The organism is Mesorhizobium sp. 2RAF45, assembly GCF_052115225.1.
Taxonomy (GTDB): Bacteria; Pseudomonadota; Alphaproteobacteria; order Rhizobiales; family Rhizobiaceae; genus Mesorhizobium; species Mesorhizobium jarvisii.
On the sequence record NZ_JBFRGG010000003.1, the window covers coordinates 444,605 to 556,959 of the forward strand.

Annotated in this window: 106 protein-coding genes, 1 pseudogene and 1 riboswitch (2 of these 108 running past the window's edge); of the genes and pseudogenes, 42 read left to right on the forward strand and 65 right to left on the reverse strand. The window is 63.8% G+C overall.

Features of this window, described 5'->3' with window-relative positions; translation table 11 throughout:
• Positions 1 to 424 carry the 5' portion of a cytochrome b gene (locus AB4Z43_RS11595; RefSeq protein WP_069090771.1) on the reverse strand. It extends 146 nt beyond the left edge of the window, so only the first 424 of its 570 coding nucleotides appear in the window; the start codon lies at positions 422 to 424; its stop codon lies off the left edge, out of view.
• A gap of 71 nt (positions 425 to 495) precedes the next feature.
• Positions 496 to 1,386: a LysR family transcriptional regulator gene (locus AB4Z43_RS11600; protein WP_019862653.1), complete on the reverse strand. Its 891-nt coding sequence runs from the start codon at positions 1,384 to 1,386 to the stop codon at positions 496 to 498.
• A 179-nt stretch (positions 1,387 to 1,565) separates the two neighbouring features.
• On the opposite strand from AB4Z43_RS11600, the gene AB4Z43_RS11605 reads away from it, so the two are divergent.
• Positions 1,566 to 2,561, forward strand: coding sequence for an aldo/keto reductase (locus AB4Z43_RS11605; protein ID WP_064985146.1), 996 nt, complete (start codon positions 1,566 to 1,568; stop codon positions 2,559 to 2,561).
• A 257-nt stretch (positions 2,562 to 2,818) separates the two neighbouring features.
• Here AB4Z43_RS11605 and AB4Z43_RS11610 read toward each other — a convergent pair whose 3' ends face one another.
• From AB4Z43_RS11610 to infC, 8 genes are all read right to left on the reverse strand, one after another.
• Positions 2,819 to 3,421, reverse strand: a complete 603-nt coding sequence (locus AB4Z43_RS11610) for a nucleotidyltransferase family protein (RefSeq protein ID WP_441937506.1) — start codon at positions 3,419 to 3,421, stop codon at positions 2,819 to 2,821.
• Positions 3,422 to 3,515: 94 nt separating this feature from the next.
• Positions 3,516 to 5,924: a phenylalanine--tRNA ligase subunit beta gene (gene pheT, locus AB4Z43_RS11615; protein ID WP_441937508.1), complete on the reverse strand. Its 2,409-nt coding sequence runs from the start codon at positions 5,922 to 5,924 to the stop codon at positions 3,516 to 3,518.
• The gene (locus AB4Z43_RS11620; protein ID WP_038651485.1) at positions 5,921 to 6,343 is read right to left on the reverse strand and encodes a GFA family protein; all 423 of its coding nucleotides are present in this window, start codon (positions 6,341 to 6,343) and stop codon (positions 5,921 to 5,923) included. Before AB4Z43_RS11620 ends, pheT begins: the two co-directional genes overlap by 4 nt.
• The gene (gene pheS, locus AB4Z43_RS11625; protein ID WP_441937511.1) at positions 6,340 to 7,437 is read right to left on the reverse strand and encodes a phenylalanine--tRNA ligase subunit alpha; all 1,098 of its coding nucleotides are present in this window, start codon (positions 7,435 to 7,437) and stop codon (positions 6,340 to 6,342) included. Before pheS ends, AB4Z43_RS11620 begins: the two co-directional genes overlap by 4 nt.
• A gap of 146 nt (positions 7,438 to 7,583) precedes the next feature.
• Positions 7,584 to 7,985 (reverse strand): 50S ribosomal protein L20, encoded by a 402-nt coding sequence (rplT, locus tag AB4Z43_RS11630; protein WP_006201247.1) that lies wholly within the window; start codon positions 7,983 to 7,985, stop codon positions 7,584 to 7,586.
• Between the two features lie 87 nt (positions 7,986 to 8,072).
• Positions 8,073 to 8,276 carry a 50S ribosomal protein L35 gene (gene rpmI / locus AB4Z43_RS11635; RefSeq protein WP_006201248.1) on the reverse strand — a complete coding sequence of 68 codons (204 nt, stop codon included), beginning with the start codon at positions 8,274 to 8,276 and terminating at the stop codon, positions 8,073 to 8,075.
• Between the two features lie 183 nt (positions 8,277 to 8,459).
• Positions 8,460 to 9,086, reverse strand: a complete 627-nt coding sequence (locus AB4Z43_RS11640; RefSeq protein WP_019862659.1) for a methyltransferase family protein — start codon at positions 9,084 to 9,086, stop codon at positions 8,460 to 8,462.
• A gap of 226 nt (positions 9,087 to 9,312) precedes the next feature.
• Positions 9,313 to 9,849: a translation initiation factor IF-3 gene (infC, locus tag AB4Z43_RS11645; protein ID WP_010912915.1), complete on the reverse strand. Its 537-nt coding sequence runs from the start codon at positions 9,847 to 9,849 to the stop codon at positions 9,313 to 9,315.
• Between the two features lie 221 nt (positions 9,850 to 10,070).
• Here infC and AB4Z43_RS11650 point away from each other — a divergent pair, with 221 nt between their 5' ends.
• The 4 genes from AB4Z43_RS11650 (at position 10,071) to AB4Z43_RS11665 (ending at position 13,443) form a co-directional block, all read left to right on the forward strand.
• On the forward strand, positions 10,071 to 10,841 hold the full coding sequence (locus tag AB4Z43_RS11650; RefSeq protein ID WP_441937514.1) for an alpha/beta hydrolase: 771 nt from the start codon (positions 10,071 to 10,073) through the stop codon (positions 10,839 to 10,841).
• A gap of 2 nt (positions 10,842 to 10,843) precedes the next feature.
• On the forward strand, positions 10,844 to 11,986 hold the full coding sequence (locus AB4Z43_RS11655; protein ID WP_081296163.1) for a benzoate/H(+) symporter BenE family transporter: 1,143 nt from the start codon (positions 10,844 to 10,846) through the stop codon (positions 11,984 to 11,986).
• A gap of 117 nt (positions 11,987 to 12,103) precedes the next feature.
• A complete protein-coding gene (locus AB4Z43_RS11660) occupies positions 12,104 to 12,586 on the forward strand; it encodes a DUF2852 domain-containing protein (protein WP_441937515.1) in 483 nt (160 codons plus the stop codon).
• 98 nt (positions 12,587 to 12,684) lie between these two features.
• The gene (locus AB4Z43_RS11665; protein ID WP_019862665.1) at positions 12,685 to 13,443 is read left to right on the forward strand and encodes a M48 family metallopeptidase; all 759 of its coding nucleotides are present in this window, start codon (positions 12,685 to 12,687) and stop codon (positions 13,441 to 13,443) included.
• Here AB4Z43_RS11665 and AB4Z43_RS11670 read toward each other — a convergent pair whose 3' ends face one another.
• Positions 13,444 to 13,662, reverse strand: coding sequence for a hypothetical protein (locus tag AB4Z43_RS11670; protein ID WP_027047648.1), 219 nt, complete (start codon positions 13,660 to 13,662; stop codon positions 13,444 to 13,446).
• Positions 13,663 to 13,783: 121 nt separating this feature from the next.
• Here AB4Z43_RS11670 and AB4Z43_RS11675 point away from each other — a divergent pair, with 121 nt between their 5' ends.
• From AB4Z43_RS11675 to AB4Z43_RS11700, 6 genes are all read left to right on the forward strand, one after another.
• A complete protein-coding gene (locus AB4Z43_RS11675) occupies positions 13,784 to 14,443 on the forward strand; it encodes a phosphoribosylanthranilate isomerase (protein ID WP_019862667.1) in 660 nt (219 codons plus the stop codon).
• A gap of 87 nt (positions 14,444 to 14,530) precedes the next feature.
• Positions 14,531 to 15,751, forward strand: a complete 1,221-nt coding sequence (gene trpB, locus AB4Z43_RS11680; protein WP_019862668.1) for a tryptophan synthase subunit beta — start codon at positions 14,531 to 14,533, stop codon at positions 15,749 to 15,751.
• A gap of 62 nt (positions 15,752 to 15,813) precedes the next feature.
• Positions 15,814 to 16,653, forward strand: a complete 840-nt coding sequence (trpA, locus tag AB4Z43_RS11685) for a tryptophan synthase subunit alpha (RefSeq protein WP_019862669.1) — start codon at positions 15,814 to 15,816, stop codon at positions 16,651 to 16,653.
• Between the two features lie 48 nt (positions 16,654 to 16,701).
• Positions 16,702 to 17,628 (forward strand): acetyl-CoA carboxylase, carboxyltransferase subunit beta, encoded by a 927-nt coding sequence (gene accD, locus AB4Z43_RS11690; RefSeq protein WP_010912925.1) that lies wholly within the window; start codon positions 16,702 to 16,704, stop codon positions 17,626 to 17,628.
• Between the two features lie 178 nt (positions 17,629 to 17,806).
• The gene (locus AB4Z43_RS11695) at positions 17,807 to 19,132 is read left to right on the forward strand and encodes a bifunctional folylpolyglutamate synthase/dihydrofolate synthase (protein ID WP_027047649.1); all 1,326 of its coding nucleotides are present in this window, start codon (positions 17,807 to 17,809) and stop codon (positions 19,130 to 19,132) included.
• Between the two features lie 27 nt (positions 19,133 to 19,159).
• Positions 19,160 to 19,579: a VOC family protein gene (locus AB4Z43_RS11700; protein WP_441937519.1), complete on the forward strand. Its 420-nt coding sequence runs from the start codon at positions 19,160 to 19,162 to the stop codon at positions 19,577 to 19,579.
• Between the two features lie 11 nt (positions 19,580 to 19,590).
• On the opposite strand, the gene AB4Z43_RS11705 is transcribed toward AB4Z43_RS11700, so the two are convergent.
• The 15 genes from AB4Z43_RS11705 to AB4Z43_RS11775 form a co-directional block, all read right to left on the reverse strand.
• Positions 19,591 to 20,004, reverse strand: a complete 414-nt coding sequence (locus tag AB4Z43_RS11705) for a type II toxin-antitoxin system VapC family toxin (protein ID WP_441937521.1) — start codon at positions 20,002 to 20,004, stop codon at positions 19,591 to 19,593.
• Positions 20,001 to 20,249 carry a type II toxin-antitoxin system VapB family antitoxin gene (locus tag AB4Z43_RS11710; protein WP_019862675.1) on the reverse strand — a complete coding sequence of 83 codons (249 nt, stop codon included), beginning with the start codon at positions 20,247 to 20,249 and terminating at the stop codon, positions 20,001 to 20,003. The genes AB4Z43_RS11705 and AB4Z43_RS11710 overlap by 4 nt, the downstream gene beginning before the upstream one ends.
• A gap of 95 nt (positions 20,250 to 20,344) precedes the next feature.
• Positions 20,345 to 20,626 carry a cupin domain-containing protein gene (locus tag AB4Z43_RS11715; RefSeq protein WP_019862676.1) on the reverse strand — a complete coding sequence of 94 codons (282 nt, stop codon included), beginning with the start codon at positions 20,624 to 20,626 and terminating at the stop codon, positions 20,345 to 20,347.
• Between the two features lie 265 nt (positions 20,627 to 20,891).
• Complete coding sequence (trxA, locus tag AB4Z43_RS11720) at positions 20,892 to 21,215, reverse strand: thioredoxin (RefSeq protein WP_010912931.1); 324 nt, start codon at positions 21,213 to 21,215, stop codon at positions 20,892 to 20,894.
• Positions 21,216 to 21,292: 77 nt separating this feature from the next.
• Positions 21,293 to 24,805 carry a double-strand break repair helicase AddA gene (gene addA / locus AB4Z43_RS11725; protein WP_441937525.1) on the reverse strand — a complete coding sequence of 1,171 codons (3,513 nt, stop codon included), beginning with the start codon at positions 24,803 to 24,805 and terminating at the stop codon, positions 21,293 to 21,295.
• Positions 24,802 to 27,936, reverse strand: a complete 3,135-nt coding sequence (addB, locus tag AB4Z43_RS11730) for a double-strand break repair protein AddB (protein ID WP_441937526.1) — start codon at positions 27,934 to 27,936, stop codon at positions 24,802 to 24,804. The genes addA and addB overlap by 4 nt, the downstream gene beginning before the upstream one ends.
• Positions 27,933 to 28,658: a nucleotidyltransferase family protein gene (locus AB4Z43_RS11735; RefSeq protein ID WP_274609684.1), complete on the reverse strand. Its 726-nt coding sequence runs from the start codon at positions 28,656 to 28,658 to the stop codon at positions 27,933 to 27,935. Before AB4Z43_RS11735 ends, addB begins: the two co-directional genes overlap by 4 nt.
• Positions 28,655 to 30,166, reverse strand: coding sequence for a tRNA (adenosine(37)-N6)-threonylcarbamoyltransferase complex ATPase subunit type 1 TsaE (tsaE, locus tag AB4Z43_RS11740; RefSeq protein WP_064985128.1), 1,512 nt, complete (start codon positions 30,164 to 30,166; stop codon positions 28,655 to 28,657). Before tsaE ends, AB4Z43_RS11735 begins: the two co-directional genes overlap by 4 nt.
• 8 nt (positions 30,167 to 30,174) lie before the next feature.
• On the reverse strand, positions 30,175 to 32,730 hold the full coding sequence (locus AB4Z43_RS11745; RefSeq protein ID WP_064985127.1) for a sensor histidine kinase: 2,556 nt from the start codon (positions 32,728 to 32,730) through the stop codon (positions 30,175 to 30,177).
• 199 nt (positions 32,731 to 32,929) lie between these two features.
• Complete coding sequence (ahcY, locus tag AB4Z43_RS11750; protein WP_202361052.1) at positions 32,930 to 34,330, reverse strand: adenosylhomocysteinase; 1,401 nt, start codon at positions 34,328 to 34,330, stop codon at positions 32,930 to 32,932.
• Positions 34,331 to 34,505: 175 nt separating this feature from the next.
• Positions 34,506 to 34,802, reverse strand: a complete 297-nt coding sequence (locus tag AB4Z43_RS11755; protein WP_010912938.1) for an HPr family phosphocarrier protein — start codon at positions 34,800 to 34,802, stop codon at positions 34,506 to 34,508.
• Positions 34,799 to 35,200, reverse strand: coding sequence for a PTS sugar transporter subunit IIA (locus AB4Z43_RS11760; RefSeq protein WP_010912939.1), 402 nt, complete (start codon positions 35,198 to 35,200; stop codon positions 34,799 to 34,801). Before AB4Z43_RS11760 ends, AB4Z43_RS11755 begins: the two co-directional genes overlap by 4 nt.
• A gap of 164 nt (positions 35,201 to 35,364) precedes the next feature.
• Positions 35,365 to 35,826 (reverse strand): HPr kinase/phosphorylase, encoded by a 462-nt coding sequence (locus tag AB4Z43_RS11765; protein WP_202361051.1) that lies wholly within the window; start codon positions 35,824 to 35,826, stop codon positions 35,365 to 35,367.
• Between the two features lie 90 nt (positions 35,827 to 35,916).
• Positions 35,917 to 37,701: a stimulus-sensing domain-containing protein gene (locus AB4Z43_RS11770; protein ID WP_441937531.1), complete on the reverse strand. Its 1,785-nt coding sequence runs from the start codon at positions 37,699 to 37,701 to the stop codon at positions 35,917 to 35,919.
• A gap of 99 nt (positions 37,702 to 37,800) precedes the next feature.
• Positions 37,801 to 38,502, reverse strand: coding sequence for a response regulator transcription factor (locus AB4Z43_RS11775; RefSeq protein WP_010912942.1), 702 nt, complete (start codon positions 38,500 to 38,502; stop codon positions 37,801 to 37,803).
• 343 nt (positions 38,503 to 38,845) lie between these two features.
• Between AB4Z43_RS11775 and AB4Z43_RS11780 the strand changes: the two genes are divergently transcribed.
• The 4 genes from AB4Z43_RS11780 (at position 38,846) to AB4Z43_RS11795 (ending at position 42,403) form a co-directional block, all read left to right on the forward strand.
• Complete coding sequence (locus AB4Z43_RS11780; RefSeq protein ID WP_038651518.1) at positions 38,846 to 40,456, forward strand: phosphoenolpyruvate carboxykinase; 1,611 nt, start codon at positions 38,846 to 38,848, stop codon at positions 40,454 to 40,456.
• Between the two features lie 98 nt (positions 40,457 to 40,554).
• Positions 40,555 to 40,992, forward strand: a complete 438-nt coding sequence (gene arfB / locus AB4Z43_RS11785) for an alternative ribosome rescue aminoacyl-tRNA hydrolase ArfB (RefSeq protein ID WP_038651522.1) — start codon at positions 40,555 to 40,557, stop codon at positions 40,990 to 40,992.
• Between the two features lie 89 nt (positions 40,993 to 41,081).
• Positions 41,082 to 41,546 (forward strand): peptidoglycan-binding protein LysM, encoded by a 465-nt coding sequence (gene lysM, locus AB4Z43_RS11790; protein WP_019862690.1) that lies wholly within the window; start codon positions 41,082 to 41,084, stop codon positions 41,544 to 41,546.
• A 227-nt stretch (positions 41,547 to 41,773) separates the two neighbouring features.
• Positions 41,774 to 42,403, forward strand: coding sequence for an alpha-ketoglutarate-dependent dioxygenase AlkB family protein (locus tag AB4Z43_RS11795; protein ID WP_019862691.1), 630 nt, complete (start codon positions 41,774 to 41,776; stop codon positions 42,401 to 42,403).
• A 99-nt stretch (positions 42,404 to 42,502) separates the two neighbouring features.
• On the opposite strand, the gene AB4Z43_RS11800 is transcribed toward AB4Z43_RS11795, so the two are convergent.
• A complete protein-coding gene (locus AB4Z43_RS11800) occupies positions 42,503 to 43,600 on the reverse strand; it encodes a 2Fe-2S iron-sulfur cluster-binding protein (protein ID WP_441937762.1) in 1,098 nt (365 codons plus the stop codon).
• 20 nt (positions 43,601 to 43,620) lie between these two features.
• On the reverse strand, positions 43,621 to 44,868 hold the full coding sequence (locus AB4Z43_RS11805; RefSeq protein ID WP_019862693.1) for an aromatic ring-hydroxylating oxygenase subunit alpha: 1,248 nt from the start codon (positions 44,866 to 44,868) through the stop codon (positions 43,621 to 43,623).
• Between the two features lie 114 nt (positions 44,869 to 44,982).
• Positions 44,983 to 45,183: riboswitch (cobalamin riboswitch) on the reverse strand.
• A 496-nt stretch (positions 45,184 to 45,679) separates the two neighbouring features.
• On the opposite strand from AB4Z43_RS11805, the gene AB4Z43_RS11810 reads away from it, so the two are divergent.
• The 3 genes from AB4Z43_RS11810 to AB4Z43_RS11820 all read left to right on the forward strand — a co-directional run bounded on the left by AB4Z43_RS11810 (position 45,680) and on the right by AB4Z43_RS11820 (position 46,457).
• Positions 45,680 to 45,877 carry a DUF680 domain-containing protein gene (locus AB4Z43_RS11810; protein WP_019862694.1) on the forward strand — a complete coding sequence of 66 codons (198 nt, stop codon included), beginning with the start codon at positions 45,680 to 45,682 and terminating at the stop codon, positions 45,875 to 45,877.
• 72 nt (positions 45,878 to 45,949) lie between these two features.
• On the forward strand, positions 45,950 to 46,153 hold the full coding sequence (locus tag AB4Z43_RS11815; RefSeq protein ID WP_019862695.1) for a DUF680 domain-containing protein: 204 nt from the start codon (positions 45,950 to 45,952) through the stop codon (positions 46,151 to 46,153).
• Between the two features lie 67 nt (positions 46,154 to 46,220).
• The gene (locus AB4Z43_RS11820) at positions 46,221 to 46,457 is read left to right on the forward strand and encodes a DUF680 domain-containing protein (protein WP_019862696.1); all 237 of its coding nucleotides are present in this window, start codon (positions 46,221 to 46,223) and stop codon (positions 46,455 to 46,457) included.
• Between the two features lie 85 nt (positions 46,458 to 46,542).
• Here the strand turns inward: AB4Z43_RS11820 and AB4Z43_RS11825 are convergent, their stop codons facing one another.
• The 5 genes from AB4Z43_RS11825 to AB4Z43_RS11845 form a co-directional block, all read right to left on the reverse strand.
• Positions 46,543 to 47,655, reverse strand: coding sequence for an ABC transporter ATP-binding protein (locus AB4Z43_RS11825; protein WP_069090789.1), 1,113 nt, complete (start codon positions 47,653 to 47,655; stop codon positions 46,543 to 46,545).
• A gap of 31 nt (positions 47,656 to 47,686) precedes the next feature.
• Positions 47,687 to 49,351, reverse strand: a complete 1,665-nt coding sequence (gene bglA / locus AB4Z43_RS11830; protein WP_441937537.1) for a beta-galactosidase BglA — start codon at positions 49,349 to 49,351, stop codon at positions 47,687 to 47,689.
• A gap of 4 nt (positions 49,352 to 49,355) precedes the next feature.
• On the reverse strand, positions 49,356 to 50,510 hold the full coding sequence (locus tag AB4Z43_RS11835; protein WP_019862700.1) for a carbohydrate ABC transporter permease: 1,155 nt from the start codon (positions 50,508 to 50,510) through the stop codon (positions 49,356 to 49,358).
• A 1-nt stretch (position 50,511) separates the two neighbouring features.
• A complete protein-coding gene (locus tag AB4Z43_RS11840; RefSeq protein ID WP_019862701.1) occupies positions 50,512 to 51,525 on the reverse strand; it encodes a carbohydrate ABC transporter permease in 1,014 nt (337 codons plus the stop codon).
• Between the two features lie 177 nt (positions 51,526 to 51,702).
• A complete protein-coding gene (locus AB4Z43_RS11845; protein ID WP_019862703.1) occupies positions 51,703 to 53,058 on the reverse strand; it encodes an ABC transporter substrate-binding protein in 1,356 nt (451 codons plus the stop codon).
• 361 nt (positions 53,059 to 53,419) lie between these two features.
• On the opposite strand from AB4Z43_RS11845, the gene AB4Z43_RS11850 reads away from it, so the two are divergent.
• The gene (locus AB4Z43_RS11850) at positions 53,420 to 54,442 is read left to right on the forward strand and encodes a substrate-binding domain-containing protein (RefSeq protein WP_441937541.1); all 1,023 of its coding nucleotides are present in this window, start codon (positions 53,420 to 53,422) and stop codon (positions 54,440 to 54,442) included.
• 302 nt (positions 54,443 to 54,744) lie between these two features.
• Positions 54,745 to 55,227: a hypothetical protein gene (locus tag AB4Z43_RS11855; RefSeq protein ID WP_155249152.1), complete on the forward strand. Its 483-nt coding sequence runs from the start codon at positions 54,745 to 54,747 to the stop codon at positions 55,225 to 55,227.
• A 21-nt stretch (positions 55,228 to 55,248) separates the two neighbouring features.
• Here AB4Z43_RS11855 and AB4Z43_RS11860 read toward each other — a convergent pair whose 3' ends face one another.
• The 14 genes from AB4Z43_RS11860 to puuE all read right to left on the reverse strand — a co-directional run bounded on the left by AB4Z43_RS11860 (position 55,249) and on the right by puuE (position 71,533).
• The gene (locus AB4Z43_RS11860) at positions 55,249 to 56,694 is read right to left on the reverse strand and encodes a S8 family serine peptidase (protein WP_441937544.1); all 1,446 of its coding nucleotides are present in this window, start codon (positions 56,692 to 56,694) and stop codon (positions 55,249 to 55,251) included.
• Positions 56,684 to 57,352 carry an anti-sigma factor gene (locus AB4Z43_RS11865; protein WP_441937546.1) on the reverse strand — a complete coding sequence of 223 codons (669 nt, stop codon included), beginning with the start codon at positions 57,350 to 57,352 and terminating at the stop codon, positions 56,684 to 56,686. Before AB4Z43_RS11865 ends, AB4Z43_RS11860 begins: the two co-directional genes overlap by 11 nt.
• A complete protein-coding gene (locus AB4Z43_RS11870) occupies positions 57,349 to 57,915 on the reverse strand; it encodes a sigma-70 family RNA polymerase sigma factor (protein ID WP_038651547.1) in 567 nt (188 codons plus the stop codon). Before AB4Z43_RS11870 ends, AB4Z43_RS11865 begins: the two co-directional genes overlap by 4 nt.
• Before the next feature lie 285 nt (positions 57,916 to 58,200).
• The gene (locus AB4Z43_RS11875; RefSeq protein WP_038653702.1) at positions 58,201 to 59,040 is read right to left on the reverse strand and encodes an alkaline phosphatase family protein; all 840 of its coding nucleotides are present in this window, start codon (positions 59,038 to 59,040) and stop codon (positions 58,201 to 58,203) included.
• Between the two features lie 115 nt (positions 59,041 to 59,155).
• Positions 59,156 to 60,745 (reverse strand): ABC transporter substrate-binding protein, encoded by a 1,590-nt coding sequence (locus tag AB4Z43_RS11880; RefSeq protein WP_441937549.1) that lies wholly within the window; start codon positions 60,743 to 60,745, stop codon positions 59,156 to 59,158.
• Between the two features lie 108 nt (positions 60,746 to 60,853).
• Entirely contained in the window at positions 60,854 to 62,509 is a 1,656-nt protein-coding gene (locus AB4Z43_RS11885) for an ABC transporter ATP-binding protein (RefSeq protein WP_020629117.1), read from the reverse strand.
• On the reverse strand, positions 62,509 to 63,333 hold the full coding sequence (locus AB4Z43_RS11890; protein WP_019862711.1) for an ABC transporter permease: 825 nt from the start codon (positions 63,331 to 63,333) through the stop codon (positions 62,509 to 62,511). Before AB4Z43_RS11890 ends, AB4Z43_RS11885 begins: the two co-directional genes overlap by 1 nt.
• Positions 63,334 to 63,343: 10 nt before the next feature.
• A complete protein-coding gene (locus AB4Z43_RS11895; protein ID WP_019862712.1) occupies positions 63,344 to 64,303 on the reverse strand; it encodes an ABC transporter permease in 960 nt (319 codons plus the stop codon).
• A 16-nt stretch (positions 64,304 to 64,319) separates the two neighbouring features.
• Complete coding sequence (locus AB4Z43_RS11900) at positions 64,320 to 65,906, reverse strand: ABC transporter substrate-binding protein (protein WP_019862713.1); 1,587 nt, start codon at positions 65,904 to 65,906, stop codon at positions 64,320 to 64,322.
• 154 nt (positions 65,907 to 66,060) lie between these two features.
• Entirely contained in the window at positions 66,061 to 68,046 is a 1,986-nt protein-coding gene (locus AB4Z43_RS11905) for a CocE/NonD family hydrolase (RefSeq protein ID WP_441937551.1), read from the reverse strand.
• A gap of 97 nt (positions 68,047 to 68,143) precedes the next feature.
• On the reverse strand, positions 68,144 to 68,737 hold the full coding sequence (locus tag AB4Z43_RS11910; RefSeq protein ID WP_441937553.1) for a nucleoside deaminase: 594 nt from the start codon (positions 68,735 to 68,737) through the stop codon (positions 68,144 to 68,146).
• A gap of 15 nt (positions 68,738 to 68,752) precedes the next feature.
• The gene (locus AB4Z43_RS11915) at positions 68,753 to 69,244 is read right to left on the reverse strand and encodes an ureidoglycolate lyase (RefSeq protein ID WP_441937555.1); all 492 of its coding nucleotides are present in this window, start codon (positions 69,242 to 69,244) and stop codon (positions 68,753 to 68,755) included.
• Positions 69,241 to 70,104, reverse strand: a complete 864-nt coding sequence (locus tag AB4Z43_RS11920; RefSeq protein ID WP_038651564.1) for a bifunctional allantoicase/(S)-ureidoglycine aminohydrolase — start codon at positions 70,102 to 70,104, stop codon at positions 69,241 to 69,243. Before AB4Z43_RS11920 ends, AB4Z43_RS11915 begins: the two co-directional genes overlap by 4 nt.
• A gap of 10 nt (positions 70,105 to 70,114) precedes the next feature.
• Positions 70,115 to 71,533 carry an allantoinase PuuE gene (gene puuE / locus AB4Z43_RS11925; RefSeq protein ID WP_441937558.1) on the reverse strand — a complete coding sequence of 473 codons (1,419 nt, stop codon included), beginning with the start codon at positions 71,531 to 71,533 and terminating at the stop codon, positions 70,115 to 70,117.
• 202 nt (positions 71,534 to 71,735) lie between these two features.
• Between puuE and uraH the strand changes: the two genes are divergently transcribed.
• From uraH to xdhC, 4 genes are all read left to right on the forward strand, one after another.
• Positions 71,736 to 72,110, forward strand: coding sequence for a hydroxyisourate hydrolase (gene uraH, locus AB4Z43_RS11930; protein WP_019862722.1), 375 nt, complete (start codon positions 71,736 to 71,738; stop codon positions 72,108 to 72,110).
• A 3-nt stretch (positions 72,111 to 72,113) separates the two neighbouring features.
• Positions 72,114 to 73,595 (forward strand): xanthine dehydrogenase small subunit, encoded by a 1,482-nt coding sequence (gene xdhA / locus AB4Z43_RS11935; RefSeq protein ID WP_441937561.1) that lies wholly within the window; start codon positions 72,114 to 72,116, stop codon positions 73,593 to 73,595.
• Entirely contained in the window at positions 73,595 to 75,940 is a 2,346-nt protein-coding gene (xdhB, locus tag AB4Z43_RS11940; protein WP_441937764.1) for a xanthine dehydrogenase molybdopterin binding subunit, read from the forward strand. The genes xdhA and xdhB overlap by 1 nt, the downstream gene beginning before the upstream one ends.
• A 62-nt stretch (positions 75,941 to 76,002) precedes the next feature.
• Positions 76,003 to 76,905 (forward strand): xanthine dehydrogenase accessory protein XdhC, encoded by a 903-nt coding sequence (gene xdhC, locus AB4Z43_RS11945; RefSeq protein ID WP_441937766.1) that lies wholly within the window; start codon positions 76,003 to 76,005, stop codon positions 76,903 to 76,905.
• A 15-nt stretch (positions 76,906 to 76,920) separates the two neighbouring features.
• Here the strand turns inward: xdhC and AB4Z43_RS11950 are convergent, their stop codons facing one another.
• From AB4Z43_RS11950 to AB4Z43_RS11960, 3 genes are all read right to left on the reverse strand, one after another.
• The gene (locus tag AB4Z43_RS11950; protein WP_441937563.1) at positions 76,921 to 78,168 is read right to left on the reverse strand and encodes an LLM class flavin-dependent oxidoreductase; all 1,248 of its coding nucleotides are present in this window, start codon (positions 78,166 to 78,168) and stop codon (positions 76,921 to 76,923) included.
• On the reverse strand, positions 78,165 to 79,142 hold the full coding sequence (locus tag AB4Z43_RS11955) for an LLM class flavin-dependent oxidoreductase (protein ID WP_441937565.1): 978 nt from the start codon (positions 79,140 to 79,142) through the stop codon (positions 78,165 to 78,167). Before AB4Z43_RS11955 ends, AB4Z43_RS11950 begins: the two co-directional genes overlap by 4 nt.
• A gap of 78 nt (positions 79,143 to 79,220) precedes the next feature.
• Positions 79,221 to 80,141 carry a LysR family transcriptional regulator gene (locus tag AB4Z43_RS11960; RefSeq protein WP_010912979.1) on the reverse strand — a complete coding sequence of 307 codons (921 nt, stop codon included), beginning with the start codon at positions 80,139 to 80,141 and terminating at the stop codon, positions 79,221 to 79,223.
• 132 nt (positions 80,142 to 80,273) lie between these two features.
• On the opposite strand from AB4Z43_RS11960, the gene AB4Z43_RS11965 reads away from it, so the two are divergent.
• From AB4Z43_RS11965 to AB4Z43_RS11980, 4 genes are all read left to right on the forward strand, one after another.
• Entirely contained in the window at positions 80,274 to 81,491 is a 1,218-nt protein-coding gene (locus AB4Z43_RS11965) for a urate hydroxylase PuuD (protein ID WP_441937568.1), read from the forward strand.
• A gap of 2 nt (positions 81,492 to 81,493) precedes the next feature.
• A complete protein-coding gene (gene guaD, locus AB4Z43_RS11970) occupies positions 81,494 to 82,807 on the forward strand; it encodes a guanine deaminase (protein ID WP_019862730.1) in 1,314 nt (437 codons plus the stop codon).
• Between the two features lie 78 nt (positions 82,808 to 82,885).
• Complete coding sequence (locus AB4Z43_RS11975) at positions 82,886 to 83,389, forward strand: heme-degrading domain-containing protein (RefSeq protein WP_019862731.1); 504 nt, start codon at positions 82,886 to 82,888, stop codon at positions 83,387 to 83,389.
• On the forward strand, positions 83,386 to 84,651 hold the full coding sequence (locus AB4Z43_RS11980) for a glycerate kinase type-2 family protein (RefSeq protein ID WP_019862732.1): 1,266 nt from the start codon (positions 83,386 to 83,388) through the stop codon (positions 84,649 to 84,651). Before AB4Z43_RS11975 ends, AB4Z43_RS11980 begins: the two co-directional genes overlap by 4 nt.
• 9 nt (positions 84,652 to 84,660) lie before the next feature.
• Here the strand turns inward: AB4Z43_RS11980 and AB4Z43_RS11985 are convergent, their stop codons facing one another.
• The 4 genes from AB4Z43_RS11985 to AB4Z43_RS12000 all read right to left on the reverse strand — a co-directional run bounded on the left by AB4Z43_RS11985 (position 84,661) and on the right by AB4Z43_RS12000 (position 90,248).
• Complete coding sequence (locus AB4Z43_RS11985; RefSeq protein WP_069090804.1) at positions 84,661 to 86,130, reverse strand: UdgX family uracil-DNA binding protein; 1,470 nt, start codon at positions 86,128 to 86,130, stop codon at positions 84,661 to 84,663.
• A gap of 2 nt (positions 86,131 to 86,132) precedes the next feature.
• On the reverse strand, positions 86,133 to 87,368 hold the full coding sequence (locus AB4Z43_RS11990) for a putative DNA modification/repair radical SAM protein (RefSeq protein WP_019862734.1): 1,236 nt from the start codon (positions 87,366 to 87,368) through the stop codon (positions 86,133 to 86,135).
• A gap of 85 nt (positions 87,369 to 87,453) precedes the next feature.
• Positions 87,454 to 88,854 (reverse strand): glutamine synthetase family protein, encoded by a 1,401-nt coding sequence (locus AB4Z43_RS11995; RefSeq protein WP_441937571.1) that lies wholly within the window; start codon positions 88,852 to 88,854, stop codon positions 87,454 to 87,456.
• Between the two features lie 11 nt (positions 88,855 to 88,865).
• Positions 88,866 to 90,248: an aspartate aminotransferase family protein gene (locus tag AB4Z43_RS12000; protein ID WP_441937573.1), complete on the reverse strand. Its 1,383-nt coding sequence runs from the start codon at positions 90,246 to 90,248 to the stop codon at positions 88,866 to 88,868.
• A 156-nt stretch (positions 90,249 to 90,404) separates the two neighbouring features.
• Between AB4Z43_RS12000 and AB4Z43_RS12005 the strand changes: the two genes are divergently transcribed.
• On the forward strand, positions 90,405 to 90,857 hold the full coding sequence (locus AB4Z43_RS12005) for a hypothetical protein (RefSeq protein WP_441937575.1): 453 nt from the start codon (positions 90,405 to 90,407) through the stop codon (positions 90,855 to 90,857).
• Positions 90,858 to 90,875: 18 nt separating this feature from the next.
• On the opposite strand, the gene AB4Z43_RS12010 is transcribed toward AB4Z43_RS12005, so the two are convergent.
• Positions 90,876 to 91,307, reverse strand: a complete 432-nt coding sequence (locus AB4Z43_RS12010) for a MarR family winged helix-turn-helix transcriptional regulator (RefSeq protein ID WP_441937576.1) — start codon at positions 91,305 to 91,307, stop codon at positions 90,876 to 90,878.
• A gap of 64 nt (positions 91,308 to 91,371) precedes the next feature.
• Between AB4Z43_RS12010 and AB4Z43_RS12015 the strand changes: the two genes are divergently transcribed.
• Positions 91,372 to 91,827, forward strand: coding sequence for a hypothetical protein (locus tag AB4Z43_RS12015; RefSeq protein WP_441937578.1), 456 nt, complete (start codon positions 91,372 to 91,374; stop codon positions 91,825 to 91,827).
• A gap of 2 nt (positions 91,828 to 91,829) precedes the next feature.
• On the opposite strand, the gene AB4Z43_RS12020 is transcribed toward AB4Z43_RS12015, so the two are convergent.
• A complete protein-coding gene (locus AB4Z43_RS12020) occupies positions 91,830 to 92,804 on the reverse strand; it encodes a WD40 repeat domain-containing protein (RefSeq protein ID WP_441937580.1) in 975 nt (324 codons plus the stop codon).
• A gap of 106 nt (positions 92,805 to 92,910) precedes the next feature.
• A pseudogene (locus AB4Z43_RS12025) lies at positions 92,911 to 93,127 on the reverse strand (GNAT family N-acetyltransferase); the annotation flags it as partial.
• A gap of 266 nt (positions 93,128 to 93,393) precedes the next feature.
• Here AB4Z43_RS12025 and AB4Z43_RS12030 point away from each other — a divergent pair.
• On the forward strand, positions 93,394 to 94,038 hold the full coding sequence (locus AB4Z43_RS12030; protein WP_441937768.1) for a CDP-diacylglycerol diphosphatase: 645 nt from the start codon (positions 93,394 to 93,396) through the stop codon (positions 94,036 to 94,038).
• 388 nt (positions 94,039 to 94,426) lie between these two features.
• Here the strand turns inward: AB4Z43_RS12030 and AB4Z43_RS12035 are convergent, their stop codons facing one another.
• Positions 94,427 to 95,494 (reverse strand): CobW family GTP-binding protein, encoded by a 1,068-nt coding sequence (locus tag AB4Z43_RS12035; RefSeq protein ID WP_038651594.1) that lies wholly within the window; start codon positions 95,492 to 95,494, stop codon positions 94,427 to 94,429.
• Positions 95,495 to 95,895: 401 nt separating this feature from the next.
• On the opposite strand from AB4Z43_RS12035, the gene AB4Z43_RS12040 reads away from it, so the two are divergent.
• Complete coding sequence (locus AB4Z43_RS12040) at positions 95,896 to 96,366, forward strand: MarR family winged helix-turn-helix transcriptional regulator (protein ID WP_032921461.1); 471 nt, start codon at positions 95,896 to 95,898, stop codon at positions 96,364 to 96,366.
• On the opposite strand, the gene AB4Z43_RS12045 is transcribed toward AB4Z43_RS12040, so the two are convergent.
• Positions 96,367 to 97,239: an AraC family transcriptional regulator gene (locus tag AB4Z43_RS12045; RefSeq protein WP_441937583.1), complete on the reverse strand. Its 873-nt coding sequence runs from the start codon at positions 97,237 to 97,239 to the stop codon at positions 96,367 to 96,369. It abuts the gene before it with no gap.
• Positions 97,240 to 97,291: 52 nt separating this feature from the next.
• On the opposite strand from AB4Z43_RS12045, the gene AB4Z43_RS12050 reads away from it, so the two are divergent.
• The 6 genes from AB4Z43_RS12050 (at position 97,292) to AB4Z43_RS12075 (ending at position 101,982) form a co-directional block, all read left to right on the forward strand.
• Positions 97,292 to 97,699 carry a DUF2000 family protein gene (locus AB4Z43_RS12050; RefSeq protein ID WP_038653716.1) on the forward strand — a complete coding sequence of 136 codons (408 nt, stop codon included), beginning with the start codon at positions 97,292 to 97,294 and terminating at the stop codon, positions 97,697 to 97,699.
• A 143-nt stretch (positions 97,700 to 97,842) separates the two neighbouring features.
• The gene (locus AB4Z43_RS12055; RefSeq protein WP_081296127.1) at positions 97,843 to 98,784 is read left to right on the forward strand and encodes a DMT family transporter; all 942 of its coding nucleotides are present in this window, start codon (positions 97,843 to 97,845) and stop codon (positions 98,782 to 98,784) included.
• Positions 98,785 to 98,862: 78 nt separating this feature from the next.
• A complete protein-coding gene (locus AB4Z43_RS12060) occupies positions 98,863 to 99,885 on the forward strand; it encodes a LacI family DNA-binding transcriptional regulator (protein WP_081296113.1) in 1,023 nt (340 codons plus the stop codon).
• Complete coding sequence (locus AB4Z43_RS12065; RefSeq protein ID WP_441937586.1) at positions 99,882 to 100,865, forward strand: 2-hydroxyacid dehydrogenase; 984 nt, start codon at positions 99,882 to 99,884, stop codon at positions 100,863 to 100,865. Before AB4Z43_RS12060 ends, AB4Z43_RS12065 begins: the two co-directional genes overlap by 4 nt.
• 14 nt (positions 100,866 to 100,879) lie before the next feature.
• Positions 100,880 to 101,464: a hypothetical protein gene (locus tag AB4Z43_RS12070; RefSeq protein WP_019862750.1), complete on the forward strand. Its 585-nt coding sequence runs from the start codon at positions 100,880 to 100,882 to the stop codon at positions 101,462 to 101,464.
• A gap of 119 nt (positions 101,465 to 101,583) precedes the next feature.
• The gene (locus tag AB4Z43_RS12075; protein ID WP_019862751.1) at positions 101,584 to 101,982 is read left to right on the forward strand and encodes a hypothetical protein; all 399 of its coding nucleotides are present in this window, start codon (positions 101,584 to 101,586) and stop codon (positions 101,980 to 101,982) included.
• Here the strand turns inward: AB4Z43_RS12075 and AB4Z43_RS12080 are convergent, their stop codons facing one another.
• Positions 101,983 to 102,756, reverse strand: a complete 774-nt coding sequence (locus tag AB4Z43_RS12080; protein ID WP_027047665.1) for a gamma-glutamyl-gamma-aminobutyrate hydrolase family protein — start codon at positions 102,754 to 102,756, stop codon at positions 101,983 to 101,985. It abuts the gene before it with no gap.
• 264 nt (positions 102,757 to 103,020) lie between these two features.
• Here AB4Z43_RS12080 and AB4Z43_RS12085 point away from each other — a divergent pair, with 264 nt between their 5' ends.
• Complete coding sequence (locus AB4Z43_RS12085; protein WP_441937589.1) at positions 103,021 to 104,130, forward strand: TRAP transporter substrate-binding protein; 1,110 nt, start codon at positions 103,021 to 103,023, stop codon at positions 104,128 to 104,130.
• Positions 104,131 to 104,190: 60 nt separating this feature from the next.
• Here AB4Z43_RS12085 and AB4Z43_RS12090 read toward each other — a convergent pair whose 3' ends face one another.
• From AB4Z43_RS12090 to AB4Z43_RS12110, 5 genes are all read right to left on the reverse strand, one after another.
• Entirely contained in the window at positions 104,191 to 104,565 is a 375-nt protein-coding gene (locus tag AB4Z43_RS12090; protein ID WP_038653722.1) for a VOC family protein, read from the reverse strand.
• A 280-nt stretch (positions 104,566 to 104,845) separates the two neighbouring features.
• On the reverse strand, positions 104,846 to 105,874 hold the full coding sequence (locus AB4Z43_RS12095; RefSeq protein WP_064984397.1) for a zinc-dependent alcohol dehydrogenase family protein: 1,029 nt from the start codon (positions 105,872 to 105,874) through the stop codon (positions 104,846 to 104,848).
• Positions 105,875 to 105,887: 13 nt separating this feature from the next.
• Positions 105,888 to 107,678 (reverse strand): TRAP transporter large permease, encoded by a 1,791-nt coding sequence (locus AB4Z43_RS12100; RefSeq protein WP_019862756.1) that lies wholly within the window; start codon positions 107,676 to 107,678, stop codon positions 105,888 to 105,890.
• On the reverse strand, positions 107,678 to 108,262 hold the full coding sequence (locus tag AB4Z43_RS12105) for a TRAP transporter small permease subunit (protein ID WP_019862757.1): 585 nt from the start codon (positions 108,260 to 108,262) through the stop codon (positions 107,678 to 107,680). The genes AB4Z43_RS12100 and AB4Z43_RS12105 overlap by 1 nt, the downstream gene beginning before the upstream one ends.
• Positions 108,263 to 108,443: 181 nt before the next feature.
• Entirely contained in the window at positions 108,444 to 109,349 is a 906-nt protein-coding gene (locus AB4Z43_RS12110) for a branched-chain amino acid ABC transporter permease (protein WP_019862758.1), read from the reverse strand.
• Positions 109,350 to 109,492: 143 nt separating this feature from the next.
• Between AB4Z43_RS12110 and AB4Z43_RS12115 the strand changes: the two genes are divergently transcribed.
• The 3 genes from AB4Z43_RS12115 to AB4Z43_RS12125 form a co-directional block, all read left to right on the forward strand.
• A complete protein-coding gene (locus tag AB4Z43_RS12115; RefSeq protein ID WP_019862759.1) occupies positions 109,493 to 110,104 on the forward strand; it encodes a CGNR zinc finger domain-containing protein in 612 nt (203 codons plus the stop codon).
• Positions 110,097 to 110,630, forward strand: coding sequence for a hypothetical protein (locus AB4Z43_RS12120; protein WP_080643856.1), 534 nt, complete (start codon positions 110,097 to 110,099; stop codon positions 110,628 to 110,630). Before AB4Z43_RS12115 ends, AB4Z43_RS12120 begins: the two co-directional genes overlap by 8 nt.
• 219 nt (positions 110,631 to 110,849) lie before the next feature.
• Positions 110,850 to 112,355 carry the 5' portion of an indolepyruvate ferredoxin oxidoreductase family protein gene (locus AB4Z43_RS12125; protein ID WP_441937593.1) on the forward strand. Its footprint extends 1,974 nt past the window's final position, so 1,506 of the gene's 3,480 nt are visible here — the first part of the coding sequence; its start codon is at positions 110,850 to 110,852; its stop codon lies beyond the right edge, outside the window.

Genomic DNA, 112,355 nt, shown 5'->3' on the forward strand with positions numbered 1-112,355 from the left:
TTTCGGCGGCATCGGATTCGGCGAGCGGCAGATTGGGCATAACGAACAGGTTGAACGGCATGGTCGGGATTTCCAGCGTCGACACCGAAACCAGCGCCCAGCCGGACAAGGGCAAGGCGATCTGGAAGGCATAGAGCGCCAGATGCGCGAGCGGCGCCGTACGCCGTTCGAGCGCGCCGACCGAAGCCGGCAGAGGCGGCGTCGCATTGCCAAGCCGCCACGCGATGCGCAGGATGATGAGGCCAAGCAGCAGAAAGCCCAGCGATTTGTGCAGCTGGATCAGCTCGAAAGCGGTACGCTGGCTGGTCAGCCGCACCATGATGAAGCCGAGGGCGAACTGGCCGATGAAAATGATGCCGATCAGCCAGTGAAGAAGGATCGTCGCCCAGCCGTAGCGGGTCGCGGTGTTGGTGATCGACTGCATTGTGTGTGAACGACGCTGGACAGAACTTTCTTCCAACGCCCCTCACCCTCCCTACAAGGTGGAAGGGTAAGCTAACCGCTCACCTTGAAGAAATCCACAAATGCCCTGAGCGCCGGGCGCATCTGCCGGCGGCTGGGGTAATAGACAAAGAACCCGTCGAAGGGTGGGCACCAGTCCTCCAGCACGCGGATCAGCCTTCCGTCGGCGAGCGGGGCATGCACATAAGGCTCAAAGACGAAGGCGAGCCCGGCGCCGTCGATCGCGGCTTGCGCGATCAGATGGTCCTCGTCGAGGATCAGCGGCCCCTGCGCGGCGATCTCCATCTCCTCGCCGTCCTTTTCGAATTCCCAGCGGTAGAGAATGCCGCTGGAGAAGCGGAAGCGGATGCAGCGATGAACGGCAAGGTCGCGCGGATGATGCGGCCTCGGCATGGCCGCGAAATAGGATGGCGCGCCGACCACCGCGCCGCGCATGTCCGGCCCGATGCGCACCGCGATCATGTCGCGCTGCAGGCTCTCGCCGAGCCGCACGCCGGCGTCGAAACCACCTTCCACCACATCGGTGAAACGATCCTCGATGAGGATCTCCAGCACGATATCGGGATAGGCCGCGGCAAAGGCGCCGAGCCGTGGCGTCAGCACCAGATGCGCCGCCGTGCGCGGCACGCTGAGCCGCAGATTCCCGGCCGGCCGGTCGCGCGCCTCGAGTGCCGTCTCCAGCGCCAGGTCGATTTCGGAAAGGGCAGGACGTAACCGCTCCAGCAATTGCGCACCCTCTTCCGTCGGCGCGACGCTGCGGGTGCTGCGCGCCAGGAGCCGCACGCCGAGCCGTGCCTCCAGACTGGACACGGCATGGCTGACCGCCGACGGTGCGATGGCCAATTCCCTGGCCGCGCCGCGAAAGCTGCCACATTGGGCGACGGTCGCCAGCACGGCCAGTTGGGAGAGATGCGCTCGGTTCATTGATCTATTTATTGGAACAGCCCGTGCAAATGAGAGACGATTATCGAACACAAAGCAAGGCGCTATCTCCTCATGCATGTCGCCCAAAAGTGCGCAGCGGTTTTGGGACAACGACATGCACAACAAAACTTAAAGCGCGTTGTCGACGCGCTTTAAGCATCACAACAAGGAGATGCCTGATGCAAAGCCGCAAGCTAGGAACTGAATTGAACGTTTATCCCGTCGGCCTCGGCTGCATGGGCATGAGCTTTGCCTATGGCGGTCAGCCGGAGGGCGAGGCGATCGCCACGCTGCACCGCGCCGTCGAGATCGGCGTCAACTTCTTCGACACGGCGGAAGTCTATGGCCCCTACGAGAACGAGATCCTGCTCGGCAAGGCACTGAAGTCGGTTCGCGACAAGGTGACTATCGCCACCAAGTTCGGCTTCAAGATTCTGGAGGAAGGCACCGGCCTCGACCGCATGGCCGGCGTCGACAGCCGCCCCGAGCACGTCAAGGCGGTGGCCGAGGCCTCGCTGAAGCGGTTGGGTACCGATGTCATCGACCTCTATTACCAGCACCGTGTCGACCCCAACGTGCCGATCGAGGATACGGTCGGTGCCATGGCCGAGCTGGTGCGCGAGGGCAAGGTGCGCGCGCTCGGCCTGTCGGAGGCAAGTGCGGCGACCATCCGCCGTGCGCATGCCGTGCACCCGATAGCGGCCGTGCAGAGCGAATATTCGCTGTGGACCCGTGACCCGGAAGAGGATGTGTTCGCCGTCTGCCGCGAACTCGGCATCGGCTTCGTTCCCTACAGCCCACTCGGCCGTGGCCTTTTGACTGGCACCATCGCCAGGCCCGAAACGCTTGACGATGGCGACTGGCGCCGGACCTTGCCGCGCTTCCAGGCCGAGGCCATGGAAGCCAATGCCAAGGTCATCGCCACGCTGGAAACAATGGCGGCGGAAAAGGGCGTAACCTCGGCGCAGCTGGCGCTCGCCTGGGTGCTGCACCAGGGCGATTTCATCGTACCGATCCCGGGTGCACGGAAAATCCGTCATCTGGAGCAGAACACTGCGGCGGCGGAGATCGAGCTGAGTGCAGCCGAGGTCGCGGCGATCGGCGATGCGCTGTCACCGGACAAGGTGGTCGGCAAGCGCTACACGGAGGAGTTGCTGGCACTGGTGAATGGGTGAGCAGCGGTCAGCGGAAGAAGGGGCGCTTCGGCGCCTCTTTTTGCAGCGTTGAAAATGGGAGCCGTTGGCGGGACAGCGCCCCCCTCTGACCTGCCGGACATTTCCCCCACAAGGGGGGAGATTGGATGTCGTCTAGGCTTTCGCCAATCGCTGACGTTGAGAATGCGCAGGGCGCCGAAGCTGCTGATCTCCCCCCAAGTGGGGGAGATGCCCGGCAGGGCAGAGGGGAGCGCCTCGCTCGGCATATGTCTGCACCCCTACCACGGCACCACCTCAATCTCCGGCCAGCACTCCCGCGCCCGCTTGCCCTTCGCCTCATGCGTGCGCCGGTTATCCATCACTCGGTTTGGCGTGATGCGGAACGAAAAGACATCGTCGAGCCCGAATGGCGCCACCAGATCGAGCTGCCCGTGGGCATCGAACCGCACCCCGACCGCATGCGTCTTCGAGGCGAAATGGCTGATGGGTTCGCTGGAACTCGTATAGCGCGGGCAGGGCTGCCCGAATTTCTGCGGATACCAAAGATGCACCCGCGCCTGGTTGCGCACCTCGACCGGCAGCGCCAGCTCTTCGAAATGCCGCGCTGCCTGGCGGATGACATCGTCCTCGGCCTCATAGGACAGGTCGCTGTCGTCGAAATAGAACAGGTCGACATCCTTGATGCCGTAACCTGATGGCTTGCCCGTCAAATGGTTCCAGACGCTGTTGTAAAGTACGCCGGAGACGACCAGCCAGTCCGGCAGCTCAAGCGTGCGGGCACGTACCAGTGCTTCACGGACGAGCGAGTCCCCCGACACGATCGCGAGAAACGCCCCTCGCTGTGCTTCGAACGGCAGCCCGGAATAGCGCAGATGGTCCATCGCCCTTTGGAGGACGATTCGCCATCTGCCTGCAAGGCGTAGTTCTGGCGCAATTCCTGTAGGAAAACCGCTACGCACTTTTCCCGAAATTGCTTCAGCCGCGCAGCACGCCGCCCGTCTGTTTGCCGACATTCTCGACGATGCGCTTGGCCAGCGCCTCGAAATCCTCGTCGGTCAGCGTCTTCTCGACCGGCTGGATCGACACTTCGATGGCGATCGATTTTTTGTCAGCGCCGAGCGACGCGCCTTCGAAAATGTCGAAGACCGAGACGGCTGTGATCAGCTTCTTGTCGGCGGCAAGTGCGGCGCGCATCAGCGTACCGGCCTCGATCGCTTTGTCGACGACGAAGGCGAAGTCGCGCTTCACCGCCTGGAAGGCCGAGAGCTCCAGCTTCGGCTTGGTCTTCGTCGGCTTGGCCTTCGGCTCCGGCACGGCGTCGACGAACACTTCGAAGCCGCAGAGTGGGCCGGAAACATCGAGCCCTTCCATCGTCTTGGGATGGAATTCGCCGAACGTGCCGAGCACGGTCTTCGGCCCGAGCTTGATCGTGCCGGACCGGCCGGGATGGTACCAGGCCGGACCGCCCGCCTCGATCTGCAGCCGTTCGACGGGCGCGCCGCAGGCCTCGAGCGCCGCAATCGCATCGGCCTTGGCATCGAACACGCCGACCGGACCGGAATTGCCGGCCCAGCTGCGGCCGGAGCCGTCGAGCTTGGCCGTGCCGCGGCGCACGCCGGCGGCCACGCGCCGCTGCTGGTCGGCGCCGTCGCCCTCATAGGTGCCCGAGACCTCGAACAGCGCGACGTCGCCAATGCCCTTGTCGGCATTGCGCTGCGCGGCGGCGATCAGCCCCGGCAGCAGCGACGGCCGCATGTCGGACATGTCGGCGGCGATCGGGTTCGCAAGCTTCAGCGCCGTCTGGCCGCCGCCGAACAACTCGGCATGCTTGGCCGGAATGAACGACCATGTGACGGCTTCCATCATGCCGCGCACGGCAAGCGCGCGCTTGGCTGTGCGGGTGCGGATCTGCAGCGTGGTCAGGATCTTCGAATTGACTGCGTCATGAGCGCCGAGCGGCTGCGGGGCGATGTTGTCGACGCCGTGGATGCGCATCACTTCCTCGACCAGATCGGCCTTGCCATCGACATCGGGACGCCAGGACGGCACCGCCACATCGACGACATCGCCCGAACCCTGCGGCTTGAAGCCGAGTCGTGACAGGATGTCGAGGCTTTCCGCCTTGGGCACCTCGATGCCGGTCAGCCGCGTCACTTCCGACAGCGGAAGGGAGACGATCTTGGGCTTGTGGCCGGCATAGCCGACGACCTCGGTCTCGGCCGGCTCACCGCCGCAGAGATCGAGCACCAGCCTCGTCGCCAGCTCGACGCCGGGGACCATGAATTCAGGGTCGACGCCGCGCTCGAAGCGGTAGCGCGCATCGGTGATGATGCCGAGCGTGCGGCCGGTGCGGGCGGTGGTGATCGGATCCCAAAGCGCGGATTCGATGAGCACGTCGGTCGTGTTCTCGTCGCAGCCGGAATGCTCGCCGCCCATCACGCCGGCGATCGATTCGACGCCGTTGTTGTCCGCGATGGCGCACATGTCTGATGTCAGCGTGTATTCGCGACCGTCGAGCGCCATCACCTTCTCGCCGTCCCTGGCGCGGCGCACGACAAGGTTGCCGGCGACCTTCATGGCGTCGAACACATGCAGCGGCCGGCCGCGATCGAAGGTGACATAGTTGGTGATGTCGACCAGTGCACTGATTGGCCTGAGGCCAATGGCGATCAGCCTTTGCTGCAGCCATTTCGGTGACGGGCCGTTCTTGACGCCCTTCACCAGCCGTAAGGCGAAGCCCGGGCAAAGCTCCGGCGCTTCGATCACCACCTTGACCGGCGTCTCGCCCTTCCCGGCAATCTTTTCGACTGCACCACTTTTCAGTGTGCCGAGCCCGCTTGCCGCCAGATCCCTGGCAATGCCGTAGACACTGGTGGCATCCGGCCGGTTCGGCGTCAGATTAATCTCGATGACCGGATCGTCGAGATGGGCGTAGGACGCAAAGCTGGTGCCGACCGGCGCGTCGGCCGGCAGGTCGATGATGCCATTGTGCTCGTCGGACAGTTCCAGCTCGCGCTCCGAACACATCATGCCGTGGCTTTCGACGCCCCGGATCTTTCCGACTGTCAGCGTCACGTCGATGCCGGGCACATAGGTGCCGGGCGCTGCGAAAGCGCCGATCAGGCCGGCGCGAGCATTCGGCGCGCCGCAGACAACCTGGACGGGGGGCTTGCCGTCGCCGGTGTCGACGGTCAGCACGCGCAGCCGGTCGGCATCGGGGTGCTGCACCGCCGTCAGCACCTTGGCGATGACGAAGGGTTTCAGGCTCGACTTGTCGTCGACATGCTCGACTTCGAGGCCGATCGACGTCAGCCGCTCGACGATCTCGTCGAGCGAGGCATCGGTCTCGAGGTGATCCTTGAGCCAGGAGAGGGTGAATTTCATGGGGCTGTTCCGTCTGGTCTTTTGACGCTTGATTTCAGATGTCTCGGCAGATCGTCGGACATATGCAGGAAGGGAAGCTGCTCGCTGACATAGGCATGCAGCGTCGGCTTGAAATCCGCCGGCGCGTCCATGGCGCCGAGCATGAAGTAGATGTCGTCTTCCAGCCGCTCGTCGACATAGGCGATGGGCGAGCCGCAGACGCCGCAAAACGAGCGCGTCACCGGGCCGTTCTCGTACATCTTCAGCGCCTTGCCGGTGAACGCCACCTTGCCGGCCAAAAAGCCGACAAAGGCCGAGACCGGCGCGCCGCTGGCCCGCCGGCAATCGCCGCAATGGCAATAGCTGACGTGATGCGGCTCGGCCGAAGCCTCGAACCGCACGGCGCCGCAGCGGCAGCCGCCGATGTGGAGCGCTGTCATGCGCTCAAGCCGCCGAACAGCGTCGGCATATCGAGCGGCCGGAAACCGTAATGCGACAGCCAGCGGACATCCGCGTCGAAGAAGGCGCGCAGATCCGGCATGCCGTATTTGAGCATGGCGATACGATCGATGCCCATGCCCCAGGCAAAACCCTGATATTCGTCCGGATCGAGCCCGCCGGCGCGCAGCACATTGGGATGCACCATGCCGCAGCCGAGAATCTCCATCCAGTCGGAGCCTTCGCCGAAACGCACTTCGCCGGACCGCGAGCGGTCGCACTGGATGTCGACCTCGAGGCTTGGCTCGGTGAACGGGAAGAAGGACGGCCGGAAGCGCATCTTGACCGAGGGCACCTCGAAGAACGCCTTGCAGAACTCTTCCAGCACCCACTTCATGTTGGCGACGTTGGCCGTCTTGTCGATCACCAGTCCCTCGACCTGATGGAACATCGGCGAGTGCGTGGCGTCGGAATCCTGCCGGTACGTCTTGCCCGGAATGACGATGCGGATCGGCGGCTTCTGCGTCTCCATGGTGCGGATCTGCACGGGCGAGGTGTGCGTGCGCAACAGCTTGCGCTCGCCCTTTTCGTCCGGCTGGAAGAAGAAGGTGTCGTGCATCTCGCGCGCCGGATGTCCCTCAGGGAAGTTCAGCGCGGTGAAATTGTAATAGTCGGTCTCGATGTCTGGACCTTCTGCTATGGCGAAGCCGAGATCGCCGAAGATCGCCGCGATCTCGTCGATGACCTGGCTGATCGGATGGATGCGGCCGCGCTCGGCCGGCGACTGCCGCACCGGCAGCGTCACGTCGACCTTCTCGGCGGCCAGACGCGCTGCGATCGCCACGTCTTTCAATTCGGCCTTGCGGGCCGTCAGCGCCTCGGTGACGCGGTTCTTGAGGCCGTTGATGACGGGCCCCTTGAGCTGGCGCTCCTCGGCGGTCATGGCGCCAAGCGTTTTCAGCATCTCGGACACGGTGCCCTTCTTGCCGAAGGCGGCGATGCGCACGGCCTCGATGGCCGGCTCGTCAGCGGCCGATGCGATATCGGCTAGCAGTGAATCTTCCAGGGCTTCAAGATTTCCAGCGGTGGCGTTCACAGTGAAGCTCTCTCGATAGGGCGACCGACACCACTTTGGTTCGTCGTCACCATTTTGGTTGCATCAGGGTCAAAAAAGAACCCGCGCCAGCCGTGCCAGCGCGGGTTCCCCAAATCAGAATTGCGAATGCTTGGGAAGCGCTGGTCTTAGGCGACAGCGCTTTCAAAAGCGTTCGGCGTGGTGTTCTTCAGATATTCGAGCGCGACCTTGGCCTTGGCCACGAGCGCGGCGAAAGCCTGCGGCTCATGGATGGCCATGTCGGACAGGATCTTGCGATCGATCTCGATTCCGGCCTTGTTCAAGCCATCGATGAAGCGGCCATAGGTCAGGCCATGCTCGTGGGTCGCGGCATTGATGCGCTGGATCCACAGCGCGCGGAACGAGCGCTTGCGGTTCTTGCGGTCGCGGTAGGCGTACTGCAGCGACTTTTCCACCGCCTGCTTGGCGATGCGGATGGTGTTCTTGCGGCGGCCGTAGAAGCCCTTGGCGGCTTTCAGGACCTTCTTGTGCTTGGCGTGCGAGGTGACGCCTCTCTTTACGCGTGCCATGTCATGATCTCCTTAAAAGCAATTCCAGGTGCCTGCGGCTTTCCGTTCGGAATTGCGTAAAACTACTGCGTGTCCGGACCGAATGCCTTAGAGGCCGTTCGGCAGAAAATTCTTGATGACCTTCTTGCCATCCGGTTCAGCCAGAACCATCGTGCCGCGGGCATTTCGAATGAACTTGTTGGAACGCTTGATCATGCCGTGACGCTTGCCGGCCGCAGCCGACAGGACTTTACCCGTACCTGTGATCTTGAACCGCTTCTTGGCGGCCGACTTGGTCTTCATCTTGGGCATTTTGCTACTCCGTATTGTTGGCGCACTATCGCGCTTCTTGTTCGCTCCGGGCCGACCAAAGCCCGAAAAGCAAATGAAACCGCCACGGCATGCCCTGCCGGGCGGTTTTCTTGAACGGCGGTCCTATACGTCAAAGACGGCCTGTGCGCAACACCTGAAGCCGTGCGACGCTGTGTCCCCCGCTCAGGGCAGCGTGAACCACACCGGCAGCATGCCCGACTGCTGCGCGCCGTCGATCAGTTCGAAGGCCGGCAGGGCGATCAGGAACACCAGGCCGTCGAGCAGCGTGGTCAACAGCAGGCGTGGCTTGAAGCTGCCAGTGTCGCCCTCCTGGTAGAGGGAAAGCTTCGGGAAGAAACGCGGCACCTTGTCCAGATAGGCCTGATAGGGCGCACCGAGCGCTTCCCTAAGGAATTTCTCCTCGCGCAGGATGACGATGTGGAAGGCGCCGGCGCACAGCAGTGCGAACAGGATGATGCCCGAGAACGAGCCGATTTGTGCGCCGACCCCGGCCGCGGCCACCGTCGAGAACACGTAGAGCGGGTTGCGGGTGATCGAGTAGGGCCCGCCCGTCACCACCTCGGAGGATTTGCGCCCGCCTATATAGAGCGTCGCCCAAAGGCGGCCGACGATGCCGAGGAAAATCAGGAGCACACCGAACATCTCGATTGTTTCATGCACCGGCGTGTCGGGCGGGAAGGTCGATTGACCGAACAGCAGCGCCAGAAACAGCACCACCACGAGCACGGCAAGCACCAGCCGACGCATCTGCTGGTAATTGCCCAGCCCGTATTTGAGTTCGTTGTCCAAGGGGATATCCGATCGTCGAGGAGCTATTGCATGTCGCCCAAAAGTGGCCCAGGTTTTGGGAGGACGACATGCATAATACAAAGCCGGCGATCGCAGCTTTAGCCGAGAAACAGGCGTCCCGCCGATCGCCGGGACGCTCTGCAAGACAATTCAGGCGGATTTGGAGCGCTGGTCACGCCTGACTTTATCGTGATCTCAGATGTGTCGGTATTCAGCACACCTTTAGCTAGCGCGGCGCCAGCACCATCATCATCTGGCGGCCTTCGAGCTTCGGCTCCGCCTCGACCTTGGCAATGGTCGCCACTTCCTCACGCACCTTGTTCAGAAGCTGCATGCCGAGCTCCATATGCGCCATCTCGCGGCCGCGGAAGCGCAATGTCAGCTTGACCTTGTCGCCCTCCTCGAAGAAGCGGCGCACCGCTTTCATCTTGGTCTCGTAGTCATGGCTGTCGATGTTCGGGCGCATCTTGATCTCCTTGATCTCGATGACCTTCTGATTCTTGCGCGCCTCGGCCGCCTTCTTCTGGTTGGCGTATTTCAACTTGCCGAGATCGAGGATCTTTACGACGGGCGGCACCGCATTGGGCGATATCTCAACGAGATCGAGCCCCGCCTCTTCGGCGAGCAGCAATGCGTCGTTGATGGAAACATCGCCGCGGTTCTGGCCTTCGGCGTCGATAAGCTGGACCCGGGGAACCCGGATGTCACGGTTGGAGCGCGGCCCATCCTTGGTCGGCGCCGCTGCTTTGAAAGGTCTGCGAATGGTCGTGGTCTCCTTGGCCGTTTCGTTCAGGATTTGTCAGTCTTGATGCGTGGACGCGCCAATGTGGTGAGCGCGCGGGCGGAGTCAATAGCACAGCATTGATAGAAAATCACCCTGATCACCGCCTGCACCAAACAAAGAAACGGCGCGAGCACTTTTCGCCACGCCCGTGGCTGTGCCACAAGAACCCCGAGCCAGAAGAGGGGCCTGAGGAAAAAGCCATGACCGTCACGCCCCCAACCTTTCTCGATGTCGATGGATCGCGCATCGCGGTGCGCCATAATGCGGGTTCGACGCCCGGTATCGTCTGGCTCGGCGGCTACAAGTCGGACATGCTGGGCACTAAGGCGCAGACCCTGTCGGACTGGGCGGCGAAAGAGGGTCGCGCCTTCCTGCGCCATGACTATTCCGGCCACGGCGAATCCGGCGGCGCCTTTGCCGACGGCACGATTTCGACATGGCTTTCGCAGAGCCTTGCCGTGTTCCGGAAGTTTGCCAAGGGCAATCAGATCCTGGTCGGCTCGTCGATGGGCGCCTGGATCGCGCTGCGCATGGTGCAGGAATTGCGTAAGGCGGGCGACGCAAGCGTCGTCGGCCTGGTGCTGCTGGCACMGGCGCCGGATTTTACCTCCGAGCTGGTCGAGCCCGTGCTGACCAAAGCGCAGAAGCGCGCCCTCGCTGAGAAGGGATTCTTCGCCGAGCCGTCGGACTATTCCACGGAGCCTTACATCTATACCCGCGCTTTGATCGAGGACGGGCGCGCCAACCGGGTGATGACTGGGCCGATCGACACGCATTGCCCGGTGCACATCCTGCAGGGGCTGGCCGATCCGGACGTACCGTCGAGCCACGCTCTGAAGCTGGTCAGCCTGCTGCCGGCCGATGATGTCACGCTGTCGCTGATTCCCGACGGCGATCACCGCCTGTCGCGGCCGCAGGACCTCGACATGCTGGTGCGCGCGGTCGGCGACATGGCCGGGCGGGGCAAGTGACGATGCGCCTTTCCATTCCGATCTCGGCCTTCGTCGCGGCAATCGTCGGCTTTGGCGGTACGCTGGCCATCGTCATTGCCGCCGCCCACGCGGTCGGCGCCACGCAAATTCAGACGGCGAGTTGGGTGACGGCCATTTGCCTGGCCATGGCGATCGAGAGCCTGTGGCTGTCCTGGCGCACGAAAATGCCTGTCATTACCGCATGGTCGACGCCAGGCCTGGCGCTGATGGCGGCGTCGACCGGCTTTTCGATCGGCGAGGCCGTCGCCGCCTTCATCGCCACCGCCATCCTGTTGATCGCCACCGGCCTGTTCCGGCCGTTGACGCAATTGATCTCCAGGATACCGCCCTCCGTCGCTTCAGGCATGCTCGCCGGCATCGTCGTCACCTTCGCCCTCAATGCGGTCAAGACCGTTCCCGTCGACCCCTGGCTGATCCTGCCGCTGATCGCGGCCTTCTTCTTGATCCGCGTGTTCCACCCGGCGCTGTCGGTGCTGTCGGTGCTGGTCGGCGGCGGTCTCGCCGCATTTCTCACCGGCCGTGTCGGCGGCCTGCCGACACCCGAACTGTCGACGCTGACGCTGATTTCACCTGATTTCACCGCCAAGGCGATGATCGGCCTGGCGCTGCCGCTCTATCTCGTCACCATGGCCTCGCAGAACCTGTCGGGGCTGGCCGTGCTGCGCGCCGCCGGCTACCACCCGGAGCCCGGCCCGTTGATCGGCGTCACCGGCCTGTTTTCCCTGTTGTCGGCGCCATTCGGTGGCTCGACGACGAATCTGGCGGCGATTTCGGCGGCGATCTGCACCGGGCCGGACGTACATCCCGACCCCGCCGAGCGCTGGAAGACCGGCCCGTTTTATGCGGTCGCCTATCTCATCTTCGCGATTTTCGGCGCCTCGCTGGTGGCGATCTTCGCCGTCCTGCCGCAGAGTCTGATCGTGCTGGTGGCGGGCCTGGCGCTGATGGCCTCGCTGGCCAACGCGCTGGCGATCGCGCTGAAGGACGAAGGCGATCGCATGGCCGCCACCGTCACCTTTGTCGTCACCGCTTCGGGGCTGACCCTGTTCGGTGTTGGCGCGGCATTCTGGGGGCTGATCGCCGGGCTGGTCGTGCTTTTCCTCGACAGGCTCAAAAAGCGATAATCATTTCAGACCCTTGTCCGGTTTTGGCGGACATTGTCTTGAATCGCCGTTTTTGCCTTCCCATTTCGATTCCACGCAGCCGGTCTTGGCTGTCTCCAACCGAAGGAATGGGAGAAAATGAACACATCTGCATTGATCCGCCCGGCCTGGACGCCGGCAACCATCGCGTTGATGGTGATCGGCTTCATGGTGTTCTGGCCGCTCGGCTTCGCCATGCTCGCCTACATCATCTGGGGCGACCGGCTCGACGGCTTCAAGCGTGACGTCAACCGTGCGACGGACGGCATCTTCGCCGGCTGCCGCCGCGGTTCCGACAAGGCCGCGCGCTGGGGCAATGGCTCCGCCCGCACCGGCAACGTCGCTTTCGACGACTGGCGCGAAAAGGAGCTTGAGCGCCTCGCCGAGGAGCGCCGCAAGCTCGACGACATGCTGACCGAGTTCGACGACTATGCCCGCGAACTGCGTCGCGCCAAGGATCAGGACGAGTTCGATCGCTTCATGGGGAAGCGCAACAAGTCGACCGCGCCGGCGAAGACCGATCCGAGCACCGGCACGACCCCTACCAAGCGCGGCAAGGGCTCGAACCTGCTTGACGACTGAGGCTTTGCGACGAGCCAAGGTACGATGACGGCGTCGCGCGAGCGGCGCCGTTTCTTTTTTGTTCTAGTCGTTTTTCTCGAATCGCGTATCGTCCCGCCATGACCATCGGATTCTTCCGCAATCTGACGAAGCCCAAGGCCACGCCAGTGGTGGAGCGCGAATATTGCGTCGCCGGTCGCACGCTGCCGCTCAAGATCGTCGAGAGCGCCCGGGCACGGCGCCTGACGCTGCGCATCGATTCCGGCGGCCAGGGCCTGCGCATCACCGTGCCGCCCGGCCTGCGGCGTGGCGAGGTGGACAGGTTCCTCGACCGCCATCAGGATTGGCTGGAGCAGCGCCTGGCCAAGGTGCCGACGCGCCCGCAAGTGCGGCCGGGCATCAAGATCCCGATCCGGGGCGTGGCGCACCGCATCGTCCATGAACCGTCGAAGCGCGGCACCGTGACGGTATCGCGTGACGAGCGCGGCCCGCTGCTGATCGTGCATGGCGACCGTGTGCACCTGCCGCGCCGCATCGCCGACTTCTTGAAGCGCGAGGCCAAGAAGGAGATCGAGAAGCTGGTGGTCAAACACACCGAGGCGCTCGGCAAGCGCGCCAAGGCGATCCGCTACAAGGACACCTCCAGCCGCTGGGGCTCCTGCACCTCGGAAGGCAATCTCTCCTTCTCCTGGCGCATCATGATGGCGCCGCAGCCTGTGATAAACTACCTCGTGGCGCACGAGGTCGCGCATCTCAAGGAGATGAACCACGGTCCGAAATTCTGGAAATTGTGCGAAAAACTCTGCCCCGACACCGACCGCTGCAAGGACTGGCTGAAGCGCAACGGCGGTGCGCTGCAGGCGATCGTGTTCGAGTAGTCAGTCGTCATTCGCGGCGTTGAGTTCCTCCGGCCGCAGCCCCTCATCGCCATGATGCGGCCACGGTAGGAAATTCCGGTCGAATTCATCGCTGCCGAAATAGTCGAGCGCGCGATGCGCCTCGGCGCCGTTGAAGGCGGCCTTGTCCATCAGATGGGCGATGACTTCGCGCGCCTGCGCGATCTTCTGCTTCAGTTCGGCAACCGTTCTGTCGGCCATGATCGTTCTCCCGCCCGGCATGCTGATAATCCCGTCCATCAATAGGTAGCGCCTTTGGCCTTGCCGGCAAACAGTATGCTTTTTCTCGACTCTGGCTCGATTTCATGCCAATTCCCGCGCCATGGCGCTCGACATCAAAATCTGCGGCTTGAAGACCGACCAGGCAATGGCCGCGGCGCTCGCCGGCGGTGCCAGCCATGTCGGCTTTATTTTCTTCGCGAAAAGCCCTCGCTATGTCGAGCCGGCTGAAGCCGGCCGCCTGCGCGAAGCCGCGCGCGGCAAGGCCTTGGCGGTTGCTGTCGCGGTCGACGCCAGCGACGCCTTCCTGGACGCAATCGTCACGGCCATGCAGCCCGACATGTTGCAGTTGCACGGCTCCGAACACCCCGAACGGGTGGCTGAACTGAAAGCTCGCTATGGCTTGCCGGTGATGAAGGCGTTGCCACTCAGCGAGGCGGCCGATCTCGACCGGATCAAGCCATTCATCGGCGTCGCCGACCGCTTCCTGTTCGACGCCAAGCCGCCAAAGGGCTCCGAGTTGCCGGGCGGCAATGGCGTGGCCTTCGACTGGCGCATCCTCGCCGGCCTTGACGCCGGCGTCGATTACATGCTTTCCGGTGGGCTCAACGCCGCCAACATCGGCGATGCCCTTCGGCTTGCGAACCCGCCCGGAATAGACATTTCCTCAGGCGTCGAAAGCGCGCCGGGCGTCAAGGACCCGGCGTTGATCGAACAGTTTTTCCGGGCCGTCAGGGCAGCGCGCGACAACCGCGCCGCCTGACCGGCTCAAACCTGAGCATGCCCCGGAAAAGTGGTAACCGGTTTTCCGACAAGGACATGCTCCCACATCGAGACCAGGAGATCGGCGATGGACCAGCCGGCGACACCCAATTCCTTCCGCACCGGACCCGACGAGCAGGGCATGTTCGGCATTTTCGGCGGCCGCTTCGTCGCCGAAACGCTGATGCCGCTGATCCTCGACCTGGAGAGGCACTGGAACGAGGTCAAAAACGATCCGGATTTCAGGGCTGAGCTCACCGATCTTTCGACCCACTATGCCGGGCGCCCGTCGAAGCTCTATTTCGCCGAGGGTCTTACGAAACATCTCGGCGGCGCAAAAGTCTATTTCAAGCGCGAGGACCTGAACCACACCGGGTCGCACAAGATCAACAACTGCCTCGGCCAGATCCTGCTGGCCAAGCGCATGGGCAAGAAGCGCATCATCGCCGAGACCGGTGCCGGCCAGCATGGCGTGGCGTCCGCCACCGTCGCCGCCCGCTTCGGCTATCCCTGCGTCGTCTATATGGGCGCCACCGACGTCGCCCGGCAGAGCCCGAACGTGTTCCGCATGAAGCTGCTCGGCGCCGAAGTGCGGCCGGTCACCGCCGGCCACGGCACGCTGAAGGATGCCATGAACGAAGCCCTTCGTGATTGGGTCACCAATGTCGACGACACCTATTACCTGATCGGCACCGCCGCCGGCCCGCATCCCTATCCGGAACTGGTGCGCGACTTCCAGTCGGTAATCGGCACCGAGGCGCGCGCGCAGATCCTCGAACGGGAAGGCCGGCTGCCCGACACCATCATCGCCGCCGTCGGCGGCGGCTCGAATGCCATCGGCCTGTTCCATCCCTTCCTCGACGACAAGGATGTGCGCATCATCGGCATCGAAGCAGGCGGACGTGGTCTCGACGGCATCGAGCATTGCGCCTCGATGAATGCCGGCTCGCCCGGCGTGCTGCATGGCAACCGCACCTATCTCCTGCAGAACGCCGACGGCCAGATCATGGACGGCCATTCGATCTCGGCCGGTCTCGACTATCCCGGCGTCGGCCCGGAACATTCCTGGCTGCGCGATACCGGCCGCGTCGAATATGTGCCGATCCTCGATGACGAGGCGCTGGAAGCCTTCAAGCTGACGACGCGCGTCGAAGGCATCATCCCGGCGCTGGAATCGGCGCACGCGATCGCGCACGCGGTGCAGATCGTGCCTGCCATGGACAAGGACCAGATCGTCATCGTCAACCTGTCTGGCCGTGGCGACAAGGACGTGCACACGGTGGCCTCGATGCTGGGCATGGAGATCTAGGCCCTTTGAACAGTTTCGACTTGGGAGTTGATTATGAGCAAAATTCGTCCAAAGGGCCACACATGACGACCCGCATCGACCGCCGCATGGCGAAGCTCAAGACCGAAGGCCGCCCGGCACTCGTCACCTATTTCATGGGCGGCGACCCCGACTACGACACCTCGCTGTCGATCATGAAGGCGCTGCCCGGCGCCGGCTCCGACATCATCGAGCTCGGCATGCCGTTTTCCGACCCGATGGCCGACGGTCCGGCGATCCAGGCGGCGGGCCTGCGGGCGCTGAAAGGCGGCCAGACGCTGGTCAAGACGCTGAAGATGGCGTCCGAGTTCCGCGCCGGCGACAATGAAACGCCGATCGTGCTGATGGGCTACTACAACCCGATCTACATCTATGGCGTCGATCGCTTCCTGAAAGACGCGCTGGCCAGCGGCATCGACGGGCTGATCGTCGTCGACCTGCCGCCGGAAATGGACGAGGAACTCTGCATTCCGGCGCTGAAGGCCGGCATCAACTTCATCCGCCTGGCGACGCCAACCACCGACGACAAGCGCCTGCCGAAAGTGCTGCAGAACACCTCCGGCTTCGTCTACTACGTCTCGATGACCGGCATCACCGGTTCGGCGCTGGCCGACACCGGCAAGGTGGCCGCCGCCGTCACGCGCATCAAGGGCCACACAGACCTGCCGGTCTGCGTCGGCTTCGGCGTCAAGACCGCCGAACAGGCGCGTGTCATCGGCGCAAACGCCGATGGCGTCGTCGTCGGCACCGCGATCGTCAATGCGGTCGCCAATGTGCTGGGGCCGAAGGGCGAAAAGACCGCCGACCCCGCCGAGGCCGTCGCCACGCTGGTCAGCGGCCTGGCGCAAGGCGTGCGTTCGGCCCGCCTTGCTGCTGCCGAATAGTTTTCCTACGTCGTTAGCCAACTCTTCGTCAGGACAGGAGCCGAAGCGATGAACTGGATCACCAATTACGTTCGCCCGAAGATCAATTCGATGCTCGGCCGGCGCACCGACATGCCCGAGAATCTCTGGATCAAGGATCCCGAGACCGGCGAAATGGTGTTCCACAAGGATCTGGAATCCAATCAGTTCGTCATTCCGTCTTCCGGCCACCACATGAAGATTTCGGCCAAGGAGCGGCTGAAATACTTCCTCGATGACGGCAGGTACGAGCAGCTCGAAAACCCCAAGGTTGTGCTGGATCCGCTGAAGTTCCGCGACGAGAAGCGCTACACCGACCGGCTGAAGGACGCCAAGGCCAAGACCGGGCTGGAAGACGCCATCGTCAACGCGCTGGGCACCATCGAGGGCCTGCCGGTGGTGGTGACGGTGCAGGATTTCGCCTTCATGGGCGGCTCGCTCGGCATGGCGGCGGGCGACGCCATCGTGCACGCTTTCGAAGTTGCGCTGCAGCGCAAGCGGCCGCTGATCCTGTTCGCCGCTTCTGGCGGCGCCCGCATGCAGGAAGGTATTTTGTCCCTTATGCAATTGCCGCGCACCACGGTCGGCGTCGACAGGCTGAAGGAAGCCGGCCTTCCCTATATCGTCGTGCTGACCAACCCGACCACCGGCGGCGTCACCGCCTCCTATGCCATGCTGGGCGACGTGCATATCGCCGAACCGGGCGCGCTGATTGGCTTTGCCGGGCCGCGCGTCATTGAACAGACGATCCGGGAGAAACTGCCGGACGGCTTCCAGCGCTCCGAATATCTGATGGAGCACGGCATGGTCGACATGGTGGTGTCGCGGCTGGAGATGCGCCAAACGATAGCGCGGCTGTTGAAGATGCTGCTCAAGATGCCAGGCGAGCAGAAGCCGCTGGAGCCGGAAATCCTGCCGCCCGCGGTGGTTGCCGCCGAAGCCAGGCCGCAGGCCTGACACGACACTGTGCATGTCGCCCAAAAGTGACCTCGGTTTTGGGAAACGACATGCATAACGCGGCTTTGGCCGCCGCGAACAGCGATTGCGCCATGTCCATGGCGCGCTGTAGCCTTTTGATTGCCATGGCCATTCCGGGATTGATTCTGGTGCTTGGGCCATGCGCCGGGATTTTGTCATGACAACGCTTGCCGCCGACCGCGAAATCGAAGCCCTGATGGCGCTTCACCCGAAAGGCTTCGACCTTTCGCTCGACCGCATCACGCGGCTCTTGGAGCGGCTTGGCAGTCCGCAGGATCTGCTGCCGCCGGTCATCCACATCGCCGGCACCAACGGCAAGGGTTCCTGCGCCGCCTTTTCTCGCGCGCTGCTTGAAGCCGCCGGCCACCTTGTCCATGTCCACACTTCGCCGCATCTGGTGAACTGGGCCGAGCGCTACCGGCTGGCCGCCGAAGGCGGCGGCAAACTCGTCGACGATGAGACCTTCGCCGAGGCCATTGCCCGCGTCGCCAAGGCCAATGACGGTCAGAAGATCACGGTCTTCGAGATCCTCACCGCCGTCACCTTCATCCTGTTTTCCGAACATCCGGCCGAAGCCGCCATCATCGAGGTCGGCCTCGGTGGCCGCTTCGACGCCACCAATGTTGTCGCCCGGCCCGCCGTGACGGTGATCATGCCGGTGTCGATGGACCATGAAGCCTATCTCGGCGACCGGGTCGAACTGATCGCTGCCGAAAAGGCCGGCATCATGAAGCGCGGCTGCCCGGTGGTGATCGGCGCGCAGGAAAGCGAGACGGCGCTGCAGGTGCTGATCGAGACCGCCGAGCGGCTGGAGTGCCCGACCTTCGTCTATGGCCAGGATTTCCTCGCCTTCGAGGAAAACGGCCGCATGGTCTACCAGGACGAGGACGGCCTGATGGACCTTCCGCCGCCGCGTCTGCCCGGGCGCCACCAGTTCGCCAATGCGGCCGCCGCGATCGCCGCGGTCAAGGCGGCGGGCTTCGAGATCAGCCACCGCGCCGCCGAGAAGGCGATGACCCATGTCGTCTGGCCCGGCCGGATGCAGAAGCTGATGCAAGGCCGGCTGACGGAGCTGGCGCCGAAGGGCACCGACATCTGGCTCGACGGCGGCCACAATCCGGGCGCCGGCGTGGTCGTCGCCGAGGCGCTGGCCGAACAGGAAGAGAAGAACCCGCGGCCGCTGTTCCTCATTTCGGGCATGATCAACACCAAGGACCAGAGCGGCTATTTCCGCGCCTTCAAGGGCCTCGTCCGGCATGTCTACACCGTGCCGGTGAGCCTGAGCGATGCCGGCGTGCCGAACGATGAGCTGGCGATCCGGGCCACGGAAGCCGGGCTGACGGCCGAGCCGGTGAGTTCCGTCGCCAACGCGCTGATGCTGCTGCGCGACACCTGGGACGGCCCGGCGCCGCGCATCCTGATCGGCGGATCACTCTATCTGGCCGGCTCGGTGCTCGCCGAGAATGGCACGCCGCCAACCTGAGAGCCTGGCTTGCACAAGGAGCCCGTGATGATCAAGGTGAAGCAGCTCGCCCATGTCTGCATTTTCGCGCATGATCTGGAAGCGACGCGCAGTTTCTACCGCGACGTGCTCGGCATGGACACAAGGTTCAATTTCCTGCGCGACGGCAAGATTTTCGGCTTCTATCTCGATTGCGGCGGCGGCAGCCACGTCGAGGTGTTCCAGAAGGATGCCACCACCTATAGCGAACTCAACCAGATCAACCATTTCTGCCTTGAGGTCGAAAACATCGACGCGGCGATCGCCCACATCAAGTCGAAGGGCGTCGACGTCACGGCCAAGAAGCATGCCTGCGACGACACCTTTCAGGCCTGGATACGCGATCCCAACGGCGTGAAGATCGAGCTGTTCGAATACACCGCCAAAAGCGCGCAGTTCATCGGCGGCGACCGTATCGCCGACTGGTGACTAGCCATGCTTCAGAAATTCCATGGTGAGATCAGGTCCAGGCTGGTGGTGCCGAAGTCGTTGAGATTTCTGGTTGCCAGCCGGCCTCCATTCACGCGCGCTATCGCCGCGATCATGCCATCGGGAGCCGACATGCCGCGACCTTGGCGTGTCGCGGCCCCCATGATCTCGCCGTAAGCCAAGGCAGCCTCTTCCGTCAGTCCAAAAATCCGGTCGGCAAATCGATGCCGCCATCGGGAAAGTCCCTGTTCCAGCCGATCCGCACGCTTGTCAGGTCGTACCTTTTGAATACCGAAGGCGACTTCAGCAATCGTCACCGTGGGAAGCGCCAGTTCGGCGTCATTGCGCACAAGCCACGCCAGCACGGCTGGATCCGGCGTCTTCTTCAGAGACTCCGAAATCACGTTGGTATCGACGAAAATCAAAGCTCAATTCCTGAATGAACCTCACGACCTTGGCGAATAACGTTCTCCAGATCGATGTCGACGCCACTGCTTGCGGTCAGGCTGGCATAGAAGATGGAAGCAGGTTCGCGGCCAGCCTCTCGAATCTCGTAGGATTCAAGCGCGCGTTCGACCACGTCGGCTATCGAGCGGTTCTCGCGACGAGCAAGCCTATGAGCCAGGTCACGTGCTTTCGCGCTGCGGACCGAGAGCTGTGGTTCGGCCATTTAAAACTCCCTTTGGAAAAGGGAATATAAGCCTACGCGTCTCTGCCATCAAGATGGCACTTGATGGCGTGCCATCTCATGCGCGATGAGCCAGCTTACTTCAACTCGATCTCGATAAAAGCATATTCGCCGTCATTGGCGCTGATGACGTCGTGTTCCACACCCTCCTTGCGGAAATAGGGCGCGCCTTTCTTCATCTCGGCGAAGGTCTCGCCGTCTTTGGTCACCAACTTCAGCTTGCCGTCCATCAGCGGCACCACAACATAGTCGTGGCCATGGCGATGCCAGCCGGTGTTGTCGCCGGGCTGGAAGCGGTACTCGGTGACGATGACGCGCTCATTGTCGATGAAGACGGTGGCCTTGGCGGATCCGGTCATGTCGCTCTCCCTGTTTCTGGTTCCCAGCAGAAGACATGGCGTGCCCTGATGTGAGGGCCAGAGCCGCCCAGCGCATGACCCAGAGGATCATGAGCCATCCAACTGCTACAGCGTCCTCTGCGCATCCAAGGATGCGCGGCGCTGTAGGTGACGCCAACAAAAAGCCCGGCGCGATGGCCGGGCTCTTGATATCGGGAATTTCAAAGCAATTCCAAGAAAAGTGTGAAGCGGTTCTCTGTCCGGAATTGCGTCTAAACAGAGAGGATCAGAGGCTGCCATTGATCCAGTGCGACAGCGCGGTCTTGGGCGCTGCACCAACCTTCATGTCGGCCACTTCACCGCCCTTGAAGATCATCAGCGTCGGGATCGAGCGCACGCCAAATTGGGCGGCAAGCTCGGGATTCTCGTCGATGTTGAGCTTGGCGATCTTGATCTTGGCTCCGAGTTCAGTGGCGATGTCTTCGAGCGACGGCGCGATCTGCTTGCAGGGGCCGCACCATTCCGCCCAGAAATCGACCACAACCGGTACGTTGGCGTTGAGCACGTCAGCCTGGAAATTGTTCTTGTCGACCTTGACGGTGGCACCCATGCGGAAAATTCCTTTCGAGAGTTCTTTGTCGCACCAAATGTGGTGGTTATCTGGCCCTTCTTCAAGCAGGTCTTGTGTCACGCTCCTGTGAGTCGGGCAAGGGCGTCATCCATGGTCCGGGCCGGCAGCTCGATCAGCCTTGGCGCTTCGGTGAACAGAAGGGCCGCCTTGACCTCGCGCCCAGGATAAAGCGGCTGCAGCAGGGCGCGATAAAGCGCCAACTGCAAAAGATAGGCCGGCGGGACTTCGGCCAGCGAAGCGGGCGCCGGCCGGTTGGTCTTGTAGTCGACGATCGACACCGTGTCCGCGGTCACCGCCAGCCGGTCGATCTTGCCGGAAATCGAGCGTGTTTTGCCCCTCACTTGCAGGCTGCCCATGACCGCCACCTCGGCGCGCGAGGAGGGCGCGAAAAGTTGGCCGAGGCGTGGATCGTCGAGGATGGCGATGACCGATGCCATGGCCTTTTCCCTCTCCGACGGCGGCCACACGGCACCCGTTCGCGCGAGATAACGCTCGGCCGCGCCCTGGCGTTCACCCTCGGCAATGCCGGGCAGCATCTGCAGCAGCTTGTGCAAGGCGAGACCGCGCAGCACGGCAAAGCCGGGCTCGGCATCGGCGTCCAGCACCGGTGAAGCCTTGTCGACGACCGCTTCCTTGCCTTCGTCGATCAGCGCTGAGGCGCCGGATGGCGACAGCGGCCGCGGCAGGTCCTCGAAGGGCGGCAAGGGCCGGAACAGGGTCCCCGGCAGCGGACCGAAAGCATCGGCCTGCCGCGCCTGTTCATCGGCGCTCGCCGCGACGGGCGGCAGCTTGGTGACGTGGAAACGATGCACCGGCTCGCCGCCGGCGGGATGCGCGCGCTGTTCGCTTTCCGGCGCGCCGGTTAGCGCGCGGCTGACGATCGAATGCCAGGTGCCGGTGTTCGGCGCCCGCTTGCCGTGATAGCCGCAGACGATCAGCCGGTCCTCGGCGCGGGTCATGCCGACATAGAGCAGCCGGCGGTACTCGTCGTCGGCGAGTTCCCTTGCCCTGGCGGCTGCCGCCTTCGAGAAGCCGTTGGCGACGTCGCTGGCCGAGCGCCAGAGATAGCCCTTGCCGTACCAGAAAGTGCCTGAGCCGTCGAAGGGCATCAGCCGCGGCAGATGCTGGTCGCTGAACGGAGCGGAACCGCCATCGACCAGGAACACCACTGGCGCCTCCAGGCCCTTGGCGGCGTGCACGGTCATGACGCGAACCTCGTCGCGCGTCTGGTCCATCTCGCGCTTGATCTCGGGCCCGGCATTTTCCAGCGTCGACAGGAAGGCTTCCAGCCCGGGCAGGCCGGTCCGTTCCTCGGCAAGACAGAAGCTCAGGAATTCGTCGAGAATATCCCCGGCTTCCGGCCCAAGCCTCGCAATCATCCTTTTACGCACGCCATCACGCGCCAGCAGGCCGGCATAGAGTTCGAACACCGGTTTGAAGGCGGCCTCGTCAGCCCAGGCGTCGAGTTGCGCGACAATCTTCGCCAGGCGCTCGTTTTCTTCGGCATGCTGGCGCAGCGACGCGGCCAGCGACAGGCCGGGCGGCCTTTGCGCGGCGAGCGTGAACAGTGCCTCCTCCGGCAGATCGAAGATCGGGCTGCGCAGCACGGCCGCGAGCGACAGGTCGTCCTGCGGTTGGATCAGCAGATGACCGAGCGCGATCAGGTCCTTGACCGCGATGTGGCCGGGTAGGCTCAGCCGGTCGGCGCCGGCAACCGGGATGTCGCGGCGCTTCAAGGCGCGGGTCAGCGCATGGACAAAACTGTCGCGTTTGCGCACCAGCACCAGCACGTCGCCCGGCCGCAGCCGCTTGCCGCGGCCTTCGATGATCTCGCTTTTGCCGATCCAGCCGGCAATGGTCGCCGCGACATTCTCGGCAACGCGCACCGCCGGCGCATGGGCGTGGTCGATGGCTTGCGTCCAGTCGTCGGGCTCGTCGACGACATCGGCGCCGATCGACGGCCAGACCTCGACATAGCCCGGCGCATCGGTGCGGATGGCCTTGTGGCTCAACGGATCGGGATCATGGCTGATGCCGCGCCGCACGACGGGATCGGCAAAGACGCGGTCGACGGCGGCCAGAACGTCGTCGGTCGAACGGAACGACCAGGTCAGCTTGAGGTCGGCGAAGGATGCCTCGGCATCGCGCACCCGGCCGGCGAACAACAGCCGGCTGTCGGCGAACGAGTCGGGCGCGGCTCCCTGGAAGGAATAGATCGACTGCTTCTCGTCACCGACGGCGAAGACCGTGCGGTGGACCCGGTCGCGCGCGCCGAGCCCGGCGAAAAATTCCTCCGCCAGCCGCTTCACCACCTCCCATTGATCCGGGCTGGTGTCCTGCGCCTCGTCGAGCAGAATGTGGTCGATGCCCTGGTCGAGCTTGTATTGCACCCAGGGGCCGGCATCGGGCCGCGCCAGAAGGTTGACCGTGCGGGTGATCAGATCGTTGAAGTCGAGAAAGCCGCGGCTGCGCTTCAGCACTTCGTAGCGGGCGATCAGCCAGTCGGCGATGGTCATTGCCGCTCGTGTGCCTTCCAGCATGCGGAACAGCGCCAGCCGGTCGACGGTTTCTATAATGGCGCTTGCCGCCGAGACATAGCGCTCGGCAAGGTCCGGCAGCCGGTCGGTCAGGGCTTTCTTGAAGGCCTTCGCCGGATCGTACGGATCGCCATCGGTCTTGAGAAAGGCTCTGGCGAGCGATTGCAGGCGGCGAACGGGATCGCTCTCGGCAAAAGCCTGGCGCGCATAGGGCAGGATGTTGTTCAGCACCGACCTGGCGTCGGTGGATTCGGCGGCCTGGGCGAAGCCGGTGAAATAGTCGGGCAGGAAGCCGGGCAGCGGCCAGACCGATGCCGCAATCCCTTCGGCGGTCTGGCCAGGGCGGAAATGGAATTCATCGAACAAAGGCTGGAAGCCGTCACGCCCGACCGCATCGAGGAACTGGCGCAACCCGTCGCGCTTGCGCACGATCTCGCCGAGCAAGGCATCGAGACCGGCCTCGCCGCCGCGTTCCAGCACGGTGGCGAAGGCGTCGGCCAGATCCGGGTTGCCGGCAGCCGTGCCGGTGATCATCTCGCGGCGCGCGGCAGCGAACAGCGATGCCTCCATCTGGCCGTCGAGCATCTCGAAATGGGCCGGAATGTTGGCTTCAAGCGGGAACTGGTGGAGCACCGATTCACAGAAGGCGTGGATGGTCTGGATCTTCAGTCCGCCTGGCGTCTCCAGTGCCTCGGCGAACAGGCGCCGCGCCCGGCGCATCGTGTCGCGGTCTGGGCGGCGCCCTTCCAGCGCCTCGATCTTCGCGGCCAGCTCGGTGTCACCGAGCACCGTCCAGTCCGACAGCGTGGAAAAGACCCGGTTCGACATATTGGCGGCGGCGGCGCGCGTATAGGTCAGGCACAGGATCTTCGACGGGTCGGTGCCGTTGAGCAGCAGCCGGATGACGCGCTGGGCCAGCACATGGGTCTTGCCGGAGCCGGCATTGGCCGACACCCAGGCCGAATTCTGCGGATCTGCGGCGCAGGCCTGGCTGTTGGCGGTATCGCTCGGGATGGGATAGGCCTTCTTCATGCCTCCCCTCCCTCGTCGCCGGCATCGCCGCCGGCCGACCATTCGAGCACGCGGGCGAGATGGTCGTAGTCGCCATCGGTCTCGCCCTCGCGAAACGGCAGCGCGCGCGACAGATAGCCGGTCTGCGGGTCGGCATAATGGATCAGCAGCTTTTCCAGCCGCGCCCAGGCCTCTTCCGCAAGGTCGGCGGCGGTCCGTGGCTGGCGGTTGTGCTCGAGGATGGACTCCTCGAACACCTCGCCATTCGGCTTCAACCTGATGAAGGCCAGTTGCGACGGCTCGCGCGCGCCCAGATCCTTGAACGCGCCACGCCGCAGCAGAGCGCCCTCCAGCGCCAGTTGCGGCGCCAGCAGCGTGTGCGCCTGCGCCTTGGAGGGCGAAGAACCCGTCTTGTAGTCCAGAATATCGGCCATGCCGCCGGCCAGCAGATCGACGCGGTCGGCATAGCCGGACAGCGTCACGCCGGATTGGCCGACCGGGGTCTTGCCGGCCCGCTCCTCGGCATGGCGCCGGGTCACGGCATCGGCGCGCGTGCGCTCCCATTTGACGATGTTGGCGGCGAGCTTTTCGAAGCGCGGCCACCACACCGCCTCGACATCGGCCGGAAGGGCGGCTTCGGCAAAGCAGGCGCGGCCGGCGGCAATGAGACCGGCCAGAGCGTCGGGTGCGCGCGGATCGGCAACCTCAGACGAGAACAGATGCAGGATGGCGTGGAACAGCGTGCCGCGTTCGGCGGCACCGGGATCACGGATGAGCGCATCGAGCGGCATCAGGCCGAGGATGCGTCTGGCATAGACGGCGTAGGGATCCCGGCGCAAGGTCTCGATCTCGGTGACCGAGAAATGCGTTGGGCGCACCGCCAATGGCGGCTTCGGTTGCGGCCGCGGCGCGAAATCCTGTTTTGGGCCGGTGTCGAGCGCGCGTGCCCAGGCGAGCAGCTCGTCGCCACGCCGGCGCAGGGTTGCCGCCTGGTCGTTGCCGATGAAGGTAAGCAGCCGCTGCAGCCAACGCGACGGCACGGCGGGGGCGTCGCCGGAACGCGCCGAGCGGGCCAGAACGACGCGTCTCGCGCCCATCGCCATCTGGAAATCATGCGCGGCAAGGCCGATGCGCCGCTCCGGCGGTTCGAGATCGATGCCGGTCTTCATCAGCCGCGACATGAAGCGGTCGCTCTCCGGCTTGCGCGGCCAGACACCTTCGTTGAGCCCGCCGATGACCAGCGTGTCGACGTCCTGCAGCCGCGCTTCCAGCGCACCCCAGATGGCGATGTTCCTGTCGGTGCCTTGCGCCGGCTTGACCGTCTCGGGCGCGATCAGCGCGTCCATCACATCGGGCCATTCGCTCGCCGCGAATGACAGCGAGGCCGAAGCAGCGACCAGCCCGCGCAGCAATTCGGCAAGCTTTTCACCGGCATCGCCGGCATAGAGGGCGCCCAGGCCGCCATCAGCGGAACGGCCGAGACTTTCCAAAGCCACGACGCTGGCCTGGACCAGCGCGGCAAGATCGGCATTCGCCTGGCCGCGAAAGGCCGAAAGCGGCGCCAGCGCTTCCGTCAGTCGCGCGAGCAAACTCCGCGCATCCTCGATGGAGCGCACGGTGAGACGGGAAAACCAGAAAGGCGGCCGGCTGTCATCGCCGAGGCCGGTAAGACGGTTTTCGAACAATTTCGGCAGCGAAACGATGTCGGGGCGGCCGGTACCGCCGCGCAGCGCCACCAGTTCGAGCAGTTCTGCCGCATGGCGCACGGCAGCACGCTCGAGGCCGAGGCCAAGCAGTGGGTGCTTTAGCAGGGACAAGAGGCCGACGGGATCGCCCGGCCGGAACACCGCTTCCAGCGCCAGGCGGAGCAGGCTGGCCGCCGGGCTGTTGGCGAGCGGCGTGCCGCCGGAATCGTCGGCGACGACACCGAAGCGCTTGAGTTCGACCGAGACGCGTCGCGCCAGCGCGCGGTCACCGGTGACGAGCGCGGCCCTTTGGCCGGGGGCTTCCACGGCCTGCTTCAGCGCAACGGCGATGGCGACGGCTTCGTCACGCTCGCTGGCGGCTTCCAGCAGCGTCACCTCGGCAAAGGCGCCGGCAATATCGGATGCCGAAAACCCGCTGCGTGTTTCGGCCCACAATTCGGTGGTCTCGGCCGGCCGCAGCGCTTCGCCGACAAGCGCGGCGCGAAGCGCAAGGTGCGGTTCGGCCGTGCCGAGTTCTTCGACGTCGGAGCGCAGCACGCCGATCTTGCCGATCAGCCTGGCCAGGCCATATTGCGGGTGGCCAAGTACGGCTGGGCGCGCGCCGGGGGCGACAAGCGCCTGGAAGGACGCTTCGTCCAGCGTCCGGTCGAGACCGGGCAGCACGATGGCGCCGCCGGGCAGGCGGGAGATCGCGGCAAGCAGTTCGGCCGTGGCGGGTATCGAGCCGGTCGAGCCGGCGGCGATGACCGGTCCGGCCGGCGGATTGCGCCGCAGCCGGGCCGCCTCGGAGCGGATCAGCGCGCTGCGATGCGCGGCCGGATTGGAGCGGTCGCTCTCGCTCAGGAATTTCGGCCAGGCGTCAGTGACGATGCCGAGGAATTCGAGCGTCACCTGCCACCAGCCGGCAAGGTTGCCGGTCACCAGATCGGCGAGCTTGGTCCAGTCGGTGCCTTCCGTCTCGATCTCGTCCATCAGCCCCGCAAGATCGCGCGCCAGCCAGATCGCGTCGGCGGTGGACGCGGGGATGACGATTTCCTCGGCGAAAAGCTTCGCCACATGTTCCGGCAGCCGGCGCTTCCAGGCCCGCACCAGCGGCGTCAGCAGCAACAGGCGTTCGGTCGCCGAGATCGGCGGCGCGAGATCGATCGCCGCCGAAGGCTCGGCCTCGAACAGGGCTTCGTCCTCGTCGAATTCGCCGAGCGGGCGGATGACCGGCAGGATCGCCGAACCGCCGCCGCCGCGTGCCCTCAAACTGTCGACGAACACACCGCGCAAGGCGCGCGCGGCACGACGCGTCGGCACATAGATGGTGACATCGGCGAGCGCGAGCGGATCGCCGTCGAAACGAAATCCCGGAACCAGGCGGCCGGCAAGCAGCGCCTCGGCCAGCGTCGGCAGGAACGGCGCTCCGGGGGGGATCGAGAAAACGCGGCTCGAGCCGCTCATTGCGACTCGGTTAGCGCGCCGGCGACGGCTTCTTCCGCCAGCGGAATGGCATCGGGCGTGCCGACGGTGATCCAGTGGCCGTGCATCGGCATGCCGAACAGCCGGCCGGCGGAGATGGCGGTATCGAAATAGGCGTTGAGCGAATGCGGTTCGGCCGATGCATCCTTGAACAGGCGCGGATGGACGATCGCCGCGCCGGCATAGATCAAGCCCGCCGGATCGCCTTTTGAACGCCGCAGGGCACCGTCCGGCGCCACCAGGAAATCGGTGCTGCCACAATGTCCTGTCGCCTGATGGAGATCCGCCAGCATCAGCAGAATATCCATTTTCGCGGCGTCCCACGCAAGGGCAAGCCGCCCGAGATTGAGCGGACCGTGGTCGATCCAGAACGTGTCGGCATTGAGGATATAGAAGGGTTGTTGGCCGAGTTCCGGCAGCGCCTTGACGATGCCCCCGGCCGAATCGAGCAGCCGGTCGCTCTCATCGGAAATGATGATCCGCGGAGCGCTGCGCGCCGCGACATGGGCGACGATCTGCTCGGGAAGATAGTGGACGTTGACCACCGCCTTGGCGACGCCGGCGGCGGCGAGGCTGTCGAGCCCCCAGTCGAGCAAGGTCTTGCCGGCGATCCTGACCAGCGGCTTGGGGATCGTATCGGTGATCGGCCGCATGCGCTTGCCGAGCCCGGCGGCAAGGACGATGGCAGTGTCCGGTCTTGTCACAGTGTTCGTTCCTCGAGCAGCCCGTGCGTATTGTAGAATTCCCGCAGGCTGGCAAGCGCCGGATGGGACAGCGCCCGGCGCAGATAGTCGCGGATGCGCGGCAGGTGCTTCAGATAATAAGGTTTGCCGTCGCGCTTTTCGAGACGCACGAAAATGCCGAGGATCTTGGAATTGCGCTGCGCGGCCATGATTGCATAGGCTTCCAGAAAACTTGCTTCGTCGAAGGCGCCTGCCGCATGGCGCGCTGCGACATAGGCATCGAGCGTCTTCTTCTCGATTTCGGGCGATAGGGTGACACGGGCATCCATGGCCAGCGAGGCGACGTCATAGGCTGAAGGCCCGATCAGCGCATCCTGGAAGTCGACGATGCCCAGCCGGTCATGGCCGGCGCGGTCGTCGCGCCAGATGATGTTGGGCGAATGAAAGTCGCGCAGCATCAGCGTGTATTCGCTGCCCTGCAGCCGGTCGAAAAGCGCGTTCCATTCCCTGGCGTAGCCCGAGCGCAGATCGTCGCTTGGCGGGCCGCCCGATATCGCCGGCACATACCAGTCGACCAAAAGATCGGCTTCGATCATCATCGCGTCGCGGTCGAAGGGCGGCACCTCGTGGAAGCTGCCGGGTCCGGCCTGCAGGCGCTGCGGCCAGGTCCTGCCATGCATCATGGCCAACAACTCGGCTGCCGCCGCATAGCGTTCCGCTATGGGCTCGCCGTCCTTGCCCAGAAACCCTTCGGAACCGAGATGTTCGAGCAGCAAGAAACCCTGGTCCTGGTCCTCGGCATGGATTTGCGGAACGCTGACGCCGCCGGCCTTCAAGGCGCGGTCGATGGCGACGAAAGCGGAGACCGACTGGGCGGTGTGGGCGATCACCGCATAGGGTTTGCCGTCGCGCACGGCGGGGCCGAGCACCAGCCGCGGCGAGTTCATCAGCACGCGCGGCTCCTGGCCGGCGAGCGTCACGATCTCATAGGAGCGGGCGGAGGCGTCGCCGATGAAATGGCGTCGCCGCGCGTCGCCCCAGCCGGCCCTCTCCAGAAAATCGCGCATGGCCAGCGATCGCGCCGCGCGGTCGAAGGCGGCGCCTTGCCCCGACAGCCGCGCCAGCCGGCCCTCGCCATGCTGGACGAGTTCGATCGAGAGCGTCGTCTTCGGCAGATAGCCTTCCGCCCGCTCGGGCCATTCGACCAGGGCAGCCCCTTGCGTCAGCGCTTCGTCGAAGCCGAGTTCGTCGAGCTCGGCTGCCGAGGCCAGGCGATAGAGGTCGAAATGGTGCACCGGAATGCGCGTGTCGTAGCTCTGCACCAAGGTGAAGGTCGGGCTCGGCACATCCAGGCTGCCATCATCGGCCAGCGCCCGGATCAGCGCCCGCGCCAGTGTCGATTTGCCGGCGCCGAGATCGCCTTTGAGCGCCAGCACGTCGCCGGCGCGCAGGGACAGGGCCAGATCTTCGCCCAGCCGCGCTGTCTGTGTCTCATCGGCGAGCAAACGCTCCAGCACAGGTCCCGTCATCGAGCGCGCTACTCGGCCGCGGCGCGGATGCCCGGCATGTCGGGGAAGGTGCAGATGACGGTGGTGCCCTTGTCCTTGCCGGTTTCGATGCGAACATTGCCGCCATGCAGTTCGACAAAGCTCTTGACGATCGACAGGCCGAGGCCGGCGCCTCGCCGGCGGCCGCCATTGGTGCGCGGTTCGAAGCGGCGGAACACCGAGTCCAAAACGTCAGGCGGCATGCCGGGCCCATCGTCGTGAACGGAAAATTCCACCCCATCCGCCAGATGCCGACAGGCGAGCCGGATGGTGCTGGCTTCCGGCGCGTAATTGGCGGCGTTGCTTAGCAGATTGTAGAGGATCTGGCGGATGCGGGTCTCGTCGCCGTGGAACGTCTTCGGCGCGGCAGCGGCATCGACTTCGAGCCGGATCGAATGCTCCTGCAGCCGGTCGGCAACCAGTTCCGCGGCCGCCGCGATGGTGCGGTCGACATGCACCTCGGAAATGTCGAGCTGCATGATGCCGGCATCGACGGTCGCAAGGTCGAGTATGTCGTTGACGATGGTCAGCAGCACCGAGGAGGACGAACTGACGTGCTCGACATATTCGCGCTGCTTTTGATTCAGCGGTCCGGTGGTGGGCAGTGAAAGCAGTTCGGTGAAGCCGATGATGTTGGTCAGCGGCGAACGCAGTTCGTAGGACACGTGCTGGACGAAGTCGTTCTTGAGCTGATCGGACTTCTCCAATGCCTCGTTCTTGTCCTTCAGCGCACGTTCGACATGCACGCTGTCGGTGACGTCGACGAAGGTCATCATCACTTGCCCATTGGGTAGCGGGATCACGGCGTAACGCAGCACGGTGCCGTTGTTGAGCTCGCTCTGGCCGTGCCGGTCGCGGCGTTCGTCGTCGAAACCGGTGATGGCGGCGACGAAACCGGGCCAGGGGCTGTCGACCGCCTGGCGGTCGCAAAGGTCGCGTATCGTGGAGACGTGAACATTGGGCTTGGCGGCGTCGCCGCTCAATCCCCAGAGCGTCGCAAAGGCCGGGTTCGACAGGCGCAGCCGGCCATCGGGTCCGAACACCGCGACGCCTTCGGCGAGATTGTCGAGCGTTTCGCCCTGGACGCGCACCGCGGTGCGGTAGCGGCTTTCCAGGTCCATCTTCTCGGTCAGGTTCTCGAATACCCAGGTGACGCCGCCCTTGGGCTGCGGATTGGCGACGACGCGGATGGTCTTGCCGTCGGGCAGATGCCACCAATGTTCCTGCGATTCCACTGCGCGATAGGCGCCGAGCAGGCCTTCCTTCCAGCGGCGCCATTCGGGCTGCTCGGCGATCTTGCCTTCGCTGCGTAACCGGTCGAGCAAAAGCGCATTGTCGGGCGCGCTGTGCAGGAAGCCGCTGTCCAGGCCCCAAAGTTTCTGGAAGGCCTGGTTGAAGAAGCGTAGCTTCTCGTCTGTGTCGAAGATGGCGACGGCGGTGTTGAGCTGGTCGAGCGTGTCGGCGTGGCTGCGCACCGTCCGCTCATATTCGCCGCGAATGGTCTCGATGGCGCTGGTGTCGGCGGCAAGGCCGGCCGAACCGTCGGCGCCGGCGAAGTCGGTCACCGCGAAGACGCGGCGGTCGCCTTCGATCACGGTGGAGAGCGACTGCTCGAAGACCGGATGCGTCTTGTGCTGGGCGTCGATTGCCTCGCGTGCCTGGCCGCCGAGGAATTCCTTGGCGTCACGGACGGCGGCTTCCGCGCTTTCGGCTTCGACCGCGTCGGCATAGGCCCGGTTGACCCATTTCAGGCGTCCGTGCTCGTCGCGCAACCATGCCGGCATCTTTAGCGCTTCGAGCAGGCCGATCATCGTGTCATGGTCGGCGGCCAGCCGCTGGTTGTCGATCTTCAGCCGGGCTTGGCTGCGCTGTGTCTCGGAAAGCGAGACAAACCGCACGAGGATATGCGCGGCGCTCTTGCGGCCATGCACTTCAAGCGGGGCGCCGGCTTGCGATTCGATGACGAGGTCGAAGGGCCTGGCCTTTTCGCGCAAGCCCGCGATGGCGTGCTCGAGCGCCGCCGCCGAGCGCGGCATCAGCCAGCGGCCAAAAGCGAGGAAAGCCGCCCGTTCCTCTGGCGCGCCGCTTTCGACAGGCAACGTGCCGATGAGTTCGGGCTTCTTGTTCTCCGAGGCCCAGACCACCACGCGCTGGTCGCGCAGATTGAGCAGCGCTTCCGAACGGCGCAGTGCCGCATTGATGTCGGCGACGCGGCTTCTCAGTTCGACATTCTCCGCCGAAGTGCGGGCCCGTTCGCGGATGAGAACGATGGCCGACAGGAATGCCGCGCCCGTCACGCCGACGAACACGGCAAGCTGCATGACTTCGACCGTGTTGATCGACAGGCCGGCGGTGGTCGCGGCGGCGTTCTCGGCATGCGCCACGGCGCTGGCCAAGGGTCCGGCCAGCGCGGAACTGGTCAGGAACAGACCGATGCGGGCACGCCATGAAAGGCGCCCGCCCTGAATGGTCGAGCCTATGGTCCCCGAATCGTCGTGGCCGCCGGAAACGGCCGATCCCGCTCCGTGCGGGTTTTGCCCCGGCATGTCTTGGTCCTCTCCGCCGCCTGAATGCAAGACCGCCCTGATACGCGCCTCTCTGATCCCCTCTCGGGCCGGAAGCGTCGCGAATCACCTGACAATAAACCCTCGCCGAATCGCCGTGAAGGCTGATCGCGCGCAAAAATAAGGCCGGGCGAAAAGTCAATCGCCCGGCCTCAATATATGGTAGTAAATTTAGCTTTGGTTAATAGCGGTAGTGTTCCGGCTTGAACGGACCCTGCGGCGTGACGCCGATATAAGCGGCCTGTTCACCCGACAGTTCGGTCAGCCGTGCGCCGAGCTTGTCGAGGTGCAGGCGTGCGACCTTCTCGTCGAGATGCTTGGGCAGGACATAGACCTGGTTCTGGTACTGCTCGCCCTTGGTGAACAGCTCGATCTGGGCCAGCACCTGGTTGGTGAAGGACGCCGACATGACGAAGCTCGGATGGCCGGTGGCGTTGCCGAGATTGAGCAGGCGGCCTTCCGACAAGAGGATCATCCGCTTGCCGTCCGGGAAGGTGATCATGTCGACCTGCGGCTTGACGTTGGTCCATTTCAGATTGCGCAGCGAGGCGACCTGGATCTCGTTGTCGAAGTGACCGATATTGCCGACGATCACCATGTCCTTCATCGACCGCATATGGTCGAGGGTGACGACATCCTTGTTGCCGGTGGTGGTGATGACGATGTCGGCGGTCGGCGCCGCGTCTTCCAGCGTCACCACTTCAAAGCCGTCCATCGCCGCCTGCAGGGCGCAGATCGGATCGACCTCGGTGACCTTGACGCGGGCGCCGGCGCCCTTGAGCGAAGCCGACGAGCCCTTGCCGACGTCGCCATAGCCGCAGACGACCGCGACCTTGCCGGCCATCATCGTGTCGGTGCCGCGGCGGATGCCGTCGACCAGCGATTCCTTGCAGCCATACTTGTTGTCGAACTTCGACTTGGTGACGGAATCGTTGACGTTGATGGCGGGGAAGGGCAGCAGGCCCTTCTTCTGCAGCTGGTAGAGCCGGTTGACGCCGGTGGTCGTCTCTTCAGTGACGCCGCGGATCGCAGCCTTCTGCTTGGTGAAGAAGCCGGGCGAAGCCTTCAGGCGCTTCTTGACCTGGGCGTAGAAATATTCCTCTTCCTCGCTCTGCGGGTTGGACAGCACGTCCTCGCCGGCTTCGGCGCGGGCGCCGATCAGGATGTACATGGTGGCGTCGCCGCCATCGTCGAGGATCATGTTGGAGAGGCCGCCGTCGGTCCACTGGAAGATCCGGTCGGTGTAGTCCCAATACTGTTCGAGGCTCTCGCCCTTGACGGCGAAGACCGGGATGCCGGCCTCGGCGATGGCCGCGGCGGCATGGTCCTGGGTCGAGAAGATGTTGCAGGAGGCCCAGCGGATGTCGGCGCCGAGCACCTTCAGCGTCTCGATCAGCACCGCGGTCTGGATCGTCATGTGCAGCGAGCCGGTGATGCGCGCGCCCTTCAGCGGCTTCCTGGCGCCGAATTCCTCGCGGCAGGCCATCAGGCCCGGCATTTCGGTTTCGGCGATATCGAGTTCCTTGCGGCCCCAGCCGGCAAGCGAGATGTCGGCGACCACATAATCCTTGCTACCCGTCATGGCAGTACTCCGATGCGAATTGTTATGCTGCGAATTGGTTGCGGATGCGCCCGCGCCGGTTGGCGCGTCGAAGGGCGCGAATTGCCGGCCTGACTAGCAGATCAGGCTCAAGACGACAATGGGATATAAAGAAATCTTTATCCCTGCATGTCTCGCGAGCATGCCTAGAACGGGATCAGCATTCCTCGCCGAAGCGGGAGGCGACAAGCTGCTCGAGCGCGTCCATGACCTCGAGCGCCTCTGGCCCGCTGGCGGTGACACGGATCGAGTAGCCCGGGCTGGCGGCCAGCATCATCAGGCCCATGATCGACGTGCCGCCGACCTTGACGCCGTCCTTCTCGACATGGACCGCGGCGTCGAAGCCGCTGGCGAGCTGGACGAATTTCGCCGAGGCGCGTGCATGCAGGCCGCGCTGGTTGACGATCGGGAACTCCCGGACGATGTGGTCTTTCTCCGGGGATAGCGCGTTCATTTGCTGCTCAGAAGCTGGCTGGCGACATTGATGTATTTGCGCCCGGCGGCCTGCGCCTCGTCGAGCGCGGCGGCCATATTGTCGCCCTTGCGGATCGAGGATAGCTTGATCAGCATCGGCAGGTTCATGCCGGCGATCACCTCGGTGCGGCCGGACTCCATCACCGAAATGGCGAGATTCGACGGCGTGCCGCCGAACATGTCGGTCAGCACGATGACGCCCGCCCCGGTATCGACACGGGCGACGGCGTCGACGATGTCGCGGCGACGCTGTTCCATATCGTCGTCGGCACCGATCGCCACGGTTTCGAAATTGTCTTGTGGCCCGACGACATGTTCGACGGCATGTCGGAACTCGGTGGCCAGTTGACCGTGCGTTACAAGCACGAGTCCGATCATTCTTTGGTGGCTCCCGTCATCGCCGCTTCACAGGCGCATTTTATGCTCGCCAGCCATTCCAGGCGGCGGGAGCGCTATCTTGTCGACGCGCGGCCCGTTGACAAGCCCAAAATTGCGCCGGCCCATGCCATTTTGACGCATTGCAGCAAAAAATCGGGAGCGGATCATAGAAAAGGCGCGATCGACAGCCGCGCCATCACGGCCGGCAGGGCCGTGGCGGCATTACGCTCGGCAAGGTCGATACGCGGCACCGGGCAGCCTGCGACCGGCCCGCTGATTTCCTCCTGGAAACGGGCCATCTCTGCCTTTGGCACCAGCCTCACATGCAGGTCGATCACCCCGCCCGGCTCGAACGGCAGCCGGCGCGGCATGAATCCAGGCACTTCGGCGAGACCGGCGATAGGCGCCGGCACGCGACAGACCAGCCGCCCGGCGCGGGCCGCGGCGAGCAGCCTGTCGTCGCCGATCAGCCGCGAGAACAGCCCGCGCGCGCGGCAATGGTCCAGGAGTGTCAGCGCCAGCGTCGTCTTGCCGGCGCCGGACGCCCCGGTGATAAGGACGCCGCGCTCGCCGATCAGGATCGCGGTTCCGTGAATGTTTTCTGGCTGCGCAACTGGATCAGGCACGATGCTGCCCGATCATGCCTTTTGCGTGAAGCATGATCTCTGGACGAACGGAACCGTTCGTCCGAGAAAACCGGTTCCCACTTTTCGGGATCATGCTTCGGCCGGCAACGTCACGACGAAGCGCGCGCCCTTGATCTCGCCGGGCTTGGTGCCGGGGATGTTCTCGGCGGTCAGCGTGCCGCCATGGGCTTCGACGATCTGCCTCGAAATCGACAGGCCCAGGCCCGAATTCTGGCCGAACGCTTCGCCGGCCGGCCGGTCGGTGTAGAAGCGTTCGAAGATGCGGTCGATATTGTCGGCGCGGATGCCGGGACCGTTGTCGTCGACGGTCAGGATGTTGAATTTGCCGGCGCGCGCCAGTGACAGGCTGATGTGGCCATGGTCCTCGGGAACGAAGGAGCGCGCATTCTCGATCAGGTTGGTGACGACCTGGCCGATGCGCAGATCGTGGCCGGCGACGAAATAGCCTTTGACGCCCTGCGGCAGCTTGGCGACCTTGAGCTCGATCTCGACCGCCTTCTTGTTGCGCGTGGTCTCGCGCGACACGGCGACGAGGTCGGTGATGAATTTCTTCAGGTCCACCGTCCCGGCATCCTCACGCGCCAGCTCGGCGTCGAGACGGGAAGCGTCGGAAATATCGGTGATCAGCCGGTCCAGCCGGCGCACGTCATGCTGGATGATGTCCATTAGCCGGCTGCGCGAATTGTCGTTCTTGGCCAGTGGCAGGGTTTCCACGGCGCTGCGCAGCGAGGTCAGCGGGTTCTTCAATTCATGCGACACGTCGGCGGCGAAGCTTTCGATCGCCTCGATGCGCGCATAGAGCGCGTTGGTCATGTCGCGCACCGCGACCGACAGGTTGCCGATCTCGTCCTGCCGGTCGGAAAAGTCGGGGATTTCCTCGCGGCTCTTGACGCCGCGCCGGACCCTGACCGCCGCCGCCGACAGCCGGCGCAGCGGATTGGCGATGGTCGAGGCCAGAAGCATCGACAGGATGGCGGTGACCAGTGCCGCGATGCCGAAGACGCGCAGGATCGCCTTGCGCTCGGCGGCGACGATCTTGTCGATGTCGCCGCCTTCGGTCGACAGCATCAGCACGCCGAGAACGGCACGGAAGCGCTGGATCGGCACCGCCACCGACACGATCTGCTCGCCCTGCTCGGAGACGCGCACGATGGTCGAGGGGCTGCCGGTCAGCGCCTTGACCACTTCCGGGAAGGCGGCGCCATTGCCGCCGGGCTGCTCGCGATAGACCGGCAGGTCGGCGTTGCGGAAGAAGTCGAAGATGAACTTCTGGACGCGCTCGACAAGGTCGGGCTGTTCCTCCTCGACCGGCGGCAGATCGTAGCGCAGGATCTGGCCGCGCGAATAGAGATGGCGCGAATCGAGCAGTAGATTGGCGTCGCGGTCATAGATGCGGGCCCGTGTGCGGGTCGGCGAGATCAGCCGCCGCAGCACCGGCGCGACACGCTCGGGATTGATTGGGAAATCGAGATTGTCGAGCTGGTCGGAGCCCGGCCCCAGGCTTTCGCCGGCCTGCAGCTCAAGCAGCTTCTCCGGGTCGATGCTGATCGAATCGGTCTCGACCGTCGCCGATGCCGCGATCGCGCCGGCGATGATCTCGCCCTGCGTCATCAGGCTTTCGACGCGGGCATCGATCAGCCCGTCGCGGAAGGTGTTGAGATAGAGGATGCCGGTGACCAGGACAGCCAGGCCGGCAAGGTTGAGGAACAGGATGCGCCGCGTCAGGCTGGAAAAGATGTGGTGGCCGAGGAAGCGGCGCATCGGCACCGTGATCTTCGAGACGAAGGACGGCATGATGCGCGACGGCCGCCTGGCGGCGCCCGTCGGTCTTGTTCGCTGTGCTTCCACTGCCATCGAATAGCAGGCCCTGTTTAGTGAGTAGGCAGTAGGCAGTAGGGAATAGAGAAATGGCTGAGATTCCCTACTGCCTAACCCCTACTGCCTATTCCCTATTCACGCTTCTCGGAACCGATATCCCACGCCGTAAAGGGTTTCGATCATCTCGAAGTCGTCGTCGACAGCCTTGAACTTCTTGCGCAGCCGCTTGATGTGGCTGTCGATCGTGCGGTCATCGACATAGACCTGCTCATCATAGGCCGAATCCATCAGCGCATCACGGCTTTTTACCACACCGGGACGCTGCGCCAGCGAATGCAGGATCAGGAATTCGGTGACGGTGAGCGTCACCGGTTCGCCCTTCCAGGTGCAGGTGTGGCGCTCCTGGTCCATGACGAGCTGGCCGCGCTCGAGCGAGCGGGCCTGCTGGCTGGGCGCCTTTGCCGCAGCTTCGCGCGCGCTGGCACGGCGCAGCACGGCGCGCACCCGCTCGACCAGCAGGCGCTGCGAGAACGGTTTGCGGATGAAATCGTCGGCGCCCATCTTGAGGCCGAACAATTCATCGATCTCGTCATCCTTGGAAGTCAGGAAGATCACCGGCAGGTCGGACTTCTGGCGCATCCGGCGCAAGAGCTCCATGCCGTCCATGCGCGGCATCTTGATGTCGAGGATGGCAAGATTCGGCGGACGCGCCGCCAGGCCTTCCAGCGCGGACGCACCATCCGTGTAGGTCTCGACGCGATATCCCTCGGATTCGAGGGCGATCGACACCGACGTCAGAATGTTGCGGTCGTCATCGACAAGCGCGATTGTTGCCATTTCAAGCGGCTCCCTCATGAGCTGTCCCTTCTTTCGTAGAGAAGGGGCTTTTGCAGGACAAATTAGGTACAAAATGTGGCATAGGCCTTGTCCGCTGTCACGCGCGGGGTGCCGCAGGCCACAATCCTACCTCGACATGGATTGGACGAACTTACATCGCCAATCCTTTGGGCAACCGTGAAACTTTTCGCATATATAAACGATTTAAACAACTTTCAAAATTTTTAAATCGATTAATGATTTGATATCATTTGGCTTTTCTGGTTTTGACCATCTCAGCCTGCACAACGGGCGTGCCGGAAATGTGCCGGCAAAGATGCGGCAAATCGTAGAAGGGACACCAATGTCGGAAGTCGGCAAACGCAATCCTGCTTGCCCGATCGATCGTATCGGCCTGAAAACCACCGGTATGGTGCGCTATAATTTTGGCGCGGCCGCCCTTTATGAGGAGGCGATCCGGCGCGGCGAGGCCCGGCTGACCGCGCATGGCGCGCTGGTCGCCGAGACCGGCCAGCACACGGGCCGTTCGCCCAAGGACAAGTTCGTCGTCCGCGACGCCGCCACCGAGGCGCATGTCTGGTGGGACAACAACAAGGCGATCTCGCCGGCCCAGTTCGAAACGCTGTTCGCCGATTTCCTTGCCCACGCCGCGGACAAGGATCTCTATGTTCAGGACCTCGTCGGCGGCGCCGATGCCGAGCTGAAAATGCCGACGCGCGTAGTCACCGAGTTTGCCTGGCACTCGCTGTTCATCCGCAATCTTCTCATCCGTCCGGACAAGGCCGAGCTCGAACAATTCGTGCCCGAGATGACGATCATCGACCTGCCGTCCTTCCGCGCCGACCCCGCCCGCCACGGCAGCCGCACGGAAACGATGATCGCCGTCGACCTCACCCGCAAGATCGTGCTGATCGGTGGCACCTCCTATGCCGGCGAGATGAAGAAGTCGGTGTTCACCATGCTCAACTATCTGCTGCCGCAGAAGGGCGTGATGCCGATGCACTGCTCGGCCAATGAAGGGCCGGCGGGCGACGCGGCCGTCTTCTTCGGGCTTTCCGGCACCGGCAAGACGACACTGTCGGCCGATCCGTCGCGCACGCTGATTGGCGATGACGAGCATGGCTGGGGTCCGCACGGTATCTTCAATTTCGAAGGTGGCTGCTACGCCAAGACGATCAAGCTGTCGGCCGAGGCCGAGCCGGAGATCTTCGCCACCACGCAGCGCTTCGGCACGGTGCTGGAAAATGTCGTGCTCGACGCCGACGGCGTGCCGGACTTCAACGATGGTCGCCTTACCGAAAACACACGCTGCGCCTACCCGCTCGACTTCATCCCCAATGCCTCGAAGACCGGGCGCGCCAGTCATCCCAAGAACATCATCATGCTGACCGCCGACGCTTTCGGCGTGATGCCGCCGATCGCGCGGCTGACCCCGGCGCAGGCGATGTACCATTTCCTCTCCGGCTATACGGCCAAGGTGGCCGGAACCGAAAAGGGCGTCACCGAACCCGAAGCGACGTTTTCGACCTGCTTCGGCGCCCCGTTCATGCCGCGCCACCCCTCGGAATACGGCAATCTGCTGCGCGAGCTCATTGCCAGCCACGGCGCCGATTGCTGGCTGGTCAACACCGGCTGGACCGGTGGCGCCTACGGCACCGGCAAGCGCATGCCGATCAAGGCGACGCGCGCTCTGCTGACCGCCGCGCTCGACGGCTCGCTGAAGACAGCCGAATTCCGCACCGACGCCAATTTCGGCTTCGAGGTGCCGGTAGCGGTGCCTGGCGTCGACGGCGCCATTCTCGATCCGCGCTCGACCTGGGTCGACAAGCCTGCCTATGACCGCCAGGCGGCAAGACTGGTCGGCATGTTCGCCGTCAACTTCGAGAAATTCGAGCCGCATGTCGATGCAACCGTGATGGGGGCGGCGCCTCGCATGCAGGAAGCGGCGGAGTAAGAGCCCGGATCGCTTGGCATCGTAGCCGCGCAGTACCATCGAAGGCCCGGTTTCGATCGGGCCTTTTCTTTTGTCCGCCGCCGCGCCATGACTGCGGCATGCCGATCGATGACAATATCATCATATCAGACGAAGCCGTGATCCATCCCGGTGACCTGCACGAGGATTTCATCCGCTCGTCGGGGCCGGGTGGTCAGAACGTCAACAAGGTGGCAACCGCCGTGCAACTGCGCTTCGACGCGGCCAGCGCGGCCGGCCTGTCGGAACGCGTGCGTGCCCGCACGATCAAGCTTGCCGGCCAGCGCGCCACCAAGGACGGCGTCATCGTCATCGAGGCCGGGCGCTTCCGCACCCAGGAGCAGAACCGGGCAGATGCCAGAGCGAGGCTCACGGCGCTTGTCGCCAAGGCCGCCGAACCGCCGCCGCCACCCCGCAAGAAGACGCGCCCCTCGAAAGGCGCGGTGGAGCGGCGGCTGAAGAGCAAGGCTGGACGCGGCACGATCAAGAAGCTGCGCGGCCGGGTGGAAAACGACTAAGCACCACACCAGCCGCGTGCATAAAACGGCTTTCCATTTCGCACCGCAGATGCGAGGTTTCGCCATTGCCACAGCAAGGGAGACCAGAGATGGGCATGTTCGATTTCGTCAAGAGCGTCGGCAAGAAACTGGGCATCGGCGGCGACGAGGAAGCCGCACCCACGGCCGACACGCTCAAGAAGGAGCTCGATTCACACAAGCTCGGCACCGATGGCGTGCAGGTCGTCGTGCAGGGCGACACGGCGGTGCTGAAGGGCGTGGTCAAGGACCAGTCGATCTTTGAAAAGGCGGTCATCGCCGTCGGCAACACGCTGGGCGTCTCCAAGGTGCAGGCCGACGAATTGCAGGTCGCGCCGGACGCCGGCAAGGCAGCTGCCCCGGCCAAGGAACCGACCTTCTACACCGTCCAGAAGGGCGATAACCTCTGGAAGATCGCCGAGAAAAGCTACGGCAAGGGCCAGGGCGCCAAGAACACCGCCATCTTCGAGGCCAACAGGCCGATGCTGACCCACCCGGACAAAATCTATCCGGGCCAGGTGCTGCGCATCCCCTGATTCGGCTGCCAGGCAGTCTCGAAACGGCTTAATCAAGCGCCGCGCATCCGAAAGGACGCGCGGCGTTTTCGATTTTTGCCAGTTGCGCTTCAGCGAGGCCGTGATGTTGCGGCCCTGACCCAGATAGCAATAGCCGCAGCAGTGCAATCGGCGACGGCTTTCGGGTCGCTGTTTTCCGTTGATGGTGGCATCTTGCGGGCTCGAACCATCTCAAGGTGCGCTATTCCATGCTCGTTCTGCCCAACGGCGTCCGCCACATGCCGGCCTATCTCTCCCGCGCTGTTCAGGAGGCGCTGGTCGAAGAGGTGAGAGGCATCATCCAGCAGGCGCCGCTGTTCGTCCCTGCCATGCCGCGCACCGGCAAGGAGATGAGCGTGCGCATGACCAATTGCGGCCCGCTCGGCTGGGTCACCGACAAGGAGCGCGGCTATCGCTACCAGCCGACGCATCCGCTGACAGGAGAGCCATGGCCGCCGATCCCGGAGGGCCTGCTCGAGCTGTGGCGGCAGGTGTCGGGCTATCCGAATCCGCCGGAGGCCTGTCTTATCAATTTCTACACGGCCGACGCGAAGATGGGCCTGCACCAGGACCGCGACGAGGCCGATTTCTCGGCGCCAGTCGTCTCCGTCTCGCTGGGCGACGATTGCCTGTTCCGGGTCGGCCAGACGACGCGCGACGGCGCCACCAAATCGTTCAGGCTGAAGAGCGGCGACGTCGTCGTGCTTGGCGGCGAGGGCCGTCTCGCCTTCCACGGCGTCGACCGCATCTATCCCTCGACCTCGGCGCTGCTCAAGAACGGCGGCAGGATCAATCTGACGCTGCGGCGGGTAACGAAGCCGCACGAGAACGCCTTATAAGCCGCTCCCGAGGCACGTCCCTATCAAGGTCGCAAGGGTCCTGGAAACAACAGCCGCAACTGCCTGGCAAGGCTGCGGTGCCGGGGCCGCCCGACGCTGTCACGCCTCGATTTCGAGAGCCGAAAGCGGCTTCGAGCAGCAGGCGAGGATGAAGCCGTCATCGATCTCGTGATCGAGGATGCCGCCATTGTGGCTCATCTCGACGGCGCCGGAGACTTTCTTCACCTTGCAGGTTCCGCACAGGCCGAATTCGCAGGCCGCTGGGATCCGCACGCCCGAGGAGCGCGCCGTCTGCAGCACGGTCTGGCCGGCGACGCACTCGGCATCGACATCCGAAAGCGCGAAGCGGATCGGTGTGGCCTCGACGGGAACGGCAATGCCGTCTTCCCCGGGCGACGCGAACGGCGCCGGGACTTCCTCCACCGCGGGGGCGGCAAAGCTCTCCTGGTGGTATTTCGTCATGTCGAAGCCGGCGGCTTCAAGCATGCCGCGCACGGCGCGCATGAAAGGATCCGGACCGCAGCAGAAGATCTCGCGTTCGCGGAAATCGGGCGCCAGCAGCGGCAGCCGGATCGCGTCGATGCGGCCCATATGGCCGTACCAGCCCTCGCGGCTCGACCGCTCCTCGATCATGAAGCCGAGCGACAGGCCCGGCATATGGCCGCCGAGCAGTTCGAGCTCCTTGCGGAAGATGATCTCTTCCGGGCGACGCGCGCAGTTGACGAAGCCGACATCGGTCCATGGCGCGCAATCGTTCAGCCAGCGCAGCATCGACATCATCGGCGTCACGCCGGAGCCGGCCGAGATGAACAGATATTTGGCCGCCGGATGGCTGTGCAGCGAAAAATCGCCGCTCGGCCCATAGGCCTTGACGTGCGAACCGGGCACCAGGTGATCGAACATCCAGCGTGTGCCGGTGCTGCCGGCCTGCGCCTTCACCGTCACCGCGATCGAGAACGGCCGCGACGGCGACGACGACAGCGTATAGGTGCGCATCAGCGGTCCGTCCAGCGTCGGCAGTTCCAGCGTCACGAACTGGCCCGGCTTGTAGCGGAACCAGGTCTGGTTGTCGGAGCGGAAGGTGAAGGTCTTGACGTCAGGCGCCTCGTCGCTGACGCCGATCACTTCCAGCACCTGCAGCCTGTCGTTCCAGGGCGCCATCTGGTCGAGATGGCGATAGAGGCCAAGATCCGTCATCGCGTTCATCCCCAAACCCCTCAGGCGACACTGCGCAGGGCCGGCCGGCCATCGTCGGCAAGGCGCGGACCGATGAAGCGGGCGTACCAGTCGACAAACTGGATCACGCCGCCCTCATGCAGCTCCGAATAGGGGCCGGGTTCATAGGCCGGCGACTGGATGCCGAAGGCGTTTTCCTCGACGATGCGGCGATCCTGGTCGTTGGTCTCGGTCCAGACATGGGTGAGTTCGGCAAGATCGTAGTCGACACCCTCGACCGCATCCTTGTGAACCAGCCATTTGGTCGTCACCGCGGTTTCCGTGGCGCTGATCGGCAGCACGCGGAAGGTGACGGCGTGGTCGCCCAGAATGTGGTTCCACGTCGTCGGATAGTGATAGAGCAGCAAGGAACCGATGCGGTCGGCGGAGACGCTGTCGGACAGGTTCTTCTTCACCGCCCGCTTGCCGGTCATCGTGTAGCTGACCGCATCGCGCAGCAGCGGCGCGCGGGTGGCGCGGTATTGCCCGGCCGGATCTATGCGGAACTTGCTCGGCAGGCCGGCCGCTTCGCATTTGGCCCAGTGTGCCAGCATCTCCGGATCGCTGTCGGCGCCTTGCACGCCGGTCACCGTCGGGGCTTCCGGGAAGGTTTTGCACAGCTCCGGGTGATTGCCGGCGCAGTGGTAGCACTCGCGGTTGTTTTCCCAGACGAGCTTCCAGTTGCCCTTCTCGACGATCGTGCTCTCGAAGGCGATCTTGGCTTCGCTGAGCCGGTGCGGCTTGAGATAGGGTTCGATCATCGCCCGCATCGGCGAGAAGTCGGCGGGTTCCTTGGCCAGGCAGATGAAGATATAGCCGGCCACGCTTTCGCAGGCGACCGGCTTCAGGCCGAACTGGCTCTTGTCGAAACCGTCGGCCATCTGGCGGGCAAACAGCAGCCTTCCGTCCAGCTCATAGGTCCATTGGTGATAGGGGCAGACCAGCTTGGCGGCCATGCCCTTGTCGGTGTTGCAGACGCGGCTACCGCGGTGGCGGCAGGAATTGTGGAAAGCGTTGATCTTGCCCTGCTGATCGCGCACCAGCACGACCGGATAGTCGCCGATCTGCACGGTGATGAAGCTGCCGGGCTTGGGCAGTTCGCAATCATGGCCGACGAACAGCCAGTCGCGATACCAGATCAGCTCCATGTCGAGCTTGAAGAAATCGGGATCGGTATAGAAGGGCTGCTCGAGCGAGAAGCCCTCTCTGCGGCTGTTCAAGAGCCTCAGCATATCGTTGCGCGCATCCATGTCCTGTCCTCATACTTCAAGGACTGAACTGGTGGTGATTGAGGAAGGATGAGACGCAGGCCGGCGAAAGCCGGGCGCGCGCCATCCGCCTCTTGACCGCCCACCGCGATCAGTCGAGTTCAAAAATCTCGGGCTGGTTTCCGGGCTCTGGAGTGTCCTTGCGGACGGTCGCGACACCTTCCCAGGCTTTCGCCCAGTGGTCTCCCGTTGCGACTTGAACTCCACCACCGTTGCGGGGGCAGCGCCGGATTTTGACCGGCTTCCCAATTCTCCGCCCCGTCGTCACGAAGCGGCACCTGAGATGACATGATCTAATCACGACGGCGTTTGCGACATCGGCATGAAAGCGACATCGCATCCATGCGGCGCGACACGCATGCGCAACGATCTGGGCGCGGACAGCGGTCACGAAAATCGTCGTCGCCGATAGCTGTACTGGCTGTCAAAATCGACCCGGAACAGGGGCAAAAAAAGGTTAACGGTTTCGAAAAGTGACTATTAGAGGATTCTAAAATCGAACCGAACGGTTCGTTTCTGTTGACGGTGCGTGCAGGACGGTGTGAACACTGGACCTCCGATACAGTCTGTGATCTTGCGGCTGGCTTTTATTAAGTGATTGATATCAAGAAGAAAAATTTATGGCAAGGAAACCTCTGGCACAATTTCAAGTGGTGGATTCTTGGTCCACACGGAACAACTTCGTGATTGGAAACGGCGATCTGGCTTTCCCACATCGGGGCTGTCCGAACGACGCGATTTCAATCCCAAGACACGCCGCTAGACGGACGGAAAAAATACTGGAGTACTAAAAATGAAAAAGATTGTTCTCACTGCCGCCGCCCTTCTGGCCATTTCCGGCAGCGCCTTCGCTGGTAGCGACCACTACGGTTCGAATGCCGCCGCAGCCACGACTGTCGACAGCTCGTACACCGCTTCGACCAAGAAGTCGGAACCGGCTGCTCAGACGCCTGCCCAGGGCGCAGATCACAACCTCTTCGGCAATAACTAACAACGGGTCCCGGCTAATGGCGGGCTTTTCGCCCGCCGCTCTGGCCGATCTTGAGAAACTCAGGAGACTAACATGAACAAGCTCATCCTTGCTGCCGCCGCCGTCCTGGCCATTTCCGGCAGTGCCTTCGCTGGCAGCGATAACTACGGTTCCAACGGTGCCAACCAGCCGGCCGCTGCGGTCGACCATTCCTACACGGCTTCGGTCGACAAGTCGGCTCCGGCCACCCAGGTGCCTGCTCAGCAGGGCGCCGACCGCAACCTCTTCGGCAAGTAATGCCGGTTCACGGAAATGGCGGCGATGCCGGCCATTCCCGTGAAATCCAGAAATTCAGGAGACTAACATGAACAAGCTCATCCTTGCTGCCGCCGCCGTTCTGGCCATCTCCGGCAGCGCTTTCGCGGGCAGCGACAACTATGGCTCCAATGGCGCCAACCAGCCCGCCGCAACTTCGGTCGACAACTCGCGTACGGCTTCGATCCGCGAGAGCGGCTCGCCCGTCTACAAGCTGCTCAATTCGTCGGGCGACGTGCAGAAGTCCGCTCCTCAGGGCAGCGACCGGAACCTCTTCGGCCGTTAACAGCCGAAGCTGATCTCCAAAAAAAGAGCGGCGGGCCTGGCCCGCCGCTCTTTTTTGTTGCCTTGACCCAGCAGGACCGGCGGCCTCAAGCCGCTTTTGCTTCCGGCTTTTGCAGCGCGAAGGAATGTCCGTCCGCATCGAAGATATGCAGGTCCTCGGCATTGGCGCTCAGCCGCAATGTCGAACCGCGCTTGACCTCGACATTGCCCGGCAGTTTGGTCACCAGCGGCAGGTCGGCGCGGCCGATATCGATATAGACCAGCTGGACCTCGCCGAGCTGCTCGACATAGTCGACCGTTCCCTCGAACAGATAGTCCGCGCCGCTGGCAATCATCAGGTCTTCCGGCCGCACGCCGAAACTGACCGCCGCGCCCTTGGCCGAGGCCGGCGTCGTGATCGGCACCGTCGCCTTGCGGCCGCCGACATGGTTGACGACGGTCGGGTTGCCGGTCTTGTCGATGGTTGCCGGCAGGATGTTCATGGCCGGCGAGCCGATGAACTGGGCGACGAACAGGTTGCCGGGCTTCTTGTAAAGGTCCATCGGCGTGCCGACCTGTTCGACATGGCCGTCCTTCAGCACCACGATGCGGTCGGCCAGCGTCATCGCTTCGACCTGGTCGTGGGTGACGTAGATCATCGTCGTGTTGGGCATCGATTCCTTGAGCTTGGCGATCTCGATGCGCGTGGCGACGCGTAGCGCCGCGTCAAGGTTCGACAGCGGCTCGTCGAACAGGAACACCTTCGGATTGCGCACGATGGCGCGGCCGATGGCGACACGCTGGCGCTGTCCGCCCGACATCGCCTTGGGCAGCCGGTCGAGATATTTGGTCAATTGCAGGATTTCCGCCGCCTGGCGAACGCGGCGGTCGATCTCGGCCTTGTTCTCTTTGCCGATCTTCATCGAGAACGCCATGTTGTCGTAGACCGTCATATGCGGATAGAGCGCGTAGGACTGGAACACCATGGCGATGCCGCGCTTGGACGGCGGAACGTCGTTGACCACGTCGCCATCGATCTTGAGTTCGCCCGACGTGATTTCCTCGAGCCCGGCGATCGAGCGCAGCAAGGTCGACTTGCCGCAGCCCGACGGGCCGACGAAGACGATGAACTCGCCCGATTTGATATCGAGGTCGATGCCGTGGAGAATGTTGAGATTGCCGTAGGACTTCTTCACTTGTCTCAAATTGACATCGGCCATTGGTGTCCTCCCAGTGATTTCCTCAAAGATTTCAGTCTATGCGTCCGAACCAGGCGGCGTAGCCGCCAAGCTCGATCGAACCGGTGCTCGCCTGCCCCGAAAACCCATGTCCCGGCAAAGGTTGCAGGGATCGGCCGCCAAGGTCAACCTTGGCCGGCTTGGCGCCGAGGTTAAAGACGCAGACAACCTGCTCATTGCCGGCGCGGCGCGTGAAGGCGACGGTGTCGCCCTCGCTTTCGATGAAGGTGATGTCGCCCTTGGCCAGCGCCGGATGGGCGCGGCGGAAGGTCAGGAAGCGCCGGTAGTGCTCGAGCAGCGAAGCCTGGTCGCCTTGCTGGACATTGACCGCCTGCGCCAGATGCTTGGCCGGCACCGGCAGCCAGGGCTTGGCCAGGGAGAAGCCGCCATTCTTGGCGCCGCCATCCCACACCATAGGCGTACGGCAGCCGTCGCGGCCCTTGAATTCCGGCCAGAAGCGGATGCCATAGGGGTCCTGCAGATCCTCGAAGCGCAGTTCGGCCTCGCCCAGCCCGAGTTCTTCGCCCTGGTAGATGCAGACCGAGCCGCGCAGCGACATCAGCAAGGCCGAGATGACCTTGAGATAGGCGACAGGGTCGGCTTCGCCGGCGGCCCAGCGCGAGGCCGGGCGCATCACGTCATGGTTGGAAAACGCCCAGCACGACCAGCCGTCGCTGGCGACCTTGCCGAAAGCCTCCAGCACCGAACGCACCTTGGCGGCGCTGATCTTTTCCGGCGCCAGGAAGTCGAAGGAATAGCACATGTGCACGCGCTTGCCGCCGGCCGTATAGGCGGCCACGACTTCAAGCCCGCGCTGCGAATCGCCGACCTCGCCGACGGCCGCCGTCGCCGGATATTCGTCGAGCAGGGCGCGGAAGCGTTCCAGGAAGCCGAGGTTTTCCGGACGGCTCTTGTCGTAGAGATGGTCCTGGTAATTGTAGGGATTGACCGCCGGCGCGGTCTGGTCGTTGCGTTCTTCCGGCGGCAGCGGCGGATTGTTTTCCAGGCCCTGGCTGTGGAAGTAGAAATTGATCGTGTCGAGGCGGAAGCCGTCGACGCCGCGTTCCAGCCAGAAGCGGGTGACGTCGAGCAGCGCATCCTGGACTTCGCGGTTGTGGAAGTTGAGGTCGGGCTGCTCGGCCAGGAAATTGTGCAGGTAATATTGCTGGCGGCTGGTGTCCCACTGCCAGGCCGACCCGCCGAAGATCGACAGCCAGTTGTTGGGCGGCGTGCCGTCGGGCCTGGCGTCCGCCCAGACATACCAGTCGGCCTTGGGATTGCTGCGGCTCGACCGGCTTTCCTTGAACCAGGGGTGGATGTCGGCCGTGTGCGACAGCACTTCGTCGATCATCACCTTGAGACCCAGCCGGTGCGCCTCCGCCGTCAGTGCGTCGAAATCGGCCAGCGTGCCGAACATCGGGTCGACGTCGCAATAGTCCGAGACGTCGTAGCCGAAATCCTTCATCGGCGATTTGAAGAAGGGCGAGATCCAGATGGCGTCCGCGCCGAGCGCGGCGATGTAGGGCAGCCGTCCGATGATGCCCTTGAGGTCGCCGATGCCGTCGCCGTTCGAATCCTGGTAGCTGCGCGGATAGATCTGGTAGATCACCGCGCCTCGCCACCAGTCGCGATCGACGGCGAGGTCAGGGTTCGAACTGGCTTTCAAAGCGGATTGCATGGTTTCAGCCTCCTTTCACCGAGCCGGCGAGCAGCCCGCGGACGAAATAGCGCTGCAGCGAGAAGAAGACGATCAGCGGCACGATGATGGTGATGAAGGCCGATGTCGTCAGGATCTCCCAGTTGCCGCCGCGAGAGCCGAGCAGCGCGTTGAGCTTGGCCGTCAACACGATCTGGTCGGGTGCCGTACCAAGGAAAACCATCGCCACCAGGAGATCGTTCCATACCCACAGGAATTGGAAGATGGCGAAGGAGGCCAGCACCGGGAAGGACAGCGGCAGCACGATCTTGACGAAGATCTCGAAATCGCTGGCGCCGTCGATGCGGGCCGATTCCATGATCTCGCGCGGCAGGCCGGCGATATAGCTCCTCAGCAGGTAGATGGCGAAAGGCAGGCCGAAGCCGGTATGCGCCAGCCATATGCCGAGATAGGTCTTCGACGGCACGCCGAAGAAAGTACCGACGCCGTTATAGAGCTTGAGCAGCGGGATCAGCGACATCTGCAGCGGCACCACCAGCAGGCCGATGATGACCGCGATCAGCAGCGCCCGACCGGGAAACCGCATCCAGGCCAGCGCATAGGCGGCAAAGGCGGCGATCAGGATCGGGATGACGGTCGCCGGTATGGTGACGGTCAGCGAATTCATGAACGAGCGGCCGATGCCTTCCGAGAACAGCACGGTCTGATAGTTGTCGGTGGTGAATTTCGGCGGCGCCGACGAGGCATAGTAGAGGCGCTGGCCGCGGTCGCCTTCGAACGCCTTGGGCGAGGTCATGACGAAGCTACCGTCGGCGTTGACCTGCAGGGTTACGCCGTCACCCAGGTCGGCCGATGAGCCGGCCGGATATTGCGTCGGTGCCGCGGCCTTGACACCGAAGGCACTGATGTTGCGCTTGGCGCCATCGCCGAAGATGTTGCCCTCGAGGACGAACTTGCCGTCCTTTTGGGTCTGCGCCGTGGCGGGCGGCAGCCGCCCGGCCTCGGTCTGGCTGGAACTGGCGAACGAATTCCACCAGCCCGAGGCGACGATCTGGTCCTTGTCGCGCAGCGACGAGACCAGGATGCCGAGTGTGGGAATGGTCCAGATGGCAACGAAGACCAGCACCGCTATGTGGACGCCGAAACGGCTGACGAAGGATTTTCCAGTCGCGACGGCCATCTCAGTGTCCTCCCGTCTCTTTGTTCGCCTGGCGGATGTTCCAGACCATGATCGGGATGACCGCGATCATGATGATGATGGCAATCGTCGCGCCACGGCCGAAATCGCCGCCGCCGCGGAACATCCAGTCGAACATCAGATTGGCCAGCACCTGGCTGTTCCACTGGCCGTTGGTCATGGTCAGCACGATGTCGAACACTTTGAGCACGAGGATGGTGATGGTGGTCCACACGACGGCGATGGTGCCCCAGATCTGCGGCACCATGATCTTCCAGAAGATCTGGAACGGATTGGCGCCGTCGATGACGGCGGCTTCCAGCGTTTCTTCCGGAATGCCGCGCAGCGCCGAGGACAGGATGACCATGGCGAAGCCGGTCTGGATCCAGATCAGGATGATCATCAGGAAGAAATTGTTCCAGAACGGCAGCGATATCCACACCTGCGGCTGGCCGCCGAAATGCTGGATGATGGCGTTGAGCAGGCCGATCTGCACCTGGCCCTCGCCGCGATACTCGTAAATGAACTTCCAGATCACGCTGGCGCCGACAAAGGAGATGGCCAGCGGCAGGAAGATCAGGCTCTTGGCGATCGTGCCCCACCAGATCTTGTCGGTGAGCACGGCAATGATCAGGCCCAGGAAGGTGCAGGCCGCCGGCACCACCGCCAGCCACAGCAGGTTGTTCAGGATCGAGTGTCGGAGGTCGGGATCGCGAAGCGCCCACTCATAGTTGGCCAGCCCAACGAAACTGGTGCCGCCGCGGTCGAGGAAGGAAAGCCACAGTGTCGCGATCACCGGGTAGATCAGGTAGATGGTGAGAATGATCAGCGCCGGGCCGACAAACAGCCATGGCCGCACAAGGCCCTGCCGGCGTAGATTGTTGACGGCAGCCGTGCCGGTGACCCCACGCGAGGGGAAGGTCAGGTCCAGCAGTTTGTTGGCGCCCCAGAAGTAGGCGACACAGCCGCCGACGCCGATGATGATGACGAAAATGGCCGAGAAGATCTGAGCCGCCATGGGTCCCTCTCCCTGCGCATGACCAGCCAGGCAAGCTGGCGGTCGGATGCACCGACTTTGTGAGTCATTCGGAACAATCGAAACGCGAAGGCTTCCGGCGTATGCCGCCGGTCGGACCCGGGCCGTGGCCCGGATCCTGCAGGAGGATCAGTAAGGTTTTAGCTTGCCTGTAGCGACCTACTTGATTGCGTCCCAGCTCTTCTGGATGTCGGCGGCCACGTCCTGGGCAGATTTGCCGCCGACCAGATCGATCATGCCCGTCCAGAACGAGCCCGCGCCGACCTTGCCGGGCATCAGGTCGGAGCCGTCGAAGCGGACAGTCGTCGCTCCGACCAGGATCTCGCCCTGCTTCTTCAGCGCATCGCTGCCATAGGCATCCTTGTTGGCGCCCTTGAAGGGGGTGACGAAGCTCTTCTGCGCCATCCACAATTCATGTGCGAGCGGCATTTCGAGGAACTTGATGAACTCGCGCGATGCCTTGGAATCCTTGGTGATCATCACCAGCGTTCCGGCGACCTCCAGGGGTGTGCCAAGTTCCGGCTTGGAGGCGTAGGGCGGGTAGGGGAAGAAGTCCGCGTCCTGGCCGAGCTTCACGCCCTCCGGGAAGAAGGAGGGGATGAACGATGCCTGATGGTGCATGTAGCACTTCGGCGGCACGGTAAAGAGGCCCTTCGGGCTGTCGCGGAAGTCGGTCGCGGCCACCGCCTTGGCGCCGCCATCGACCATCTTGTCGTCGGTGGCGATCTTGCCGAAGATGTCGATGGCGTTGACCACCGCCGGATCGGTGAACGGGATCTCGTTCTTGACCCACTTGTCATAGACTTCCGGCGGCTGCGTCCTGAGCATGATGTCCTCGACCCAGTCGGTCGCCGGCCATCCGGTCGCGCCGCCGGAACCAAGCCCGATGCACCAAGGCTTGCCGCCATCGGCGATGATCTTCTTTTCGAGCTCGGCCAGTTCCTCCTGGGTCTTCGGCACCTTGTAGCCGGCTTCCTGGAAATTGTCGGGCGAGTACCAGACCAGCCCCTTCACGTCGATCTTGTAGGGAAAGGCATAGAAAGCCGACTTGCCGTCCTTGCCGGTATAGGTGCCGAGTTTGGCCCAGGAGTCGCCGGCGGCGTAGTTCTCCTTGATCCAGGCGGCGACGTCGTCGCCCAGCGGGGTCAGCACACCTTTGGAAGCAAGATCCTGGATAAGGCCCGGCTGCGGCAGGACGGCGATGTTCGGCGGGCTGCCGGCCTGGGTGTCGATGACGATCTGCTGCTCGTAGTTTTCGGACGAGGAGTATTTCACCTCCGCCCCGGTCGCCTCGGAGAAATAGTCAAGCACCGAACGGACAAGCGTCTCATCCTCGCCGCGCCACGGCCCGAAGATGGTCAGGGTCTCGCCCTTGAGGTCGACTTTCTTGAGGTCTTCAAAGTTTGCCCAGTTGAAGCGCTTGTCCTCGCCCGGCTTGAACTTCAGTTCGGCATGCGCAGGCGCATTCAGGGCGAACGTGGCAAACGCAACACCCAGCAAAAGCATTTTCTTCATCGGTATTCCTCCCAGTGGGTCACACACACCGGACGGAACCTCCATTCCGCCCGCCGACGCCGCAGGACTGTGACTCAGTCGCAAGGGAACCGCAACCTTTCGAAGAGTCTTCCAAAGCGCTTTGGCTTTTCCGATCACGCCATTGAATCATCCGAAAGTCAAGAGGCTCGGTAGCTAATCGATTTAATCTAGCGAATTTTGTCGCCGAAAAGTGCAGCGCAGCATGCTTTTTTGGCAGCGCAACAGCAATTTTCGTTTCAAACTGGCCCCAACCCCGACTATGGTCATCTCGATATCGTCGCGCCCTTGTGGCGATTGGGTCGATTCAATTTAAAAGCGCTTTGAGGGAATGGAGACCGTTGTGAACCTCAAGCAGCTCGCGCATATGCTGGCGCTTTCGCAGACCACGGTAAGCCGGGCATTGAACGGCTACCCGGAGGTCAACGAGGAAACGCGCAGGCGCGTCATGGACGCCGCCAAGCGCCATGGCTATCGCCCTAATCCCAGCGCGCGGCGGCTGGCGACTGGCAAATCCGGCATGATCGGTTATGTCCTGCCGACCGGCGCGGCCGTCGACATCGATCCGCATTTTGTCGAGTTCCTGTCGGGCCTCGGCGACTATGCCCGCTCGCACGAGCTTGACCTCGTGCTGTCGCCGGCCGATGCCGACGACCAGGAGACGACCTATCGGCGCATCGTCGCCAACCGGCAGGTCGATGCCGTCTATATCTCCTCGCCGCGGCCGCAGGACAGTCGGGTGGCGCTGGTCAGCACGCTCGGCATTCCCTTCCTCGTCCATGGCCGCAGCGAAGGCTTCGATTTCGACTATCCCTATCTCGACATCGACAATGAGGGCGCCTTCCACGAAGCGGCGCGGCTGCTGGTCCAGCTCGGCCACCGGCGGCTGGCGCTGATCAATGGCGACGACCGCGAGACCTTCGCCATCCATCGCGAGCGCGGCGTGCGCCGGGCGCTCGCGGCAGGTGGGCTGAGCCTGGGCGAACGCCATGTTTGTTCTGTGGTCATGACCGAAGAGAACGGCTATCGCGCCACCAGGCGTCTGCTCGAGGAGGGCGATGCGCCGACGGCAATCGCCTGCTCCAGCCTGATCATGGCGCTGGGCGTCGTGCGCGCGGTGCGCGACCTAGGCCTCACCATTCCCGGCGATGTCTCGCTGATCGCCCATGACGACGTCTTCCCCTGGTTGAAGCCGGAAAATTTTTCCGTGCCGCTGTCGACGACGCGCTCGTCCATCCGCCTTGCCGGCGCCCGCGTCGCAGAGCGGCTGGCGGCGCGGATTTCAGGGCTGGAAGAAGGCGCCCGCGGCGAAGTCTGGCCGGTCGATCTGGTGATCAGGGGATCGGTTGCGGGAGCGCCGGCCTAGTCTAGGACCTGACCTCGATCAGGGGTCGGGTGCGCCCTGTTTGCGCCCTGCGTATCCCTTAGTCCGGACCGGGATCACCTCACATGGATCCTATTAACGCCGCATTAGCCCGCCTGCTCCAACATGGGCGGATGAACACCGATCAGCCCAGCGCGGTTTTCGGCCGGCGCGGGCGCGAGAGTCGCGTCCCGGCGGCCCCGATTGGGCGCACCGCAAGACCGACGCGCCCTGTCGGCCATATCGTGTTTCTGCTTGGCTTAACGGGCCTTTTGCTGACGGTCGGCGCTGGGATCTTCTGGACGTTGCCAGGGATCGGGAAGGCAAATGCGGAAGCCGCGCGGACCGAACAGAAAGTGGTCGAAATCGTCAACCAACCGATTACCCATCTGCCTCGGTCCGGGTCATTCACGGTGTTTTCGCCAGGCTGGTTTCATGCGGGTGCGACCAAGCCGGACTTCAACAATGTCGACATCCGGACCACACAGGAACGCCTCTATGAGGGTCATGTCACGTCAGACCTGAACCCCACCGAAATGTTCATCGGCAGCGAACTCGAATTCAACGCGATGACCAAATATTTCTACACCGACCAAACACTGCCCAAGAAGCGGCTCTCCGACACGGAAATGGTCGAGATCAACGGTCTCTACCGCGTCATCGGCCATGACGAGCAGGCGGCATTGATGCGATGGCTTGTTATATCAGGGCTGGCGGTCGTTGGGCTTTGTCTCGCATCCGCGTTGCTTCTGCAGATCGGCCGAACCCGGCAGCTCCCGGCGGCATAGACCGGAAGCTCAGAGGAAAATTCACTCCTTCGCCGCCTCGGCCGCCTTGATGTCCAGCAGCCCGTAGCCAAAATCATTGTCGCGCCCCTTTGGGCCGAGATCCTTGGCGGTGGCTGCCAGCGCTTTCTCGATGTCGTCGGCCGAGCGGCCAGGCGAAGCATGGAGGAGATTGGCGATGGCGCCGCTGAGGATCGCCGCGGCGAAAGAGGTGCCGGTAACGACAGCCGAGCCGGCGCCGCTTGGCGCCACCATCTCGACGCCGGGCGCCGAGATGAAGACATAGGCGCCGCGATTGGCCTGCGGCATCAGAGCGTCCTTGGCGTCGGTCGCGGTCACCGCGATGACGCCGTCGAAGGCGGCCGGGTAGCCATAGGGTGCTTTCGGTCCGTTGTTGCCGGCGGCGGCGACCAGCACCATGCCGAGCGCGCGGGCATTGCGGCAGGCGGCGCCGAGCAGGTCGTTCTTCGGTCCGACGAAGCTCATATTGATGATGCTGACATTCTGTTCCGCCGCCCAGTCGAGCGCCGACAGGATGACATCCATGGTCGACTTGCCGCCTTCGAAGGCGCGGGCGTGGTAGATCCTGGCGCCCGGCGCCATGCCTTCCAGGGCGCCGACGCCGGCGATCAGCCCGTCGATCGAGGTGCCATGGTCGCGCTTTTCGACCGGCACGTCGGGCATGGCGTCGAACTGCGCGGCGATGACACCGGCCAGCGCCGGATTGCTGTCGTCGATGCCGGTATCGATGACGGCAACGCGGACGTTTTGGCCGCTCGCCTGTTTGGCATCGAGCGCGATGCGGTCAAAGGCATAGTTGACGATGCCGGCGGCCTGCTGCAGCGAATAGATGTGGTTGGGCTCGCGCCGCTGCGTGCGGCCGTCGGCGGCAAGTTGGGCCAGCACGACGCCGACGGGGCGACCGTCGGGAATGCCGAAGCGTACCAAAGTGGTGCCGAGCAGGCGTGACTGGCGCTGCGAGCGCACTTCGAGGCCGAAGGAGGCGGCGATCTGCTGCACGGCGCCGGCATTGCCGTCAACCGTCACCAGCACCTCGTCGGGCACGAACTCGCCGGCCACGGCGCGCGGCGGCTGGACGGCGACGAGATCGGTCGGCGAGACGATCGGCCCGCCGGCCGGCGGGCCGGCCTGATTGTTGCCGGGCGGCGTGACCGGTTCCGGCTGCGGCGTCGGCACCGGTGCCGGAGGCGCGACCGGATTGGGAAACAGGTCGACGATCAGGGCGGGAAGAAAGACGGCGGCCGCCTGGGCAGGACCCGCACCGCCGGCATTGTCGCTGGCGCTGCCGTCCTTGGCGCAGTCGGCGCCGGCCGCGTTGCTGCCGTTTCGGCAGTCGATTTTCGTCTGGTCGCCCTTGGCGGCATTGGTCTGTGCCGACGCAGGCACGGCGGCGATTGTCATCGCCGCCGCCAGGATCGCCGCAAATCGAAGGGCCGCCTCAGCCGCCATCAACCGGTTTCCTTCCCTCGATCACAGTGTCGGCGAATGGCTGGGCGGCAATAAGGCTGAGCTGCTTGGCATAGTCGGCTGCGTTGGCGGCGGGAATGCCGATCCGGAACACGCTGTCCGCGGTCGGTCCACCGATGACCTTCAGCCCGTTGCTGCCGAGGAATGCCGAAATGTCCGACATCTTCGCATCCGGTTTGAACTTGACCAGGGCGAACGGCATTTTCGCCAGGTCGTCTTGCGCGCCGGCAATTTCGAAATCCTTGCCCTTGCCGCCGGGCTGCACCAGGGACTGCACCGCGATCAGCACAAGCAGGACCGCGACCGCCGCCCAGGCGACGCCGACGGGCACCGCCAAGAAGCGGCCCCAGGCCTGCGCCAGCCAGGACGAACCTGCTGGCTTGCGCGCGGGTCCGGCCTCGGCGTCGAGCGCCTTGGCGAAGCGGCTGAGCGCATCGGCTGGCGGGCGGATTGCTTCATTGGCCGCCGATGTGCCGGAGAATTCTGCTTCGGCCTCGCCAAGGGCTGTCATCGCCGCGGGATCGGTCGCCAGCCACTCCTCGACGGCTTCGAGGTCGGAGCCTTCCAGCGAGCCGTTCAGGTAGAACGGCAGCAGCGTTTCCATTTCGTCGCGGCGTGACATTTTTTCAGCGGCGCTCATGGCCACCCCCTGTCGTAACCGGCGGCCTTGAGGGCCTCGCCGAGTTTCTTGCGGGCGTAGAACATCCGGGTCTTGACCGTCGCGACCGGGATGGCGAGCACCTCGCCGATCTCGGTTACCGACTGTCCGTGATAATAGGCAAGGTCGATCACCGTGCGGTGTTCTTCGGGCAAGGCGTCGATAAAGCGGCGCAAGGCGGCGGCCTTGTCCTCTTTCATGGTGACGACCTCCGGCGTGTCGGCGCTGTCCGGCACCGCGGCGGCCGCCTCGTCGTCGATCCAGTCTTCCTTCTTCTTGCGCAGCAGCGACAGCGCCTTGAACCGGGCGATGCCGAGCAGCCATGTCGAGACTTCGGAACGCCCCTCGAAGCCTGGCGCCTGGCGCCACAGCTCAAGGAACACCTCGTTCGCGATATCGTCAGCCATCATTTCCGATCCCGTCTGGCGCGCCACGAAGCGGTAGACCCGCGCGTGGTGACGCATGAACAGGAGCCGCACGGCGGCACGGTCGCCCTTCGCGACCCGGTCGACAAGCGCGCGATCGGTCTCCGTCGCTGCCGTCATGGCCGATCGAGCCGCCTGGCTCCTGTCTGCTCTGTCGCCGGTCGGTCCAAAAAGGTTCATCCTCCGCCAAGGAATTTGCGGAGGCTAACTGAAGAACGGGGCGGTTGCCAGTAGGGACGCCTTTCCTTCCCCCCTTGTGGGGGAAGGTGGATCGGCGCGCAGCGCCGAGACGGATGAGGGGTGCTCCAGCGGAGTGAGACGTTGGCTTTTCCCGGAACACCCCTCATCCGACCTCGCTTCGCGAGGCCACCTTCTCCCGCAAGGGGAGAAGGAAAGGCGACCCGCTCAACCCAAGAAAGGCTTCGCCTTCATCGTCGCCGGTACCGGCACGCCGAGCCGACTCAGCACCGTCGGCGCCAGCTGCAGCTGGTCGAGCAGCGTATCGGCTTCAGGCCCTTGGCCTTGTCCGAAATAATACAGCGCGAAATCCTGCATCTCGTCATCATGGCCGCCATGGTGGCCGCGGTCGGTCTGGCCATGGTCGGCGGTGACCATCACCTCGTAGCCGGCCGCGATCCAGCCCGGCAGGAAGGCGGCCAGCATGCCGTCCATCGCGTAGACGGCATGGTCCATCTCGTGGCAGTCATGGCCGAAGCGATGGCCCATGGAGTCCAGCGTGCAGGTGTGCAGGATGCCGTAGTCGATGCCGTGGCGTTTGGTCAGCATGGTCAGCGTCGCGAACAAATCGACGTCGCTCGGCGTCATCTGGTTGCGGGCGTTGTAGCCGGTCATGGTGTGGAAGCGGCCATGCGTGATCGGCCCACCCGGCTCGTCATACTCCATGTCCTCGACCAGGTCGAACGGGTGGGAGCGGAAGAATTCCGACCAGTAGGAGTGGGTGACCGCCCCGGTCCTGCCGCCGGCCTTGCTGACTTCGGAGAAGATGTCGGGCTGCCCGACGCGGAACCGATTCTCATTGGAAAGGATGCCATGCACCTGCGGCGACACGCCGGTGTGGATCGAGGCATAGCAGCAGGCCGAGGTCGACGGCAGCACCGAGCGCATCTTCCAGACCCGCGCTTCACCCGATTGCACCCAGCCTTCGAGATTGCCCATCAGCCGGCGCCAGTTGCGATAGGGAACGCCGTCGAGGATGATCAGCAGAAGCTTGGATTTGAGCGCCATGGGCTGCTCCATGATGTCTGGCTGTTGAAACGGGAACGCCGCGTGCCGTTTCTGGCACACGGCGTTCTTGTATGTAAATCAGACGGGGCACGTGAATCAGACAGGCAGGGTCCGGCTAAGCGTTGAGCCAGCACTCACCAAGCGCGTAGCCATCCATCATCTCGCCGATCGGGCTATTGGCAAAACCGCCGATCTTGTTGGTAGCGGCGGCATCGATGAACTGGTTGAAGAACGGCACGATCAGGCCGCCCTCGTCGCGCATCAGGACCGCCATGTCGTGGTAGATCGCCTTGCGCTTGGCGTGGTCGAGCTCGCCGCGCGCCGCAAGCAGCATCTTGTCGAATTCCGGCCGCTTGAAGCGCGTGTCGTTCCAGTCGGCGGTCGAGACGTAGCCGGTGGAATACATCTGGTCCTGCGTGGCGCGCCCGCCCCAGTAGGAGAGCGAGAAGGGCTGCTTGTTCCAGACTTCCGACCAGTAGCCGTCGCCGGGCTCGCGCTTGATCTCGATCTTGATGCCGGCCTTGGCGCAGGACTGCTGATAGAGCTGGGCGGCGTCGACGGCGCCGGGGAAGGCGACATCGGAAGTGCGCAGCAGGATCGAGCCGCTGTGGCCCGACTTCTTGTAGAGAGCGGCCGCCTTCTCCGGATCGAACTTGCGCTGTTCAATGTTGGTCGAAAACAGCGGGTAGGCTTCGTTGATCGGGAAGTCGTTGCCGACCGAGCCATAGCCGCGCAGGATCTTCGTCAGCATTTCCTCGCGGTCCATGGCGAGTTTCAGCGCCATGCGCAGGTCGTTGTTGTCGAAGGGCGCGGTGTCGCAGAACATGTTGAACGGGTAGTAGCCCTTGCCCGACACGTTCTCGATGCTGACGCCGGGGATGCGCTTGACCAGGTCGACGACCTTGGGCTCGACGCGGTTGATCATGTGCACCTGGCCGCCCTGCAGCGCCGCAAGCCGCGCGGTGGCGTCATTGATGACGACGATCTCGATCTGGTCGGCATGGCCCATCTTGTCGCCTTGCCAGTAATTGGCGAAGCGCTCGCCGCCATGGCGCACGCCGGGCTGGTTGACGGTGACCTTGTAGGGACCGGCGCTGATGCCGGCATTGGGATTGTCCTTGCCGCCATTCGGCTGGATGACGAGGTGGTAGTCGGCCATCAGATAGGGGAAATCGGCGTCGGCATCGCCGAGCGTGACGATGACTTCCTTGCCGCTTGCCTTGACGCCCTTGATGTTCTTGAGGATGCCGAGCGCACCGGATTTGGACTTCTCGTCGGCATGGCGCTCGATGGTGGCGGCGATGTCTTCGGCGGTGACGGTCTTGCCGTTGTGGAACTCGACGCCGTCGCGCACCTTGATCGTCCAGGTCTTGGCATCCTTGGATGCGCCGATCTCCTGCGCGATCATATTGGTCAGGCTGTTGTCGGGCATCAGCCGGACCAGATATTCGCCCCACTGCTTGCCGAAGCTGAAGGTGACCTGGCTGAGGTTCAGCGCGGGGTCGAGGCTGTTGGTCGACTCGCCGCCCTGCAGGCCGGCCTTAAGGATACCGCCCTTGACCGGCGTCTGTGCGAAGGCTTTCCCGGCCAGCGTCGTTGCCAGCGCCGCCGACACACCCAGTGCCGCCGTGCGGCCAAGGAAGTCGCGCCGCGATATCCGGCCCTGGCCGGCGAGATCGGCGAGATGGTCGAGTTCCGTCTTCATGTTCCTACCCCCTGTTGAAAACAACGTCACGGGCAGCGCCCGTCCGCAAGGACGTGTGGCGCTTTCGTGTTGCATCTGGATGACGACAGCCGCCCGACCAGCAGGTCGCTAGTTCCCCGCGCTGGCCATGCGCCGCCCCTTGATCGCCTTTTCCAGCCAGCCGATCTCCATCTCCGGAACCGACGACAGGAGAAGGTCGGTATAGGCATCGAAGGGCGGCGTCAGAACCTTGCTCTTCGAGCCGTAGCGAACCACTTCGCCGCGATACATCACCGCGATCGAATCGGCGATCGACTTCACCGTCGCCAGATCGTGGGTGATGAAGAGATAGGCGACCTTTTCATGCTGCTGCAGGTTGAGCAGCAGCTTGAGGATGCCGTTGGCCACCAGCGGATCGAGCGCCGAGGTCACCTCGTCGCAGATGATCAGCTTCGGCTTGGCGGCGAGCGAACGGGCGATGCAGACGCGCTGCTTCTGGCCGCCGGACAGCTCGGCCGGATAGCGGTCGACGAAGCCCTTGCCCATCTCGATCTCGTCAAGCAGCTCGGCGACGCGCTTGTCGCGTTCCCTGCCGCGCATGCCGAAATAGAATTCGAGCGGCCGGCCGATGATAGTGCCGACGGTCTGGCGCGGGTTCATCGCCACGTCGGCCATCTGGTAGATCATCTGCAACTGGCGCAGATCTTCCTTCGGCCGGTCGGCAAGCCGGTTGGCGAGCGGGCGCCCATCGAAGGTGACGGTGCCTTGTTCGGGCGGCAAAAGTCCGGTGATGGCGCGCGCCAGCGTCGACTTGCCGGAGCCGGATTCGCCGACCACGGCCAGCGTCTGGCCGGGGTAGATGTCGACCGAGACGTTCTTCAGCACCTTGACGTGGCCGCCGCCATAGGCGGCGGTGACGTTCTTCACCGACAGGAACGGCGTGGCGCCGGGATTCTGCTCCTGGTGCTCGATCTCATGCACCGAGACCAGCGCGTTGGTGTATTCCTGKCGCGGCTCCTTGATGATCTGCCTTGTACCGCCCCATTCGACCAGCCTGCCATGGCGCAGCACCATGATCTCGTCGGAGACCTGGGCGACGACGGCAAGGTCGTGGGTGATGTAGAGCGCCGCCACATGGGTGTCGCGGATGGCATCCTTGATCGCCGACAGCACGTCGATCTGCGTCGTCACGTCGAGCGCCGTTGTCGGCTCGTCGAAGACGATCAGGTCGGGTTCCGAGCACAGCGCCATTGCCGTCATGACGCGCTGAAGCTGGCCGCCCGAGACCTGGTGCGGAAAGCGTTCGCCGATGGTTTCAGGGTTCGGCAGGCTGAGCTTCTTGAACAGCGCGACGGCGCGCTTCTCGGCTTCGGCGCGTGTCGCCGTGCCATGCAGCAGCGTGGCTTCCACCACCTGGTCCATCAGCCGGTGCGCCGGGTTGAAGGCGGCCGCCGCCGACTGCGCGACATAGCAGACCTCGCGGCCGCGCAGTTTGCGGAAACCTTCCTTGCCGCCCTTCAGGATGTCGCGGCCGTTGAGGATCACCTCGCCGCCGGTGATGCGCACGCCGCCGCGGCCATAGCCCATCGACGACAGGCCGATGGTCGACTTGCCGGCGCCAGATTCGCCGATCAGGCCCAGCACCTTGCCCTTTTCCAGCGTCAGCGAGACATCGTGCACCAGCACGATGTTCTTTGGCGCCTCGCCGGGCGGGTAGACCGTGGCCTCGATGCGCAGATTCCTGATATCGAGCAGCACGCCGGGCTTCGCTTTGCTGTCGGCCATCACCCGCGTCCTCCCTTCAGGCTTGTCGTGCGGTTGAGAATCCAGTCGGCGACAAGGTTGACCGAGATGGCGAGCGCGGCGATCGCCCCCGCCGGAATGAGTGCTGCGGCGATGCCGAAGACGATGCCGTCCTTGTTTTCCTTGACCATGCCGCCCCAGTCGGCGTCCGGCGGTTGCACGCCAAGGCCGAGGAAGGACAGCGTCGACAGGAACAGGACAGCATAGATGAAGCGCAGGCCGAGTTCCGAAACCAGCGGCGACAGCGCATTGGGCAGGATTTCGCGGAAGATGATCCAGGCGCTGCCTTCGCCGCGCAGTTTTGCCGCCTCGACATAATCCATGACGTTGATGTCGACGGCGACCGCGCGCGACAGGCGGTAGACGCGGGTCGAGTCGAGAATGCCCATGACCAGGATCAGCGTCACCAGGTTTGTCGGCAGCACGGAGAGCACGACCAGGCCCATGATCAGGGTCGGGATCGACATCAGCAGGTCGACGAGGCGCGACAGGATCGTGTCGAACCAGCCGCCGAACACCGCTGCCGAGAAACCGAGTATGGCGCCGAGCGAGAAGGACAGCGCGGTGGCCAGCACGGCGATGAACAGGGTGATGCGGGCGCCGTAGATCATGCGCGACAAGAGATCGCGGCCGAGATTGTCGGTGCCGAGCCAATGCGCGGCCGACATTGGTTCCCAGACGTCGCCGACGATCTCGGCATTGTCGTGCGGCGAGATCCACGGTGCCAAAATCGCCGCCAGCACGAACAGGGCGGTCAGCACGAGGCCGATCAGGGCGGGGATGGGAATGCGTCTTATATCGAGCATGCCCGCCCCCTCACTTTGGATGTCGCAGACGCGGATTGGCGACGATCGCCGCAATGTCCGCGATGATGTTGAGGCTGATATAGACGGCGGCGAAGATCAGGCCGACCGCCTGCACCACCGGCACGTCGCGCTTGGTGACGTGGTCGACCAGATATTGCCCCATGCCGGGATAGACGAAGATCACCTCGACCACGACGACGCCGACGATCAGATAGGCGAGGTTGAGCATGACGACGTTGATGATCGGCGCGATGGCGTTCGGGAAGGCGTGCTTGCGGATGACGGCGAAGGCCGAGAGCCCCTTGAGCTCCGCCGTCTCGACATAGGCCGACTGCATGACATTGAGGATCGCCGCACGGGTCATGCGCATCATGTGGGCCAGCACCACCAGCGTCAGCGCCGTCGCCGGCAGCGCGATGGCCTGCATCCGCTCGCCAAAGGGCATGCCGTCATAGACGGTCGAGATGGCGGGAAAGATCTGCCATTTCACCGCGAAGAAATAGACCAGGAGATAGCCGATGAAGAATTCCGGGAAGGAGGTCGAGGCGAGCGCCAGCCCGGAGATCAGCTTGTCGACCCAGCCATTGCGGTAGCGCACGGCGATCAGGCCGAGGATGATTGCCAGCGGCACGGCCACGACCGCCGCCCAGAAGGCCAGGAACAGCGTGTTCCACAGCCGGCCCTTGATCGAGGTGGCGATATCCTGGCCGCTCGACATGGCAGTGCCGAGGTCGCCGGTCAGCACGCCGCCGAGCCAGTGGAAATACCTGACATAGGCCGGGTCGTTGAGGCCGAGCTGTTCGCGCAGATTGGCGAGCGACTCCGGCGTTGCCGATTGTCCGAGAATGGCTTGCGCGACGTCGCCGGGCAGGATTTGCGTGCCGGCGAAGATCAGGACCGAAATGGCCAGCAAAAGGAGGATGCCCAGCGCGACGCGCTGGGCAATTAGCTTCAGGATGGGTGAGGACATCTCCGCAAAGCCGGACTCAGGCCTGCAGCCAGCACTTCGCCAGGGCGTAGCCGTTCATCAGTTCCTGGTGCGGATCGTCCACCCAGCCATCGACCTTGGCGCCGGTGGCGTCGATGAACTGGTTGAACATCGGCAGGATCAGGCCGCCTTCGTCGCGCACCATGACGGCCATGTCGTGGTACATCTGCTTGCGCTTGGCCTCGTCGAGCTCGGCGCGCGCCGCCAGCACCATCTTGTCGAAGTCCGGGCGCTTGAAACGCGTGTCGTTCCAGTCGGCGGTCGACAGATAGGCGGTCGAGTACATCTGGTCCTGCGTCGAGCGTCCGCCCCAGTAGGAGGCGCAGAAGGGCTGCTTGTTCCAGACCTCGTTCCAGTAGCCGTCGCCGGGCTCGCGTTTGAGCTCGATCTTGATGCCGGCCTTGGCCGCGCTCTGCTGGAAGAGCTGCGAGGCATCGACCGCGCCGGGGAAGGCGACGTCCGAAGTCCTCAGCAGAACAGTGCCATCATGGCCGGACTTCTTATAGTGGAACTTGGCCTTGTCGGGATCGTACTTGCGCTGCTCGATTTCGGTGAACAGCGGATAGGACGCGTTGATCGGGAAGTCGTTGCCGAGCGAGCCATAGCCGCGCAGCACCTTGGTCAGCATCTCTTCGCGGTCAATGGCGAGCTTCAGCGCCATGCGCAGGTCGTTGTTGTCAAAGGGCGCCGTGTTGCAATGCATGATGAAGACATAGTGGCCCGGACCCGCATGGTTGCGGATGGTCACGCCCGGCACGCGCTTGATCAGGTCGACGATCTTCGGCTCGACGCGGTTGATCATGTTGACCTGGCCGCCCTGCAGGGCCGCCGTGCGCGCCGTCGCATCGTTGATGACGATGACTTCGATCTGGTCGGCATGGCCCATCTTGTCGCCCTGCCAGTAATTGGCGAAACGCTCGCCGCCATGGCGCACGCCGGGCTCGTTGGTCTTGACCACATACGGGCCGGCCGAAATGCCGGCATCGGGCTTGTCCTTGCCGCCATTCGGCTGGACGATCAGGTGATAGTCGCTGAGCAGGTAGGGAAGGTCGGCATTGGCCTCCTTCAGCGTCAGCACCACTTCCTTGCCGCTGGCCTTGATGGTCGCGATACCCTTCATGTAGCCGAGCGCGCCGGATTTCGACTTCTCGTCCGAGTGGCGCTCCAGCGTGGCGGCCACGTCCTCGGCGGTCACGGTCTTGCCGTTGTGGAATTCGACGCCGTCGCGGATTTTCAGGGTCCAGGTCTTCGCGTCGTCGGACGAGCCGATCTCTTCGGCAATGCGGTTCTCGAGCTTGCCGTCCGGCGACAGTTCGACGATCATTTCGCCCCAGCACTTGCCGAAGGCGAACGGCACCTGCGTCATCATCAGCGCCGGATCGAGGCTGTTGGTGGATTCACCGCCGACCAGGCCGGCCTTCAGCGTGCCGCCCTTGACCGGGCCTGCCGCGCGCGCAGCACTTGAAAGCAGCGAATTGGCGAAGGGTGCGGCAATGCCGAGCGCTGCCGCGCGACCGAGAAAATCACGACGGCTCAGCTTGCCCGCTGCGACACGCCGGCTAAGGAATTCCAGTTCGTTCGACATTTTGAGTTCCTCACTCTGTTGGTTCGACTCTACGGTCGATTTTTGTTGTTAATTCTCCCTGAATAATGAGGGTAAGCCAATGCCGTAAGCAAGACCGAATGCGACATGCCGTGGCGTAAATCGTACGTCGCATTTGGACCAAGGGTGTCGGCGCTCAAACAAGCGTGCGCGGGATTTTCTCCTCGAAATTGCGCTCGAAGACGATTTTCTCACCCTCATAGGCCTCGATTCTGGCGCTGACGATGAAGTTTTGTGCGTCCGATCGCATCTCGGCCCATGTCTCGGTACGCACCGACCATCCATTTCGCGACAGTGTCTGCGTCCAGTGTGTTTTCCCCGAGGCCGACAATGGATTGTCAGGATGGATAGCCCAGGTCTCGCGGGCGATGCTGCCATTGACCAGGCCGTGGTCGAGATCACGCACCGCGCCGAAATCATCCGCGATGGAAAGCGTGACGATTCCGGTCTTTTCGTCGCGATCGACATGGCGCTCGGAGTTGGCGGCACGGATCGTCTCGGTCGCCCAGGGCGTAGCACCTTCCGGCTCGGCGAACGTCGCTTCGTCGCCTTTTGCCAGTGGGCGTAGCGGCAAGGCAAGTGTCGCCGCCGACAAGCTCAGCTGCACCGGCTCCGGCGACGGCCAGATCATGGGCCAATAGGCGTTCGACACGGCGATGCGCAGGCGGTGGCCGGTCGGCACGCGGTAGGCGCATTGATCGAGCACGACGCGCGCCGACACGGTCTCGCCAGGCACCAGGGCCTGCGGGAATTCGTGCGAGTCGCGATGCGTCAAATTGAGCACGCCATAGGAGATCAGTTCGGAAGCGCCGTCGGGATGCACGTCGCACAGCCGCACCGCGATGTTGGCCTGCGGGCGATCGGAGGAGAGAGTGACTTGGACTTCCGGCGCGCCGACAATATCGATGGCCTCGGTGAGCTCCGGCTGGTCGAAACAGACAGACAAGGCATCGTCGGGACGCTGGTCGCCCGGCAATTCCGGGCCGAAGGTGAACGGGAAATATTCGCCGCCGGCCAGCCCGCAATTCTGCAGCGAGGCAATGATGGCCGGTTTGCTCCCCTTGGGCAGCAGTTCGATGGCCTGGGTCTTGATCGCGGGTGACGGCCATTGTTGCTCGGCCACCCAACGGCCGGGCCGCTCGGGATGCCAGCGCGCCGGGCGCACGCTGTCCATCACATAGGCGCGGTAGGCGGGATCGTCCTCGACGCCGGTCTCGGCGCCCTTCAGCCAGTGGTCCCACCAGCGCAGCGCTTCCTGCAGGAAGCCGATGGCCGGCTGGGGTCCGGCATAGTGCGGGTATTTGTGGATCCAGGGGCCGACAATGCCCTTGACCGGCGCTTCGATGTTGGTGACGAGGTGCGAGATCGTGTTGCGGTAGCCGTCATGCCAGCCGCCGATCGACAGCACGGCGGCCTTGACGGCCGAAAAACCCTCGCAGATCGAGCCGCGCTTCCAATAGGCGTCGCGGTGCTGGTGGCTGAGCCACAGCGGCAAAAGGAAGGGCTGGTTCTCCAGCCGGGTCAGCCACAGATCGCGCCATCTGTTGTCGCCGGCGATCAGCGGGTCCGGCGGCCGCGACGAGTAGGAGAGCATAGTCGAGGCCCAGCCGAAATTCTCGATCAGCAGGCAGCCGCCCTTGTAGTGGATGTCGTCGGCGTAGCGGTCGACGGTCGAGCACAGGCTGATCACCGCCTTCAGCGCCGGCGGCTGCTTGGCCGCAACCTGCAGGCAGTTGAAGCCACCCCAGGAGATGCCCATCATGCCGACATTGCCGTTGCACCAGGGCTGGGCCGCCGCCCAGGCGATGACGTGGCAGGCATCCTGCAACTCCTGTTCGGAATATTCGTCGTCCATCAGCCCTTCGGAATCGCCATTGCCGCGCATGTCGACGCGGATCGAGGCGTAGCCGTGGCCGGCGAAATAGGGATGCGTCAGCTGATCGCGAAAGATGGTGCCATCGCGCTTGCGGTAGGGCAAATGCTCGAGAATGACAGGCACTGGTTCGTCGCCGGCATCCTCCGGCATCCACACCCGCGCCGATAGCCGGCAGCCATCCGGCATGACGATGCCCATATCGGGGAATTCGACGACCTTGCGGGGAAATTCGGTGATGGTTTTCATGGGTGCGCATAACGCCCCGCGGCGCGGCAAGTTTCAATCGCCATTCGCGACTGGAGCAGCGAATTATGCGACCTGTGCCGTTACCTGCGGCACAACCTCAGTTCAGCGGAATGTCGTTTTCGCTCTTGCTCGCCTGGTAGGCATCGGACAGCTCGTCGTAGCGTGCCGAGATCTTGCCGATGCGCGTTTCCAGCCGCTGACGCTGCGCCTCGGGCAACGCCCGTACCATCCTGCGGATCGAAAAACTCTTCCAATAGGCATTCTCGGCATTGTAGCCGCCTGGCTCGAGGGTGAAGACCTCTTTTAGGATTTTCAGATCGTGCGGGATCGCAAAACTGTCGCGCGAATCCTCGTGGCTGAACAGGTAGTAGAAATTGTCGAAGCCGGTCCAGGTGATCGCCGACAGGCAGAGCGAGCAGGGTTCGTGCGTGGCGACGAACAGCGCATCCTTGGTGTCGACGCGCTCGGCCCTCGGCATCTCGTAGAACCGCCTCAGGCAATGCACCTCGCCGTGCCAGAGCGGGTTCTCGATCTCATTGTTGGTTTCGGCAAGCACCAGCGAGCGGTCGTCCTTGCGCAGGATCGCCGCGCCGAACAGCTTGTTGCCGTGGGCGACGCCTTCCGCCGTCTTCGGCACGATGTCGTGCTCGATCACGTCGAGCAGGCGGTCGATCAGCGATATATCGGTCATGGGGATCAAAAGCTTTCAGGGGAGATGGATCTCGTAGGCGTGCGAAAAATGGAATTCTTCGAGGTTGGAGCCGTCGCCGCCACGGTCGACGATCACGAAATCCTGCGCCTCGCCGAGCGGCGTCAACACGCCGTGCCAGAGATTGCGGGAATAGTTGATGCCCTGTGCGGGCGCGGTGATGAAGGCATGCGGTTCGCCCGGCCCCTCCTTGCCGTCATGGCAGACGACAACCAGGAACGGACGCGGCGACAGCGGAATGAAGGCCTGGCTACCGAACGGATGACGCTCGACCATCGTCAGCTTCAGCGGCAGTTCGTAAGGTGTGCCGCGCACCATCGAGATCAGCACGCGCGCGTTCGGCCCCGTGGCTTCAGCGGTGGCGAGGTCGTGGTAGCGCTCAGCCTTGCCGCCATTGATCGGGTAGTGGTTGTCGCCATCCATGTCTATGACATCGCCGAAGGGGGCAAAGGCCTCACGGGTCAGCTTCTGTGCTGTGATGCGGGTCACCGCGCGCGACCGCCGATACCGGCTCCGCCGAGCTTGGCGTGCCGGTTGACGTCCTTGTAGAGCAGATAGCGGAACTTTCCCGGGCCGCCGGCATAGCAGGCCTGCGGGCAGAAGGCGCGCAGCCACATATAGTCGCCGGCCTCGACCTCGACCCAGTCCTGGTTGAGGCGGTAGACCGCCTTGCCTTCCAGCACATAGAGGCCGTGTTCCATCACATGCGTTTCGGCGAACGGAATGACCGCGCCCGGCTCGAGCGTGACGATGGTCATGTGCATGTCGTGGCGCAAATCGGCCGGGTCGACGAAGCGTGTCGTCGCCCAGCGGCCTTCGGTGCCCGGCATCGGTGTCGGTGCGATATCCTGCTCGTTGGTGAAGAAGGCTTCCGGCATATCGAGACCGTCGACCACTTCGTAGGCCTTGCGAATCCAGTGGAAACGAACAGCAGCCTTGGCCTCGTTGCGAACCGTCCAGCCGCTCGCCGGCGGGAGGAAGGCAAAGCCACCTGGCCGCAACACATGCTTCTTGCCGGAAAGCAGAACGGTCAGTTCGCCCTCGACCACGAACAGGGCGCCTTCTGCGCCGGCATCGGGTTCCGGCCGGTCGCTGCCGCCGCCGGGCTCCACCTCGACGATGTATTGCGAGAATGTCTCGGCAAAACCGGACAGTGGCCGCGACAGGATCCAGACGCGGGTCTTGTCCCAGAACGGCAAGGCGCTGGTGACGATGTCCTGCATCACGCCCTTGGGGATGACGGCATAGGCCTCGGTGAAGACGGCGCGGCCTGTCAGCAATTCAGATTGGCCGGGATGGCCGCCATGTGGTGCGTAGTAGGTGCGCTCTGGCATCCTGATCGTATCCATGGGTTCAAACCTATTGCGGTAGCATGTCTCTGAGGCGGAGCAGCGCGATGCGCTCGACCTGTTTGCAGGCGATCTCGAATTCGACGCAGCGGCTGTTGCCGATGCGCGCCTCGAACTCGGCGAGGATTTCCTCCTTGGTCTTGCCCTTCACCGCGATGATGAAGGGGAAACCGAAAGTGGTGACGTAGGCGGCGTTGAGCTTGGAGAACAGTTCGCGTTCCTTGTCGGTCAGCGCGTCGAGGCCGGCGGAGGCTTGTTCCCTGGTCGATTCCGCCGTCAGCCGCCTGGCCTTGGCCAGCTTGCCGGCAAGATCGGGATGGGCGTTGAGCACACCCAGCCGCTCGGTCTCGCTGGCGGCGCGGAAGATGCGGCAGAGCGCATTGTGCAGGCCGCCGGCCGTGTCGTGCGCCGGGCCCAGCTCCAACTCGTAGGCTCGCTCGGCAATCCAGGGCGAATGCTCGAACACGCCGCCGAACGTGTGGACGAATGTTTCGAATTCCATCTTGGAGGGGCGCAGCGCCGCTGGCTTGTAGGGATGGTTCTCCTGCCAGTGCTTGGCGATGTCGATGCGCCGCGCCAGCCAGACCTTGTCATGCGATTTGACATAGTCGACGAAGCGCTTCAGCGCTGCCACCCGGCCCGGCCGCCCGACGAGGCGGCAATGCAGGCCGATATTCATCATGCGCGGCCGCCCGGCCTTGCCCTCGGCATAGAGCGTGTCGAAACTGTCTTTCAGATAGGAAAAGAACTGGTCGCCCGAGTTGAAGCCCTGCGGCGTGGCGAAGCGCATGTCGTTGGCGTCGAGCGTATAGGGAATGATGAGCTGCGTGCCGCAGGCATGCTCGAACCAATAAGGCAGTTCGTCGTCATAGGTATCGGAGACGTAGTCGAAGCCGCCTTCTTCGGCCACCAGCCGCACGGTGTTGACCGAAGTGCGGCCCGTATACCAGCCGGTCGGGCGCTGGCCGGTCACTTCGTAATGCAGCTTGATTGCCGCATCGAGGTCGCGGCGCTCATCCTCGGCGCTATGATCGCGGTAGTCGATCCACCGCAGCCCATGCGAGGCGATTTCCCAGCCGGCGTCCTGCATGGCCGCGACCTGGTCGGGCGAGCGTGCCAACGCTGTGGCGACGCCGTAGCAGGTCACAGGGACTTCGCGTTCGCTGAACAGACGCAGCAGCCGCCAGAAGCCGGCCCGCGCCCCATATTCGTAGATCGATTCCATGTTCCAATGGCGCTGTCCCACCCATGGTGCGGCACCGACGATCTCCGACAGGAAGGCTTCCGACGCCTTGTCGCCATGCAGCACGCAATTCTCGCCGCCCTCTTCGTAATTGACGACGAACTGCACGGCGACATGCGCCCCGCCGGGCCATTTCGGATCCGGTGGATTGGCTCCGTAGCCGTGCATGTCTCTTTCGTAACGCATTGCCCCTCCTGCCGGACACTGCCGGAAGTTGTGATCAGGATAGTCGAAAGGGTTGCCGCCGCATTCCCTTGAAATTTTTGAAAGTGTTTTTGTGCCGCTCCGCTCGACCGGGACTTATGCATCGCCTTTAATTGGCGCACAATTCATTGCTTTGTTCGACTGTACCGGGCCAGTTCGTTCATATTGGAAATGGGAGGCGCCAGTGGCAGAAACGTCGAAAGCCGATGGCGGACGTCTGACGACGCATGTCCTCGACACCGCGACCGGCAAGCCGGCGGCCGGGTTGTCGATCGCACTCTATCGTCTCGACGGTTCGGCGAGGACACATCTGAAGACGGTCGCAACCAATACCGACGGCCGCTGTGACGCGCCGCTGTTGGTCGGCGCCGAGTTCCGCGCTGGCGAATACGAACTGGTGTTCGCGGCCGGCGACTATCTGCGCGGCCAGGGCACAAAGCTGCCCGAGCCGGCCTTCCTTGACAGCGTGCCGATCCGTTTCGGCATGGCGGAGGCGGTGCACTATCACGTGCCATTGCTGATTTCGCCCTATGGCTATTCGACCTACAGGGGGAGCTGAGGCATGGCCAAGGTCAATATCCGCAACGAAATCCGCTTCATCCTCAATGGCAGGGATGTCGTGCTGTCCTCGGTGGCGCCGGACGCGACCCTGCTCGACTGGCTGCGGCTCGACCGTTCGCTGCGCGGCACCAAGGAAGGTTGCGCCGAGGGCGATTGCGGCGCCTGCACCGTTCTGGTCGGCAGGCTTTCGGCCGGCCGGCTGGTCTATGAAAGCGTCAATGCCTGCATCCGCTTCCTCGGTTCGCTCGACGGCACCCATGTCGTGACGGTGGAACATTTGCGTGGTCAGCCCGGCCAGTTGCATCCCGTCCAGCAGGCGATGGTCGATTTTCATGGCTCGCAATGCGGCTTTTGCACGCCGGGCTTCGTCATGTCGCTCTATGGCCTGTGGATGAAGTCGCCGGATCCATCGAACGCGGCGATCGAAAAGGCGCTGCAGGGCAATCTCTGCCGCTGCACCGGCTATGAAGCGATCATGCGCGCCGCGCACGCCATCTCCAGCTACGGCAAAGCGGGGAAGGATCCGCTGGCTGTCGAGCGCAAGGCGATCACGGCGAGGCTGGAAGCCTTGCGGGACGGCGCGCGGATCGAGATCGGTTCGGCCAGGGCGCGGCTCATCGTGCCGGCCAATGTCGACGATTTCGCCACTGTGCTCGACCAGGAACCCGGCGCCACCATCGTTGCCGGCTCGACCGATGTCGGCCTGTGGGTGACCAAGCATATGCGCGACATCTCTCCGGCGGTCTTCATCGGCAATCTCGATGGGCTGTGCACCATCGCCGAAGACAAGGGAGTCATTTCGATCGGCGCCGGCGTCACCTACACCGAAGCCTTTTCGACGCTGTCGAAACGCATCCCGGCGCTGGGGCCGCTGTTTGACCGCATCGGTGGTGAACAGGTGCGCAACATGGGCACCATCGGCGGCAACATTGCCAACGGCTCGCCGATCGGTGACACGCCGCCGCCCCTGATCGCGCTCGGCGCGCGCCTGACCCTGCGCAAGGGCAAGAAGCGGCGCACGATCCCGCTGGAAACCTTCTTCATCGCCTATGGCAAGCAGGACCGGCAGCCGGGCGAATTCGTCGAGGCCGTGCACGTGCCCGTGCCGGCCAAGGGAGAGAAATTTGCCGTCTACAAGATCACCAAGCGGCGCGACGAGGATATCACCGCTGCGCTTGGCGCCTTCTTCCTGACGCTGGCCAAGGACGGCACGGTCGCCGATGTGCGCATCGCCTATGGCGGCATGGCAGCGACGCCGAAGCGGGCGTCCTTTGTCGAAAAGGCGCTGCTCGGCAAGCCATGGACCGAAGAGACGGTCGAGGCGGCGATGGCACAATACGGTAGGGATTTCACCCCGCTCACCGACATGCGGGCCTCAGCCGAATACCGGGCGCTTGCGGCGCGCAACTTGTTGTTGCGTTTCTTCGCCGAGACCAGCGGCACCAGGGCGCCCTTCCAGGTGTCCCGCAACGAGGCGGCATGATGAACAAGCACGCCACATCGAACCTCAAGGCCGAGAAGATCGTCGGCGGCGTCGCCACCGATCAGCGGCATGATTCCGCTCACAAGCATGTCAGCGGCACAGCCGTCTATATCGACGACATGCCGGAACCATCCGGCACGCTGCATGGCTGCCTCGGGCTCTCGGCCGCCGCGCATGCCACCATCACCCGCATGGACCTTTCGGCGGTGCGCGCTGCCTCCGGAGTCGTCGATGTGCTCACGGCAAAGGATGTGCCGGGCGAGAATGATATTTCGCCGACCGGTCGGCACGATGAGCCGGTGCTCGCCGACGGCAAGGTCGAGTTCTTCGGCCAGCCGATCTTCTGCGTTATCGCCGAAACCCGCGAGCAGGCACGCCGCGCCACCAGGCTGGCCAAGGTCGAATACAAGGAATTGCCTTTCGTCACCGACATTGGCGAACTCGATCCGAAGAAGGACAAGCTCGTCACGCCGCCGCTTACCTTGAAGCGCGGCGATGCCGCCGCTGCGATCAAGGCGGCGCCGCGCCGGCTGAAGGGAAAGATGCGCGTCGGCGGCCAGGAGCATTTCTATCTTGAAGGCCATATCGCCATGGCCGTTCCCGGCGAGGATCAGGACGTCACCATCTATTCCTCGACCCAGCATCCGAGCGAAGTCCAGCACATGGTGAGCCATGCGCTCGGCGTACCCAGCAACGCCATCACGGTGGAGATCCGCCGCATGGGCGGCGGTTTCGGCGGCAAGGAAACGCAAGGCAATCAGTTTGCCGCGCTCGCGGCCATCGCTGCCAAGAAACACCATCGCGCCGTCAAGATCCGGCCCGACCGCGACGACGACATGATCGCCACCGGCAAGCGTCATGATTTCCTCGTCGACTACGAAGTCGGCTTCGACGACGAGGGCAACATTCTCGGTGTCGATTTCATGTTCGCCGCGCGTTGCGGCTTCTCGTCGGATCTGTCGGGCCCGGTGACGGATCGCGCGCTGTTCCATTGCGACAACACCTATTTCTGGCCGACCGTGCACGCGCAATCGGCGCCGCTCTACACCAACACCGTGTCGAACACCGCCTTTCGGGGCTTCGGCGGCCCGCAAGGCATGGTCGGCGCCGAACGCGTCATCGACGAGGTGGCGTTCGCGGTCGGCAAGGATCCGCTCGAGATCCGCAAGACGAATTTCTATGGCACCAGCGACCGCAACATCACGCCCTACCACCAGACGGTCGAGGACAACATCATCCAGCGCATCGTCGCCGAACTCGAGGAGAGCGCCAGCTATGCGCGGCGGCGGCGCGAAATATCGGCCTTCAACGCCAACAGCCGTTTCATCAAGCGCGGCCTGGCGCTCACGCCGGTCAAGTTCGGCATTTCCTTCACCGCCACCCACTACAACCAGGCCGGCGCGCTGGTGCATGTCTACACCGATGGTTCGGTGCATCTGAACCATGGCGGCACCGAGATGGGGCAGGGGCTCTACCTCAAGGTCGCGCAGGTGGTGGCGGAAGAATTCCAGATCGATCTCGACCAGGTGAAGATCACCGCGACCACCACCGGCAAGGTGCCCAACACCTCGGCCACCGCGGCATCGTCCGGCTCCGACCTCAATGGCATGGCGGCACAGAATGGCGCCCGCCAGATCAAGGACCGGCTGACCGATTTCGCCGCCGAGAAATACCAGGTGCCGCGCGATCGGGTGCTGTTCCTGCCCAACCGGGTGCGCATCGGCAACCAGGAGATCGCCTTCGCCGATCTCGTCAAGCAGGCCTACATGGCGCGCATCCAGCTCTCGGCGGCGGGTTTCTACAAGACGCCGAAAATCCACTGGAACCGCGACAAGGGCGAGGGCCGCCCCTTCTACTATTTCGCCTACGGCGCCTCCTGCTCGGAAGTCTCGGTCGACACGCTGACTGGCGAATATGTGGTCGAGCGCACCGATATCCTGCACGAGACCGGCCGTTCGCTGAACCGCGCCATCGACCTTGGCCAGATCGAGGGCGGCTTCATCCAGGGCATGGGTTGGCTGACGACGGAGGAGCTGTGGTGGGACGGCAAGGGCCGGCTGCGCACCCACGCACCGTCGACCTACAAGATCCCGCTCGCCTCCGATCGGCCGAAGATCTTCAACGTCACTTTGGCCGACTGGCCGGAAGCCGGAGAGCCGACGATCCATCGCTCCAAGGCGGTCGGCGAGCCGCCCTTCCCGCTCGGCATGTCGGTGCTGCACGCGCTGTCGGATGCGGTGGCCAGCGTCGCCGATCACAGGATCTGTCCGCGCCTTGATGCTCCAGCGACGCCGGAGCGTGTGCTGATGACGATCGAGCGGCTGAAAGGTGAGGCGAAGGACTGAATCCGGCAAAACGTGCAATTCAGGCCGAAAAACCCTATGTTTCCCGCACGGGAATGCGAATGATGAATTCGAAAGTGCAAAGCCTGAAAGACTTCCTGGCTGGCCAAGGTCGCATCGCCTTGGTCGAAGTGGCCGGCACCAAGGGCTCGACGCCGCGCGAGAAGGGCGCCTTCATGCTCGTCTCGCGGGAGGCGACTTTCGGCACGATCGGCGGCGGCCAGCTCGAATATATGGCGATCGACAAGGCGCGGCAGATGGTGGCGTCTTCATTTCACCGCAAGCTAGAGGGCAAAGAGGCCCGCGTCGAGGTCGATGAAGTCTGCGCCACGCTCGACGTGCCTCTCGGGCCCGAGATTGGCCAATGCTGTGGCGGGCGCGTCGAAGTCTTGATCCGGCTTGTCGACAGCGCGCTCGCTGCTGAGTTGGTTTCGGCGGCCGAAGTCGAAGAAGCCCACCTGCCGCACGTCTATATCTTCGGTGGCGGCCATGTCGGCCAGGCGCTGGCGTCGACGATTGCGCTCCTTCCCGTACACGGAGTCGTCATCGAGACGCGGGCCGAGGCGCTGCAAGGCATGCCGGAAACCGTCGAGACGCGGCTGACGCCGATGCCTGAGGCCGAGGTGCGCAACGCGCCCGCCGGCACTGCTTTCGCCATCCTCACCCATGACCACGCGCTTGATTTCCTGATCGTCGCCGAAGCGCTGAAACGCGACGATGCGGCCTATGTCGGCATGATCGGCTCGAAGACCAAGAAAGCTACGTTCAGGAACTGGTTCCTGAAATCGGCGGATGGCAGCGATGCGGAATTTGCCCGCCTCGTCACGCCGATCGGCGGCGACGCCGTCAAGGACAAGCGCCCCCAAGTCATTGCCGCACTTGCAGCCGCCGAAATCATGACGGCGCTGGTCAGTCACAACACCGCACCAAATGCCGACCGTCCGCATGACAGGGAGATGGCCGGCTAAGCTTTTTGCTGGTGCTCAGGCCGGCCGTTTCAACCCCAGATGGTCGCGCAACGTGCGACCCTCATACTCCCGGCGAAACAGGCCGCGCCGCTGCAGTTCCGGCACGACGAGCGTGGCAAAGGCATCAAGCTCGCCCGGGAAATAGGACGGCATGACATTGAAGCCGTCGGCCGCCCCGCCTTCGAACCGCGCCTGCAACTCGTCTGCCACTTGCGCCGCCGTACCGACAATGCGCCAATGGCCGCGCGCACCGGCGAAGTGGCGAGCCAGCTGGCGGATGGAAAGGCCGTCGCGGCGCGATTGCTCGACGACCAGCGCCTGCCGGCTTTTCATGCCCTCGCTCTCCGGCAGTTCGGGCAGCGGCCCGTCGATCGGATAGCGCCAGAGATCGGAGATGCTGAGGTAGCTGGAGAGCAGCGCCACGCCGACATCGTCGGGGATCAGTTCCTGCAATTCCTCGTGCTTCTCGCGGGCCTCGGCCTCGGTTTCCGCCACCACGGGCGACACGCCGGGCATGATCTTGATGTCGTCGGGCTCACGCCCATAGGCGGCCATGCGCTCCTTGAGATCATCGTAGAAGGCTTTGGCTTCCTCAAAAGTCTGCGCTGCCGTGAACACCACGTCGGCGGTGCGGGCGGCAAGGTCGCGGCCGACATCCGAGGCGCCGGCCTGGACCATGACCGGCGCGCCCTGCGGCGAACGGGCCAGGTCGAGCGGGTCGCGCACCGAAAAGCTCTGGCCGTGATGGCCGGGAGCCTTGCCGTGCCACAACCCGGTGACCACCTCGGCGAACTCGCGCGCACGCTCGTAGCGGTCGGCATGGGGCTTGAGGCCCGTCGAGCCGAAATTGGCTGCTTCGATCGGACTGGCCGAGGTGACCAGGTTCCAGCCCGCCCGGCCGCCGCTCAGATGGTCGAGCGACAGAAAGGTCCGCGACAGCCCGTAAGGCTCGTTGTAGCTTGTCGACGCCGTCGAAACGAGGCCGATGTGGCTGGTCCGCACGGCCAGTGCCGACAGCAGGCTGATAGGCTCGAAGCCGATCGAGCGCGACGTCTGGCTGGCGATGCCGACATTGGCTTCGCGCAGGCCCGCGGCGTCCTCGCAGAAGATCATGTCGAATTTCGCCGCTTCCGCCGTGCGCGCCAGCTGGATGTAGTGGTCGATGTCGATGCCGGCCATGACATGCGCTTTCGGGTGCCGCCAGGCAGCGATGTGGTGACCAGTCGCCCAGAGGAAGGCGCCGAGCTTCATCTGCGCGGTCATTGGTCACCTCCGCCGGCAAGTCCAAGATGCGAGCGCAGCTTCGTCCCGCGATAGCCCTCTCGAACAAGGCCGCGTTGCCGCAACGCCGGCAGAACACGATCGGCGAAATCGTCGAGCGCTGAGTGCTGCGCGGGCAACTGGATGTTGAAGCCATCGCAGCTTTTCGCCCGCAATTGGGTTTCCAGCCTGTCCATGCTGGCGGCCGGCTGATCGTCGGGGGCGAACGAGATATTCGTCAGCACCTTCACGGCGTCCGGATCGCGCCCAGCCGCCGTGGCACGACGCCTCAGATCATCAAAGCGTGTTTTCGCGCTCTCGGCCGATCCGCTCTCCAACAAAATGACATCGGCAGTGCGGGCGGCAATGCCGAAATCGGCTTCTGTTAGGCCCGACAGCACCAGCACCGGCGCATCCTGCGGCGAACGCGCGACGTTCAGCGGCCCGCGCACGGAGAAGAACTCGCCCTTGTGATCGAGCAGGTGCATTTTCTCGGGATCATGGAATCTGCCGCCGGTCTTGTCGAACAGCAACGCGTCGGCATCCCAGCCCTGCCACAGGCCTTGAACGATGCCGATATATTCCTCGCTGCGTCGACGAAAGTCCGTGTCGGAAAATCCTTCCGGCCGGCTGAAATTGGCGGCTTCGCGTGGGCCTTGCGCCATCGTCGCATGCCAGCCTGCGCGGCCATGGCTGATGATGTCGAGCGAGGCAAAACGGCGCGCCAGATTGTAGGGTTGATGGGCAACCGTCGAGGCCGAGGCAACCAGTCCAATCTTATCGGTGACGGTCGCCAGGGAGGCCAGCAGCGTTGTCGCTTCGAACGGGCTGCTTGATAACCCTTCCGCGGAATCGGAAATCACGACCATGTCGATGCCGGCCGCCTCTGCCGCTCGCACGAAGGTCTTGATCTCTCCGAAATCCAGAACGGCCTGTCCTTTGGCGGCAGCGATGTTGAGCGAAATGGCGAGATGCATTGCGTCAACCTAGGTTCGCCGGTGCGCAAGGCAAGTCCGGCGGATAGACCAGTGGACCCTCACTTGTCGGCCAGCCGATTACTTGCCGGCCAGGATATCCTTGATCAACCGCTGGCAGCGCTCCGCCATGAAGTCCAGCAGCAGCCGTACCTTGGGGTCCTGCAGCTTCTTGTGCGGATAGACGGCGGCGAACTGCACGGGCGTCGGCGGCGTGTTGGCCAGGATCACCTGAAGCCGCCGGTCGCGGATGAACGGTTCGACCTCGAAGCGCGGCTTGTTGATGATGCCGCGTCCCGACAGTGCCCAGCCGGTCAGCACGTCGCCATCGTCCGTGTCGTAAGGCCCATGCACCTCGAATTTCTGCGGCCCTGTGGGGGTCTGCAGCGTCCAGACATATTCGCGCGCACCGGAATAGCGCAGCATCAGGCAGTCGTGTTTCTTGCCGATCAGCTCCTGCGGCTCGGCCGGCTCGCCGCGCGCCTCCAGATATTTCGGCGCCGCCACCAGCACCCGCTCGCATTCCATGATGCCGCGCATCCTGAGGCTGGAATCCTCGATGATGCCGAGCCGGAAAGCGACGTCGATGCCTTCCTTCATGATGTCGACATTGTGGTCCGAGAGCCTCAGCCGCACCTCGATGTCAGGATATTTGTCGTGGAAATCGGGAATGCCCGAGGCCACCAGCCGGCGCCCGAGGCCGAGTGGCGCTGTCACGCGAATGGTGCCGCGCGGCTGGCCGGACAAGGCGGACACCGCGGCTTCCGCCTCGGTGATCGCCTCCAGCACCTGCTTGGCGCCCGAGTAGAAAACCGTGCCATGCTCGGTCGGCATCAATTGCCGCGTCGTACGGTTGAACAGCCGCACGCCCAGATGCTTCTCCAGTTCCTTGATGCGGTTGGAGGCGACCGCCGGAGAAATGCGCATGTCGCGGCCAGCCGCCGACAGATTGCCGAGTTCGACGACGCGGACGAAGACGGCGATGTTGTCGAGATAGGCCATTCGGAGCACCTTCGCCGGTTTGCAGCGATTAGCCTAGTATTTTCCATTTTTTTTTGAAAGTCATCGTACACCTCGCCTCTTTCCGTTTGCGTGCGACACCGTAAAGTCGCGTCATCGGCAGGGACGACTTCAATGATGGATTTCGCGATTTTCTGGGACTGGCTGAGCTTCGCCGTGCGGTGGCTGCATGTCATCACCGGCATCGCCTGGATCGGCTCGTCCTTCTATTTCGTAGCGCTCGATCTCGGCCTGCGCCGGCGTCCGGGCATGCCGGCCGGCGCCTTCGGCGAGGAATGGCAGGTGCATGGCGGCGGCTTCTACCACATCCAGAAATATTTGGTGGCGCCGGCCGAGATGCCGGAGCACGTGACCTGGTTCAAATGGGAATCCTACGCCACCTGGCTGTCCGGCTTCGCCATGCTGTGCGTGGTCTACTATGCCGGCGCCGACCTGTTCCTGATCGATCCCAATGTGCTGCCAATGTCGGTGCCGGTCGGCATCCTTTTGTCCATGGCCACGATCGGCGTCGGCTGGGTGGTCTATGATCTCCTGTGCCGCTCGCCGCTGGGAAAAAGCGATACCGGCCTGATGTTGGTGCTTTACTGCGTGCTGGTGTTCATCGCCTGGGGGCTGACGCATTTGTTCACCGGCCGCGCCGCCTTCCTGCATCTGGGCGCCATCACCGCCACGATCATGTCGGCCAACGTCTTCATGGTCATCATCCCCAACCAGAAGATCGTCGTCGCCGACCTGATCGCCGGCCGCAAGCCTGACCCGAAATACGGCAAGATCGCCAAGCAGCGCTCGCTCCACAACAACTATCTGACGCTGCCCGTTCTGTTCCTGATGCTGTCGAACCACTATCCCCTGGCGTTCGGCACGCAGTTCAATTGGGTCATCGCCTCGCTGGTGTTCATCATCGGCGTGCTGATCCGGCACTATTTCAACACCGTGCACAAGCGGGCCGGCAACCCGCACTGGACCTGGCTCGGCGCGCTTGTCCTGTTCATCATCATCATCTGGCTGTCGACCGTGCCGAAGGTGCTGACCGGTGAGCCCAAGGCCTCCGCCTCGGCGGATATCTACATCGCTTCCGCGCATTTCCCGGCGGTGCGCGACACCGTGCTCGGCCGCTGCTCGATGTGCCATGCGCAAGAGCCGGTCTATGAAGGCATCTATCACGCGCCCAAGGGGGTGATGCTCGACACCGATGCTGATATCGCCAACCACGCCCGCGAGATCTATCTGCAGGCCGGCCGCAGCCACGCCATGCCCCCCGCCAATGTCAGCCAGATCACCGACAAGGAGCGGGCGCTGCTGGTGGCCTGGTTCGAAGGCGCGGGGAAATAAGCATGAATTCGACACTTCTGCGCGGCCGCATGCTGTCCTTCGTGCGCTGGCCCGAGACCATCGACGACCATTCGGCCTGGCGCTACGAGGAAGATGGCGGCCTGCTGATCAGCGACGGCAAGATCGTTGCATCAGGCGCCTATGCGGACGTCGAGAAGCAGGCCGGTGAGGGGGCCAAGAAAATCGATCACCGGCCGCACCTCTTGCTGCCGGGCTTCATCGACACCCATGTGCATTTCCCGCAGATGCAGGTCATCGCCTCCTACGGCGCCGAACTGCTCGACTGGCTGAACACCTACACTTTTCCGGAAGAAACGAAATTCGCCAACGCCCAGCATGGCCGCCGCATCGCGCGGCTGTTCCTCGATGAGATGGTGCGGCACGGCACCACGACGGTGGCTGCCTACTGCTCGGTGCACAAGGCTTCCGCCGAAGCCTTTTTCGCCGAGTCGCATGACCGCAACATGCTCAACATCGCCGGCAAGGTGATGATGGACCGCAATGCGCCCGAAGGCGTGCTCGACACGCCGCAATCCGGCTATGACGACACCAAGGCGCTGATCAGGGAGTGGCACGGCAAGGGGCGCCAGCACTATGCCATTACGCCGCGCTTCGCCATCACCTCCTCGCCGGAGCAGATGGAGATGGCCGGCGCGCTGTGCCGCGAGCATCCCGACCTGCACATGCAGACGCATCTGTCCGAAAACCACGCCGAAATCGCCTTCACGCAGCAGCTTTACCCGTGGTCGCGCGACTACACCGATGTCTACGAACATTACGGCTTGCTGGGCAAAAACAGCCTGTTTGGCCACTGCATCCATCTGTCGGAGCGCGAGGCCGATGCGCTTTCAGAGAGCGGCTCGGTGGCGGTGTTCTGCCCGACCTCGAACCTGTTCCTCGGCTCCGGCCTGTTCGACTACCAGCGCTTTCGCCGCCGGGAAAAGTCGCTGCGCATAGCCGCCGCCACCGATGTCGGCGGCGGCACCAATTACTCCATGCTGCGCACCATGGACGAGGGCTACAAGGTGATCGCGCTGAATGGCGAGAAGCTCAACCCGTTCCAGTCCTTCTGGCAGATCACGCGCGGCAATGCCGAGGCGCTGTCCGTGGCCGGCAAGATCGGCACGCTGGATCAAGGCACCGACGCCGATATCGTCGTGCTCGACGCTAGGGCGACGCCGGCGATGCGGCTGAGGATGGAAACGGCGCAGACGCTGGCGCAGGAATTGTTCCTGCTGCAGACCCTGGGCGACGACCGCGCCGTGCGCGAGGTCTATGTCGCGGGGCGGGCGGCCAAGAGCGATATGGCGAATTAGAGCGCCGGGGTGCGTTCATTGCTTGACCCGGCGGCAGCCATCGGTCAAAGCGTGCGGCGAAGTTGACAGGGGAACGACATGGCCGTTGCTGACGACATCGCTCTGATCCGGAAACAGGAAGAAGTTCTTGTCTTCCCAGCCTTCGATGAGGCCGTCGCCTTCAAGATCGGCTCCGCCATCCGCCACCGCGCAATCACCGAAAACCTGCCCATCATCGTCGACATCAGGCTGTGGGACCGGCCGCTGTTCTATGCGGCCATGCCGGGGTCGAATGCTTCCAATCCCGATTGGGCGCGCCGCAAGATCAATGTGGTGAAACGGTTCCTGAGGAGCACTTACCGCATGGTGCTGGAGCAGCAACGCCCCGACCGCGCCTTCAAGATCGGCGAGGGCCTCGACATCTCCGACTATGTGCTCGCCGGCGGCGGTTTTCCGGTGACGGTCAAGGGCGCCGGCGTTATCGGCGTGATCGCGGTTTCCGGGCTGCCGGAGCGCGAGGATCACGGCGTGGTCGTCGATGCGCTGTGCGACCACTTGGGTGTCGACAAGCGTGGGCTGGCACTGGCTACGGACGCCGAATGACCGTGCTCGATCCCAAGGCCTTTCTCACCTCCATCTTCAACGCCGCCGTTGCCGCCGCCGATCCGGAGCGAACGATCAGGGATCATCTGCCGGCCAGGCCGAAGGGTCGCACCATCGTCATCGGCGCCGGAAAAGGCTCGGCGCAGATGGCGGCTGCCTTCGAGAAGGTCTGGGACGGGCCGATCGAAGGGCTGGTCGTCACGCGCTACGGCTATGGCGCGAAATGCGAACGCATCGAGATCATCGAGGCGGCGCATCCAGTGCCGGACGCTGCCGGATTGGAAGCCTCACGGCGACTGCTGGAAAAGGTCCAGGGCCTGACGGCGGACGATCTGGTCGTGGCGCTGATTTCCGGCGGCGGTTCGGCGCTGCTGCCGTCGCCGGCGGCCAACCTGACGCTGGCCGACGAGATTGCCGTCAACGAGGCGCTGCTTGCCTCCGGCGCGCCGATCGCGGCCATGAACACCATCCGCAAGCATGTCTCGACCATCAAGGGCGGCCGGCTGGCCGCCGCTGCCTGGCCGGCCAAGGTGGTGTCGCTGGTTGTCTCCGACATTCCCGGTGACAACCCGGCTCTTGTCGCCTCCGGTCCGACGATCCCCGATACCGGCAGCCGGGAAGACGCGTTGGCGTCGATATCTGCCTATGGCATGAAGCTGCCGGCTTCGGTGATGGCGCATATCAGTTCGCCGGCGGCCGATGCGCCAAACCCTGGAGATGAGCGTTTTTCGCGCAACGAAGTGCATCTGATCGCCTCGGCCGGCGTGTCGCTGGAAGCGGCAGCGGCGGAAGCCAAGCGGCAAGGGATAGAGGCCGTCATCCTCTCCGATGCCATCGAGGGCGAAGCGCGTGAGGTCGGCGGCGTCCATGCCGCCATTGCCCGCGAAGTGGCGACGCGCGACCGGCCATTTTCGAAACCGGTGCTCATTCTCTCGGGCGGCGAAACAACCGTGACCTTGCGGGCAAAAGGCAAGGGCGGCCGCAATTCGGAATTCCTGCTCGCCTTCGCCCTTGGCATCAACGGCGTGCAAGGCATTCACGCCCTGGCCGCCGACACCGACGGCATCGACGGTTCGGAAAACAATGCCGGGGCCTTCGCCGACGGTTCGACCGTCTCGCGCATGCGCGCTGCAAGAGTCGATGCCAAGGCAATGCTGGCCGGCAACGATGCCTGGACGGCGTTCAATGCAGTTGGCGATCTTTTCGTGCCGGGGCCGACCGGCACGAATGTCAATGATCTCAGGGCGATCCTGATCCGATAGGCGACCGGTTCAGGCAACCATCAACCGCTTCACCTCTCTCATATCCCGCAGGAAACGCTCGCGCTCGGCCTCCTTGTCGGCCGGCTCATGGATGCGCAGGATGAAGGAGGGATGGATGGTGATGAACACGCGCAGGCCATCCTCTCGTTCGATCACTTGGCCGCGCATCTTTGTCACCGGTATGGCCTTGCCCAGCAAAGACAAGGCAGCCGTAGCGCCGAGCGCCACGGCAAGATCCGGTTTGATCAGTGCGAATTCCCTGTCGATCCACCAGCGGCAGGCCTGCACCTCACCGGCATTCGGCTTGGAATGGATACGGCGCTTGCCGCGCGGCTCGAATTTGAAGTGCTTGACCGCGTTGGTAACGTAGACTTTTTGGCGATCCACCTCCGCCTCGTCGAGGATCGCGTCGAACACCTTGCCGGCCGGACCGACGAAAGGTTTGCCGGCGAGGTCCTCCTGATCGCCGGGCTGTTCGCCGACGAAGATGACCTTGGCATTGTCAGGCCCTTCGCCGAACACGGTCTGCGTCGCATCGCGCCATAACGGGCAGCGGCGGCAGCCTTTCGCGGCCTCGCGCAGCTCGGAAATGCTGCTGGCGGCATCACCTCCCGGCGTCTGTGTCGGCTCACGCTTTGGCCAATGCTTTGCCTGCACCTTGGCGTGGTGCGGTGCGGGCGTTGTCGGCATTCTGGCAATCATCTCCTTGGCGGCCTTGTCCGCTCCTGCGATCAGCTCTGGAATGAGCGAGGCCTCGGGAAGGTTCCGCCAATATTTCTTCGGCATCTCCTTCTGCATGGCCTTCACCTTCAGCCGCGCTGGATTGAAGATGTTCTCGAAATAGGTGCGCCACAGCGCCTCGGTATCATCCTCAGTCGGAGCATCGCCTTTGGCCGCACCCGGCCCGATCGCCAGCCTTTCACCATCCCAATCGGCGGAGGTGTGCGGCGTCAGGATCGTCCAGCGCATGCCCGTGAAGCGCCTGACGAAGAAATCCGCATTGCGCTCAACGATGAAATGATCAGGCTCGAACCAGGCAACATAACGCTCCTCGGCGCCATCGCCTATCTTCCGGAAGCGCACGAAGGCATGCATCTTGTGGCTGTCGCGCCGCACCGCTTTCTCCATGGCCTCAAGCCGCCTGGTGTCGGGATTCGAGGCGATCGACAGCAGCTTAGGCTCGCTGCGCAGCCGCCACAGCATCCGGTAGAGAAAGGCGAACCGGGTGGGATCGGAATGGCAGAAGGCGGTTTCCGCCTGCCCGATGAAGTCGCGCGGCACCACGAGTTGTGCGCCTTGCGGCGCGGCCGGCAAATCGTTCCGCGTCCGGTCCGAACCGGCCGCGACATGCCAGCTGATATCCTCGGGCCTGACCTCGTTCAGCGCCAGGCGACGGGCCGCGTCGCGCCAACCGGCAAAATCGGTCTCGCTTTCGAGCAAGACACTGTATCGGGCAAGGTTGAGCTCGGCCGACGGCATGGTCAAAACAACGACAGCTGTTCGCAGGAACGCACGATGGTGTCGCGCAGGCCGGTTTTGTCGGTGACAGCGCCTGGCGACCAGCCTTCGGCGATGATGAATGGCCGAAGCTTGGCGATCGACTGACAGATCCGCCCGACATCTTCGAGCCGCATTCGCCGGTGGCGCCGCGTCTCCAGGATTTTTGCCACCACCTTGGTGCCGAGGCCAGGCACGCGCAGCAGCGCCTCGCGATCCGCGCGATTGATGTCGACTGGAAACTGGCCTCGATTGCGCAGCGCCCAGGCGAGCTTCGGGTCGATGGCGAGATCAAGCATGCCATCGCTGCTGCCGGCCAGGATTTCCGGCTGCGAGAACCCGTAAAAACGCATCAGCCAGTCGGCCTGGTAGAGCCGGTGTTCGCGCATCAGCGGTGGCTTCTGCAGCGGCAGCGACGATGACGAGTCCGGGATCGGACTGAAGGCCGAGTAATAAACCCGCCGCAGATGATAGCTGCCATAGAGCCGCGCGCTGGTGTGCAATATGCCGTCGTCCGAGGTCTTGTCGGCGCCGACGATCATCTGCGTCGACTGGCCACCCGGCGCAAAGCGTTCGCGCTTCTTGGTCCTCAGCGTCGGCTCGGCCTTTTCCTCCATCTTCTGGCGCAGCCTGGCCATGGAAAGACGGATCGTTTCCGGCTTCTTTTCCGGCGCCAGTTTCTTGACGCCCTCATCGGTGGGCAGCTCGACATTGATCGACAGCCGGTCGGCATAGAGCCCCGCCTTCTCGACCAGTTCGGCAGAGCTTTCCGGAATGGTTTTGAGATGGATATAGCCGGAAAACTTCTCTTCCAGCCGCAGCCGTCGCGCCACCTCGACCATCTCGCCCATGGTTTCATCCGGCGAGCGGATGACGCCAGAGGACAGGAACAGTCCCTCGATGTAGTTGCGCCGGTAAAAATCCATGGTCAGCTTCACCACCTCGTCGATGCTGAAGCGGGCGCGCCGTACATTCGAGGACGAGCGGTTGATGCAATAGCTGCAATCGTAGATGCAAAAGTTGGTGAGCAGGATTTTCAGGAGCGAGATGCAGCGGCCGTCCGGTGCATAGGAATGGCAGATGCCCATGCCTTCGGTGGAACCGATGCCGCCGGATTGCTGCGAATCCTTCTTCGCCGAGCCCGATGAGGCACAGGAAGCATCATACTTGGCGGCGTCGGAAAGGATCGCCAGCTTTTCACGGACGGTGAGAGCGCTCATTCGTTCATGATATGTTCTGGGCAACTGCCGCGCTACCTCATTTGACATAGGCGGCGAAAAAGTGATCGCCGCCATCTCAAGGTCCTCACACCTCGTGCAAATAGAGATGGTAATCCAGTTCGCTGACCGTGCGTGCCACGCGCAGATATTCGGACTGTTTGATCGCCACGAAGGTGCGGTGCAAATCCTCGCCGAGCGCGCCTTTCAGGAAGCTGGAGGCCTTGGCCGCTTCGATCGCGGCGCGCCAGTCCGCCGGCATCGTCGTGCGGGTAACGGCTGCTTCATAGCCGTTGCCGGTCGTTTCAGGGCCGGGATCGAGCCCTTCGTCGAGGCCTTTGATGATGCCGGCCAGCACCGTCGCGGCGATCAGATAGGGATTGGCGTCGACGCCGGACGGCCGGTGCTCTATGCGCCGGTTCTTGGCGTCGCCAGCCGGCACGCGCAGTGCCACCGAGCGGTTGTTGACGCCCCAGGTCGGCGCCACCGGCGCATAGGATTGCGAGACGAAACGCCGCCAGGAATTGGCGTGCGGCGCAAACACCAGCATCGATTCCGCCATCGTCTGGATCAGCCCGCCGAGACCCTGCAACAGGGGTAGCGACCAGCTCTCGCCGCCGGCTTCGGTAAACACGTTGCGGCCAGCCTTGTCCTGCAGAGAGACGTGGAAATGCATGCCCGAGCCGGCATATTTCTCGATCGGCTTGGCCATGAAACAGGCGGTCACGCCATGGCGGCGCGCCTGCGCCCGCACCAGCCGCTTCAGCATGACGAGGTCGTCGGCCGCCCGCATCACATCCTTGCGGTAGTTCAGCGTCAGCTCGTACTGGCCCGGCGCATATTCCGATATCACCGTCTCGGCCGGAATGCCTTGCGCCTTGGCGGCGGCGTAGATGTCGGAGAACAGCGGCTCCATGCCGTGCAGATGGTCGACGGAATAGACCTCCGTCTTGCCCGAAACGCGGCCGTCGAGCACGGCGCGCGCCGGCTGCACCTTGCCGTCGGCGTCGCGCTCATTGGCCAGCAGGAAGAACTCCAGCTCGAAGGCGCCCGCCGGGTAAAGGCCCTTGGCCGCGAGGATCTCGACCTGCCGGGCCAGCGCCAGGCGCGGGTCCGACGACATCGGCAGGCCGTCGAGGTGATACATCGCCATCAGCACCTGGCCGCGCGGCGGATTGGTGCCGTAGAGCGGCACCAGCGTGCCGGGGATCGGCCATGCCCTGAGGTCGCCGTCGCCGGTCGTCCAGATCAGTCCGGTCTCGTGCACGTCCTCGCCGGTGATGTCGAGGCCGAGGATCGAGATCGGCATGTGCCGCCCGCCCTCGAAAATGTTTTTCAACTCATGCCGGCGCACGATCTTGCCGCGGCCCACGCCATTGGCGTCCGTCAGCACGATATCGAAGGCTTCGATCTCGGGATGGGCGTCGAGAAAGGCTTGCGCCTCGGTGGGCGAAGACCCCGACGGGGAGGTCACAAAGGCATTGTCCATGGCCGCTTGTCTCATGCCGCAAGCTTTGCCGCAACAGCGCCGAAGGCGCTGATCAGCCGGTTGACCTGTGCGCCTGACGTCGCCGGCGAGATCAGCATCATGTTGTGGAAGGGCGCGATCAGCACGCCACGATTGACCAGCGCGACATGGATGGCGGCCTCCAGTTCCGGCGCATGCGCGGTCTCGGCTTCGGCGCCGTTGCGCAACGGTCCGGGCGCGCAGATGAACTCGACGCGGGCGCCGACGCGGGCAACATGCCAGGGCAGGCGATAGTGGTCGATCACCCCGTTCAGCCCGGCATCCAAACGCCGCGCCAGATGGTCCATGCGGTCATAATTCTCCGCTGTCATCACCTCTTCGAGCGTGGCGCGCATGGTGGCGAACTGCAGCGGGTTGGCCGACAGCGTCGTGCCCATGCCGGAATAGCCGGGTTCCTTGGTCCTGTTGTAGGCGGCATAGCGCGAGGCGACCTCATCGCTCATGCCCCACACGCTTGCCGGCACGCCGCCGGCGATCGGCTTACCCAGCACGAAGAAGTCGGGGTCGAGCCCGTACTTCCTGGTGTAGCCGCCGGGGCCGGTCGAGATCGTGTGTGTCTCGTCGATCAGGAGCAGCGTGCCGGTCTCGCGGGTCAGTCTGCGCAGCGCGTCGTGGAAGCCGGGGTCGGCCAGCACCATGCAGGAATTGGTCAGCACCGGCTCGGCCATGACGCAGGCCACATCCCTGTCCTTGAGGGCTGCTTCAAGGGCTGCGACATCGTTGAACTCGATGACTTTCGCCGTACGGGTCAGGTCACGGAACTCGCCCGCCAGTCCTGGCCGGTTGACCGGCTTGCCGTCGATAAGCCGCACCATCGTCTCGTCGACCGAACCGTGGTAGCAGCCGTTGAAGACCAGGATCTTTTCGCGCCCGGTGACGGCGCGGGCGACGCGCAGCGAGAAGCGGTTGGCGTCGGTCGCCGTCGTCGCGATCTGCCAGAATGGCAGGCCGAAACGCTGCTGCAGCAGCGGCCCGATGGCAAGCGCGTCTTCCGAGGGCAGCATATAGGTGAGGCCGCGCCCGGCCTGGCGGCGGATGGCCCGCGCCACCGGTGGCGGCGAATGGCCGAACATCGAGCCGGTGTCGCCAAGGCAGAAATCGTCGAGCCTGTTACCGTCAATGTCGGTGATCGCAGCGCCCTTGGCGCTGTCGACAAGGATCGGAAATGGCGTCGGCCAGTCGTTCATCCAGTGCATCGGCACGCCGCCGAAGAAGCCGGGCAGGCCGTTGCTGACCTTGGCCTGCGATTTCGGCCGCGCATTGCGGAAGGCCGCGCCTTCGGTCTCGCGCAATTCTACGATGCGGTCACGGCTGATGCCGCCGATGGACGTCTTTGAACCGTCGCTGCTGTGCATGAAAACCCCTCTCGTCCGTCCCTCTTAGCCAATCCATGTCCGCAACCGCAATTGGCCGCGCGCCTGCCCTGCATTGGCTCAGCCTGCTCCGGCGGCGCTTGACCGTGCTGGCGAAGTCAGCGCCAATATGAACGGGAATGAGGTGGAGGAACAAAAATGCGGACGATCCTCTGTGTGGCAATGCTACTGGCGTCGGCCGGCACTGCCTTCGCCTCGGGCGGCATCTGGTGCAATGTCGACGACAGGGCGGTGACATTCGACGTCGGCGCCGGTGTCACCCGAGGCATGGGCGGCCCGACCTTCAATTTTCGCGGCGATCTCGAAATCAAGGCGAGGCTGGCTGGCGATGGATTGCGCAAGATGGTGTTCGAGGATTCCAACCTGACCCAGTACTGGCTGGACGACAAGGAACTGCGGCTGAATATCTACCACGAGCACGAGGTGGCCAACGCCTTCAATTCGGTCGAGCTGACGATCCTGACCAAGGCCAGCGACGAAGGCGTCTATGACGGGCAGTACACGCTTGCCGTCTATGACAACGCCGCCGACACGGACAAGGACGGCAAACCGGTGGAATTGACGGGCAAGGTGTCGTGCGGGGCTGAGTAGGCTCGCCGATCGGTTGTGTCAGCCCGCCTGCATCGAGGCGATGGCGCGCCGCATCAGGTCGAGGAACACCAGCCGCTCGTCCTCGCTGAAACCGGTCAGGGCCACCTCGTTTTGTGAACGCGCGGCCTGTATCGCCGGCTCGCGCAGGCCAACGGCCTTCGCGGTGAGATGGATCGACTGCGAGCGCCCGTCTTCGGGGTGCAGGCGTCGTTCGATCAGCCCGTCACGTTCCATGCGGATCAGCGTGTTGGCCATCGTCGCCTGTTCGACATTGAGACGCTGCACGAGTTCGCGTTGCGTCAGGCCGTCTTCATCCCACAGCGCCAGCAGCGTCATGAACTGGGCGGGCGCCAGGCCAAGCGGCCGGATGCGCTGCTGCAGGCCGTTGGCAAACAACCGCGCCATGTGGTTGGCCAGGAATCCGGCGGATCGTTCTTTCTGAAATGTCATGCCTGCCAGATAATAGTTGAATAGCATGCTATGCAATGATATATAGCTTGCTATGGAGATACAAATGAAAACCAAAATTCATGCGGCAGCGGGTGCCGTCGCGCTCATCACGGTCTCGGCTTTCTGGCTGTCGACGGCTACGGCCGAACTGCTCGGCGACGCGGCCGCGATCACAACGGTCAAGAACTGCGTGCTGGCCGGCATGGTGGTGCTCATCCCGGCGATGATCATTGCCGGCGCGTCGGGCTTTTCACTTGGCAAGGGCTGGAAGAGCCCGGTCGTGGCACGCAAGAAGTGGCGCATGCGCATCATCGCCGCCAACGGATTGCTGGTGCTGGTGCCCTCGGCCTTCCTGCTCAGCAGCTTTGCCACGGCCGGTCGCTTCGACAAGTTCTTCGTAGTCGTCCAGGCGATTGAGCTGGTAGCCGGCGCAACGAACATCGCACTGTTGTCGCTCAACATGCGCGACGGGCTGTCGCTGCGGCGCAAGCCTCTTCGGCTGGCCACGCGAGCGCGGTGAGGTCAGGCCGTGATGTCGATGACGCCGCAGTCGCCGGCCGCGCTGCCGAAGGCGATACGGCGCTCTTCCCTGTCCCACATCATCGCGGTGATGGCGCCCTTGCCTTGCCGGCGCAGCAGCACTTCCTTGGCGTCGGCGAAGCGCGCGGCGATCACCATGCCGTCCTCGTAACCGATCGCCACGACGTCCTGGCTTGGATGGCAGGCCACGCAAGTCACCATCGTGTTGCCGCGCGTGCCGAGTTCCAGCGGCGCCTTGCCCATTGGTCCGTCCTTGCCCGAAAACGGCCAGACGATCGCCGCCGGCGCGCCGGAACTCGCCAGCCATTTGCCTTTGACGCTCCATGACAGGCTTTTGACCTTGCCGGGATAGCCGCTCATGCGCATGTGCTTGCCGTCGACCAGCTTCCAGCCATGCAGGGCGTTTTCCTGCATCGTGGTGACGAGGAAGGCGCCATCCGGCGAGAAGGTGATGCCGGTATGGGCGCCGGCCCATTCGAGTTCCACCGGCTTGCCCTCGGCGGCCGGGAAATGCAGCGTCGCGCCATTGTAGCGGGCAACGCCGAAGCGCATGCCCTTGGGCGAAAACGCCAGCCCCTCGACCGAGCGCGGATGGGCAAATTCCCTGGTCTTGCCGTCGGCGAAGCGCACGAAGGCGAACTTGCCCGTGGCATAGGCGACGGCGCCCTGCGGCCCGGCGGCGACGCTGGTGATCCACTTTTTCCCGGCGCTGGCCACTTCGGTGGCTTCGCCGCCTGTCTTCACGGCAAACACCTTGCCGTCCTCGCCGCCAGTGATCAGCCGGTCGTTGGCCGCATCGTGGAAAGCCGCCAGCAGCCCGTCATTGGCTTGGATGGTCTTGTGGCCATTGTCGAGCCGATGGATAGCGCCATCGGCCAGCGCGAAATGCGGCACGTCGCCAAGGAAGACGGCGGCAACGCAATGGCCTTCGAGGTCGAGGGGGGCAACTGTGGGCATGGATATCTTTGTTCAGTTGAATTGCAGCGGTTGCAGGGGCTTACTCGACGTTTACGGTTCCGGCAACCTTGGAGGATCGGCGAGGCGGCAAGAGGCTGTAATCTAGTCAAGGCAGCCCCTTGGCTCGCAGTTCAGTTGCAAACGTCGCCGATGGCATCACCAGGGTCAAAGCCGATCCCTGGAGGCGCTCTGCACCACAGCTGGCATACCACCTTGCGGACCCGGTCGCTCTTGGCATCGATGATGAGCAGGATGCCGCCGCCTTCGCCGGCAAGCCGCAGGCAGCGCAATGCGGCGGCGGCGAGCAGTTGGCCTCCAAGCCCTGCCCGATGGCGACCTCCCCAACGGAATGGGATAACATCACCGATTGTGATCTCCAGGCGGGAACGGAACTTCCGCACCCTGCGATTGTATGATGACCCAAACCATGTTCTTGGCGATGCTCGCGCCGCTCGCTCCGGTCGTTTGAGAAAGGAACAATGTGCTGGGCTTCTTGGAGCGCAGGGGCCTTCGGCTGTTCGTGACATTGTTGGTCGCTTTGTCAGCCGCTGCCGGCTACGCTTTCCTCAAACGCAGAATATTGTGGGAGATGGTGCAGACCTGCGCACTTGCAAGTACGCGGCTTGGCGTCGCCTTCCCCTGCGACCAGGTGATACTGACCGAGCAGGGGGATTATGGGTCAGTCCTCATCAAATCACCTCTACACCGGACCGAGTTTCTGGTGGCCCCAATCACAGCGATTGCGGGCTTGGAAAGCCCATACGCCCGTTCCACTGATAGCGCCCAACTATGGAACCGGGCATGGGAAGCCCGACAGAAAGTTGAAGCAAGACTCGGACACGGCCTGCCACGATCAGCCGTTGGCCTGGCGGTTAATTCCCGCTTTGAGCGGTCCCAGGATCAGTTGCACATCCACGTCGATTGCTTGCTGGAGTCGGTGGAAAGGACGCTTGCCTTAGATGGGCCGAAGCAAGACGCGACCTGGCAACCGTTTCCATTGATATTGAAGGGGCGACCCTATTGGATAATGGCAGTGGCTGAGCCGGATCTGCGAACCACTAACGTGGTCGGCCTGGTTGTTGCCGGTTTGCCTCAGGCACGACACACCATGGATGATCTAAATGTACTCGTCGCCGGTGCAACGCTGGCTGACGCGAGGCCGGGATTCTATATTCTGGTAAATTGGGGAAGGGCAGCTGAGCACCTCCTCGATCACAGATGTACCTCGCGCTAGCTATCGCCTGTTGGTCAAAGCCGATCATTCGACCATTTCAAGGATGCACTGGCTAGACACGCCCGCCCGTCTTCCTTTCCTCATAGACAAGCTCCCGCTTCGGCGGCGGGTTTTGTGCTAGAATGGTGGCCGCCTGGCGGTCAGCCGCCATTATCTGGGAAGGAGGCAGGCGACTTTGACCTCAACCCTGACGGGCGGCGGCAGCCGCTCGCTTGGTCTGATACCAATCAAATCGAGCAAGCGGCGCTGAGCGAAGGGACCGCCGACCTACCGTCGCAGTGGCGGCGTTCGTGGAAACGCCACGATCGTCAACGGCGGCTTCTGAAATTCCACGGCCGCAATTCCTTCGATCATTACATCCAGCCTGGAACCGCACGGCAAAGCCTGACTAGGCCTGGCAGGCCTCGAAACTCTTCTTCAGCCGCTCGGCGTCCAGTTCGCGGCCGATGAACACCAGCCGGCTCTCATGTTTCTCGCCGTCTTTCCAGGCGCGCTGATGGTCGCCCTCGATGATCATGTGCACGCCCTGGATGACGTAGCGTTCATCATCGCCTTTCAGGGCAATGATGCCTTTCAGCCGCAGGATGTTGGGGCCTTCCATCTGGGTGATCTTCTCGATCCACGGGAAGAATTTCTTCGGGTCCATCTCGCCGCCGCGCAACGACACCGACTGCACCGTCACATCATGGATGTCTGAGGGATGCGCGTGGTCGTGGTGATGATGGTCATGCCCGTCATGATCATGGTGGTGGTGATCGTGGCCATCATGGTCGTGATCGTGGTCATGATGGTGATCGTCATGCGCCTCAAGGAAATGCGGATCGTTCTCCAGCGCCCGGGAGAGGTCGAAGGCGCCGCGGTCGAGCACCTCCGACAGGGCGACGCCGGCGCGCGTCGTGCGATGGATCCTGGCCGCCGGATTGATGGCGCGGATCGTCGCCTCGACCTTGGCGAGCTCTTCCGGGGTGACGAGATCGGTCTTGTTGAGGACGACGACATCGGCGAAAGCGATCTGGTCTTCGGCTTCCTTGGAATCCTTGAGCCTGAGCGGCAGATGCTTGGCATCGACCAGCGCCACCACCGCATCGAGCTTGGTCTTGGAGCGCACGTCGTCGTCCATGAAGAAGGTCTGCGCCACCGGCACCGGATCGGCGAGGCCGGTGGTCTCGACTACAATGGCGTCGAAGCGCCCCGGTCGGCGCATCAGGCCCTCGACGACGCGGATCAGGTCGCCGCGCACCGTGCAGCAGACGCAGCCATTGTTCATCTCGTAGATTTCCTCGTCGGATTCCACGATCAGGTCGTTGTCGATGCCGATTTCGCCGAATTCGTTGACGATGACCGCGTAGCGCCTGCCATGGTTCTCCGACAGGATGCGGTTGAGCAGCGTCGTCTTGCCGGCGCCGAGATAGCCGGTGAGAACGGTTACGGGGATCTGCGTCTGTGCGTCGCTCATGGCTTGCCTCGAGATGACTGGGCCTTGAAATCCAGGCCGCGAAAAAGGGATTGTCGGCTCCATATAGGATGTGTGCGGGGCTTTTGCACGGGGCAAACCGATGGGCCAAAGCTCTTGGCCCGGCCACTGTGATATCGGCGTGCCGGATGACTGCGAAAGTGCGCCTTTGTCGCGAGCAAGGCGCGTCTCACGCCACGCGGGCCTCACCTTTGCGGCGATTCCCGTGCGGCGAAAAGTCGTTTGTCATCTAACTGAAATAAACATCTGGCATTAGCCACGGCGGGCACCGCAATGCTTGCCGGCAAAGCTGTTTCACGCGCCGGATTCTTTTTATCGTCGATTGCCAACCGGCCGGCTGCGTCTATGCTGTCGCTACCGGTATGGCCGAAGAGGGGATGACCATGGCCAAGGCGGACAAAACTGCAACAATGAGCCGGCTGCATTCGGCGGCAAGGCTGGCAAGAACCGCGCTGGCGGCCCGGCTGCTGGCGCACGGCTTCTATGCCGGCCAGGACCAGATCATGCTGGCGCTCGACCGCGAGGACGGCCAGACGCCTGGCAATCTCGCCGGCCGCCTCGGCGTGCGCCCGCCCACCATCACCAAGACCATCAACCGGCTGCAGGCGCAGGGCTTTCTGGAAAAGCGCGCCTCGTCGGCCGACGCCCGTCAGGCTCATATTTTCCTCACCGACACTGGCCGCGATATCATCCACGCCATCGAGAAATCGGTGAAGAAGACCGAAAAGCAGGCGCTGAAGGGCCTCGACAAGAAAGACCAGAAGGCGCTGTTCAAGCTGCTGGCCCGCATCGAGGCCAATCTCTCCAACGAGGAGCTTGTGCTGATCGACGACGACGCCGAGTCGGACGAGTGATCAGGCCGCTGCTGGAGCCGCGTCCCGGATCAGCGAGGACCAACGCCCCGGCGTCATGCCGAATGCCTTCTTGAATTGCCTGTTGAAATGGCTCTGGTCGGTAAAGCCGGCCTCGACCGCGATCTGCGCCAGGGGCTCGCCGGCGTTAATCATCCGCCGCGCGCGCTGAAGCCGGCGCATCACCAGGAAACGATGCGGGCTGGTCGAGAAGGCGGCGCGGAAATGCCTCGATAAGGCGTAGCGGTCCAGTCCGGTGACGGCTTCCAATTCGCCGGAACGCACCGGGCGCATTGCGTTCTCCGTAAGATAGTCCCGCGCCAGCGTCGCCGCCCGCCATGCCGTCCGGGCCATCGGCTTTGCCGGCTGGCCGGCATGCCGTGCCAGGCCATGCATCAGTTGGGCGAGAAAATCATCGACGAACAGCTCGTCGAGTTCCTGTTGCAGCGGCCCCAGCGCCGAAAGCAGCGTGGCGCAGAAGGCTTCGTCCCGCACCACGGCTTCCCTGACGAAGGGCAACGACGCGCCGCCAAGGGAGTCCAGCATCAGCGACGGTTCGAGGTAGAGCATCCTGTAGCGCAACCCGTCCTCGGTGCCGGCGCCGCCGTCATGCAACTCATCGGGATGCAGCACGATGATCTGGCCGGGCAGGCTTAGCCGCGTCGCGCCGCGATAGCGGAAGGTCTGCACGCCATGCAGCGTCACCCCGATCGCATAGGTGTCATGACGATGCAGATCGAAGGCGCTGCCATGAAAGCGCGCCTCGATCCGCTCCATGCCGGCGGGGTCGGGTGCGGAGATGATGCAATTCTCCGCCGCGTCCGCGCACAAACGTCCAAGACCCCTAGAGGCCTGGCGGTCTAGTTCGAACGACATCGTCTCATTCAGCCTCGCAATCGGGGCCTAACCTCGAATGGTCCATTTTGTCATGTTCGATACGAAATTTGCAATCGTCCTGCGCGAAGACTTGCCCGTCTGGCAGAAACTCAACGTCACCGCGTTCCTGACCAGCGGCATCGTCGCGCAGTTTCCTGACATCATCGGCGAGCCCTATCGCGACCGCTCAGGCAATCTCTACAATCCGCTGTCGATCCAGCCGGTCATCGTGCTGTCGGCAGACCAGGCGACGCTGGCCGCGCTCCACCGGCGCGCGCTGGAGCGCGGCGTGACGACCTCGCTCTATGTCGAGGAGATGTTTTCCACCGGCTTCGACGCCGCCAACCGCGCCGTCTTTGCGCAATTCGCGCCAGAAGATGCCAAGGTGGTCGGCATCGCGCTGCGCGCCGAGAAGAAGGTGGTCGACAAGATCACCAAGGGCGCCCGCATGCAGGCATAGCGTGGGAGGCTTGGACTAAGCCTGGCGGCTTCTATTGTTGTGCCAGCGAGCTCATGTGCGCGGCAGTGGCCGACAATTGGCTTGCCGGCAAGCGACAATTCCCGCAAAGGTGCGCTCCAGCCCAGCTTTTCCCCGGCCTGCAAGTGAACGCTTCCCAAAGACATGTCGAAAGCGCGACGCCGCCGGTGGCGATCCTGTGCATGCTGACCACCTATGTCTTCTTCACCTTCCTCGACACCTCAAGCAAATATCTCGTCCTTGCCGGCGTTTCGGCGCTGATCGTCGCCTGGGTGCGCTTTGCCGTGCATGTCGTGCTGGTCGGCACCCTCCTGCGCGGCTGGCGCGATCCGCTGCGGTTTCGCCCGGTCAACCTGCCGGCGCATGTGCTGCGCGGCGTGTTCCTGTTCGGCTCGACCATGTGCAACATCCTGGCCTTGCGCTCCCTGCAGCTGGCCGAGACGACGTCGATCTATTTCTTCGGGCCGATGGTGATCACCGCCCTTGCCGGCCCGCTGCTCGGCGAATGGGCCGGCTGGCGGCGCTGGCTGGCCATTCTGGCCGCCTTCGCCGGGGTCCTCATCATCACAAGGCCAGGTGTCGGCGTCTTCGGCATCGGCCATCTCTTCGCACTCGGCTCGATGCTGTCGAACTGCTTCTATGTCATCATGACGCGCCGCATGTCGTCGACCGAGACGTCGGAAAGCCTGATCCTGTTTTCGGCGCTGGCGCCGACGGTGCTGCTTTTGCCCATGCTGCCGTTTTCCTTCTCGCTGCCGCATGATGGCTGGCACTGGTTCATCCTGCTCATGCTTGGCGTGTTCGGCGGTGTCGGGCACTGGCTGCTGGTCCAGGCCTATCGGCTGGCAACGACCACGGCGCTCGCCCCCTATCCCTATTCGCAGATGGTGTGGATGATCATTTCCGGCTGGATCGTCTTCAAGCAGTTCCCGGATCGCTGGACGCTGGTCGGCGCCGCCATCATCGTCGCCAGCGGCCTCTACATCGTCCACCGCGAGCACCGGCTGCGGCTGCAAAGCCGCGCGGCCTCCGATGTCGAGGCCGAGGCGCTGGCAAAAAAACTTTGATTTGCCCCCGATCGGTGGCATAACGCCGCCTTTAAACTGTTTAGGTCGCAATTCAGCTCGTTCGGGGAGCGCAAGGCGCTGGCACAAAAAATCAAGCTTTCGACGATCGCCGATGCACTCGGCGTGTCCACGGCCACCGTGTCGCTGGCGTTGCGCGACAGCCCGCTGGTGGCCGGCGCGACGCGCGACCGTATCAAGGAACATGCGCGCGCCATCGGCTATATCTACAACCGCCGCGCCGCCAGCCTGCGCACCTCGCGCTCGGGCATTGTCGGCGTCGTCGTCCACGACATCATGAACCCGTTCTTCGCCGAGATCCTGCGCTCGATCGAAAGCGAACTCGACCGCAGCCGGCAGACCTTCATCCTGTCCAATCACTACGACCAGCTCGAAAAGCAGCGCACCTTCATCGACACGCTGCTGCAACTCGGCGCCGACGGCGTGATCATGTCGCCGGCCATCGGCACCCCGGCTGCCGACATACTGATGGCCGAGGAAAACGGCCTGCCGGCGGTGCTGATCGCCCGCACCGTCGAGGGCGCCGACGTGCCGGTGTTTCGCGGCGACGACGCTTACGGCACCGGGCTTGCCACCAACCATCTGATCTCGCTCGGCCACAAGCGCATAGCCATGATCGGCGGCACCGACCAGACCTCGACCGGCCGCGACCGCTATCAGGGCTATGTCAACGCCATGGAGGCGGCAGGGCTCGAAGTCAGGCCGTCCTGGCGCATCGCCGGTCCGCGCACCAAGCAGGCCGGCTTCGAGGCCGCCGGGCAGTTCCTGGCGCTGAAAGACAGACCGACCGCCGCCTGCTGCTGGAACGACCTCGTCGCCATCGGCCTGATGAACGGCATTGCGCGCGCCGGCCTGGTGCCGGGCATCGACATTTCCGTCACCGGCTATGACGATCTCGAGGAGGCGGCGATCGCCACGCCGGCGCTCACCACCGTCTGGAACGGCCAGCGCGAGGTCGGCCGCCGCGCCGCCAGCGCGCTGCTCGACAAGCTCAACGGGCAGACGGTGCGGCCCTCGCAGGAATTGATCAAGCCGGAGCTGCATGTGCGCCAGTCGACCGGCAAGCCGGTGGAGCGGGCATGACCAAGGCCGAACAGCTGCAAGCCGTCGCCATTCTGGTGCCGGCGGACTTCAGCGACCACGCCGTCCGGCGCATCGACCGTACTTTCAAACAGATCAGGGTCGAACGCACCGACCCGGCGCTGGTCACCGACGAGATGCGCCGCACGGTGCGTGGCATTGCGTCGTTTGCCGGGATCAGCGCGGCGATGATGGATGCGCTGCCCAATCTCGAACTCATCGCCTCCTTCGGCGTCGGCTATGATTCGGTCGATGTCGGCCATGCGGCGGCGAACAACATCATGGTCACCAACACGCCCGACGTGCTGACCGAGGAGGTCGCCGACACCGCGATCGGGCTGCTGATCAACACGATCCGTGACCTGCCGCGCGCGGAAAACTGGCTGCGTGACGGCAGCTGGGTACGCAAGGGCAACTATCCGCTGAGCCGGCTGACCTTGCGCGCCCGCCGCGTCGGGATTTTCGGCATGGGCCGCATCGGGCAGGCCATTGCCCGGCGCCTTGAGGCGTTCGGCCTGCCGGTCGCCTATCACAACCGGCGCAGGGTCGAGGGTCTTTCCTACGAGTATCATCCGACGCTGAAAGGTCTGGCGGAAGCGGTCGATACGCTGATTTCGGTGGCGCCTGGTGGCGCTTCGACGCAGAAGGCGGTCAATGCCGAGATCCTGTCGGCGCTTGGCGCCAACGGCGTCTTCGTCAATATCGGCCGCGGCAGCACGGTCGACGAGGCGGCGCTCGCGGCGGCGCTCGTCGACGGCACCATCGCCGCCGCCGGGCTCGATGTCTTCGCCGACGAGCCGAATGTGCCCAAGGCGTTGCTCGACGCCCCCAACGCCTCGCTTTTGCCGCATGTCGGCTCTGCCTCGGAACACACACGCCGCGCCATGGCCGATCTGTGCGTCGACAATCTGGTGTCCTGGTTCACCGAGCGCCGGCCGCTGACGCCGGTGCCGGAGACGGCGCATGTCAAGGCTCGCGGCTAGCGAAAGGCAAACCGATGACGGTGAAGCCGCCTGACAATTCCACGATTTTGGTCGCCACCAATGGCCGAGATCAGATCATTTCGATTCCGTATCCAAAGCGGCCCTTCGCCAACTACCTGATCGGAATATTCGTTCTTTGCTGGCTAGGAGGCTGGGCCTTTGGCGAGATTACAGCCGCATATCAGCTCGTGACCAGGCCGTTCGGCGGGCCTACGGCGTTTGTTGCCTTCTGGCTCTGCGCTTGGACAGTCGGTGGCATCTTCGCAATGCTCATGGTTCGCCGCATTTTCCGGCGCTCCGTGCCCGAAGTGATAAGGCTCGATGCGGCCGGGGTCAGCCATGACCCTGGGTTGCCGCCGTTCAAAATGCCGTCCTACGGCGCCTCCGCCTGGACGCAGCTGTTTTCGAAGCGGACTGAGCGCAGGTTCGACCGGATGCAGCTCAAATCGCTGAGGCTTCGCGACGGCGATACTCACAATCGCCTGACAGTCGACGCTGGGGCCCAGAGGGTCGAGATCGGTTCGGCAGCCACCGATGTCGAGCGCGAGTGGCTCTTTAAACTCCTTTCAGATCGCTATCCGACGACCGTCCCTCAATAGTTCGACGGTTTCGTCTTCCGCGTTCGTTGATGCCGGCAGTGGCTCCGTCACATTTATTAACGCCAGCTTAACCCTTTGAAATCATTTTGCATCCTGCCCGTGTGCATGGATGAGACAGAATGAAATCGCTTTCCGCATTGATCGCAATCGCCGCCTTGTTTGGCGGCGTTCAGCTGTTTCATAACGGCAATGGGCAAAGCGTCGCCGAAGAGGTCACGCGGTCCAGCACCTACAGGCTGGTCGCCAATGGCGATGAGGGAGCCTGCGCGGTGAGCCGCGGGGCCGAAATTTCGGATGGCCTGTCCCTGCTTACTGTTGCTCCGACATGCCGTCGTCTGATCCCTGGCATAGAACGGGCAAAGTTCTGGCGCGAACAGAATGACGGCACGGTCGCCTTCAGCGCCAACGGCGTCGATCCGATCGTCACCTTCGCCGTGGCCGACGGCGACGGTTACGAATCCTATGCGCCAGCCACGCCCTTGCTGTCGCTGGCGGGCGGCCGCAGGACCGGCGACTGACTACTCCGCCGCTGCCCGTGCCCCGGCCTTCGCGGCGGCGTGCAGGCGCACCGCATCGCCGAACGCGCGAAAAATCTTGGCCGAGTTGCTGTCCGAGTTGACCCAGTACTCCGGATGCCACTGGACGCCGACGGCAAAGGCTCGGGCGCCCTTGACCGAAACCGCTTCGACCGTGCCGTCGGTGGCGACAGCCTCGATCTCGAGCTTCGACCCGAGCCGGTCGATCGCCTGGCGGTGCAGTGAATTGACCTTGATCTCACCGGCGCCGAACACACCGGCCAGGCAACTGCCTGGTTTGATCGAAATGGCCTGGTGAATGGCGAAGCGCTCGTCCTGGTGGTCGCTCACCGGCGCGCGGTGGTCGAGCGAACCCTCGCGCTCCTGGATCTCGGTGCCCAGCGTGCCGCCGAGCGCCACGTTCAACTCCTGGATACCGCGGCAAATGGCGAGCAGCGGCACGCCGCGCTCGATCGCCCGGCGGATCAGCGGCAGCGTGGTGGCGTCACGCGCCGGATCATAGGGACCGTTGGCTTCGCTGGCATCGCCACCATAGAGCGAGGGGTGCACGTTGGATTTCGAACCGGTGACCATGACGCCGTCGACCGAGGATAGGAGTTCATCGAAGTCGAGCCTGTCGCCGAACGACGGCACCAGCAGCGGAAACACGCCGGCGCCGGCAACCGCCGCTTCCAGATATTGCTGCGGGGCGGCATGCCAGGTGTAGTTGTCGAACTGACGGACGTCGGTCGATATGGCGACGAGCGGCTGGTGCATTTTGGGTCTGTTTTCCATCTTGCAAGGGATATCCTGCCTGCAAAATAGGCGATCCCTGGGCATTTTTCCATGCCAAGTTTTGGCGTGTCGCATGGACCACGAAGTCGTCTGTTAGACTATAGTTGCAGGGTCGCACGGCTTGGTCACCAAATCCGGTCGCCGTGCTGGACTAGCCTTCTCGCCTGTGTATTGTTTCGGCCAACCGATGCGGGAGCCCGAGGATTTCCCGGATGTCGGTCTGTTGATCCAAAAGGGAGGAACTGCATGGATCGTCGTTCATTCATTCGCAAGGCCGGTGTGACCGGCGTCGGCGCCGCGGCGGCGGCGGCAACGCTTGCGGCCCCGGCAATCGCCCAGTCCAATCCCAAGGTGACATGGCGGCTGGCATCGTCCTTCCCGAAATCGCTCGACACCATCTATGGCGGCGCCGAGGTGTTCTCCAAGATGCTGTCGGAAGCCACCGACGGCAATTTCCAGATCCAGGTCTTTGCCGCCGGCGAACTCGTGCCCGGCCTGCAGGCCGCCGATGCCACCACGGCCGGCACGGTCGAAGCCTGCCACACGGTGGCATATTATTACTGGGGCAAGGACCCGACATGGGCGCTCGGCGCGGCGGTCCCCTTTTCGCTCAACGCGCGCGGCATGAATGCCTGGCACTACCATGGCGGCGGCATCGACCTGTTCAATGAGTTCCTCGCCACGCAAGGTCTCTTCGGCCTGCCGGGCGGCAACACCGGCGTGCAGATGGGTGGCTGGTTCCGCAAGGAAATCAACACGGTCGCCGACCTCTCCGGCCTCAAGATGCGCATTGGCGGATTCGCCGGCAAGGTGGTGCAGAAGCTCGGCGTCGTGCCTCAGCAGATCGCCGGCGGCGACATCTATCCGGCGCTGGAAAAAGGCACGATCGACGCCGCCGAATGGGTCGGCCCCTATGACGACGAGAAGCTCGGCTTCTACAAGGTCGCGCCCTACTACTACTATCCCGGCTGGTGGGAAGGCGGCCCGACCGTGCATTTGATGTTCAACAAGGCGAAATACGAAGAGCTTTCGCCGGCCTACAAGTCGCTGCTGCGCACCGCCGCGCAAGCCGCCGATGCCGACATGCTGCAGAAATACGATTATGTGAACCCCGCGGCGGTGAGGCGGCTGGTCGCCGGCGGCGCCAAACTGCGTCCGTTCAGCCAGGAGATCATGGCCGCCTGCTTCGAAAAGGCCAACGAGGTCTACGCCGAAATGGAAGCCTCGAACGCGCCGTTCAAGAAGATCTGGGAATCGATCAAGGGCTTCCGCAAGGAGCACTATCTCTGGGCGCAGGTGGCCGAGTACAATTACGACACCTTCATGATGGTCCAGCAGCGCAACGGCAAGCTGTAAAAACGGTCCCATCGCGTTTGTTGAAGAGACCCCGGGCGACATGCCCGGGGTCTTTCTTTTTCAGGTCCGTGAGGAGCCGACCTCGACCAGTATTCCGCCCGGCGCCATGCAGTAGAACGTCGTCGATTTGAAGCCGCCGCGTGCCAGGTCCTCGACCTCGCCCGGCGCGAAGCCTGCTTCGGTCAATTCGGCCTGCTTGGCGTGTACAAGCTCTGGGCTGCCAACGAATAAGCCGACATGAAAATTGTCGGGATAGGTAGCAGGCTCTCCCTTGCCCGGCGCCATCAGGTTGAGGGCAAAGCCATCGGCTCCACGCAGGATCGCGAAGGCATCCTTGCCGCGCATGGCGACAAGTTCGAAGCCGAAATGGCTGGTGAAGAAGCCGGCAAGAGCCGCGACCTCCGATGTGATGAGGTTGAGATGGTTCAGTTTCATGGTCTTTGTCCTGTCACGGTTGAAGCGCGGACAGGCTTGGCTGCGGACCGAGAACCGGCGGGACCGTGACATCAGGAAATCCGGACATGACCCAACCGGCCCGCGGGCTTTCGCCTCGCTTGCCGGCTGCGGGTTCTCCCGCACGTTCATGCGGCGAACAGGCCTCCGCCCAGGAACGGAAGAGACCGGACTACCGAACCGGTCATGTCTTTTTCGGCGCTGGCTGGATAGCCGATCGGCGGCGTGACGGCAAGCGGGTCCGGCGCGACTGGTCCTCGGCTCAACCCCGTCGCGGCACCACCAGAACCTTGACCTCGCCGGGCGCCGGCGGGTTGGCGATCACATCGGCCGCCTCGTCGAGCGGCACCAGCCTGGAGATCAGCCGGTCGATCTCGATCGCGCCCGACGCGATGAGCTCGGCGGCGCGGCGATGCGTGTAGGGATTGAGGAATGAGCCGACCACCTTCAACTCCCGAAACAGCAAGTCAAAAGGTTCGAATTCCGCCTTCATGCCTTGCGGCGTCAGGCCGACAATGACGACCGTGCCGCCGGCCCTTGCCAGTCGCATCGATTGCTCGACGGTGTCGCGCACGCCAGCGCATTCGAACACCACGTCGGCGCCGCCCGGCATCAGGCCCGCGGGGCCTGCGATGGCATCGATGACGTCGCCGGCGGTGGGATCGACCGTCGCCGTCGCGCCGAGCGCCTCGGCAAGCGCGCGCCGAGAAGCCTGCCTGGTCGACAGGATGATGGTCGTGGCGCCGGCCAGTTTTGCCAATTGCACGGTCAGCAGGCCGATCACGCCGCCGCCCAGCACGATCACCGAGCTGCCCGGCCTGATCTGCGCAAGGTCGACGCCATGCAGGCAGCAGCCGAGCGGCTCGCAGAAGGCGCCATGCGTCGGCGGCAGATCGGCGGGCAGGATGAAAGCCTGTTTCTGCGGCAGCACGACATACTCGGCAAAGCCGCCATCGCGATGGATGCCGATGGCGTTGAGATTGCGGCAGAGATTGACCCGGCCGGCATGGCATTGCGGGCATCGTCCGCAGGCGATGTTGGGGTCGCCGGTGACGCGGTCGCCGACGGCAAAGCCGGAGACGGTGTCGCCGATCGCCTCGATGATGCCCGAAAATTCATGTCCGGGCGTCACCGGCGGCCGGCAGGGGAATTCGCCATGGAAAAGATGCCGGTCGGTGCCGCAGACGCCGCAAGCCTCGATCCGCACCAGAAGCTCGTCCGGGCCGGCGACAGGTTTGCCGACTTCGCGCAGCGCAATGCTGCCAACCGCCTCCAGCCGCACCGCTTTCATGGCGCCGTCCCCATCAATTGAAGCTCGGCGGCTGCGAGAGGTCAGGCGCGGGCGTTGCCGGCTTGGCCGGCGGCGCATCGCCGAAACTCGGCGGTTGCGACAGGTCCGGCGTACCGGGCGCGGCCGGTGCGCTGCCGCCATTGGCGGGGGCCGTGCCACCAGCCGGCGGTGTACCGAGCGGCGACAGGCCGGGCACTTCCGGCACCTTGTAGTCGATCGTGCCCGGATCGGTCACCGTGGCCTTGTAGCGCATCACCATTTGCGGGAAGGCGATGGTCAGCCCGATCATCACCACCTGGATCAGCACGAAGGGCACCGCGCCCCAATAGATCTGGCCGGTCGTCACCGGCGCGATCTGCTTGCCGGTAAGGCGGTCGAGATAGGGCACGCGCGCGGCGACCGAGCGCAGGTAGAACAGCGCGAAGCCGAAGGGCGGATGCATGAAGCTGGTCTGCATGTTGACGCCCAGCAGCACGCCGAACCAGATCAGGTCGATGCCGAGCTTGTCGGCCGCCGGCGCCAGCAGCGGCACGATGATGAAGGCCAGTTCGAAGAAATCGAGGAAGAAGGCCAGGAAGAAGACGAGGATGTTGACGCCGATCAGGAAGCCGACTTCGCCGCCCGGCAGCGAGGTCAAAAGGTGTTCGACCCAGATGTGGCCGTTGACGCCGTAGAAGGTGAGCGAGAAGACGCGCGCGCCGATCAGGATGAACAGCACGAAGGACGACAGCCGCGTCGTCGAGGTCAGTGCCTGCTTGATCACGTCCAGCGACAGCCGGCCTTTTGCCGCCGCCATGATCAATGCGCCGACAGAGCCCATGGCGCCGCCCTCGGTCGGGGTGGCGATGCCGAGGAAGATGGTGCCAAGCACCAGGAAGATCAGTGCCAGCGGCGGGATCAGCACGATGACCACCTGCTGTGCCAGCCTGGACATCATGTTGAAGTTCAGACGTTTGTCGGCAATTGCCACGATGTAGATGAAGAGCACCCCTACGGTGGCGCCGAGAATGTCGGCATTGTCGCCATGGGCTGGCGCGAGATAGCGATACGCGGCATAGGAGATGGCCACCGCCACCACCAGCGCCACCAGCAGCGACAGAACACCGTGGCCGAGCGTGCGTGCTTCGAGCGGCAGCGCCGGCGCCATTTTCGGCCGGAAGATCGATACGATGAGGATGTAAAGCGCGTAGAGGCCGGTCAGCACCAGACCCGGGATCAGTGCGCCGGCGTACATGTCGCCGACCGAGCGGCCGAGTTGGTCGGCAAGCACGATCAGCACCAGCGATGGCGGGATGATCTGGGCCAGCGTGCCGGATGCCGCGATCACACCGGCAGCCAGCCGGCGGTCGTAGCCGTAGCGCAACATGATCGGCAGCGAGATCAGACCCATGGCGATGACGGATGCCGCCACCACGCCGGTGGTCGCCGCCAGCAGCGCGCCGACGAAGATCACCGCATAGGCGAGGCCGCCGCGGATCGGACCGAACAACTGGCCGATCGTGTCGAGCAGATCCTCGGCCATCCCGGATCGCTCGAGCACGATGCCCATGAAGGTGAAGAACGGAATGGCCAGCAGCGTGTCGTTAGACATCACCCTCGAGCCGTAGAAATTATCCGGCAGTGCGTGCAGAAGCGGCCAGGCGAGATTGATCGATCCACCAGAATAGGGCGAGAGGAGCACGCCGATGAAGAAAAACATCAAGCCGTTGGCGGCCAGCGAGAAGGCCACGGGGTAGCCGATCAGCAGGAAGATGATCAGCGAGGCGAACATGATCGGCGCCATGTTCTGGGCGATGAATTCCATCACGAGCGCACCTCGTCGGCCAGTGCCTTGGCTTCGAGTTCGGCTTGCTCATGTGCCGATATGAACGGATTGGGGTCGTCCATGTCGCCGCGCATGATGGCGATCTTCTTGATGATTTCGGAGATGCCCTGCAGCGCAAGCAGGAAAAAGCCGACCAGCAGGATGGCCTTGGCCGGCCAGATGATGAGACCGCCGGAATTGTTGGACATCTCGCCGCTGCGAAACGACAGCGAGACGTAGGGAACGAAATAGATGACCATCAGCGTCACGAACGGCATCAGGAAGAGGAGATGGCCGAGAAGGTCTATCCAGTGCTGTACGCGGCGTGAAAACAGGCCGTAGACAATGTCGATGCGGATATGCTCGTTCTGCTTCAGCGTATAGGCGGCGGCCAGCATGAAGGCGGCGCCGAACAAATACCATTGCAGCTCCAGCCACGCATTCGACGAAATGTCGAAGATCTTGCGGATGACGGCGTTGGCCGCGCTCACCAGGATCGCCAGCAGGATCAGCCAGGATACCGATTTGCCGATGAATTCGTTGAGGCGGTCGATGCCTCGTGACAGAGCGAGCGGCCCTTGCATGCAGTCCTCCCTTGTAGCGGAGGCGTGCCGGTTCCCCCTGCCGTCACGCCTCGTGGCCCAACGGTATGCCGCGCGTGGCCGGACGGGTCAACACGCATGGAGGCAGCAAAACGGTATCGGATGGAGAGCGGGGCCGGACAAGGGCGCTCTGCCCCGCGTCATGCAACCAAAGTCTGATGGTTCAGACGACTTTGCTCGTGTCGCGGCCGGCGCCGATGAGGATCAGCATGGCCACCAGGAACAGATACATCCACGCATCGCGCCATTCGATTGGGAAATAACCGGCCCACAGTGATTCGGCCATGCCGAAGGCGGCCGCGCCAAGCGCTGCCCGTGGCGGCGAGAGATAGCCGCCGACTGCCGTCACGAACAGGATCTTCAGGCCGTAGACGAGGCCGGAACCGAAGCTGACATTGCCGTAGTAGAGGCTGGCCATGACGCCGGCCAGCGCGGCGCAGAAGCCGCCGAGCAGCACGGCATGGCGGAACACGCCGCGCACATCAACGCCGCACAGGGCGGCAGCGCGCGGGTCGTCGGAGACGGCGCGCCAGCGCCGGCCGAAGCTGGAGCGGGCAAACGCTGAGGTGGCGAGTGCGACCGCCGCCAGCACCACCGCGCAGTCGAGCACCTGGATCAGCGTCAGCGTCGCCTTGAAGCCGGCGCCTTCGGCGAAAACGATGGGCTGTGCCAGCATTGGCGGCAGCCACAGATCATGCGTGTCGGCGGCGATGCGGCTTGCTTCCGACAGGACGATCAGGATGCCCAGCGTCGTCACCACAATCGCATTGGGCGAGCGGTCGGCCAACGGTTCGAAGACGCTGCGCGATAGGACGTGGCTGATCAGCGCGGCATAGAGGAATGCCGCGACGACGCCGAACAGCACCGACGCCAACAGCGTCAGCCACAGCACCTGGTAGCCGAAGGCGACGCTCAGGATCATTGCCTGGCCGCTGAAGGCGAACAGCGCGCCATAGGCGAGGTTGGTGCGGTGCAGGATGCCGTTGATCAGCACGTAGCCGAAGGCGAGCAGCGCATAGAGCGCGCCGGAGTGCAGCCCGTTCAGCACCTGCTGGAAGAAATAGAGCATGCTCAACAACACCAAAAGCATCTCGCCGACAGCGGTCGGGACGACGGAATGCTCGAGACAAAGGCGACGATACCGTGCGCAACGGAGGTTTGCATCGCCGAATCTAACTTGTCAAATGCGATTTATCGGTTAGATTTTGCATCATGACAGTTGCTTGGACCCCGCACCGCTTCACCGGCGGCCTGCTTGCGCTCGATACGGCGAACACCGTCGTGCTGCGCGGCGATCCGGAGCGCACGTTCGATCGTTTTGACGATCCGGCCGAAATCGCCCGCTTCGCCGACGCGGCCAGCGGCTTTCGCGCCGCCGAGCTTGGGGACCGGCGGCTGACCGTGTCCTCGCCGAGGGCAATCGCGCCTGTCGTGCTGTCGATCCGCGAGACGACAGACCGGCTGTTTCGCGGCGCGGTGTCGAATGGGTCAGTCGCCACCGCCGACCTGCCAGACTTCCTGCGTGCCTGCGCCGAGGGCCTGGCCGGCAGCCGGACCGAGATCGGCGCGCCGGGAAGGCCGTTCGGCGATCCGGCGGCGCCTATCGCCTTCGAGGCGGCGCTGGCGGTCTCGGCCCTTTCGCTGCTGCGCGACGACACGGTCGCGCGGCTCAGGATCTGCCCCAACTGCACCTGGCTGTTCGTCGACAGAAGCCGCAATTCCAGCCGGCTTTGGTGCGACATGGCGGTGTGCGGCAACCGGCAGAAGGCAAGTCGTCACTATCGCCGCCGCCGCATGGCGGCCCATGAGGTCAAGGATGCCTAGAGGATTTTCACGCGCGCTCGTTGCCGGCGCCATGTTGATTGCCGCAGCGACCCTCGGCGCCTGCCGCGACACCGGCGGCGAGGGCAAGCTGTTCGAGGTTTCCGGCAAGATATTTGTCTTCAACTACCGTCTCGCCAGGGCGACCTATGTCGTGACGCTACGGCCCCTGCAGCCGATGGGCGAGGGTCAGGTGGCGGTTGCCAGCTTCCAGAATCCCGCCGGCGGTGCGCCCTTGGTGGTCGAGCAGAAGGTCTGGCCGAAGCTCGACAAGGTCAGCCTGGAGAGCCCGGCGCTGACCTGCATCGTCAAGAACAAGCCCTACGCCATCGCCATCAGCATCAAGGGCGCCGACGGCGCGGTCCTGCAGAAGATCGACACCACGCTGATGTCGACGGAAGACCAGTCGATCCTGCCCGACCGGCCGCTGGTCATGGACCAGCTCTATACGCCCAATCCCGATCTCGCCGGCCATCCCGACGGCAAGCTGCCGGGCGAGCCGAAGCCGGACTGCTCGAAAGCCGGCTGACACCTTCAGACGGTATCGATTCCGGCCGGAGTTTTCGTGCGCCGAGGCACTCTCGACGTGCGGTTTCGTGCGCGCTCCAGCACCCGCCGGACTGTTTGTTGCGCGTTGCCTGGCTCCTGCGATTTTGTTTGACCTCACTTGCAAGGGGAGAAAGGATGCGTCATCCGACCCCGACGTTGGCTGCCTGCTCCCGCGCGGCCTTCGCAGAGGAAATGCCTGATGACGCTGCATGATGTCGCGCTCGACGACAAGTTCGACCTCGGGAAGGAGCGCATCTTCCTGTCCGGCGCGCAGGCGGTCATCCGCATGCTCCTGATGCAGCGCGAGCGCGACCGCCGCGCTGGCCTGAACACCGCCGGTTTCGTCTCCGGCTATCGCGGCTCACCGCTCGGCGGCCTCGACATGCAGCTGTGGAAGGCCAAGAAGCAGCTCGCCGGGGCCGACATCGTCTTCCAGCCCGGCCTCAACGAGGAGCTTGCCGCCACCGCCTGCTGGGGATCGCAGCAGACGGAACTCCTGGGTGAGGGCACCCATGATGGTGTCTTTTCCGTCTGGTACGGCAAGGGTCCGGGCGTCGATCGTTCGGGAGACGTGTTCCGCCACGCCAATCTCGCCGGCTCATCCAAGCATGGCGGCGTGCTTGCGCTGATGGGCGACGACCATATGGCCGAATCCTCGACCAACGCGCACGCAACAGAATTCCTCTTCGTCGACACCATGGTGCCCATCCTCAACCCGGCCGGTGTCCAGGAGATCATCGACTACGGTCTGTACGGCTTTGCGATGTCGCGTTTTGCCGGCACCTGGGCGGCGATCAAATGCGTCAAGGACAACATCGAATCGACGGCCTCGGTCGATGCCTCGCTCGAGCGCTTGAACATCGTCGTGCCGGAATTCGACATGCCGCCGGGCGGCCTCAACATTCGCCACGAGATCGATATGCTCGGCCAGGAGGAGCGGCTGCACGAATACAAGCGTGCCGCAGCCTCCGCCTTCATCCATGCCAACGGGCTGAACCGCATCGTCTATTCGGGCGGCCGCAACCCCAAGCTCGGCATCATCACGCTGGGCAAGAGCTATCTCGATGTCCGCCAGGCGCTGGAGGACATCGGCATCGACGAGGCGGCCGCCAACCGCATCGGCATCAGGCTGTTCAAGGTCGGCTGCCCCTGGCCGCTCGACCTGCAGCACATCGCTGACTTTGCCCGCGGCCTCGACACCATCGTCGTCGTCGAGGAGAAGCGTTCGCTGATCGAGGTGCAGCTGCGCGAAAGCCTCTATGGCACCGCCTCGCAGCCGGTCATCGTCGGCAAGAAGGACGAGCGCGGCGATTGGCTGTTTCCGGCCAAGGGCGCGCTTGATCCCAACGAGATCGCCATTGCCCTTGGCGAGAGGATCGTCAAGACCATCGGCCCGTCGGAGGAGATCTCGGCGCGGGTCGGCAAGCTGCGCCAGTTCCAGGCGATGCTAGCCGATGCCACCGACATCGGTTCGCGCACGCCCTTCTTCTGTTCCGGCTGTCCGCACAATTCCTCGACCAAGGTGCCGGACGGTTCGATCGCCGCCGCCGGCATCGGCTGCCATTTCATGGCGCTTTGGATGGATCGCAACACGCTGGGCTTCACGGCCATGGGCGGCGAGGGCGCGCAATGGGTCGGCCAGGCGCCGTTCTCGAAGCGCGGGCACATCTTCCAGAATCTCGGCGACGGCACCTACAATCATTCC

Excerpts from the sequence above, each read along its gene's own strand:
- AB4Z43_RS11600 (WP_019862653.1), bottom strand. The coding sequence starts at position 1,386 with ATGAACCGAGCGCATCTCTCCCAACTGGCCGTGCTGGCGACCGTCGCC.
- AB4Z43_RS11605 (WP_064985146.1), top strand. The coding sequence starts at position 1,566 with ATGCAAAGCCGCAAGCTAGGAACTGAATTGAACGTTTATCCCGTCGGC.
- AB4Z43_RS11610 (WP_441937506.1), bottom strand. The coding sequence starts at position 3,421 with ATGGACCATCTGCGCTATTCCGGGCTGCCGTTCGAAGCACAGCGAGGG.
- pheT (WP_441937508.1), bottom strand. The coding sequence starts at position 5,924 with ATGAAATTCACCCTCTCCTGGCTCAAGGATCACCTCGAGACCGATGCC.
- AB4Z43_RS11620 (WP_038651485.1), bottom strand. The coding sequence starts at position 6,343 with ATGACAGCGCTCCACATCGGCGGCTGCCGCTGCGGCGCCGTGCGGTTC.
- rplT (WP_006201247.1), bottom strand. The coding sequence starts at position 7,985 with ATGGCACGCGTAAAGAGAGGCGTCACCTCGCACGCCAAGCACAAGAAG.
- rpmI (WP_006201248.1), bottom strand. The coding sequence starts at position 8,276 with ATGCCCAAGATGAAGACCAAGTCGGCCGCCAAGAAGCGGTTCAAGATC.
- AB4Z43_RS11655 (WP_081296163.1), top strand. The coding sequence starts at position 10,844 with ATGCGCCTTTCCATTCCGATCTCGGCCTTCGTCGCGGCAATCGTCGGC.
- AB4Z43_RS11660 (WP_441937515.1), top strand. The coding sequence starts at position 12,104 with ATGAACACATCTGCATTGATCCGCCCGGCCTGGACGCCGGCAACCATC.
- AB4Z43_RS11665 (WP_019862665.1), top strand. The coding sequence starts at position 12,685 with ATGACCATCGGATTCTTCCGCAATCTGACGAAGCCCAAGGCCACGCCA.
- AB4Z43_RS11670 (WP_027047648.1), bottom strand. The coding sequence starts at position 13,662 with ATGGCCGACAGAACGGTTGCCGAACTGAAGCAGAAGATCGCGCAGGCG.
- AB4Z43_RS11675 (WP_019862667.1), top strand. The coding sequence starts at position 13,784 with ATGGCGCTCGACATCAAAATCTGCGGCTTGAAGACCGACCAGGCAATG.
- trpB (WP_019862668.1), top strand. The coding sequence starts at position 14,531 with ATGGACCAGCCGGCGACACCCAATTCCTTCCGCACCGGACCCGACGAG.
- trpA (WP_019862669.1), top strand. The coding sequence starts at position 15,814 with ATGACGACCCGCATCGACCGCCGCATGGCGAAGCTCAAGACCGAAGGC.
- accD (WP_010912925.1), top strand. The coding sequence starts at position 16,702 with ATGAACTGGATCACCAATTACGTTCGCCCGAAGATCAATTCGATGCTC.
- AB4Z43_RS11695 (WP_027047649.1), top strand. The coding sequence starts at position 17,807 with ATGACAACGCTTGCCGCCGACCGCGAAATCGAAGCCCTGATGGCGCTT.
- AB4Z43_RS11700 (WP_441937519.1), top strand. The coding sequence starts at position 19,160 with ATGATCAAGGTGAAGCAGCTCGCCCATGTCTGCATTTTCGCGCATGAT.
- AB4Z43_RS11710 (WP_019862675.1), bottom strand. The coding sequence starts at position 20,249 with ATGGCCGAACCACAGCTCTCGGTCCGCAGCGCGAAAGCACGTGACCTG.
- AB4Z43_RS11715 (WP_019862676.1), bottom strand. The coding sequence starts at position 20,626 with ATGACCGGATCCGCCAAGGCCACCGTCTTCATCGACAATGAGCGCGTC.
- trxA (WP_010912931.1), bottom strand. The coding sequence starts at position 21,215 with ATGGGTGCCACCGTCAAGGTCGACAAGAACAATTTCCAGGCTGACGTG.
- addA (WP_441937525.1), bottom strand. The coding sequence starts at position 24,805 with ATGAAGAAGGCCTATCCCATCCCGAGCGATACCGCCAACAGCCAGGCC.
- addB (WP_441937526.1), bottom strand. The coding sequence starts at position 27,936 with ATGAGCGGCTCGAGCCGCGTTTTCTCGATCCCCCCCGGAGCGCCGTTC.
- tsaE (WP_064985128.1), bottom strand. The coding sequence starts at position 30,166 with ATGACGGGACCTGTGCTGGAGCGTTTGCTCGCCGATGAGACACAGACA.
- AB4Z43_RS11745 (WP_064985127.1), bottom strand. The coding sequence starts at position 32,730 with ATGCCGGGGCAAAACCCGCACGGAGCGGGATCGGCCGTTTCCGGCGGC.
- ahcY (WP_202361052.1), bottom strand. The coding sequence starts at position 34,330 with ATGACGGGTAGCAAGGATTATGTGGTCGCCGACATCTCGCTTGCCGGC.
- AB4Z43_RS11755 (WP_010912938.1), bottom strand. The coding sequence starts at position 34,802 with ATGAACGCGCTATCCCCGGAGAAAGACCACATCGTCCGGGAGTTCCCG.
- AB4Z43_RS11760 (WP_010912939.1), bottom strand. The coding sequence starts at position 35,200 with ATGATCGGACTCGTGCTTGTAACGCACGGTCAACTGGCCACCGAGTTC.
- AB4Z43_RS11770 (WP_441937531.1), bottom strand. The coding sequence starts at position 37,701 with ATGGCAGTGGAAGCACAGCGAACAAGACCGACGGGCGCCGCCAGGCGG.
- AB4Z43_RS11775 (WP_010912942.1), bottom strand. The coding sequence starts at position 38,502 with ATGGCAACAATCGCGCTTGTCGATGACGACCGCAACATTCTGACGTCG.
- AB4Z43_RS11780 (WP_038651518.1), top strand. The coding sequence starts at position 38,846 with ATGTCGGAAGTCGGCAAACGCAATCCTGCTTGCCCGATCGATCGTATC.
- arfB (WP_038651522.1), top strand. The coding sequence starts at position 40,555 with ATGCCGATCGATGACAATATCATCATATCAGACGAAGCCGTGATCCAT.
- lysM (WP_019862690.1), top strand. The coding sequence starts at position 41,082 with ATGGGCATGTTCGATTTCGTCAAGAGCGTCGGCAAGAAACTGGGCATC.
- AB4Z43_RS11795 (WP_019862691.1), top strand. The coding sequence starts at position 41,774 with ATGCTCGTTCTGCCCAACGGCGTCCGCCACATGCCGGCCTATCTCTCC.
- AB4Z43_RS11800 (WP_441937762.1), bottom strand. The coding sequence starts at position 43,600 with ATGACGGATCTTGGCCTCTATCGCCATCTCGACCAGATGGCGCCCTGG.
- AB4Z43_RS11805 (WP_019862693.1), bottom strand. The coding sequence starts at position 44,868 with ATGGATGCGCGCAACGATATGCTGAGGCTCTTGAACAGCCGCAGAGAG.
- AB4Z43_RS11810 (WP_019862694.1), top strand. The coding sequence starts at position 45,680 with ATGAAAAAGATTGTTCTCACTGCCGCCGCCCTTCTGGCCATTTCCGGC.
- AB4Z43_RS11815 (WP_019862695.1), top strand. The coding sequence starts at position 45,950 with ATGAACAAGCTCATCCTTGCTGCCGCCGCCGTCCTGGCCATTTCCGGC.
- AB4Z43_RS11820 (WP_019862696.1), top strand. The coding sequence starts at position 46,221 with ATGAACAAGCTCATCCTTGCTGCCGCCGCCGTTCTGGCCATCTCCGGC.
- AB4Z43_RS11825 (WP_069090789.1), bottom strand. The coding sequence starts at position 47,655 with ATGGCCGATGTCAATTTGAGACAAGTGAAGAAGTCCTACGGCAATCTC.
- bglA (WP_441937537.1), bottom strand. The coding sequence starts at position 49,351 with ATGCAATCCGCTTTGAAAGCCAGTTCGAACCCTGACCTCGCCGTCGAT.
- AB4Z43_RS11835 (WP_019862700.1), bottom strand. The coding sequence starts at position 50,510 with ATGGCCGTCGCGACTGGAAAATCCTTCGTCAGCCGTTTCGGCGTCCAC.
- AB4Z43_RS11840 (WP_019862701.1), bottom strand. The coding sequence starts at position 51,525 with ATGGCGGCTCAGATCTTCTCGGCCATTTTCGTCATCATCATCGGCGTC.
- AB4Z43_RS11845 (WP_019862703.1), bottom strand. The coding sequence starts at position 53,058 with ATGAAGAAAATGCTTTTGCTGGGTGTTGCGTTTGCCACGTTCGCCCTG.
- AB4Z43_RS11860 (WP_441937544.1), bottom strand. The coding sequence starts at position 56,694 with ATGGCGGCTGAGGCGGCCCTTCGATTTGCGGCGATCCTGGCGGCGGCG.
- AB4Z43_RS11865 (WP_441937546.1), bottom strand. The coding sequence starts at position 57,352 with ATGAGCGCCGCTGAAAAAATGTCACGCCGCGACGAAATGGAAACGCTG.
- AB4Z43_RS11870 (WP_038651547.1), bottom strand. The coding sequence starts at position 57,915 with ATGACGGCAGCGACGGAGACCGATCGCGCGCTTGTCGACCGGGTCGCG.
- AB4Z43_RS11875 (WP_038653702.1), bottom strand. The coding sequence starts at position 59,040 with ATGGCGCTCAAATCCAAGCTTCTGCTGATCATCCTCGACGGCGTTCCC.
- AB4Z43_RS11880 (WP_441937549.1), bottom strand. The coding sequence starts at position 60,745 with ATGAAGACGGAACTCGACCATCTCGCCGATCTCGCCGGCCAGGGCCGG.
- AB4Z43_RS11890 (WP_019862711.1), bottom strand. The coding sequence starts at position 63,333 with ATGCTCGATATAAGACGCATTCCCATCCCCGCCCTGATCGGCCTCGTG.
- AB4Z43_RS11895 (WP_019862712.1), bottom strand. The coding sequence starts at position 64,303 with ATGTCCTCACCCATCCTGAAGCTAATTGCCCAGCGCGTCGCGCTGGGC.
- AB4Z43_RS11900 (WP_019862713.1), bottom strand. The coding sequence starts at position 65,906 with ATGTCGAACGAACTGGAATTCCTTAGCCGGCGTGTCGCAGCGGGCAAG.
- AB4Z43_RS11905 (WP_441937551.1), bottom strand. The coding sequence starts at position 68,046 with ATGAAAACCATCACCGAATTTCCCCGCAAGGTCGTCGAATTCCCCGAT.
- AB4Z43_RS11910 (WP_441937553.1), bottom strand. The coding sequence starts at position 68,737 with ATGACCGATATATCGCTGATCGACCGCCTGCTCGACGTGATCGAGCAC.
- AB4Z43_RS11920 (WP_038651564.1), bottom strand. The coding sequence starts at position 70,104 with ATGGATACGATCAGGATGCCAGAGCGCACCTACTACGCACCACATGGC.
- puuE (WP_441937558.1), bottom strand. The coding sequence starts at position 71,533 with ATGCGTTACGAAAGAGACATGCACGGCTACGGAGCCAATCCACCGGAT.
- xdhA (WP_441937561.1), top strand. The coding sequence starts at position 72,114 with ATGGCCAAGGTCAATATCCGCAACGAAATCCGCTTCATCCTCAATGGC.
- xdhB (WP_441937764.1), top strand. The coding sequence starts at position 73,595 with ATGAACAAGCACGCCACATCGAACCTCAAGGCCGAGAAGATCGTCGGC.
- xdhC (WP_441937766.1), top strand. The coding sequence starts at position 76,003 with ATGAATTCGAAAGTGCAAAGCCTGAAAGACTTCCTGGCTGGCCAAGGT.
- AB4Z43_RS11950 (WP_441937563.1), bottom strand. The coding sequence starts at position 78,168 with ATGACCGCGCAGATGAAGCTCGGCGCCTTCCTCTGGGCGACTGGTCAC.
- AB4Z43_RS11955 (WP_441937565.1), bottom strand. The coding sequence starts at position 79,142 with ATGCATCTCGCCATTTCGCTCAACATCGCTGCCGCCAAAGGACAGGCC.
- AB4Z43_RS11960 (WP_010912979.1), bottom strand. The coding sequence starts at position 80,141 with ATGGCCTATCTCGACAACATCGCCGTCTTCGTCCGCGTCGTCGAACTC.
- AB4Z43_RS11965 (WP_441937568.1), top strand. The coding sequence starts at position 80,274 with ATGATGGATTTCGCGATTTTCTGGGACTGGCTGAGCTTCGCCGTGCGG.
- guaD (WP_019862730.1), top strand. The coding sequence starts at position 81,494 with ATGAATTCGACACTTCTGCGCGGCCGCATGCTGTCCTTCGTGCGCTGG.
- AB4Z43_RS11975 (WP_019862731.1), top strand. The coding sequence starts at position 82,886 with ATGGCCGTTGCTGACGACATCGCTCTGATCCGGAAACAGGAAGAAGTT.
- AB4Z43_RS11980 (WP_019862732.1), top strand. The coding sequence starts at position 83,386 with ATGACCGTGCTCGATCCCAAGGCCTTTCTCACCTCCATCTTCAACGCC.
- AB4Z43_RS11985 (WP_069090804.1), bottom strand. The coding sequence starts at position 86,130 with ATGCCGTCGGCCGAGCTCAACCTTGCCCGATACAGTGTCTTGCTCGAA.
- AB4Z43_RS11990 (WP_019862734.1), bottom strand. The coding sequence starts at position 87,368 with ATGAGCGCTCTCACCGTCCGTGAAAAGCTGGCGATCCTTTCCGACGCC.
- AB4Z43_RS11995 (WP_441937571.1), bottom strand. The coding sequence starts at position 88,854 with ATGGACAATGCCTTTGTGACCTCCCCGTCGGGGTCTTCGCCCACCGAG.
- AB4Z43_RS12000 (WP_441937573.1), bottom strand. The coding sequence starts at position 90,248 with ATGCACAGCAGCGACGGTTCAAAGACGTCCATCGGCGGCATCAGCCGT.
- AB4Z43_RS12005 (WP_441937575.1), top strand. The coding sequence starts at position 90,405 with ATGCGGACGATCCTCTGTGTGGCAATGCTACTGGCGTCGGCCGGCACT.
- AB4Z43_RS12010 (WP_441937576.1), bottom strand. The coding sequence starts at position 91,307 with ATGACATTTCAGAAAGAACGATCCGCCGGATTCCTGGCCAACCACATG.
- AB4Z43_RS12015 (WP_441937578.1), top strand. The coding sequence starts at position 91,372 with ATGAAAACCAAAATTCATGCGGCAGCGGGTGCCGTCGCGCTCATCACG.
- AB4Z43_RS12020 (WP_441937580.1), bottom strand. The coding sequence starts at position 92,804 with ATGCCCACAGTTGCCCCCCTCGACCTCGAAGGCCATTGCGTTGCCGCC.
- AB4Z43_RS12030 (WP_441937768.1), top strand. The coding sequence starts at position 93,394 with ATGGTGCAGACCTGCGCACTTGCAAGTACGCGGCTTGGCGTCGCCTTC.
- AB4Z43_RS12035 (WP_038651594.1), bottom strand. The coding sequence starts at position 95,494 with ATGAGCGACGCACAGACGCAGATCCCCGTAACCGTTCTCACCGGCTAT.
- AB4Z43_RS12040 (WP_032921461.1), top strand. The coding sequence starts at position 95,896 with ATGGCCAAGGCGGACAAAACTGCAACAATGAGCCGGCTGCATTCGGCG.
- AB4Z43_RS12045 (WP_441937583.1), bottom strand. The coding sequence starts at position 97,239 with ATGTCGTTCGAACTAGACCGCCAGGCCTCTAGGGGTCTTGGACGTTTG.
- AB4Z43_RS12050 (WP_038653716.1), top strand. The coding sequence starts at position 97,292 with ATGTTCGATACGAAATTTGCAATCGTCCTGCGCGAAGACTTGCCCGTC.
- AB4Z43_RS12065 (WP_441937586.1), top strand. The coding sequence starts at position 99,882 with ATGACCAAGGCCGAACAGCTGCAAGCCGTCGCCATTCTGGTGCCGGCG.
- AB4Z43_RS12070 (WP_019862750.1), top strand. The coding sequence starts at position 100,880 with ATGACGGTGAAGCCGCCTGACAATTCCACGATTTTGGTCGCCACCAAT.
- AB4Z43_RS12075 (WP_019862751.1), top strand. The coding sequence starts at position 101,584 with ATGAAATCGCTTTCCGCATTGATCGCAATCGCCGCCTTGTTTGGCGGC.
- AB4Z43_RS12080 (WP_027047665.1), bottom strand. The coding sequence starts at position 102,756 with ATGCACCAGCCGCTCGTCGCCATATCGACCGACGTCCGTCAGTTCGAC.
- AB4Z43_RS12085 (WP_441937589.1), top strand. The coding sequence starts at position 103,021 with ATGGATCGTCGTTCATTCATTCGCAAGGCCGGTGTGACCGGCGTCGGC.
- AB4Z43_RS12090 (WP_038653722.1), bottom strand. The coding sequence starts at position 104,565 with ATGAAACTGAACCATCTCAACCTCATCACATCGGAGGTCGCGGCTCTT.
- AB4Z43_RS12095 (WP_064984397.1), bottom strand. The coding sequence starts at position 105,874 with ATGAAAGCGGTGCGGCTGGAGGCGGTTGGCAGCATTGCGCTGCGCGAA.
- AB4Z43_RS12100 (WP_019862756.1), bottom strand. The coding sequence starts at position 107,678 with ATGGAATTCATCGCCCAGAACATGGCGCCGATCATGTTCGCCTCGCTG.
- AB4Z43_RS12105 (WP_019862757.1), bottom strand. The coding sequence starts at position 108,262 with ATGCAAGGGCCGCTCGCTCTGTCACGAGGCATCGACCGCCTCAACGAA.
- AB4Z43_RS12110 (WP_019862758.1), bottom strand. The coding sequence starts at position 109,349 with ATGCTCTATTTCTTCCAGCAGGTGCTGAACGGGCTGCACTCCGGCGCG.
- AB4Z43_RS12115 (WP_019862759.1), top strand. The coding sequence starts at position 109,493 with ATGACAGTTGCTTGGACCCCGCACCGCTTCACCGGCGGCCTGCTTGCG.
- AB4Z43_RS12120 (WP_080643856.1), top strand. The coding sequence starts at position 110,097 with ATGCCTAGAGGATTTTCACGCGCGCTCGTTGCCGGCGCCATGTTGATT.